100 protein-coding genes, 1 tRNA gene and 1 riboswitch (2 of these 102 only partly in view) are annotated in these 113,896 nt (G+C 66.5%); of the genes, 50 read left to right on the forward strand and 51 right to left on the reverse strand.

Features of this window, described 5'->3' with window-relative positions:
• Both PO605_RS09695 and PO605_RS09700 read left to right on the forward strand, forming a co-directional pair.
• Positions 1-3: the end of a Bug family tripartite tricarboxylate transporter substrate binding protein gene (locus PO605_RS09695; RefSeq protein ID WP_047472440.1), read on the forward strand. It extends 1,002 nt beyond the left edge of the window; the window shows 3 of its 1,005 coding nt (coding positions 1,003-1,005); the start codon falls outside the window, past its left edge; its stop codon occupies positions 1-3.
• Between the two features lie 44 nt (positions 4-47).
• Complete coding sequence (locus PO605_RS09700) at positions 48-908, forward strand: isocitrate lyase/PEP mutase family protein (protein WP_016445909.1); 861 nt, start codon at positions 48-50, stop codon at positions 906-908.
• Positions 909-925: 17 nt separating this feature from the next.
• Here PO605_RS09700 and PO605_RS09705 read toward each other — a convergent pair whose 3' ends face one another.
• The gene (locus PO605_RS09705) at positions 926-1,522 is read right to left on the reverse strand and encodes a TetR/AcrR family transcriptional regulator (protein ID WP_026062285.1); all 597 of its coding nucleotides are present in this window, start codon (positions 1,520-1,522) and stop codon (positions 926-928) included.
• Between the two features lie 123 nt (positions 1,523-1,645).
• Between PO605_RS09705 and PO605_RS09710 the strand changes: the two genes are divergently transcribed.
• The gene (locus PO605_RS09710) at positions 1,646-2,863 is read left to right on the forward strand and encodes an MFS transporter (RefSeq protein ID WP_272206400.1); all 1,218 of its coding nucleotides are present in this window, start codon (positions 1,646-1,648) and stop codon (positions 2,861-2,863) included.
• 34 nt (positions 2,864-2,897) lie between these two features.
• On the opposite strand, the gene PO605_RS09715 is transcribed toward PO605_RS09710, so the two are convergent.
• Entirely contained in the window at positions 2,898-3,779 is an 882-nt protein-coding gene (locus PO605_RS09715) for a LysR family transcriptional regulator (RefSeq protein ID WP_047472438.1), read from the reverse strand.
• A 113-nt stretch (positions 3,780-3,892) separates the two neighbouring features.
• Here PO605_RS09715 and PO605_RS09720 point away from each other — a divergent pair, with 113 nt between their 5' ends.
• Positions 3,893-5,437 carry an MFS transporter gene (locus tag PO605_RS09720; RefSeq protein ID WP_047472437.1) on the forward strand — a complete coding sequence of 515 codons (1,545 nt, stop codon included), beginning with the start codon at positions 3,893-3,895 and terminating at the stop codon, positions 5,435-5,437.
• A 103-nt stretch (positions 5,438-5,540) separates the two neighbouring features.
• Here the strand turns inward: PO605_RS09720 and PO605_RS09725 are convergent, their stop codons facing one another.
• Complete coding sequence (locus PO605_RS09725; protein ID WP_016445904.1) at positions 5,541-6,122, reverse strand: superoxide dismutase; 582 nt, start codon at positions 6,120-6,122, stop codon at positions 5,541-5,543.
• 318 nt (positions 6,123-6,440) lie between these two features.
• The gene (gene xseA, locus PO605_RS09730) at positions 6,441-7,766 is read right to left on the reverse strand and encodes an exodeoxyribonuclease VII large subunit (protein ID WP_047472436.1); all 1,326 of its coding nucleotides are present in this window, start codon (positions 7,764-7,766) and stop codon (positions 6,441-6,443) included.
• A 395-nt stretch (positions 7,767-8,161) separates the two neighbouring features.
• On the opposite strand from xseA, the gene PO605_RS09735 reads away from it, so the two are divergent.
• The 6 genes from PO605_RS09735 (at position 8,162) to adk (ending at position 12,280) form a co-directional block, all read left to right on the forward strand.
• A complete protein-coding gene (locus PO605_RS09735) occupies positions 8,162-8,794 on the forward strand; it encodes a MotA/TolQ/ExbB proton channel family protein (protein WP_016445902.1) in 633 nt (210 codons plus the stop codon).
• Between the two features lie 22 nt (positions 8,795-8,816).
• Complete coding sequence (locus PO605_RS09740; RefSeq protein ID WP_272206403.1) at positions 8,817-9,242, forward strand: ExbD/TolR family protein; 426 nt, start codon at positions 8,817-8,819, stop codon at positions 9,240-9,242.
• A gap of 13 nt (positions 9,243-9,255) precedes the next feature.
• Positions 9,256-10,272, forward strand: coding sequence for a tetraacyldisaccharide 4'-kinase (gene lpxK / locus PO605_RS09745; RefSeq protein ID WP_154834402.1), 1,017 nt, complete (start codon positions 9,256-9,258; stop codon positions 10,270-10,272).
• Positions 10,273-10,336: 64 nt separating this feature from the next.
• Positions 10,337-10,519 (forward strand): Trm112 family protein, encoded by a 183-nt coding sequence (locus tag PO605_RS09750; protein WP_016445900.1) that lies wholly within the window; start codon positions 10,337-10,339, stop codon positions 10,517-10,519.
• A 53-nt stretch (positions 10,520-10,572) separates the two neighbouring features.
• Positions 10,573-11,367: a 3-deoxy-manno-octulosonate cytidylyltransferase gene (gene kdsB, locus PO605_RS09755; protein ID WP_272206407.1), complete on the forward strand. Its 795-nt coding sequence runs from the start codon at positions 10,573-10,575 to the stop codon at positions 11,365-11,367.
• A 256-nt stretch (positions 11,368-11,623) separates the two neighbouring features.
• Positions 11,624-12,280, forward strand: a complete 657-nt coding sequence (adk, locus tag PO605_RS09760; protein ID WP_016445898.1) for an adenylate kinase — start codon at positions 11,624-11,626, stop codon at positions 12,278-12,280.
• Between the two features lie 94 nt (positions 12,281-12,374).
• On the opposite strand, the gene PO605_RS09765 is transcribed toward adk, so the two are convergent.
• On the reverse strand, positions 12,375-13,382 hold the full coding sequence (locus PO605_RS09765) for an asparaginase (protein WP_047472444.1): 1,008 nt from the start codon (positions 13,380-13,382) through the stop codon (positions 12,375-12,377).
• Between the two features lie 98 nt (positions 13,383-13,480).
• On the opposite strand from PO605_RS09765, the gene lexA reads away from it, so the two are divergent.
• Positions 13,481-14,155 carry a transcriptional repressor LexA gene (gene lexA, locus PO605_RS09770; RefSeq protein WP_016445896.1) on the forward strand — a complete coding sequence of 225 codons (675 nt, stop codon included), beginning with the start codon at positions 13,481-13,483 and terminating at the stop codon, positions 14,153-14,155.
• Positions 14,156-14,317: 162 nt separating this feature from the next.
• The gene (locus PO605_RS09775; RefSeq protein WP_016445895.1) at positions 14,318-14,725 is read left to right on the forward strand and encodes a hypothetical protein; all 408 of its coding nucleotides are present in this window, start codon (positions 14,318-14,320) and stop codon (positions 14,723-14,725) included.
• Positions 14,726-14,808: 83 nt separating this feature from the next.
• On the opposite strand, the gene PO605_RS09780 is transcribed toward PO605_RS09775, so the two are convergent.
• Positions 14,809-15,990 (reverse strand): MFS transporter, encoded by a 1,182-nt coding sequence (locus PO605_RS09780; RefSeq protein WP_047472433.1) that lies wholly within the window; start codon positions 15,988-15,990, stop codon positions 14,809-14,811.
• A 141-nt stretch (positions 15,991-16,131) separates the two neighbouring features.
• On the opposite strand from PO605_RS09780, the gene PO605_RS09785 reads away from it, so the two are divergent.
• From PO605_RS09785 to PO605_RS09795, 3 genes are all read left to right on the forward strand, one after another.
• Entirely contained in the window at positions 16,132-17,013 is an 882-nt protein-coding gene (locus tag PO605_RS09785) for an AraC family transcriptional regulator (protein WP_047472432.1), read from the forward strand.
• 157 nt (positions 17,014-17,170) lie between these two features.
• Positions 17,171-17,647, forward strand: a complete 477-nt coding sequence (locus PO605_RS09790) for a sigma-70 family RNA polymerase sigma factor (RefSeq protein ID WP_017405010.1) — start codon at positions 17,171-17,173, stop codon at positions 17,645-17,647.
• Between the two features lie 4 nt (positions 17,648-17,651).
• Positions 17,652-18,629 carry a FecR domain-containing protein gene (locus PO605_RS09795; protein WP_047472431.1) on the forward strand — a complete coding sequence of 326 codons (978 nt, stop codon included), beginning with the start codon at positions 17,652-17,654 and terminating at the stop codon, positions 18,627-18,629.
• 57 nt (positions 18,630-18,686) lie between these two features.
• Here PO605_RS09795 and PO605_RS09800 read toward each other — a convergent pair whose 3' ends face one another.
• Positions 18,687-19,238 carry an AAA family ATPase gene (locus PO605_RS09800; protein WP_047472443.1) on the reverse strand — a complete coding sequence of 184 codons (552 nt, stop codon included), beginning with the start codon at positions 19,236-19,238 and terminating at the stop codon, positions 18,687-18,689.
• Positions 19,239-19,416: 178 nt separating this feature from the next.
• A complete protein-coding gene (gene crcB / locus PO605_RS09805; RefSeq protein WP_016445889.1) occupies positions 19,417-19,803 on the reverse strand; it encodes a fluoride efflux transporter CrcB in 387 nt (128 codons plus the stop codon).
• Positions 19,804-19,884: 81 nt separating this feature from the next.
• A riboswitch (Fluoride riboswitch) is annotated at positions 19,885-19,948 on the reverse strand.
• 167 nt (positions 19,949-20,115) lie between these two features.
• Between crcB and PO605_RS09810 the strand changes: the two genes are divergently transcribed.
• The 3 genes from PO605_RS09810 (at position 20,116) to PO605_RS09820 (ending at position 22,214) form a co-directional block, all read left to right on the forward strand.
• A complete protein-coding gene (locus PO605_RS09810; protein ID WP_231574439.1) occupies positions 20,116-20,280 on the forward strand; it encodes a DUF4124 domain-containing protein in 165 nt (54 codons plus the stop codon).
• Positions 20,281-20,338: 58 nt separating this feature from the next.
• Positions 20,339-20,761 carry a DUF4124 domain-containing protein gene (locus tag PO605_RS09815; protein WP_231574438.1) on the forward strand — a complete coding sequence of 141 codons (423 nt, stop codon included), beginning with the start codon at positions 20,339-20,341 and terminating at the stop codon, positions 20,759-20,761.
• 436 nt (positions 20,762-21,197) lie between these two features.
• Positions 21,198-22,214, forward strand: coding sequence for a D-2-hydroxyacid dehydrogenase family protein (locus PO605_RS09820; RefSeq protein ID WP_016445887.1), 1,017 nt, complete (start codon positions 21,198-21,200; stop codon positions 22,212-22,214).
• A 51-nt stretch (positions 22,215-22,265) separates the two neighbouring features.
• Here the strand turns inward: PO605_RS09820 and PO605_RS09825 are convergent, their stop codons facing one another.
• The 3 genes from PO605_RS09825 to PO605_RS09835 are packed head-to-tail and all read right to left on the reverse strand — an operon-like array spanning position 22,266 to position 25,151.
• Positions 22,266-23,081: a hypothetical protein gene (locus tag PO605_RS09825; protein WP_047468523.1), complete on the reverse strand. Its 816-nt coding sequence runs from the start codon at positions 23,079-23,081 to the stop codon at positions 22,266-22,268.
• A gap of 3 nt (positions 23,082-23,084) precedes the next feature.
• Positions 23,085-23,516: a DNA polymerase III subunit chi gene (locus PO605_RS09830; protein ID WP_043790566.1), complete on the reverse strand. Its 432-nt coding sequence runs from the start codon at positions 23,514-23,516 to the stop codon at positions 23,085-23,087.
• 45 nt (positions 23,517-23,561) lie between these two features.
• Positions 23,562-25,151, reverse strand: a complete 1,590-nt coding sequence (locus PO605_RS09835; RefSeq protein WP_272206408.1) for a leucyl aminopeptidase — start codon at positions 25,149-25,151, stop codon at positions 23,562-23,564.
• Between the two features lie 23 nt (positions 25,152-25,174).
• Between PO605_RS09835 and lptF the strand changes: the two genes are divergently transcribed.
• The 8 genes from lptF (at position 25,175) to PO605_RS09875 (ending at position 34,820) form a co-directional block, all read left to right on the forward strand.
• Positions 25,175-26,302 carry an LPS export ABC transporter permease LptF gene (gene lptF / locus PO605_RS09840; protein ID WP_047473474.1) on the forward strand — a complete coding sequence of 376 codons (1,128 nt, stop codon included), beginning with the start codon at positions 25,175-25,177 and terminating at the stop codon, positions 26,300-26,302.
• Entirely contained in the window at positions 26,302-27,411 is a 1,110-nt protein-coding gene (gene lptG, locus PO605_RS09845) for an LPS export ABC transporter permease LptG (protein ID WP_017407657.1), read from the forward strand. Before lptF ends, lptG begins: the two co-directional genes overlap by 1 nt.
• Before the next feature lie 10 nt (positions 27,412-27,421).
• A complete protein-coding gene (locus tag PO605_RS09850) occupies positions 27,422-27,835 on the forward strand; it encodes a sirohydrochlorin chelatase (protein ID WP_016445881.1) in 414 nt (137 codons plus the stop codon).
• Positions 27,836-27,899: 64 nt separating this feature from the next.
• Positions 27,900-28,841: a CysB family HTH-type transcriptional regulator gene (locus PO605_RS09855; protein WP_016445880.1), complete on the forward strand. Its 942-nt coding sequence runs from the start codon at positions 27,900-27,902 to the stop codon at positions 28,839-28,841.
• Between the two features lie 58 nt (positions 28,842-28,899).
• Entirely contained in the window at positions 28,900-30,066 is a 1,167-nt protein-coding gene (locus PO605_RS09860) for a pyridoxal phosphate-dependent aminotransferase (RefSeq protein WP_016453527.1), read from the forward strand.
• An 83-nt stretch (positions 30,067-30,149) separates the two neighbouring features.
• Entirely contained in the window at positions 30,150-31,112 is a 963-nt protein-coding gene (locus PO605_RS09865; protein ID WP_047473472.1) for a helix-turn-helix transcriptional regulator, read from the forward strand.
• A gap of 77 nt (positions 31,113-31,189) precedes the next feature.
• Positions 31,190-33,409, forward strand: coding sequence for a TonB-dependent alcaligin siderophore receptor FauA (gene fauA / locus PO605_RS09870; RefSeq protein WP_442874706.1), 2,220 nt, complete (start codon positions 31,190-31,192; stop codon positions 33,407-33,409).
• Between the two features lie 421 nt (positions 33,410-33,830).
• Positions 33,831-34,820: a Bug family tripartite tricarboxylate transporter substrate binding protein gene (locus tag PO605_RS09875; RefSeq protein WP_047473470.1), complete on the forward strand. Its 990-nt coding sequence runs from the start codon at positions 33,831-33,833 to the stop codon at positions 34,818-34,820.
• Here PO605_RS09875 and PO605_RS09880 read toward each other — a convergent pair.
• The 9 genes from PO605_RS09880 to PO605_RS09920 all read right to left on the reverse strand — a co-directional run bounded on the left by PO605_RS09880 (position 34,756) and on the right by PO605_RS09920 (position 44,924).
• Positions 34,756-35,991: an NAD(P)/FAD-dependent oxidoreductase gene (locus PO605_RS09880; protein ID WP_231574493.1), complete on the reverse strand. Its 1,236-nt coding sequence runs from the start codon at positions 35,989-35,991 to the stop codon at positions 34,756-34,758. The genes PO605_RS09875 and PO605_RS09880 overlap by 65 nt on opposite strands.
• Before the next feature lie 9 nt (positions 35,992-36,000).
• On the reverse strand, positions 36,001-37,902 hold the full coding sequence (locus tag PO605_RS09885) for a LodA/GoxA family CTQ-dependent oxidase (RefSeq protein ID WP_047473468.1): 1,902 nt from the start codon (positions 37,900-37,902) through the stop codon (positions 36,001-36,003).
• Positions 37,903-38,081: 179 nt separating this feature from the next.
• A complete protein-coding gene (rng, locus tag PO605_RS09890) occupies positions 38,082-39,569 on the reverse strand; it encodes a ribonuclease G (protein WP_016453532.1) in 1,488 nt (495 codons plus the stop codon).
• A 136-nt stretch (positions 39,570-39,705) separates the two neighbouring features.
• On the reverse strand, positions 39,706-40,320 hold the full coding sequence (locus tag PO605_RS09895; RefSeq protein ID WP_047218151.1) for a Maf family protein: 615 nt from the start codon (positions 40,318-40,320) through the stop codon (positions 39,706-39,708).
• 104 nt (positions 40,321-40,424) lie between these two features.
• Positions 40,425-40,892, reverse strand: coding sequence for a 23S rRNA (pseudouridine(1915)-N(3))-methyltransferase RlmH (gene rlmH, locus PO605_RS09900; RefSeq protein WP_012205361.1), 468 nt, complete (start codon positions 40,890-40,892; stop codon positions 40,425-40,427).
• A 21-nt stretch (positions 40,893-40,913) separates the two neighbouring features.
• Positions 40,914-41,681 carry a ribosome silencing factor gene (gene rsfS, locus PO605_RS09905; RefSeq protein WP_016446885.1) on the reverse strand — a complete coding sequence of 256 codons (768 nt, stop codon included), beginning with the start codon at positions 41,679-41,681 and terminating at the stop codon, positions 40,914-40,916.
• A 249-nt stretch (positions 41,682-41,930) separates the two neighbouring features.
• Positions 41,931-42,920 (reverse strand): oxygen-dependent coproporphyrinogen oxidase, encoded by a 990-nt coding sequence (gene hemF, locus PO605_RS09910; protein WP_052195843.1) that lies wholly within the window; start codon positions 42,918-42,920, stop codon positions 41,931-41,933.
• A 4-nt stretch (positions 42,921-42,924) separates the two neighbouring features.
• A complete protein-coding gene (gene purD, locus PO605_RS09915; RefSeq protein ID WP_012205358.1) occupies positions 42,925-44,208 on the reverse strand; it encodes a phosphoribosylamine--glycine ligase in 1,284 nt (427 codons plus the stop codon).
• Positions 44,205-44,924 (reverse strand): YebC/PmpR family DNA-binding transcriptional regulator, encoded by a 720-nt coding sequence (locus PO605_RS09920; protein ID WP_012205357.1) that lies wholly within the window; start codon positions 44,922-44,924, stop codon positions 44,205-44,207. Before PO605_RS09920 ends, purD begins: the two co-directional genes overlap by 4 nt.
• 78 nt (positions 44,925-45,002) lie before the next feature.
• Between PO605_RS09920 and PO605_RS09925 the strand changes: the two genes are divergently transcribed.
• The 3 genes from PO605_RS09925 to upp all read left to right on the forward strand — a co-directional run bounded on the left by PO605_RS09925 (position 45,003) and on the right by upp (position 48,337).
• On the forward strand, positions 45,003-46,526 hold the full coding sequence (locus PO605_RS09925) for a helicase HerA-like domain-containing protein (protein ID WP_016446883.1): 1,524 nt from the start codon (positions 45,003-45,005) through the stop codon (positions 46,524-46,526).
• Positions 46,527-46,673: 147 nt separating this feature from the next.
• Positions 46,674-47,651: a threo-3-hydroxy-L-aspartate ammonia-lyase gene (locus PO605_RS09930; RefSeq protein ID WP_026062217.1), complete on the forward strand. Its 978-nt coding sequence runs from the start codon at positions 46,674-46,676 to the stop codon at positions 47,649-47,651.
• Between the two features lie 56 nt (positions 47,652-47,707).
• Positions 47,708-48,337: a uracil phosphoribosyltransferase gene (gene upp / locus PO605_RS09935; protein WP_012205354.1), complete on the forward strand. Its 630-nt coding sequence runs from the start codon at positions 47,708-47,710 to the stop codon at positions 48,335-48,337.
• A gap of 81 nt (positions 48,338-48,418) precedes the next feature.
• On the opposite strand, the gene PO605_RS09940 is transcribed toward upp, so the two are convergent.
• On the reverse strand, positions 48,419-49,120 hold the full coding sequence (locus tag PO605_RS09940; protein WP_016446881.1) for a YebC/PmpR family DNA-binding transcriptional regulator: 702 nt from the start codon (positions 49,118-49,120) through the stop codon (positions 48,419-48,421).
• A gap of 275 nt (positions 49,121-49,395) precedes the next feature.
• On the opposite strand from PO605_RS09940, the gene PO605_RS09945 reads away from it, so the two are divergent.
• Entirely contained in the window at positions 49,396-50,538 is a 1,143-nt protein-coding gene (locus PO605_RS09945) for a PQQ-dependent sugar dehydrogenase (RefSeq protein WP_046239341.1), read from the forward strand.
• A 20-nt stretch (positions 50,539-50,558) separates the two neighbouring features.
• Here PO605_RS09945 and PO605_RS09950 read toward each other — a convergent pair whose 3' ends face one another.
• The 5 genes from PO605_RS09950 to PO605_RS09970 all read right to left on the reverse strand — a co-directional run bounded on the left by PO605_RS09950 (position 50,559) and on the right by PO605_RS09970 (position 55,625).
• Positions 50,559-51,551 (reverse strand): tripartite tricarboxylate transporter substrate binding protein, encoded by a 993-nt coding sequence (locus PO605_RS09950; protein WP_016453538.1) that lies wholly within the window; start codon positions 51,549-51,551, stop codon positions 50,559-50,561.
• Between the two features lie 63 nt (positions 51,552-51,614).
• The gene (locus PO605_RS09955) at positions 51,615-52,448 is read right to left on the reverse strand and encodes an amidohydrolase family protein (RefSeq protein WP_272206409.1); all 834 of its coding nucleotides are present in this window, start codon (positions 52,446-52,448) and stop codon (positions 51,615-51,617) included.
• Positions 52,448-53,611, reverse strand: a complete 1,164-nt coding sequence (locus tag PO605_RS09960) for a CoA transferase (protein ID WP_047473465.1) — start codon at positions 53,609-53,611, stop codon at positions 52,448-52,450. The genes PO605_RS09955 and PO605_RS09960 overlap by 1 nt, the downstream gene beginning before the upstream one ends.
• A gap of 58 nt (positions 53,612-53,669) precedes the next feature.
• Entirely contained in the window at positions 53,670-54,674 is a 1,005-nt protein-coding gene (locus tag PO605_RS09965; protein WP_047473463.1) for a tripartite tricarboxylate transporter substrate binding protein, read from the reverse strand.
• A gap of 81 nt (positions 54,675-54,755) precedes the next feature.
• On the reverse strand, positions 54,756-55,625 hold the full coding sequence (locus PO605_RS09970) for an HpcH/HpaI aldolase/citrate lyase family protein (protein WP_047327733.1): 870 nt from the start codon (positions 55,623-55,625) through the stop codon (positions 54,756-54,758).
• Positions 55,626-55,700: 75 nt separating this feature from the next.
• Between PO605_RS09970 and PO605_RS09975 the strand changes: the two genes are divergently transcribed.
• Positions 55,701-56,618, forward strand: coding sequence for a LysR family transcriptional regulator (locus PO605_RS09975; RefSeq protein WP_047473461.1), 918 nt, complete (start codon positions 55,701-55,703; stop codon positions 56,616-56,618).
• A gap of 9 nt (positions 56,619-56,627) precedes the next feature.
• Here PO605_RS09975 and PO605_RS09980 read toward each other — a convergent pair whose 3' ends face one another.
• The gene (locus tag PO605_RS09980; RefSeq protein WP_197065170.1) at positions 56,628-57,536 is read right to left on the reverse strand and encodes a LysR family transcriptional regulator; all 909 of its coding nucleotides are present in this window, start codon (positions 57,534-57,536) and stop codon (positions 56,628-56,630) included.
• Between the two features lie 107 nt (positions 57,537-57,643).
• On the opposite strand from PO605_RS09980, the gene tam reads away from it, so the two are divergent.
• On the forward strand, positions 57,644-58,417 hold the full coding sequence (gene tam / locus PO605_RS09985) for a trans-aconitate 2-methyltransferase (protein WP_197065169.1): 774 nt from the start codon (positions 57,644-57,646) through the stop codon (positions 58,415-58,417).
• A 19-nt stretch (positions 58,418-58,436) separates the two neighbouring features.
• Here tam and PO605_RS09990 read toward each other — a convergent pair whose 3' ends face one another.
• Positions 58,437-58,832, reverse strand: coding sequence for a VOC family protein (locus tag PO605_RS09990; RefSeq protein WP_047473457.1), 396 nt, complete (start codon positions 58,830-58,832; stop codon positions 58,437-58,439).
• A gap of 148 nt (positions 58,833-58,980) precedes the next feature.
• Between PO605_RS09990 and PO605_RS09995 the strand changes: the two genes are divergently transcribed.
• A complete protein-coding gene (locus PO605_RS09995; RefSeq protein ID WP_017404792.1) occupies positions 58,981-60,210 on the forward strand; it encodes a nucleoside recognition domain-containing protein in 1,230 nt (409 codons plus the stop codon).
• A gap of 143 nt (positions 60,211-60,353) precedes the next feature.
• Here PO605_RS09995 and sbcB read toward each other — a convergent pair whose 3' ends face one another.
• The 5 genes from sbcB to dnaE all read right to left on the reverse strand — a co-directional run bounded on the left by sbcB (position 60,354) and on the right by dnaE (position 69,813).
• Complete coding sequence (gene sbcB, locus PO605_RS10000) at positions 60,354-61,793, reverse strand: exodeoxyribonuclease I (RefSeq protein ID WP_047473455.1); 1,440 nt, start codon at positions 61,791-61,793, stop codon at positions 60,354-60,356.
• A gap of 37 nt (positions 61,794-61,830) precedes the next feature.
• Positions 61,831-63,285 (reverse strand): cardiolipin synthase, encoded by a 1,455-nt coding sequence (cls, locus tag PO605_RS10005; protein WP_272206410.1) that lies wholly within the window; start codon positions 63,283-63,285, stop codon positions 61,831-61,833.
• Between the two features lie 83 nt (positions 63,286-63,368).
• Positions 63,369-65,705 carry an ATP-dependent Clp protease ATP-binding subunit ClpA gene (gene clpA / locus PO605_RS10010; protein ID WP_047472864.1) on the reverse strand — a complete coding sequence of 779 codons (2,337 nt, stop codon included), beginning with the start codon at positions 65,703-65,705 and terminating at the stop codon, positions 63,369-63,371.
• Positions 65,706-65,768: 63 nt separating this feature from the next.
• Positions 65,769-66,146, reverse strand: a complete 378-nt coding sequence (clpS, locus tag PO605_RS10015; RefSeq protein WP_016454840.1) for an ATP-dependent Clp protease adapter ClpS — start codon at positions 66,144-66,146, stop codon at positions 65,769-65,771.
• Between the two features lie 133 nt (positions 66,147-66,279).
• Positions 66,280-69,813, reverse strand: coding sequence for a DNA polymerase III subunit alpha (dnaE, locus tag PO605_RS10020; RefSeq protein ID WP_047218165.1), 3,534 nt, complete (start codon positions 69,811-69,813; stop codon positions 66,280-66,282).
• A gap of 212 nt (positions 69,814-70,025) precedes the next feature.
• On the opposite strand from dnaE, the gene PO605_RS10025 reads away from it, so the two are divergent.
• On the forward strand, positions 70,026-70,817 hold the full coding sequence (locus PO605_RS10025; protein WP_016454842.1) for an outer membrane protein assembly factor BamD: 792 nt from the start codon (positions 70,026-70,028) through the stop codon (positions 70,815-70,817).
• On the opposite strand, the gene PO605_RS10030 is transcribed toward PO605_RS10025, so the two are convergent.
• On the reverse strand, positions 70,780-72,915 hold the full coding sequence (locus PO605_RS10030) for an ATP-dependent DNA helicase (RefSeq protein WP_272206411.1): 2,136 nt from the start codon (positions 72,913-72,915) through the stop codon (positions 70,780-70,782). The two genes, PO605_RS10025 and PO605_RS10030, sit on opposite strands and share 38 nt — an antisense overlap.
• Positions 72,916-73,051: 136 nt before the next feature.
• On the opposite strand from PO605_RS10030, the gene PO605_RS10035 reads away from it, so the two are divergent.
• Positions 73,052-73,825 (forward strand): PP2C family protein-serine/threonine phosphatase, encoded by a 774-nt coding sequence (locus PO605_RS10035; RefSeq protein ID WP_026062214.1) that lies wholly within the window; start codon positions 73,052-73,054, stop codon positions 73,823-73,825.
• Between the two features lie 78 nt (positions 73,826-73,903).
• Here the strand turns inward: PO605_RS10035 and PO605_RS10040 are convergent, their stop codons facing one another.
• The 5 genes from PO605_RS10040 to PO605_RS10060 all read right to left on the reverse strand — a co-directional run bounded on the left by PO605_RS10040 (position 73,904) and on the right by PO605_RS10060 (position 81,553).
• Positions 73,904-74,599: a hypothetical protein gene (locus tag PO605_RS10040; RefSeq protein ID WP_016454844.1), complete on the reverse strand. Its 696-nt coding sequence runs from the start codon at positions 74,597-74,599 to the stop codon at positions 73,904-73,906.
• A gap of 40 nt (positions 74,600-74,639) precedes the next feature.
• Entirely contained in the window at positions 74,640-75,743 is a 1,104-nt protein-coding gene (gene zapE, locus PO605_RS10045) for a cell division protein ZapE (RefSeq protein ID WP_016446859.1), read from the reverse strand.
• A gap of 95 nt (positions 75,744-75,838) precedes the next feature.
• Positions 75,839-77,266: a dihydrolipoyl dehydrogenase gene (gene lpdA / locus PO605_RS10050; RefSeq protein ID WP_017404783.1), complete on the reverse strand. Its 1,428-nt coding sequence runs from the start codon at positions 77,264-77,266 to the stop codon at positions 75,839-75,841.
• A 90-nt stretch (positions 77,267-77,356) separates the two neighbouring features.
• On the reverse strand, positions 77,357-78,619 hold the full coding sequence (gene odhB, locus PO605_RS10055; protein ID WP_016454845.1) for a 2-oxoglutarate dehydrogenase complex dihydrolipoyllysine-residue succinyltransferase: 1,263 nt from the start codon (positions 78,617-78,619) through the stop codon (positions 77,357-77,359).
• Positions 78,620-78,673: 54 nt separating this feature from the next.
• Positions 78,674-81,553 (reverse strand): 2-oxoglutarate dehydrogenase E1 component, encoded by a 2,880-nt coding sequence (locus tag PO605_RS10060; protein WP_016446856.1) that lies wholly within the window; start codon positions 81,551-81,553, stop codon positions 78,674-78,676.
• 231 nt (positions 81,554-81,784) lie between these two features.
• On the opposite strand from PO605_RS10060, the gene PO605_RS10065 reads away from it, so the two are divergent.
• The 8 genes from PO605_RS10065 to PO605_RS10100 all read left to right on the forward strand — a co-directional run bounded on the left by PO605_RS10065 (position 81,785) and on the right by PO605_RS10100 (position 92,862).
• The gene (locus PO605_RS10065; protein ID WP_016446855.1) at positions 81,785-82,972 is read left to right on the forward strand and encodes an AI-2E family transporter; all 1,188 of its coding nucleotides are present in this window, start codon (positions 81,785-81,787) and stop codon (positions 82,970-82,972) included.
• A gap of 355 nt (positions 82,973-83,327) precedes the next feature.
• Positions 83,328-86,393, forward strand: a complete 3,066-nt coding sequence (gene fdnG, locus PO605_RS10070) for a formate dehydrogenase-N subunit alpha (RefSeq protein ID WP_156135959.1) — start codon at positions 83,328-83,330, stop codon at positions 86,391-86,393.
• A 10-nt stretch (positions 86,394-86,403) separates the two neighbouring features.
• Positions 86,404-87,333, forward strand: coding sequence for a formate dehydrogenase subunit beta (gene fdxH, locus PO605_RS10075; RefSeq protein WP_012205325.1), 930 nt, complete (start codon positions 86,404-86,406; stop codon positions 87,331-87,333).
• Positions 87,330-87,956 carry a formate dehydrogenase subunit gamma gene (locus PO605_RS10080; RefSeq protein ID WP_012205324.1) on the forward strand — a complete coding sequence of 209 codons (627 nt, stop codon included), beginning with the start codon at positions 87,330-87,332 and terminating at the stop codon, positions 87,954-87,956. Before fdxH ends, PO605_RS10080 begins: the two co-directional genes overlap by 4 nt.
• Positions 87,957-88,162: 206 nt before the next feature.
• Positions 88,163-89,137, forward strand: a complete 975-nt coding sequence (gene fdhE / locus PO605_RS10085; protein WP_272206412.1) for a formate dehydrogenase accessory protein FdhE — start codon at positions 88,163-88,165, stop codon at positions 89,135-89,137.
• 14 nt (positions 89,138-89,151) lie between these two features.
• Entirely contained in the window at positions 89,152-90,606 is a 1,455-nt protein-coding gene (gene selA, locus PO605_RS10090; RefSeq protein WP_047472325.1) for an L-seryl-tRNA(Sec) selenium transferase, read from the forward strand.
• A gap of 10 nt (positions 90,607-90,616) precedes the next feature.
• On the forward strand, positions 90,617-92,569 hold the full coding sequence (gene selB / locus PO605_RS10095; RefSeq protein WP_047472326.1) for a selenocysteine-specific translation elongation factor: 1,953 nt from the start codon (positions 90,617-90,619) through the stop codon (positions 92,567-92,569).
• Between the two features lie 197 nt (positions 92,570-92,766).
• Positions 92,767-92,862 (forward strand) — tRNA-Sec (locus PO605_RS10100).
• Positions 92,863-92,894: 32 nt separating this feature from the next.
• Here the strand turns inward: PO605_RS10100 and PO605_RS10105 are convergent.
• The 4 genes from PO605_RS10105 to PO605_RS10120 form a co-directional block, all read right to left on the reverse strand.
• Positions 92,895-93,401, reverse strand: a complete 507-nt coding sequence (locus tag PO605_RS10105) for an OmpA family protein (RefSeq protein ID WP_016446849.1) — start codon at positions 93,399-93,401, stop codon at positions 92,895-92,897.
• A 1-nt stretch (position 93,402) separates the two neighbouring features.
• On the reverse strand, positions 93,403-94,632 hold the full coding sequence (locus PO605_RS10110; RefSeq protein WP_016446848.1) for a diguanylate cyclase domain-containing protein: 1,230 nt from the start codon (positions 94,630-94,632) through the stop codon (positions 93,403-93,405).
• Positions 94,629-95,198 carry a YfiR family protein gene (locus PO605_RS10115; protein WP_016446847.1) on the reverse strand — a complete coding sequence of 190 codons (570 nt, stop codon included), beginning with the start codon at positions 95,196-95,198 and terminating at the stop codon, positions 94,629-94,631. Before PO605_RS10115 ends, PO605_RS10110 begins: the two co-directional genes overlap by 4 nt.
• Before the next feature lie 200 nt (positions 95,199-95,398).
• A complete protein-coding gene (locus tag PO605_RS10120) occupies positions 95,399-96,211 on the reverse strand; it encodes a GNAT family N-acetyltransferase (RefSeq protein ID WP_047472328.1) in 813 nt (270 codons plus the stop codon).
• A gap of 107 nt (positions 96,212-96,318) precedes the next feature.
• On the opposite strand from PO605_RS10120, the gene selD reads away from it, so the two are divergent.
• Complete coding sequence (gene selD, locus PO605_RS10125; protein WP_047472329.1) at positions 96,319-97,377, forward strand: selenide, water dikinase SelD; 1,059 nt, start codon at positions 96,319-96,321, stop codon at positions 97,375-97,377.
• Between the two features lie 104 nt (positions 97,378-97,481).
• On the opposite strand, the gene PO605_RS10130 is transcribed toward selD, so the two are convergent.
• Both PO605_RS10130 and PO605_RS10135 read right to left on the reverse strand, forming a co-directional pair.
• A complete protein-coding gene (locus PO605_RS10130) occupies positions 97,482-99,932 on the reverse strand; it encodes a penicillin acylase family protein (RefSeq protein ID WP_047472331.1) in 2,451 nt (816 codons plus the stop codon).
• 176 nt (positions 99,933-100,108) lie between these two features.
• The gene (locus tag PO605_RS10135) at positions 100,109-100,588 is read right to left on the reverse strand and encodes an Lrp/AsnC family transcriptional regulator (RefSeq protein WP_016446843.1); all 480 of its coding nucleotides are present in this window, start codon (positions 100,586-100,588) and stop codon (positions 100,109-100,111) included.
• Positions 100,589-101,290: 702 nt separating this feature from the next.
• On the opposite strand from PO605_RS10135, the gene PO605_RS10140 reads away from it, so the two are divergent.
• The gene (locus PO605_RS10140) at positions 101,291-102,778 is read left to right on the forward strand and encodes a GGDEF domain-containing protein (RefSeq protein WP_047472332.1); all 1,488 of its coding nucleotides are present in this window, start codon (positions 101,291-101,293) and stop codon (positions 102,776-102,778) included.
• Positions 102,779-102,810: 32 nt separating this feature from the next.
• On the opposite strand, the gene PO605_RS10145 is transcribed toward PO605_RS10140, so the two are convergent.
• Positions 102,811-104,631 carry a methyl-accepting chemotaxis protein gene (locus PO605_RS10145; RefSeq protein ID WP_016454855.1) on the reverse strand — a complete coding sequence of 607 codons (1,821 nt, stop codon included), beginning with the start codon at positions 104,629-104,631 and terminating at the stop codon, positions 102,811-102,813.
• Between the two features lie 798 nt (positions 104,632-105,429).
• Between PO605_RS10145 and PO605_RS10150 the strand changes: the two genes are divergently transcribed.
• A complete protein-coding gene (locus PO605_RS10150; protein WP_016446839.1) occupies positions 105,430-105,723 on the forward strand; it encodes an H-NS histone family protein in 294 nt (97 codons plus the stop codon).
• A 469-nt stretch (positions 105,724-106,192) separates the two neighbouring features.
• Here the strand turns inward: PO605_RS10150 and PO605_RS10155 are convergent, their stop codons facing one another.
• On the reverse strand, positions 106,193-107,755 hold the full coding sequence (locus tag PO605_RS10155; protein WP_016446838.1) for a methyl-accepting chemotaxis protein: 1,563 nt from the start codon (positions 107,753-107,755) through the stop codon (positions 106,193-106,195).
• Positions 107,756-108,107: 352 nt separating this feature from the next.
• On the opposite strand from PO605_RS10155, the gene PO605_RS10160 reads away from it, so the two are divergent.
• A complete protein-coding gene (locus tag PO605_RS10160) occupies positions 108,108-109,283 on the forward strand; it encodes a GGDEF domain-containing protein (RefSeq protein ID WP_272206413.1) in 1,176 nt (391 codons plus the stop codon).
• A gap of 111 nt (positions 109,284-109,394) precedes the next feature.
• Here PO605_RS10160 and PO605_RS10165 read toward each other — a convergent pair whose 3' ends face one another.
• Positions 109,395-109,574 carry a CsbD family protein gene (locus PO605_RS10165; protein WP_016446836.1) on the reverse strand — a complete coding sequence of 60 codons (180 nt, stop codon included), beginning with the start codon at positions 109,572-109,574 and terminating at the stop codon, positions 109,395-109,397.
• A 132-nt stretch (positions 109,575-109,706) separates the two neighbouring features.
• Complete coding sequence (locus PO605_RS10170) at positions 109,707-110,123, reverse strand: Arc family DNA-binding protein (protein ID WP_237426644.1); 417 nt, start codon at positions 110,121-110,123, stop codon at positions 109,707-109,709.
• Between the two features lie 114 nt (positions 110,124-110,237).
• Here PO605_RS10170 and PO605_RS10175 point away from each other — a divergent pair, with 114 nt between their 5' ends.
• Positions 110,238-110,630 carry a hypothetical protein gene (locus PO605_RS10175; protein WP_016446834.1) on the forward strand — a complete coding sequence of 131 codons (393 nt, stop codon included), beginning with the start codon at positions 110,238-110,240 and terminating at the stop codon, positions 110,628-110,630.
• Positions 110,631-110,654: 24 nt separating this feature from the next.
• On the opposite strand, the gene PO605_RS10180 is transcribed toward PO605_RS10175, so the two are convergent.
• Positions 110,655-111,956, reverse strand: coding sequence for a UDP-N-acetylglucosamine 1-carboxyvinyltransferase (locus PO605_RS10180; RefSeq protein WP_047474173.1), 1,302 nt, complete (start codon positions 111,954-111,956; stop codon positions 110,655-110,657).
• Between the two features lie 137 nt (positions 111,957-112,093).
• Positions 112,094-112,573, reverse strand: a complete 480-nt coding sequence (locus tag PO605_RS10185) for a GNAT family N-acetyltransferase (protein ID WP_016446832.1) — start codon at positions 112,571-112,573, stop codon at positions 112,094-112,096.
• Between the two features lie 266 nt (positions 112,574-112,839).
• Between PO605_RS10185 and PO605_RS10190 the strand changes: the two genes are divergently transcribed.
• The gene (locus PO605_RS10190; RefSeq protein ID WP_017405224.1) at positions 112,840-113,025 is read left to right on the forward strand and encodes a hypothetical protein; all 186 of its coding nucleotides are present in this window, start codon (positions 112,840-112,842) and stop codon (positions 113,023-113,025) included.
• Between the two features lie 296 nt (positions 113,026-113,321).
• Positions 113,322-113,896 carry the 5' portion of a linear amide C-N hydrolase gene (locus PO605_RS10195; RefSeq protein ID WP_016446829.1) on the forward strand. The gene runs 499 nt beyond the window's last position, so 575 of the gene's 1,074 nt are visible here — the first part of the coding sequence; its start codon is at positions 113,322-113,324; its stop codon lies beyond the right edge, outside the window.

Below are 113,896 nucleotides of genomic sequence, written 5' to 3' on the forward strand. Positions count from 1 at the left end.
TGAGCGCCAGCCCGCGCATCGCTTTTTCCCATCCGACAGAACCCTCCATGAACACCAAGCAACAACTCAAGGCCCTGGCCGAAGCGCGCCGCGGCGTGCTCGTGCCCGGCGCATTCAACGCACTGTCCGCGCGCGTCGTGGCCGATCTCGGCTTCGAGGCCATCTATGTGACCGGCGCAGGCGTGACCAATATGTGGTTCGGCCTGCCCGACCAGGCCTTCATGGGCCTGACCGACATCGCCGACCACACGGCCCGCATCCGCGACGCCGTGGATCTGCCGCTGATCGTCGATGCCGACACCGGCTTCGGCAACGCGCTCAACACCTACCATGCGGTGCGCACGCTGGAGCGCGCGGGCGCCGACTGCATCCAGATCGAGGACCAGATCAGCCCCAAGCGCTGCGGCCATTTCAATGGCAAGGAAGTGATTTCCACCGAGGAAATGCTGGGCAAGATCAAGGCCGCCGTGGACGCGCGCCGCGACCAGGGCACGCTGATCATGGCGCGCACCGATGCCTGCGCCACGCAGGGCTTCGAGGCTGCCGTCGAGCGCGCCCAGCGCTTTGCCGAGGCGGGAGCCGACATCCTCTTCGTGGAGGCCGTGACCCAGGCCGAAGAAATCCGCGCCCTGCCCCAGCGGCTGTCCACGCCGCAGCTGATGAACATGGTGATCGGAGGCAAGACGCCCATCACCGACGCGGGCGAGCTGGCAGACCTGGGCTATGGCTTGGTGCTGTATGCCAATGCCGCGCTGCAAGGCGCCGTGGCCGGCATGCAAAAGGCGCTGGGCCAACTGCGCAACGAGCGCAGGGTGGACGAGAACCCCGCCGTGGTCGCCCCCTTTGCCGAGCGCCAGCGCCTGGTCAACAAGCCGTTCTGGGATGCGCTGGAAAAGAAGTACGAGTGAAGCACGAGCGAGGGCGCTCAGCCCCTCGCAGGCGCCTTCCACCCCTTGAGCGTCAGCTCCAGCGCCTGCAGCGCCTGCTGCAGGCGTTCGGGGGGCGCCCCTTCCTCGGCAATCCAGAATGCCGACTCCACCAGGCAGCCATTGAGCAGGCGCGACATGGCCAGCGGATTGGCCCGCACGATCACGCCGCGCTCCATGAGCTGCTCCAGGTAGCCGGCCACGAAGGCGATGCAGGCACGGTGCTGCTCGCCCTGGTCCGTGCCCGTCAGCACGGCGCGCGCATCCTGCAGCACGATGCGGCGTATCTCGCCCTCCTGCGCCATGGCCAGGTAGGCACGGCAGTAGGCAAGGAACCCCTCCCAGGGATCTGCATGGTCGGCCAGCACCTGCTCCAGGCGCGCGTCCATTTCGGCATCCATCTGCGCCACCACGGCGGCCAGCAGGCCCGGCTTGCCGCCGAAATGGTGGTACAGCGCGCCGCGCGTCAGGCCGGCCTTGGCCGTCAGTTCGTCCATGGAGGCCTGGGCATAGCCCTGGCTGCCAAAGGCCTCGCGCGCAGCCTCGATGAGCTTGGCGCGTGTCTCCTCGATCATGCTGGCCCGGCTTTTGCGCATGGCGCACTCCATTCACATACAAAACGTATGCCAATGATACGGCGCGCCATGGGCAACCCGTAGAATCGCTGACATACGCCGCGTATGTGATTGCAGCGGCCTGTCCGTTTTTCCGAGGTTTCCATGTTCCACGCCTACCGCCAGCTGTTCACCCGGCCCGGCACGGCCGCCTTTGTGCTGGCCGGTCTCCTGGCCCGCCTGCCCCTGTCGATGACGGGCATCGGCCTGATCACCATGCTGTCCCAGCAGCGCGGCGCCTACACGCTGGCCGGCGCGGTCGCGGCCTGCTTTGCGCTGTCCATTGCGGTGCTGGCGCCCCGCATCTCGGCCCTGGTGGACCGCCATGGCCAGCGCAAGGTGCTGCCCTGGGCAGCAGCCGTGAGTGCTGCCGCCATGTTTGCGCTGCTGGCCTGCGCGCATTGGCAGGGGCCGGATTGGCTGCTGCTGGTGCTGGCAGCGCTGGTGGGCGCCCTGCCCAGCATGCCGGCCATGGTGCGTGCGCGCTGGACCGTGCTGCTGCGCGGCACGCCCCAGCGCCAGACGGCCTATGCGCTGGAGGCCGTGCTGGACGATGTCTGCTTCATCGTCGGCCCGCCGCTGTCGGTCGGCCTGAGCATGGTGCTGTTCCCCGAGGCCGGGCCGCTGGCCGCCTCCTTGCTGCTGCTGGTGGGCGTGGCGCTGTTCGTGGCCCAGCGCCGTACAGAGCCACCCGTGGACACATCGCAGCGGCGCACGCGCCAGCAGTCGCTGGCCCGCCATCCCGTGGTACGCACGCTGGCGCTGTTCATGCTGGCCCAGGGCATCATCGTGGGCACCATCGACGTGGCCAGCGTGGCCTTTGCCACGCAGCAGGGCCAGCCGGCGGCGGCCAGCATCGTGCTGTCGTTCTATGCGCTGGGCTCCTGCGTGATGGGACTGGTGTTCGGCACGCTGCGCCTGAAGGCGCCGCTGCACCGCCAGATCGCCTGGGTGGGCGCCTCGGTCTGCATCACGGCCGTGCCCCTGCTGCTGGCCACCAATGTGTTCACGCTGACCCTGGCCGTGCTGCTGGCCGGCATTACCTTCGGCCCGACCATCACCGTGGCCATGGGCCTGGTGGAGCAGCAGGTGCCGCCCCAGCGCCTGACGGAGGGCATGACCTGGCTGCTGACCGGCATTGCCATGGGCGTGGCCCTGGGCGCGGCCGCCGCCGGCTGGGCCACCGACCTGTGGGGCGCGCGCATCTCCTTCGTGGTGGCGCTGCTGGCCGGTGCTGTCATGTGGGCCCTGGGCGTGCTGGCCGCACGCCAGGCACGAGCAGAGAGCCCGCCTGCCGAAGACGCAGCCGCTGCCTGCACCTGAACACGGCCCCAACGCCCGCGCCAGCCCAGACCGCTCAGGCCGCGGCCATCAAGGCCAGCAGCTCGGCCAGGCGCTGGCGCATCCACAGCGCCTCGACCCCGGGCGCCAGCCCTTCCAGCCAGAGCATGCGCACGGTCAGCGGCGGCAGCGCCAGCCCCTCGCAGGCGCGTTGCCGCAGATGCGGGCGCAGATCGCCGAACTCGGCAATATTGACCGGCAGGATGGCCCAGCCCAGGCCGTCGGCCACCATGTCGGCAATCACATAGAAGCTGTTGGAGCGCCAGACGGCGGGACTGAGCACGGTGTCCTCCACGCCCTCGATGTGCATCAGCAACTGGCGGTGCGCGGCCAGCTGCCTGCGCGTCAAGGGCTCTGCGCCATCGAGCACATGGCCCTTGGCCACGCAAATGGTCTGCGGCACGCTGCCGATATGGCGCTGGGCACAGGTGGCCGGCGCAGGCGCTCGGTCGAACTGGAAGGCGACCTGTGCACGCTGCGCCGCCACATGCTCGGCCACTTCGGAGGCCGTGCCGTTCAGCACGGTCAGTTCCATGGCCGGAAAGCGTGCCGCCAGCTCCTTGAACAGCTGGGCCAGCGGCACATAGGGCAATGCCTCGTCCAGCGCAACGGCCAGGCGCGCCTGCCCGCCTGCGGCCAGGGCGCGTGCGCGGTGGTCCATGGCCTGGGCCTGGTGCAGCAGGGACCGGGCCTCCAGCAGCATGACCTCGCCTGCGGCCGTGAGCCGCACATGGCGTCCCACACGGTCGAACAGCTCCAGCCCCAGATCGGCCTCCAGCAGGCCGATGGCCGTGCTCACGGCCGATTGCGCACGGCCCAGGCGGCGCGCAGCCTCGGTCATGGTGCCGGCCTCGGCCACCGCCACGAAATGCCTCAGTCTGTCCAGTGTCCATTCCATCCATCAATTTTATGGATTGAATCAAACTTTGATAAATCATTTTATTGATGGAAACTGCGGCTTTCATCCAAAGGAAGCTCCGGCCCACAAGGCCAGGGGCAAACAGGTGCTTTATGGCGTTCACGACGCAAACCCGGGTCCCCGCTGCGGGGCATCCCTCCAAATCTCTGGCGGCCGACCCGCGCCGCTGGCTGGTGCTGGCCATCGTCTCGGTGGCGCTGCTGCTCATCGTCATCGACATGACGGTGCTCTACACGGCACTGCCGCGCCTCACGCATGACCTGGCGGCCACGGCCTCCGCCAAGCTGTGGATCGTCAATATCTATGCCCTGGTGGTTTCCGGCCTGCTGCTGGGCATGGGCACGCTGGGCGACAGGCTCGGCCACAAGCGGCTGTTCATGGCCGGGCTGTGCGTGTTCGGCCTGGCATCGCTGTGCGCGGCCTTTGCGCTCTCGCCCACCCTGCTGATTGCGGCGCGCGCGCTGCTGGGCGTGGGCGCGGCCATGATGATGCCGGCCACGCTGTCCCTGATCCGCCTGAGCTTTGCCGATGAGCGCGAGCGCGCGCTGGCCATCGGCATCTGGGCCTCGGTGGCATCGGGCGGTGCGGCCTTCGGCCCCGTGGTGGGCGGGCTGCTGCTGGAGTATTTCTGGTGGGGCTCGGTGTTCCTGATCAACGTGCCCATCGTGCTGCTGGCCCTGCCCCTGGCCTGGTGGCTGATTCCCGCAGGCGGCGCCACCTCGCAGCGGCCCTGGGACTTTGTGGGCTCGCTGCAGGTCATGGCAGGCCTGGTGGCAAGCACCTACGCGATCAAGGAGGCTGGCAAGCAATCGCCCGACTGGGCCCTGGCCGCCGTGGCCCTGGTGCTGGGCCTGGGATTTCTTGCCCTGTTCGTGCGGCGCCAGCGGCGCAGCAGCGACCCGCTGCTGGACTTCGCCCTGTTCCGCAACCCGGCCTTTGCCACGGCCGTGGCCTCGGCCCTGGTGGCTGCGGCAGCGCTGATCGGCATGGAACTGGTCTTCAGCCAGCGCCTGCAGTTGGTGCAGGGCCTGTCTCCGCTGCAGGCGGGCCTGGCCGTGCTGCCGCTGCCGCTGGCCGCCTTTGTTGCCGGCCCCGTCGCAGGCCACTGGCTGCCGCGACTGGGTGGGGCCCGCATGCTGCCGGCCTCCCTGTTGCTGTCGGGCCTGGGCATGGGCGGCTACCTGCTGGTCCATGACATGGGCTGGTGGCCGCAGGCGGGGGCGCTGGCCCTGCTGGGCCTGGGCATAGGCGCGGCCATGACCACGGCGTCGAGCACCATCATGCAAAGCGCTCCCGCAGACCGTGCAGGCATGGCGGCTTCGGTCGAGGAGGTGTCATACGAGCTGGGCGGCGCCCTGGGCGTGACGCTGATGGGCAGCCTGCTGTCGGCCGTGTACGCAGGCTCTTTGCGCCTGCCTGAGGGGCTGGGCCTGGCCCTGCCCGATTCCGTGCGCGACAGCCTGGACGAAGCCCTGCTGGCCGCCGAACAGCTGAGGCCTCAGGCCGCGCACCAGTTGACCGAACTGGCACGCACGGCCTTCGGCCAGGGTTTCAGCGCCGTGATCGCCGGCGCCACGCTGCTGCTGGTGTGCACGGCGCTGTGGACGGGGTGGCGGCTGCGCGGTCAGCGCCGCTGAACGTCGGCACCCCGGCTTCAGCCAGAAAGCCAAAAAGCCCCTTTCGGGGCTTTTTGGGCGCTGCGTGCACGTTGCGCGTGCACATTGCTGGCAGGTGCTTCGATCAGGCGAAGTTCTGCTCGGCAAACTTCCAGTTCACCAGCTTGTCGAGGAAGGTCTCGACGAACTTGGGACGCAGGTTGCGGTAGTCGATGTAGTAGGCGTGCTCCCAGACGTCCACGGTCAGCAGGGCCTTGTCTTGCGTGGTCAGGGGCGTGCCGGCGGCGCCGGTGTTGACGATGTCCACCGAGCCATCGGCCTTCTTCACCAGCCAGGTCCAGCCGGAGCCGAAGTTGCCCACGGCCGACTTCACGAAGGCTTCCTTGAAGGCGGCATAGCTGCCCCACTTCTTGTTGATGGCGTCAGCCAGGGCACCGGTGGGCTCGCCGCCACCGTTGGGGGCCATGCAGTTCCAGAAGAAGGTGTGGTTCCAGATCTGGGCTGCGTTGTTGTAGATGCCGCCGGAAGACTTCTTGACGATCTCTTCCAGGGTCATGCTTTCGAATTCGGTGCCCTTTTGCAGGTTGTTCAGGTTCACCACATAGGCGTTGTGGTGCTTGCCATGGTGGTACTCCAGCGTTTCCTGGCTGTAGTGGGGTGCCAGCGCGTCAATCGCATAGGGCAGAGGGGGCAAGGTATGTTCCATGGTGTTTCCTTCGTGGTTGAAATCTTTTAGGACGGGCCAGCACCTGTTGCGCAGAGCGCCTGCAGCGCCTGCCGTGACCGTCGCGCGGGGCCTGCACTGCGCGCATTGCTGCGAGCCCTGGCCCTCACGCACCCGAACGGGCATTGTAGGAACAAGTTCGTGACCCTGCGGCGAAAGCGCGCTCCAAATCGGCCATCTTGGCCCGCTGCCGCGAGGGTGGATGTGAATTGACCGCAATCCGGCCAATCGGCCTACACGGATACCGCCTGCCGCCCGCCACTCCCTGCACGCCGAACGCTGCACACAGCGGGCCGCAGTTCAGAGCAGGCGCGGCTGCGTCACCACCAGGTCCAGACTGCCGTCCGCCAGTTGCGCCTGCAGCGCCGTGCCGGGTGGCGCACGGCGCGCCTCGGTCACGGGATGGCCCTCGGCATCGGTGAGCAGGGCATAGCCGCGCTGCAGCACCAGGCGCGGGTCCAGCAGTTGCAGGCGAAGCTCCATGCGCGCCAGGTGGTCCGCGCGCCTGTCCAGGCCGCGGCGCATGCCCGCAGGCAGCTGCGCCTGCAGGCCCTGCCCCGCATGGTCCATGCGCTGCAGCCTCAACTGCATGGCATGGCGCAGGCGCTGCGCCTGGCGGCTGAGCTGCAGCCGGCTGCGCGCCAGCTGTTCGCTGGGCCGGCCCAGGCGCTGCGACGCCAGGTCAAGGCGCTGCTGCTGGCGGTCCAGCAGCCGTTGCACCCCGTCCTCCAGCCGGCCCTGCATGAGCTGCAGCGCACCCAGCCAGACGTCGCGCGGTTGGCTCACCAACTCTGCCGCCGCCGTGGGCGTGGGCGCGCGCAGGTCGGCGCAGAAGTCGGCAATGGTGAAGTCGGTCTCGTGCCCCACGCCGCTGATCAGCGGCACCGGGCTTTGCACGATGGTGCGGGCCAGGCGCTCGTCATTGAAGGCCCAGAGGTCTTCGATGGAGCCGCCGCCGCGCACCAGCAAGATGGTGTCGATGTGCGGCGCGCCGGCCACCGATCCCGCGCCTTCCTGCGCCAGCCCATAAAGCCTTTGCAGCGCGTCGATCAGCGAGGCCGGTGCCTGCGCGCCCTGCACCAGGGCCGGCACCAGCACCACGGGGATGTGGGGCACGCGGCGGCGCAGCGCGGTGATCACGTCGTGCAGCGCGGCAGCCCCCGGCGAAGTCACCACGCCAATGCCGCGCGGCAGCGGCGGCAGGCTGCGCTTGCGCGTCGCATCGAAGAGGCCTTCGGCCTCCAGCTGCGCCTTCAGCCGCAGGAACTGCTCGAACAGTGCGCCCTGGCCTGCACGCTGCATGCTTTCGACGACCAGTTGCAGATCACCGCGCTGCTCGTAGACACCCAGCCGGCCCCGCAACTCGACCAGCTCGCCATCGCGCGGCGAAAAGTCCATGAGCTGGGCCGCGCGCCGGAACATGGCGCAGCGGATCTGCCCGCCGGCGTCCTTGATGCTGAAGTAGCAATGGCCGCTGGCCGCGCGCGAGAAGCCGCTGATCTCGCCGCGCACCGCCACCGGATTGAAGCGCGCCTGCAAGGCATCGCTCACGGCGCGGCACAGCGCGCCGACTTCCCAGACCAGCGGCGCCGCTGCTGGATTCATTGCGCCAAATGCACCGCTCATGCGGGCTTCCGGTCAGCATGCAGTGCAACATTCTCCACAGGCCGGCAGATGCGGCCTTGAAGAGGCACTTTGGCGATGATTTGCACAAGCAATCTCAAGAACACCTCACAAGCATTTGATTAATAATAGATTTTTTACTGAAACAAAGAATTCACATTTGTCACAGTGGTCATTCGCCGTCGCCGCCGCATCTGCGCAGGCAGCTTGATAACAAAGTTATCCACAGAAAATTGTGCTATATGAGCAAGCCCGAGGCCAGAAACCGGGACACCGCCCGTTGCCTGGATGCTGCGCCCGGTCACAGTTTTAGGCCGATCGCGCAGCCGGGACGCCTGGACCGGCCACATGGCTGGGCCATAATCGTCGGCTGCAGTTAAACGCGGGGGGAAAACAACTTGCTGTCGATCATACAAGCCGCAGGCTGGCCGATCTGGCCACTGATTGCCTGCTCCATCCTGGCTCTGGCCCTGGTCTTTGAACGCTTCGTGGCGCTGAAAACAGCCCGTGTTGCGCCGCCTGCCCTGTTGGGCGAGGCGATTTCCGTGTCCTCGCGCGGCCTGCCCAGTCAGGAAGTCGTGCAGCAACTGGCACAGAACTCCACGCTGGGCGAGGTCCTGGCCAGCGGGCTGCGCGCACTGCAGGCCCATCCGGACAGCAGCGAGGAAGAGCTGCGCGCGTCCATGGAAGGCGCCGGCCGCGCCGCCGCCCACACGCTGGAAAAGCACCTGAGCGCACTGGCCACCATCGCCTCTGCCGCCCCTTTGCTGGGCCTGCTGGGCACGGTGATCGGCATGATCGAGATCTTCGGCTCGCAAGGCGGCGCATCGGCCACCGGCGGCAGCAACCCCGCCCAGCTGGCGGCCGGCATCTCCATCGCCCTGTACAACACGGCCTTCGGCCTGATCGTCGCCATTCCGGCCCTGATCTTCTGGCGCTACTTCCGCGCCCGCGTCGACGGCTACCTGCTGGGCATGGAGCTGGCTTCCGAACAGTTCGTGCGCCACCTCACCCGCGTCGGCGGCAAGTGAACCAGCACGCGAGAGACCTGACATGAACTTCCGTCCCCGCCGCCGTGACGAACCCGAGATCAACCTGATCCCGTTCATCGACGTGCTGCTGGTGGTGCTGATCTTTCTGATGCTGTCCACCACCTACAGCAAGTTCACCGAGCTGCAGCTGACCCTTCCGGTGGCCGACGTCGAGCAGCAGCGCGACCGGCCCCGCGAAATCATCGTCGCCATCGCAGCCGATGGCCGCTATGCCATCAACAAGACCGCCGTGGAAGACCGCAGCGTCACCGACCTGACCCAGGCGCTGGCCGCAGCGGCCGTCGCCGGCAAGGACAGTGTGGTCATCATCAGCGCCGATGCCACTGCGCCGCACCAGTCCGTGGTATCGGTGATGGAAGCCTCGCGCCGCGCCGGACTGTCCCAGATCACCTTCGCCACGCAGACCTCGGCCAGCGCCGGGCGCTGAAGGCAAGGCCGCCATGCCCCGGACTGGTCCTGCCCCCGCAGCCCGGGGGCTTCGCGCGGCCTGGCGCCGCCGCGGTCCGCTGGCCTGCGCGCTCCTTCCCCTGTCCCTGCTGTACCGTGCCCTGCTGGGCCTGCATCGGCTGCCATATGCACTGGGCTTCAGGCGTGGGGGCCAGGCCGGCATTCCGGTCATCGTCGTCGGCAACGTGATTGCGGGCGGCGCCGGAAAGACCCCCGTCACGCTCGCCCTGGCCCGCCATCTGCGCGATGGCGGCTGGAGTCCCGGCATCGTCTCGCGCGGCTATGGCCGCAGCACGGACGACTGCCGCGAAGCCCGTCCTGACAGCGCCCCCGCCGACGTGGGCGATGAACCCGCGCTGCTGGCGCGTGCCAGCGGCGTGCCGGTCTTCGTGGCCCGCAAGCGCATCGAGGCCGTCCAGGCCCTGCGCGCCCGCCACCCGCAGGTGGATGTGGTCATCAGCGATGACGGCCTGCAGCACCTGGCCCTGGCCCGCGACATCGAGCTGTGCGTCTTCAATGACGACGGCATCGGCAACGGCTGGCTGCTGCCGGCCGGCCCGCTGCGCGAGCCCTGGCCGCGCCCCGTCACCGCCGTGCTGCATGCAGGCGCAGCCCCCGACACCGACGCCCCCGCGTTTGCCATGCAGCGCCAGCTGTCCAGCGAAGCCGTCAATGCCCAAGGCGAGCGCATCGCACTGTCCTCCCTGCGTGCGCAGCCCGTGGAGGCCGTGGCGGCAGTGGCCCGGCCCGAAGGCTTTTTCTCCATGCTGACCCGCGAGCAAGGCCTGACGCTGGAGCATGTCCAGGCGCTGCCGGATCACTATAATTTTGAGAGCTTCCAGCGCCTGGGGCGCAACGAAGACCCGCTGGTCTGCACCGAAAAAGATGCCGTCAAGCTGTGGCGCACCCATCCCCAGGCCTGGGCGGTTGCGCTGCAATTGCAGCTGCCGGCGGATTTCTGGGCGCTGCTAGATGAGCGGCTGCAGGCACTGCGCCCCTGCCCCGCCTGACTATCATCTCCGTCTCGGCTGGCTGCCACGGCCCGCCCTTTCCCTTCAAAACACAGGATCCGCCATGGACGCCAAACTTCTCGAACTGCTGGTCTGCCCCGTCACCAAAGGCCCGCTGCGCTTTGACCGCGAGCACCAGGAACTGGTCTCGCGCAGCGCGCGCCTGGCCTACCCGGTGCGCGACGGCATTCCCGTGCTGCTGGAAACCGAGGCCCGCACGCTGGACGACGACGAGATCGAGGACTGATTTTTCCCATCATCTGCGCCGCCCCACGCCTTCGCCTCACTCCTGCACGCACCATGTCCTCCGCGCCCTTCACGGTTCTGATTCCCGCCCGCCTGTCTTCCAGCCGCCTGCCGGGCAAGCCCCTGGCCGACATTGCAGGGCTTCCCATGGTCGTGCGCGTGGCACAGCGCGCCAGCCGCAGCGGCGCCGCACGGTGCGTGGTCGCAGCTGATGACGAAAGCATCCTCGCCGCCTGTACCGCGCATGGCGTGGCGGCCGTGCTCACGCGCAACGACCATGCCAGCGGCAGCGACCGACTGGCCGAGGCCTGCGCGCTGCTGGATCTCGATGGCGATGACATCGTGGTCAATGTCCAGGGCGACGAGCCGCTGATCGCCCCCGAACTCATCGACGCCGTGGCCGCCCTGCTGCCCCGGCAACCTTCGGCCAGCATGGGAACGGCGGCGCATGCCATTGACAGCCTTGCCGACTTCGTCAACCCGAACGTGGTCAAGGTCGTCTGCGATGCCCAGGGCATGGCCCACTATTTCAGCCGTGCGCCCATTCCCTTCGCGCGCGAGCATGCGGACCAGGCATGGTGGGAGACGGCATCGGCAGCGTTGGGCCACCCCGGCTTCGCACCGCTGCGCCACATCGGCATCTACAGCTATCGCGCTGGCTTCCTGCGCAGCTTCCCCCAGCTTTCCCAGGCACCCACCGAGGCACTGGAGGCCCTGGAGCAGTTGCGTGCGCTGTGGCACGGCCACCGCATCGCCGTCCATGTCACACCCCATGCACCCGGCCCTGGCGTGGACACGCGCGAGGATCTGGAGCGGGTGCGCGCCCAGCTGTCCAACCCGCCGGCGTGAATCGGCCGGCCGCTGAAAACGCACAAATGGCGATGCCGGGCATCGCCATTTGCAGCAACACCGCCCATGCGGTTTTGTCGGACAGCAAAACGCAGGTTTTGGCGATTGCACAGGCGACAGTTTTGCCCCGTGCGTGTAAGCCAGTGTTGGCCCTGTGCGTGCTATCCTTGCCCGCGACAAAAATATGACGCATGGACTGTCCGCCCCGGTGGGCCGATCCGGCAGACAAGAATTTCTACTCTCCTCAAGGACTTCCATGAAACTGATTTTGTTGGGCGCACCCGGCGCCGGCAAAGGCACGCAAGCCGCTTTCATCTGCCAGAAGTACGGCATTCCCCAGATCTCCACCGGTGACATGCTGCGTGCCGCCGTCAAGGCCGGCACGCCCCTGGGCCAGCAGGCCAAGGCCGTGATGGACGCCGGCCAACTGGTCAGCGACGACCTGATCATCAATTTGGTCAAGGAGCGCATTGCCCAGCCCGATTGCGCCAACGGTTTCCTGTTCGACGGATTTCCCCGCACCATTCCCCAGGCCGACGCCATGAAGGCCGCCGGCGTGAAGCTGGACTACGTGCTCGAGATCGATGTGCCCTTCGATGCCATCATTGAGCGCATGAGCGGCCGCCGCTCCCACCCCGCTTCGGGCCGCACCTACCACGTCACGTTCAACCCGCCCAAGGTCGAAGGCCTGGACGACGTGACCGGCGAGCCGCTGGTGCAGCGCGAGGACGACAAGGAAGAAACGGTCAAGAAGCGCCTGGACGTCTACAGCAGCCAGACCCGCCCGCTGGTGGACTACTACCGCGCCTGGGCCGAGAAGGAAGCCGCAGCAGCCCCCAAGTACCGCGCCATCAGCGGCCTGGGCTCGGTGGAAGACATCACCCAGCGCGCCCTCGCAGCACTGGCTGAATGACGCAGGCCATGCGCCAGACCCCAGAAAAGCACCCGCCCGCCGGGTGCTTTTTTGTTGCCCGCCTGCATCTGAAGCGCCGGCGACGCCCGGAGGATCAGTCGCGCGGCTGCGCGGCCAGCGCCAGCATCATGGCAATCCGCGCCTTGGCCACGGGCAGTTGGACCAGATCGGCCTCTGCGGGGTCCGTGCCAAGCCCCGAGGCAACGGGCAGGCCTTCGGCGCAGCGCGTGCCCCGCCAGATCCAGACGCCTTTGTCGCGCGCACGCAGCAAGGCCGCTTCCATGCTTTCGTGAACGGTCGCATTGCCCGTGCCGGCCACCACGATGCCGCGCACGCCTGCGGCCACCAGCGCATCCACGCCGCAGGCACGCGCCAGGGCACTGCTGAACACCACCTCGACCCAGGGCAGCTCATCCAGCGCCAGCAGGTCAGACAGAGCGGGAGCGGAAGTCACCATCCGCGCAACGGGGGCAACCGGCGTGACCGGCGTGACCGGCGTGACCGGCGCATCATGCACCAGCCAGCGCACGCGCCCTTCCTCCACCAGGGCCTGCGGGCCACCTTCCATGGAGCGCATGGCCTGCAGTCGGTAAGGGTGGACTTTTTGCACCTGGGCCGCCGCATGTACTTCGCCGCCGGCCACCACCCACACACCGCTGCGCCCGCCGCTGGCGGCCACGGTCACGGCATCGCGCAGATTCTGCGGTCCGTCGGCCAGCAGGGCCGTGGCCGGGCGCATGGCGCAAGTGAGCACTATGGGCTTGGCGGCAGGCAGCAGGCTGTGCAGCAGCCAGGCCGTCTCTTCCAGCGTGTCCGTTCCATGCGTGATCACCACGGCGCGTGTGTCCGCATCCTCCAGCGCCTGCGTGCAGGCACGCAGCAACGCGCGCCACACGGGCCAGTCCATATCCTTGCTGTCCACCTGCGCGATCTGCTGCGTCTGCACAGGCCCCAGCGCCTGCTGCTCCAGATCCGGCACGGCATCGAGCAGCGACTGCACCGTGATCTGTCCGGCCTTGTATCCCACTGCCTGCGACTGCGAATCCGCCCGGCCGGCGATGGTGCCGCCCGTGCCAAGAATCACCAACTTTGACTGCCCCACTTGCACCTCTTGGAAAACTGGTTAAAAATACAGATACTGTATAAATCATCAGATGACTTCTCTGCCTGCCATCTGAATTCAAGGACCGGACGCACGCCATGCTCGACCATCCCAAGCTCACCGCCCGCCAGCAACAGATCCTGGACCTGATCCAGGCCGCCATCTCCCGCACGGGCGCGCCCCCCACCCGCGCGGAAATCGCCAACACGCTGGGCTTCAAGTCCGCCAACGCAGCAGAGGAACATCTGCAGGCCCTGGCCCGCAAAGGCGTGATCGAACTGGTCAGCGGCACCTCCCGCGGCATTCGCCTGCGTACCGACACCGTGCGCAACATCAATGCCGCACGCGGCACCAGCTTCGGGCTGCCGCTGTCGGCCCTGGCGCCGCTGATGCTGCCGCTGGTGGGCCGCGTTGCGGCGGGCTCGCCCATTCTCGCCCAGGAACATATCGACCAGACCTATTCCGTCGAACCCAGCCTGTTCCAGGTCCGCCCGGACTATCTGCTGCGCGTGCGCGGCATGTCCATGCGCGACGCGGGCATCATGGACGGCGATCTGCTGGCCGTGCAGTCCGCGCATGAAGCCCGCAACGGGCAGATCGTCGTGGCACGCCTGGGAGATGAAGTCACCGTCAAGCGCCTGCGCCGCACCACGCAGGGCGTGGAGCTCCTGCCGGAAAACCCCGATTACCCGGTGATCCGCGTCGCTCCCGAAGAGGCCTTTGCCATTGAAGGCCTGGCCGTGGGGCTGATCCGCAACAGCATGTCCATGTAAGCCGGACGGGCAGCCCTGCACGGGTTGCCCCCCCCTATTTCATGCACCGCCCAGGTGGTAGGCGCGAAGCCTTGCAGCTTCGCCCTGGGCGGAGCTTTGCCCGCAAACCGCAATCCTGCCTGTGTCCATGCCTCTTTGAAATACGCCAACAGGAGTCGTCACATGGGATTCGCTCTGCCAACACTGTCTTCTCTGTCCTTCCTGCGCCTGGCACAGGGCATTCGCCTGCCCGCCGCCGCCATGGAGCCCGCCATGCGCACCATCCAGCCCGAATCGCCTGTGCAATCCGAGCAGGCGACCATCCTGTCCTTCAGCAAGGCCCGCCGCCGCAGCCAGCAACGGCGCAGCAAGTCAGCACGGCTGCCAGAACACAGGGATGCGCAGCTGCTGCTGCCCCTGCAACCCGAACTGCCCTCCCTTCCGGCAGATCAGGCCCTGCCTTCGGGTCTGCGCATCATCCAGCGCTCGCCGCAGGAGCAGCCCGAATGCCTGTTCATCTCGGGCCGCATGGCCGATGTCTGTGCCGCCCTGGAACGCATGGAAGCGCACGGCGCGCAGACACCGGCCTGAGGTCGCCCTGAGACCAACCCGTCCACCCGGTCTGCGAGAGCCCGGGCCTGTCTCTTGCCTTGCCCAGCGGCAGGGGCTGCGCATCAGGCCCTGACAGCCGCCGGTGCAGCACTCCCCTCGCTGCGCCGATTGCGCATGCACCACGCCTGCGCCGCGGCAACGCACAGAATGCACAGCACGACGCTCAACGAAAAACGCAGTCCGCGCGCATCGGACAGCATGCCGAACAACGGCGCCACCATGCCGCCTATCGACATGGCCAGCCCCAGGGTCAGCCCGCTGGCCGTGGCCTGGTTGCGCGGCAGATAGTCCTGGGCCAGCGTGACCTGGGCGGCAAACGGAAGAAACATGCACACGCCCAGGGCCATGGTGCAGGCCAGCGCCATCCATGGCGTGGAGGCCAGGGCCAGGGCCGCCAGAGCAGGCAATGCCAGCAGGTAGCCGGCGCGGATGGCCTGCATGCGCCCCCGGCGATCTGCAAGCGTGCCCCCCAGCAAAGTGCCCACCGCCGCAGCGGCTGTGAATGAGGTCAGCGTGGCCGCTCCCATGAAGTCCGAGCCGCCCAGCTCGCGCGTCACGAACATGGGCAGGGTGGACAGCACCGTCACATAGGGAATCGACCAGCAGACGATGACCCCGCACAGCAGGAAGAAGGCGCGCCAGTGGTTGGCCGGCAATTCGCCCTGAGCCACGGCCGGGCGCCGGGTGGCGCAATGGTCCTTGGCTCCATCCCGCCAGGTACAGGCATACCAGAGCACCAGCATGGCCGCTGCAGGCAGGGCCAGCATCCAGCTGCGGTGCAAGGCGCCTGCGCCCACCACGGCCGCAGCCAGCATGGGAGCGAACGATGCCCCCGCCGTTCCGCCCACCGAAAATACGCTCATCGCCTTCTGCGAGCTGCCGCCCGCCATGCGGGCCGCCACCGTTGCGGACGGATGGTAGGCCGCGATCCCCAGGCCGCACAGCACGGCAGCCAACCAGCTGACCCAGTAGTCCGGGCTCATGCCCACCAGGGCCAGGCCCAGGGCGGCCACCACAAAGCCGGCCGGCACCATCCAGGGCCGTGGCGACCGGTCGGCATACAGGCCGAACAGCGGCTGGACCATGCTCGACAGGCCCGTGGCCGCCAGCATCAGGCCGCTGGCTTCCGTATAGCTGTAGCCGCGCTCCAGCACCATGAAGGGCAACAGCGCAGGAACCAGTCCCTGGTAGAGGTCGTTGATGGCATGCGTGCCCGTAAGCAGCCCCAGACGTGCGCGGTTCATGCCCTGCCTCCTGTCACGTCCGTCATTCTCGAAAGGGAAATCATCTCCATACCTGCCACTTTCCTGCGGATTGAAAGTGGGTCATCGTAGAAAGTGCATGATCTGCATTCCTGCTACGAAGCAACAACAATCGTCGAGAAAATGACAACCCGGCAAAGTGGCCCACTTTCCCATGCCCGCACCCGCGCCTGCCTGGATGACGTGCCTGCGGCCGCTCCATTGCCCCCGCACGGCGAGCACACGGCCCGCCCGGTCGTGGCCTTTGCCACAGACATGGCGGCCGGCGCGGCCATCGCACCGCATGCCCACCGCCGCGGCCAGCTGCTGCATGCCACCGAGGGAGTGATGCTGATCCGCGCGGATTCGGGCAGTTGGGTCGTCCCCCCGGGATGCGCCGTCTGGGTTCCACCACAGGCCCTGCACGCCATCCACATGGCCGCCGGCCCCGTGGCCATGCGCACCGTGTTCGTGGAGCCGGGGCTGCGGCCCGGCCTGTGGCAAGACTGCCGAGTGATGCAGGTCACGCCCCTGCTGCGCGAACTCGTGCTGGAGGCCATCGAGCTGCCCATGGACTACCCGCTGGGCGGCAGGGAGGAGCGTGTCATGCAGTTGATCCTCGACGAAATGGAGCGCGCCCGCGCCCTGTCCTTGCACGTGCCCATGCCCCGGCATGGCGCCCTGGCCGCCTGCTGCCGCAGCTTTGTGGACGACCCATCGCAGGACGCCGGCCTGGCCAGTTGGGCACAGCGGCTGCACATGCATCCCCGCACGCTGGCACGCCTGTTCCTGCGCGAGACCGGCATGAACTTCGGCGCATGGTGCCGCCAGGCCCGTCTTCTGCTCAGCCTGCCCCGGCTGGCCGCTGGCGCCTCGGTCCTGGAAGTGGCGCTCTCCCATGGATACGACAGTCCCAGCGCCTTCACTGCCGTCTTCCGGCGCAGCTTTGGCGCTCCGCCCAGCGCCTACCAGCGCAATCGCCCGGCGCAGGGCCGGCGTGGAAGTTCCGCCAGCATCTCCCTGTAGCGCACATGCAACAGAAAGATACCCAGTCCTCAGGAGTAAAGCTCGCGTGAAAGATAATTGATAAGCATTCTTATTATCTTTTGCAACCGAAACCGACACGTTGCCCACCTCGGCTTCTACGCCCGGCCTCCCCGCTTCTTTCGCACAAGCCCTCTCCGTGCACAGCCTCTACCAGAATCACCATCCCTGGCTGGAAAGCCTGCTGCGCAAGCGCCTGGGCAACCGTGACGATGCGGCCGACCTGGCCCAGGACACCTTCGTGCGCCTGCTGCGCTCGCCAGTGCCGCAGCAGGACATCCGCGAGCCCAGGCGCTACCTGGCCACCATCGCCCGCGGCCTGGTCACCGACTTGTTTCGCCGCCGCACGCTGGAGCAGTCCTATCTGGACTATCTTGCCCAGCTGCCGCAGTCGCTGGCGCCTTCGCCCGAGGAGCAGGCCATCGTCCAGCAGACCCTGCTCGACGTGGACCGCATGCTCCAGGGCCTTGCACCCAAGGTGCGCGAAGCCTTCGTCCTGTCCCATTTCGAGGAACTGAGCTACCCCGAGATCGCCGAGCGCCTGGGCGTGTCGCTGCGCACCGTCAGCAACTACCTGACCCGGGCGATGGAGCATTGCTGCCTGGTCCTGGCATAGCCACATGGGCGAGGGATCTTTGGAAAGCAACGACCGACGGGCCTTGCATGAGGCCGCTGCCTGGCACGTGAAACTGCGCGGCACCGCGGTGACGCCAAGCCTGCAGCAGGCATGGACGGACTGGCACGAGGCCGACCCCGCCCACCAGCGCGCCTGGCTGCGCGTGCAATCCGTCACCGCACAGCTGTCGCATCTGCCCGCACCCTTGGCGCGCCAGGCGCTGGGCCGCCGCTCCGACCCCAATCGCCGTTCTGCGGTGCGTGCTGTGGCCCTTGGCCTGGGCAGCGGTGCCACGGCCTGGCTCGCCTGGAAAGGCGCGCCGCTCGAGCACTGGCAGGCAGCTCATCGCACCGCCACTGGCGAGCGCCGCGACCTGACGCTGCCCGACGGCTCCCTGGTGGCCCTGGATACAGCCACCTCCGTGGACGTGGCTTTCGACGACCGCCAGCGCCTGCTGCGCCTTTACCGCGGCCGCATCCTCGTCGCCACCGGGCCAGACGCACTGGGCCGCCCCTTCAGTGTGCAAACCCTGCAAGGCCATGTACTGGCCCTGGGAACGCGCTTCACGGTCCATGTCGCGGACGACGGCCTGTGCCATGTCAACGTGCAGGAAAAGACCGTGCGCCTGCAGCCCCTGGACAGCGAAGCCACCTCCACCGAGCTGCAGGCCGGGCAACACGCCGCCTTCTCGGCCAGCGCCGCCCAGCCACCCGCGTCTGCCGATCCCTTTGCCGCCAGCTGGCACGAAGGCGGACTGATCGCGCTGGACATGCCGCTGGGCCAGCTGATCGACGCCCTCGCCCGCTACCGGCCCGGCTACCTGGGCTGCACGCCCGAGGTGGCAGGCCTGCGTGTCTCGGGCGCCTTTCCCGTGGACGACACCGATCGCGCCCTGGCCGCGCTCGTCAGCCGCTTCCCCTTGCAGTTGAGCACCCGTACACGCTATTGGGTGCAAGTGCAGGCACGGTCTGGCGGGGATTGAGTAGGCGATCGAGGAGGCGTTCCAGTGGGCGAGCCGGCGGCCGCACGGCCTTTGTGGTCAGGCCCGCACATACGGGTGATGCACCACGTCGAAGCCCTCCTGTGCGCAAGGCGCGACAAAGTAGCCGGTGATCAGGTCGAACTGCTCATCGCTGGCCTGAAAGGGATGATCCCCCGCCGCATTGCGCGCACGCAGGCGCTGCTTGCAGACCTCATCGGGCACATCCAGGAAATGCAGGCGGTGGGAGGCACCCACCCTCTCGAACACGCTGCGCGCCCAACCTCTGCCTTCCAGCGTGTTGGCAGGAAAGTCCAGCACCACTGAAACGCCGGCATCCAGCAGCGCCTGCACATGTGCCCCCATCAATCCCTTGAGCCGCGCGCTGCAGCGCACATAGTCGGCCACCGACTGCATCTCGCCAGGATACAAACCGGCCAGCCAGGAATCCTCGCTGACCAGCACCGTGCCGGGCTGCGCCGCCAGTTGCCGTGCCAGCGTCGACTTGCCCGAGCCGATCTTGCCGCAGACCATGTGCAGCGTGGCCGGCCGCGCAGTACGGGAATCGGCCTGGGCGTCGTCCGCATGGCGGGACGGTTCGAGAACCTGCATATCCATCTCCTGAAAGGCTTGTGAAAACCCTGGAGGCGGAATGAAAAAACCCGCCTCTTCTGGGCGGGTTGCATGGCGCTGAAGGCCTCTGGCTAACCCACCATCCAATGGATGGTGCGAATAATCTGCGATGCGTTCAGGCGGGCCATGGCGCACAGCATAGCGCAATCAGGGCGCCTCAATGGGCCACCATCCGAACCAGCCCTAGCCCCGCAAACAGCGCGGCAACGCCCAGCACCAGCGAACCCAGCGCATACAGCACGGAAGCGAGCCAGTCGCCGCGCTCGTACAGCATGCCGATCTCCAGTGCGTAGGTCGAAAACGTGGTGAAGCCGCCCAGAATGCCCGTGGTGATGAACAGCCTCGCACTCTGCGGCAGCGAAGTCTTGAGCGCAAACCACTCCACCACCACCCCCATCACGAAAGCGCCCAGCACATTGATCGCCAAGGTGCCCAGTGGATAGGCACTGCCCACCAGCCGCAGTGCAAGCAGGTTCGAACCATGCCGGAGCGCGGAGCCGAGGCCGCCGCCCACGAACACCAAAATGAAACCGTAGATACCCATGACCGTCCTTTCATCAAACAACCGGGACGGGCGCGCCGGGCAGGATCAAGACACGGCCCTGCCACCGGCAGGACACGCCCCACCAAGGCAGGAGCCATCAGCCCCTTGCAGGGCGGTTTCGGGAAGCTCCATTCCCATCGTGCAGCCATTGCTGCGGTGGTCGAGTTTACTCCGGGCAAGCGAGCACAGGCAGCCATCCCGTGGCGGCAATACCGACCCTGCATCCCTTGCAGCGGCCTATTGGAATAACTTAACCTCAACCGATTCACCGTACCGGGATACCATCACTCCCATTCATTCACCGAGATGCATATGCGCCTATTGACTCTGACAATCGTTGCGACATTTCTGGCTTTACCTGCCGCCGCCCAGGTCTATCAATGCAAGGATGTTTCTGGAAAACTGATTTTTTCAGACAGCCCCTGCAGCAGCGACCAATCCGGCGCACTGATACAGCGCAAAAAAATCGGACGATGAAATCTACCGCGAACGGGCCGAGGCCGCAGAGGCCAATGAGCGAAAGCAGCAGCGCCAGATGAACGAAATGCAGCAGCGCCAGATCGAGAGCCAGCAGCGCGTCATCGAACAGCAGGCCCGCAAGGCGAATGCTCCTGCACCGGAGCAGCTCGGCGCATCCTCCCAGTGCAAGGAGGCGCGCAAGGAGCTGGAATTCGTATCCAGCATTCGCACCCTTTCCCTGGATGAAAAACGGATACGCACCAATGCAGCAATCACCAGCGTCAATGCTGCATGCGGCTCCAATACGCCGCTGATGCAGGAACCACCGAAGCCGGTTTTCACACCGCGGGCGGCCCAGCCTGTTCCTCTATCCAGTTGCAAGGGTGCACTTTGCTACGACAGCAATGGCGGAATCTACAACCGCAACGGCCAATTCATCAGTGACAGTCAAGGGCGGAGCTGCCGAATACTGGGTGGAACCATGATTGAGTGCGACTGAGCGCGGTCCATCATACTCTCGGCCTTCACCGGCTTCGCCGGCAGATGGCAACCCCCAAGTCCCGTCCGACACAGGGTCCGCAAGGCGTTGCAGGGTGTAATTCGCTGATACAGCTGCGCGGGCGACAGAGCGTGCCAGTGATCGGCTTCACCTGCCAGGGCTTGCTGGCATCTGCGCGGCTTGTGTAACCACGGCTGCGCGATCTGGCGCGGGCCGAAGCCTTCAGCCTCAAGCCCGGGGCTGCTTGAACGACAATGTGACCGTCGGGCCTCGGGGCCCTGGCTGCGCAAGCGTCACACAATAGTCAGGCAGGCCGGTTCAGGTAGGCGTTGATGATGCCCAGGGCAAAGCGCAAAAGCGGATCAGAACATTTGCCGACAACCTCTTGCGCGGCAACCCAGAGATAAATCAAAGGCTTATGAGAGATTCACAGGCAATGAACATCATCATTCTTGACGACTACCAGGACGCCGTACGCAAGCTGGACTGTGCGCGGCTGCTGGAGCCGTTCAACGCCAAGGTCTTCACCAATACCGTCAAGGGTGTGGGCCAGCTGTCGGTGCGGTTGCGCGATGCGGACATCATCGTGCTGATCCGCGAACGCACGCAGATCAGCCGGCAGTTGCTGGAAAAACTCCCGCGCCTGAAGCTGATCGCGCAGACCGGCAAGGCCGGCGCCCATATCGATGTGCAGGCCTGCACCGACCAGGGCGTTGCGATTGCCGAGGGCGTGGGCTCGCCCATCGCACCGGCCGAGCTGACCTGGTCGCTGATCATGGCGGCCACGCGGCGGCTGCCGCAGTACATCGCCAACCTCAAGCACGGCGCATGGCAGCAATCGGGGTTCAAGGCGGCGTCCATGCCCGCCAATTTCGGGCTGGGCAGCGTGCTGCACGGGCGCACGCTGGGCATCTGGGGGTATGGCCGCATTGGCAGGCTGGTGGCCCACTATGGCCATGCCTTCGGCATGAAGGTTCTGGTCTGGGGCAGCGAGTCCTCGCGCCAGAAGGCCCAGGCCGACGGCTTTTCGGCCGCTGCTTCGCGCGAGGATTTCTTTGCCGAATCCGATGTGCTGTCCATGCATCTTCGCCTGCATGAGGCCACACGCGGCATCGTCACGGCGCAGGATCTGGCGCGCATGAGACCCACAGCCCTGTTCGTGAACACCTCGCGCGCCGAACTGGTGGAGGCCGATGCGCTGCTGGGCGCGCTCAACCGTGGCCGCCCTGGCCTGGCGGCCGTGGATGTCTTCGAGAGCGAGCCCATTCTCCAGGGCCACGCACTGCTGCGGCTGGAGAACTGCATCTGCACGCCGCACATCGGCTATGTGGAGCAAGACAGCTATGAGCTGTATTTCCGCGCCGCCTTCGACAATGTGGTGAACTTCGCTGCAGGCCAGCCCAGCAACATCCTCAATCCCGAGGTGTTCTCAGGCCCGGCACGCGCAGGCTGAAGGCCGGGTTAGGCGGGCACCTCACCCTTCACCCGCCTACCCGATCATGGATCAACGCCCCCCGCCCTGTACAGCATCGCCGCGTGCGGCACTCGCCCGGTGGGCCAGTTCGTCGGCCACGGCCTCGTAGACGGCTTGGCGCACCACCGACTCCACCTCTTCGCGCAGGCGCACGACGATGGATCGCGTCTGCTGCTGCACCACCGTGGCGATGGCATCGCGCAGGCGCTGGTCCAGCACCAGGTCCACGCGCTGCATGAGGCGATGGACCAGATACTCCTCAGTGACCTGCTGCGCGTGGCTGTCCCAGATGGACTCCATGGTGGGCAATGCACAGGCGGGTGATGCCCCAAGTGCTCCAGGTGCCGCAGATGCCGGATCCGGCTCGACCCCTTGCGTGGCAGCGTCGGCCTGCACCACCGGCGCGGCAGGAATGGCATCCTCGATCGGTGCGGCCGGGGCCACCTCTGGCACATCGGCCGGTTCGGCAACTTCGGCCACTTCGAGCAGACGGCTCTCCTGGGCCAGCTGCATTTCCACGGACGGCGCAATGGGCGGCAGATAGTCGGAATGCACGGGCTGCACTGCAGGCCGCGGGCCCTGTCCAGGCGGCGCAGGCTCGGCGACCATGGACCGCTGGGGTTGCAGATCCAGGGGCAGCGGCGGCAGGGACGCGGGCATGGAAACCAGGCCGCGGCGTGGCGCAAGCATGCCTTCGCTCGCCCAGGAATCGGTCTCGCCGCTGTGCGGCAGTTCGGAAGCAGCGACAGCGGGCGGTTCTGCCACCGGCGACTGCACTGCATCGACCGGCACGACATCGGTGAGCGTGGGAACAAAGCGTGGCGGGGTTTTGGAGGGAGCACTCATGGCTTACTCCTTGAGGACCAGGTCATGGCGCTTGATGGAAATCCCCTGCGCCATGTAGTGCTTCCAGCGCAGCCGGGCCAGATGCCGGTCCTCCTCATCGGTGGCAGACACCACTTCAACGACACGCGCAAAGCGCTCGAATCCTTCTGGCACATCGCCGCCCAGATTCACCAGCATGTCGTGGTGCGGCGCGCTGTCCAGCCGCTCCAGCAGCACAATGGGCGAGAAGGCCACAATGCCGGCCCCATCGCCTTCGACGGCGTGGGCAAGAAAATCGGTGGGCGAGACACTCCAGAGCCTGGGCGACAAGGCCTTGAGCGACGCGGAAGATCCCAGCACCACCAGTTGCGTGCGATGCCGCAGCGCCTTGCGCGCAAGACGGCACACATAGGCCAGCTTGTCGGGCGCGTTGAAATGGAACGCCACTTCAGTCAAGCGACGCTCCTTTCGCGCAGGCCCGTGCGGATGGGGGCGATGCCATCAGGCCTGCTCCGGCTGGACTGCAGCGGCTGCCTTGCGGCGGCTGGCAGAGCCGGCCTTGGGCGCCGCAACCGACTTGGGCGCGCCGGTCCTGGAGGGCGCCTTGCCGGCATCGACGCAGGCCAGCAGGTAGTGCAGCAGCAGGCCCACGGGGCGGCCCGTGCCGCCCTTGGCGGCGCCGCTCTTCCAGGCCGTGCCGGCGATGTCCAGATGAGCCCAGGGAATGTCTCCCACGAAGCGCTGCAGGAACTTGGCCGCCGTGACTGCGCCACCTGCGCGGCCTGCCACATTGCCCATGTCGGCGAAATTGCTCTTGAGGCCTTCGCCATACTCCTCGTCCAGCGGCATGCGCCAGCACGGGTCGAGCGCGGCATCGCCCGCCTGCTCCAGCGCACGGGCCAGCTCGTCGCTGGGCGAGAACATGCCGCTGCGCAACCCGCCCAGGGCGATGACGCAGGCACCGGTCAGCGTGGCGATGTCCACCATGGCGCGGGGCTTGAAGCGGGCGGCGTAGGTCAGCGCATCGCAGAGCACGAGGCGGCCTTCGGCATCGGTGTTGAGGATTTCTATGGTCTGGCCACTCATGCTGGTGACCACGTCGCCCGGCTTGACGGCTGCGCCTCCGGGCATGTTCTCGGAGGCCGGAATGAGCCCGACCACGTTGATGGCAGGCTGCAGCTGGGCCAGCGCCTGGAACACGCCCAGCACGCTGGCGGCACCGCCCATGTCGAACTTCATTTCGTCCATTTCGGCGGCAGGCTTGAGCGAGATGCCGCCGGTATCGAAGGTAATGCCCTTGCCCACCAGCACCACGGGCGCGGCGCCCTTGGCGCCGCCGTTGTAGTGCAGCTCGATGAAGCGCAGCGGCTGCTCCGACCCCTGGGCCACGGCCATGAAGGCGCCCATGCCGAGCTTGGCGACTTCGGCGGGGCCGTGGATCTTGCAGCTGATGCCGGGCAGCTTGGCCAGGGCACGGGCTGCGTCGGCCAGCAGCATGGGAGTGGCGTGGTTGGCCGGGCGATTGGCCCATTCGCGCGCCAGGGCCATGCCTTCGGCCTGGGCCACGGCGATCTTGAAAGCGGCGGCGATGCCGCCCTTGTCCCCGCCCTTGTCGCCGGACTTGCCGGACGCGGCACTGGCGCCCGTCGCCGCGATCACCAGCTTCTTGAGCGCCACAGGCTTGGCCTGGGGCTTGGTGTGGGTATAGCTGTAGCAGGCATCGGCCGCTGCCACCACCGCTGCTGCAACAGCGCCACCCGTGGCCTCGAAGCCGAAGCACAGCACGGCCTTGCCAACGCCGCTTGCCTTGAGGGCCGAGCCTGCGCCTGCCACGGCCTGGCGTACGTCGCGGGCCGAGCCGCTGCCCGCGCCCAGCAGCACGACCCGGCGGGCGGCCACGGCCGGCAGGCCGTACAGTGCCAACTGCTTGCCGGCTGCCGTTTCGAAATCTCCGGCCTTGACCGCGTGAGCGACCAGGGTGGACAGCGCGTCGCTGCCCGTGGCCGTGGCTTCGGTCACCAGCACCAACAACAGGTCACACTTTTCACGTACTGCTGCGGCAGTCGTCAACGGCTTCAGTTCAAAGTTCATAATCGGCGTTTTCCTTTCAGCCAATGTTATTCGATTCATCCATACGCAAAGAGCTGGCCCGCAGCTTCGGTGCCACGGTCGTGGTGCTGATCACGGTCGTCATGACCATGATGCTGATCCGCACGCTGGGTCAGGCTTACAAGGGCAATGTCAGCCCTTCCGACGTTCTGCTGGTCATGGGATATACGGTGCTTGGCCAGTTGCCCACCATCCTGGGCCTGGGACTTTTCGTGGCCGTGGTCGGTTCGCTGTCGCGCATGTACCGCGACAGCGAGATGGTGATCTGGTTCGCCGCAGGCCAGGGACTGGCCAGCCTGCTGCGCCCGCTGCTGCGCTTTGCCTGGCCGGTGCTGGCCGTGATCGCCGTGCTGGGCCTGGGCATCCTGCCCTGGGCCAATCAGCAGATCGAGCAGATCAAGACCCAGTTCGAGCAGCGCAGCGACATCGACCGCATCGCTCCCGGTGAGTTCCAGGAGTCTGCCGGCGGCTCGCGCGTGTTCTTCATCGACAAGGACGTGCCCAGCGCCACCGCTGCCAACAATGTGTTCATCGTGGCCAATGAGCGCGGGCGCGAGTCCGTGACCTCGGCGCGCGGGGCGCGGCTGGAAGTGGTCAAGGGCGAACGCATGGCCGTGCTGACCGACGGCCAGCGCATGGAGACGCAGACCAGCGACGGCTCGGTGAAGATCAGCGAGTTCAAGGAATACGGCACGCAGCTCGGCAGCGGCAACAATCTGGCCGCCGCCGAGGAAATGGCCGCGCGCAGCACGTACACGCATGAGCTGCTGCCGCGCACCGAACCCATCTACCGCGCCGAACTGGGCTGGCGCATAGGCCTGCCTCTGGCGGCGCTGAACTTCGTGATCCTGGGCCTGGCCGTGGCCAGCGTAAACCCGCGTGCCGGTGGCAGCGGCAGCCTCATGCTCGCGCTGTTCGCCTTCATCGTGTACTACAACCTCATGACGCTGGGCGAGAACTGGGTGGCCTCGGGCAAGCTGAGCATGCCCGCCATGACGGCCCTGCTGCACGGCGGCACGTTGCTGCTGGTGCTGCTGGTGCTGCTGGTGCGGCACAGGCGCTGGTCGCCGCGCGATCTGTGGCGCAGGCCCTGCAAGCCGACTGCCCTGGACGACGCGAAGGCGGTGCCATGATGAGAGTTCTCAGAAACCTGCTGTACCGCGACATCATCGCGGCCGTCGGCTATGTGACGCTGGCCTTCCTGGCGCTGTTCTTCTTCTTCGATCTGGTCGATGAGCTGCGATGGGTCGGGCGCGGCGGCGACAACGGCTACAAGATCACGCACGCGCTGCTTTTCGTGGTGCTGCGCATTCCCAGCCACCTGTACGAGCTGATGCCCATCACCGTGCTGATCGGCACCATCTACGTGATGGCGCGCTTTGCCCAGAGTTCGGAATTCACCATCATGCGCACCAGCGGCATGGGCCCCTGGCTGGCGCTGCGCACGCTGATGGTGCTGGGCCTGGGCTTTGTGCTGGTCACCTTCGGCACGGGCGACTACCTGGCACCTGCGGCCGAGAACGCGGGCCAGAACATACGCGCCATCCACCTGGCCCAGCTGTCACGCGGGGCCACGGGTGCCTGGCTCAAGGAGCGCCAGGGCGATCATTCCATTGCCATCAACGTGCGTGCCATTCGCGGGCCGGGTGATTTCTCGAATGTGCGCATCTTCGACTTTGACGGCCAGGGCCGCATCTCTGCCCAGATCCATGCGGAATCGGCGCAGGTGAGCGAAGACGGAGAATCATGGATGCTCCAGGGCGTGCAGGCCAGCCGCCTGACGGCCAAGCCCGACGGCGGCATGGTGCTGCAGCGCGAGAAAGAAGACAGCATGAACTGGAAGACGGGCATCAGCGCCGAGATGGTCTCGGCCGCTTTGCTCAAGCCCGATCGCATGTCCACCATCTCGCTGTTCCAGTATGTGCGCCACCTGGAAGCCAACGGCCAGGCTGCGCAGAAGTACGAGATCGAGTTCTGGCGCAAGGTCTTCTACCCGATGAGCTGCCTGGTGATGGTGGTGCTGGCCCTGCCTTTCGCCTACCTGCATTTCCGCTCGGGCGGCATCGCGGCCTATGTGTTCGGCGGCGTCATGGCCGGCATCAGCTTCTTCCTGCTGAACAACGTGTTCGGCTACATCGGCACGCTGCAGACCTGGTCGCCCTGGCTGACAGCTGCGGCGCCGGGCCTGCTCTACAGCCTTCTTTCATTGACGGCCTTCACCTGGCTGGTGCTGCGCCGCTAGGACCGTTGCCATGCAAAACGAGACAACATCTGCCGGCAGGACCGGACTGATCCTGCTGGCACACGGCTCGCGCGACGCCTTGTGGCGCCAACCCATCGAGGCCGTGCTGAAGGCCGTTCAGCAGACGCATCCCCAATCCCTGGCCGCCTGCGCCTACCTGGAAGCCTGCGCGCCCGACCTGCCCACCGCCGCGCGCGGGCTGGTCGAGGCCGGCGCCACGCACATCACCGTGCTGCCCCTGTTCCTTGGCACGGGCAAGCATGCGCGCGAGGACATCCCGAAGCTGGTGCAGGAGATAAGCGATACCCATCCGCAGGTGGCCGTGGACCTGCAGCCGGCCGTGGGCGAGCATCCGCGTGTCACAGCCCTGCTGGCAGAACTGGCACTGGTGGCCACGGAGCCCCGTGGCGCACCGGGAAGCTGAAATAACGAATCGCTTCTTTATATAAATGCAGCATAATGGCGCGCAGCACCCTGCTGTCACCGCCATGAACCTGCACCAATTCCGATTCGTCCAAGAAGCGGCGCGCCGCAACCTCAACCTCACCGAGGCGGCCAAGGCCCTGCATACCTCGCAGCCCGGCGTCTCCAAGGCCATCATCGAGCTGGAGGAGGAGCTGGGTATCGACATCTTTGCGCGCCACGGCAAGCGCCTCAAGCGCATCACCGAACCCGGCCTGGAGGTGCTCAAGAGCATCGAGCTCATCATGCGCGAGATCGGAAATCTCAAGCGCATCGGCGAGCAGTACAGCGCCCAGGACAGCGGCACGCTGTCGATTGCCACCACCCACACACAGGCCCGTTACGTGCTTCCGCCTGCCGTGGCACGGCTGCGCGACCTGTATCCCAAGGTCACGATCAGCCTGCACCAGGCCACTCCGGCAGAGGTGGCGCGCATGGTCATCGACGAGGTGGCCGACATCGGCATGGCCACCGAATCCCTGGCCGACTACCCCGATCTCGTCACCCTGCCCTGCTACGAATGGCAGCATGTGCTGGTCATGCCCACAGGCCACCCGCTGGCGCAGAAAGAGCGCATCACGCTGGACGACATCGCCCACGAATCGCTGATCACCTACCACCCTTCGTTCACGGGTCGCGGCAAGATCGACCAGGCCTTTGCCACGCGCCGCCTGCGTCCGCGCATCGTGCTGGAGGCCATTGACTCCGACGTGATCAAGACCTATGTGCGCCTGGGCCTGGGCATCGGCATCGTGGCCGAAATGGCCATGCGCGACGACCCGGTCAATGACCTGGTCGTGCGCCCCATGGGCCACCTGTTCGGCCAGAGCGTGGCACGCGTGGCCATCAAGCGAGGTGCCTACCTGCGCAATTTCGTCTACCGATTCGCCGAACTGCTCAGCGACCGCCTGACGCGCGATCTCATCATGCGCGCCATGAACGGCCACGTGCACGACTACGAACTCTGATCCTCCGCCCCACCGGACCTGCAGTGCGGGTCCGCTCCCGCTGTCCGCTGTTTCCGCCATGACTTCTGCCACGCCCCGCACGCCCGCCTTCCCCAGCCGCCTGCCCCATGTGGGCACGACCATCTTCACCACCATGTCGGCCCTGGCCGCCGAGCACCAGGCGGTGAACCTGGGCCAGGGCTTTCCCGATTTCGGCTGCGACCCCAGGCTGGTCGATGCCGTCACGGCCGCCATGCAGGCTGGCCACAACCAGTACCCGCCCATGCCCGGCCTGCCCCAGCTGCGCCAGGCCATGGCCGACAAGATGCAGGCGCTGTACGGCCGCAGCTACGATGCGGGCACCGAGATCACGGTCACGGCCGGCGCCACGCAGGCCATCCTCACCGCCATCCTGGCCACCGTGCATGCTGGCGACGAGGTCATCGTGCTCGACCCCTGCTACGACAGCTACGTGCCCAACATTGAGCTGGCCGGCGGCGTGCCCGTGCGCGTACCGTTGACGCCGGGCAGCTTCAAGCCCGACTTCGCCAAAATTGCCGCCGCCATCACGCCGCGCACCCGGCTGCTGATCATCAACAGCCCGCACAACCCCAGCGCCACCATCTGGAGCGATGCGGAGATGCTGCAGCTGCAGGAGCTGCTGGCCCCCACCGACGTGCTGCTGATCAGCGACGAGGTCTACGAGCACATGGTCTACGACGGCCGCCAGCACCAGAGCGCCGCGCGCTTTGCCGGCCTGGCGGCGCGCGCCTTCATCGTCTCCAGCTTCGGCAAGACCTACCATGTCACGGGCTGGAAGGTGGGCACCGTCGCCGCGCCGGCTGCACTCACGGCCGAGTTCCGCAAGGTCCACCAGTTCAACGTCTTCACCGTCAACACGCCCATGCAGGCGGGCCTGGCCAGCTACATGGCCGACCCCGCGCCCTATCTTCAGCTGCCCGCCTTCTACCAGGCCAAACGCGATCTTTTCCGCCAGGGCCTGGAAGGCTCGCGCCTGCGCCTGCTGCCCACGGCGGGGACCTATTTCGTCTGCGCCGACATCTCGGCCGTGTCGGACCTGGACGAAGCCGCGTTCTGCCAGTGGCTGGTCAAGGAACACGGCGTGGCCGCCATCCCGCTGTCGGCCTTCTATGGCGACGGCTTCGACCAGCGCGTGGTGCGATTTTGCTTTGCCAAGCAGGACAGCACGCTGCGCGCGGCACTGGATCGGCTGCGCAAACTCTGAGGTTTGTGGGCGAGCGGGCCTGCAGCCCCGGATAATGAGAAGCATTCTCGAATCCGATTGCGGGCCTTCTATTCCGCTCACCCATGCCCTCCTCCTCCCAGCGCTACACCACGGCGCAGCTCGACGCCATGCGCCAGCGCCACGGTTTCAGCGTGCGCTTTCTCTCTGCCGTCTCCGAAAGCGATTGCATCTTCGAGGGGCAGGTGCAGGAGCACCAGCTGCCCTCGGGCCTGCAACTGGTCAGCTCCGACATCCGCATCGACCACGGCTATGAATCCACATCCGAGCACCCGCGGCGCTTCACCGCCGTGGTCCTGCTGGACGGCCAGGCCGAGCTGCAGTTGCCGGGCGCCCGCCGTGCACTGAGCGTGACGCGCCATGCGGCGGCGGCATTCTCGTGCGGCGACACCGAGATTCTCAAGGCCACACATGCCGCAGGCCAGACGGTGCGCGGCTTCAACCTGTCCATCGAGGCGCCCGAGGCCTGCGCCGATGCCGAACTGGCCGAGCTGCTGCACCAGGCCATGCGGCAACCCGGCCCGCCACTGCATGCCTGGTCGCTGCCCGAGCACCTGGCCGTCTCGCTGCGCCAGCTGCTCGATGGCGTCTGGAGCGGCAGCCTGGCCCGGCTGCACCGCGAAGGCATTGCGCTGCAGGTGCTGGCCTGCGCGCTGCAGGCACATGCGCAGCCGCGGCCTGCGCCCTTGCCGCGCATCCATCCCCGGGACAGGCGCGGCCTGGAGCGCGTGCGCGAGTGTATGGATGCAGCGCCGGGCCGGGCGCACAGCCTGGACGACCTGGCGCGCCTGGCCTGCATGAGCCCGACCACGCTGCGTGAGAAATTCCAGGCCGCCTACGGCCAGACCGTGTTCGGCTGGCTGCGCGAGCGCCGCATGCAGTTGGCGCGCGAGCGGCTGGCACAGGGCTGGAGCGTGCAGGAAGCGGCCGACTGCGTGGGCTTTCAGCACGCCAGCAATTTCGCCACGGCCTTTCGCCAGCGCTTCGGCCACGCGCCCAGCCAAGGCAGCCTGCGTCGCAAGCCATAGGACTGGCGTCGCCGGGAACAGGCGGCGGCGGTGCACATTTCCCACAATCCGGGCTCACGCCCAGGACCATGGAAATGATGAGCATTCGCATCCAAAACCCCGCCCCGCGACACCCCCAAGGCGCGCGGACCCCACTGTCCCTGCTGATCTGTGCCCTGTGTGCCGCCCCTGCGTCAGCAGTCTGGGCCGCCGACGAGGACAGGCCCCCTGCCAGGAAAGGCGACACCGAACTAGGCACCGTCACCGTGCGCGCCGCCACCGATGCCGGCACCACCGAAGGCACGGCCCGCTATACCAGCGGCTCCACAGGCACGGCCACGGGCCTGCAACTGTCGGCGCGCGAGACACCGCAGTCGGTCAGCGTGATCACGCGCCAGCTCATGAACGATGCAGGCCAGCTCACGGTCTCGCAGACGCTGGAGGCCTCCGCGCCCGGCCTGTCGGTGAGCCGGAGCGACAGCAACCGCTACCAGTTTTCCTCGCGCGGCTTCGGCGTCAGCAACTTCCAGTTCGACGGGCTGGCCTCGCCCATCAACAGCCTGTGGAACTTCGGCGCCACCGACATGGACACGGCCTTCTACGACCGCGTGGAAATCGTGCGCGGCGCCACGGGCCTGCTCAATGGCTCGGGCGATCCGTCGGCCACGGTGAACTTCGTGCGCAAGCAGCCGCGCGAGACGGCGGGCGGCCATGCCTCGCTGACGCTGGGCCGCTGGAACCTGCGCCGCGCCGAGGCCGATCTGTCCCTGCCGCTGGACCGCGAAGGCCGCGTGCATGGCCGCGTCGTGGCCGTGCAATCGGACAGCGACAGCTACGTCAGCCACTTCGGCCAGCGCAGGCAGGGCCTGTACGCCGTGGTGAGCGCGGCCCTGACGCCCGCCACCCGGCTCGTGACCAGCCTCGAATACCAGAAGAACACCAGCCCCGGCATGGGCGCCGGCTTTCCGCTGTTCCATGCGGACGGCAGCCGCACGGACTTCGACCGCTCGGTGTCCAACAACACGCGCTGGTCGCATTTCGGCACCGAGAACACCACGGCCACGCTGGACCTGACGCACCGGCTGGACAACCGCTGGCTGCTGCGCGCCGCCTACAGCCGCAACGACGGCAACTACGACATGCGCTACGTCTACCGGGGCGGCGCGCCGGACGCCAGCACCGGCCTGGGCATGGCCAACTCCTTCATCAAGTACCGGGGCGACCGCTCGCGCGACAGCCTGCACCTCACGGCCAGCGGCCCGGTCGCGCTCTTCGGGCGCCAGCACGAGATTGCCGTGGGCTTGAACCATGTGCGCGACGACATCGACATCCGCCGCTACGCACCGCTGGGCACGCCGCCCGCCACGGACAACTTCCTCGACTGGCGCAACGGCAGCCTGGCCGAGCCCGGCTGGTCCGATGTCTCCAACGGCGGCGACGACAGCCGCATGCGCCAAAGCGGCGGCTATGCCGTGGGGCGCCTGTCGCTGGCCGATGGCTGGACGGCCGTGGCCGGTGCCCGGCTGAGCCGCTGGTCCACGCGCCAGAACTACTTCGGCAGCCTGCGCGACTACCGCTACAGCAACGAAATCACGCCCTACGCCGGCCTGCTGTGGGACATCGATGCCCGGCACACGGCCTACCTGAGCTACACGGAAATCTTCACACCCCAGAACTACCGCGACAAGCAAGGCAGCATCCTGGACCCCGTCACCGGCCAGGCCTTCGAGCTGGGCCTCAAGGGCTCCTGGCTGCAGGACCGGCTGCAGGGTTCTGCCGCGCTGTTCCAGACCCGCCAGGACAACCTGGCGCAGGACACGGGCGAATTCATCGACGGCACCACGGACCAGAAGGCCTACCGGGGAGTCAAGGGCGCCCAGGTGCGCGGCATCGATCTGGAACTCAGCGGCGAGCCGGCCCGGGGCTGGCGCCTGGGCGCCAGCTACACGCACTACACGGCACGCAGCGCCAGCGGCGCCGCCTTCAACACAACGCACCCGCGCAGCCTGGTCAAGCTCACGGCCATGCGCAGCTTCGAGGGTGCGCTGCAAGGCCTGAGCCTGGGCGGCAACCTGCGCTGGCAAAGCCGCATCTGGCAGAACGTGACCAACCCGCTGCGCCAGAGCGTGCAGGTCGGCCAGGGCAGCTACCTGGTGGTCAACCTCTCGGCCCACTACCGCATCGACCCCACCTGGTCGGCCAGCGTGCAGCTCAACAACCTGCTGGACCGCCAGTACTACAGCCAGATCGGCTTCTACAACCAGGGCTGGTGGGGCGAGCCGCGCAACATGACGGTGAGCCTGAGGGCGGATTTCTGAGCTGCATCGGCATTGGCGTCGGCATGGACATCGGCAATGCCCGCCCCAACCCCGGCGCCGTAACGGGCGCCGGCCCATGCCATGGGGCGCATCGTGCACGTCCACGCAGGCGCCGCAAAGCCGCATGTTCGCGGGCAGTTGCACGGCAGCGCCGGAGGCGGATTCAGCAGCGGTGCGGTCCTTGCCACAGGCGAGTCCAGGAGCCTTGCGCCGTGATGGCAGGCGCAATGACGGGCGCATGTCAACGCAATCCTTCTCATTTGCCGAGCAAGGCCGGACAGGTCATTCGCCCGCCGCATGACGTCCTGCCAAAACATTGATTGACGTCAAGACAGCCACCGCCCAGCATTGGCCCGCCTGAAAAATCCGCCGCTGGCCCCAGCCGCTGCGCCACCAGAACATCGACAAGGAGACATCCCCCATGCCCCGTACCCTTTCACGCAAGCAATTCCTGCGCGCTGCCGCGCTGCTTGGCGCCACTACGCTGCTGCCCCAGGCCTGGGCGGATGCCTACCCGGCCCGGCCCGTCAAGCTGGTCGTGCCCTTCGCCCCTGGCGGCAATACCGATGTGCTGGCGCGCATGGTGGCACAGGGCCTGTCCGAGTCGCTGGGCCAGCCCGTGATCGTGGAAAACATCTCCGGCGCCAACGGCTCCATCGGCGCCAGCCGCGTGGCTTCGGCGGCCAATGATGGCTATACGCTGCTGTTCGGCACGGCCGGCACCCAGGCCATCAACCAGAGCCTGTACAAGAACCTGAGCGAGAAGAACCTGGGCGATTTCGAATACGTGGCCCTGGTCACCACCATCCCCAACGTGCTGGTGGTCAACGAGGCGCGCACGCCCGCCAGGACGGTGAAGGACCTGGTGGCACGCGCCGCCGCGCAAAAGACCGGCATGAGCTATGGCTCGCCGGGCAGCGGCTCCACGGTCCACCTGTCGGGCGAGCTGTTCAAGAGCGCCACCCAGCTGGACATGGTGCATGTGCCCTACAAGGGCAGCGCGCCGGCCCTGACCGACCTGCTGGGCGGCCAGATCGATTTCATCTTCGAGAACGTCACGCCCGCCCTGCCCTTCGTGCAGTCGGGCAAGCTCAAGGCCCTGGCCGTGACCTCGGAGCAGCGCCTGCCCGCCCTGCCCGATGTGCCGACCATGAAGGAAAGCGGCTACCCCGCCTTCGTGACCGGCACCTGGAACGGCGTGCTGGCGCCCAAGGGCACGCCGGCCGCCATCGTCAAGCGGCTGGAGGATGCCACGCTCAAGGTGGCGGGCCATGCCGACTTCAAGTCCAAGGTGACGGCGCTGGGCGGCGAAGTGCGCCTGCTGGACTCCAAGGCCTTCCGCGAATTCACGCGGGCCGAGTACCAGCGCTGGAATGCCATCGTTCAGACGGCGAAGCTGGAGCGGCAATAACGCCGGCTCCGTTCCCCGCCTCCGGCGCCCGCTGGCGGCGGGCCCAGAACGTCTCGTTCGCCCAGCGCGGCTCCAGCGCATAGTAGTGCTCGTGATGGCTGCGGTACGCGGCGCGTATCGGCCGGATCCACGCATCCCAGGCAGGCAACGCACCGGCGTCGCCCGCCAGGCTGCGGCGCACGGCCAGGGCGGCCTCGCTGCCGGTGACCAGGCTATTGAGGAGGCCCTGCGATGCCAGCGGATCGAAGGACAGGCAGGCATCGCCCACGGCCAGCCAATCCGCCCCGCTGGCTGCATCCAGCCATTGCTCGTGGGCGGCGGCCACCCGCAACGGCTCCAGCACCTGGCTGCCCACGCTGCGCGCGCCCACCAGGGCCGTGCGATCGGCCATGTCCAGCAGATCCGCCGTGCTGCGCAGGCGGCGGGCTTCGGGCAGGTCGATATCGGTCTGCCAGGCAATCACGCAACTGCCATCAGGCAGATCGGCGCTGTACCACCAGCCTTCGGCATCCGACTCGATCATGGTGGTGCCTGCATGCTCATGCGATGGCGGCTCCACCCAGGCGTGAAAACAGACCAGGCGGCCGTCGCGGCGGACCTCGGCACCCGCCTGCCGGGCCACCCGGGCCGCGCGGCCCGTGGCATCGACCACGATGCGGCAGGACAGCTCCAACGGGCCGTGCGCCGGGTCGCCCTGCGCCCTATCGATCAGGCAGCGCCAGCGCATGGGTGCGCCCGGTGGCTGGCGCTGCAGGCTGCGCAGCGTGGCGGGCACCAGGCAGGGCACGCCACGGCTGCGCGCAGCCTCCAGCAGCATGGCGTCGAAGCGCTTGCGGTCCAGGTGCCAGCCCGCGCCATGCGGGTCGAACAGTGCGTCCTGAAAGATGACCTCGGAGCTTCCCCACAGTGACCGCCGCGACCAGGCAGGACGGTGGCCCTGTGCCGCGAACGCATCCCACACGCCCAGGTCGGACAGAATCACCCGGGCCGCAGCGGGCAGGGTTTCGCCAATGGCCCGCCCAGCCTGCACGGCGCGTCCTACCAGCGCCACGCGGCAATGCCCTGCCAGCTGCGCGGCAACGGCCGCGCCCGCCGGTCCCGCGCCCACGACGAGCACATCCAGTTCATCCGGCAGCGGCGCGGTGGCCATGGCATGCGCAGACATAGACATGGCCGCCATTCAGCGCGGCAGCACCGGGCCGCGCTGCGTCAGGGCGCGCAGCTGCTCTTCGTTGTCTGCATCGAAGGGCTCGATGCGGGGAGGCGCTTCCTGCCCGGCCGGTTGCACGGCAGTCTTGAGCATGTGCGACGGCGCCGGGGCGATGCGGTTTTCCACCTGCATCACCGGCGGGAAGTCCTTGTCGCCACGCGGGCCCGGCCGATTCTCGATGACGCCCATGTCACCGAAGTGGCTGATCATGCGGTTGATCTCGCTCTCATAGCCTCCCTCGCCCAGCGTGCGGAACCACGACTCGCGCCGGTTGAAGGCGGCGACACGCTGCTCGCGCGGCAGCTCGGTATCAATGACCTTTTCATAGGCCTCCTGCGTCAGCACCTGATTGGGCACGCGGGCCGGCCAGAACGTGGGCAGGTAGGGGTCGTAGCGCGGGCCGTAGCCGGCGTAGTAGCCGCTGCGGCAGCTGGCGGTGTCGGTCTGCCAGGGAACGGCCATCCAGCGCGTGAGGTCGCCGGCCACCTGCGCATACAGCGGCCCGCTCTCGGACAGCGCCACGGCGGGGGTGAGCCGCGAGCCGTAGAGCTGCAGCTCGGGCGGGTTCTCGGCCGCCTCGCGGATGCGAAATGGCGCCCGGTACATGCTGGCGTGGCGCATGGGCCAGGTGATCTCGCAACCCGGGTGAAAGGCATCGGCCAGGCAGTCGTCCATGGCGGCATGGTCGAGCATGGTGGGCTGCTCCTGCAGCGGCACATCGGACAGCTGGGCCGGGTACTTCTGGCCGGGCGTCCAGTCGGAGAGAAAGTGGCCTGCGGCCCACAGGTCCAGCATCCTCAGCTGCGTGGCCGTCAGCGCCGCATGCTGGCGCGGCGTGTCGGCCGGCGGCACGGCCATGGCGTCGCCATACAGCCAGGGCCAGGGCTGGGGGGATGCGCCGTCCCGGTCAAAGCGCCGGAAGGCATTGGCCACCTGCTGGCGCAGCTCGGCCCAGGTCGTGCCCGGGCTGTTGAGCCTGGCGATCCACGCCTCGTCATCCGCACTGGCGGCGGCACCCCAGCCGAACTGGGCGGCAAAGCCCTTGTTCGCCCACTGCAGGCTGCTCTGGCGCTGGAGTATGGGCAGGATGTGCCGGCTGAAGGAGACCTGCAGCGGAAACGCAGCCATGCCCGAGCGGATGAAAACATCCTCCATCAGGTCCTTCATGGTGCGCACCGACTTCATCTGCGGGCCGTAGTTGGGCGGCGCAACCGTGACCCATGCCGCATCCACCGGCACGGAAACGCCGGCCACGACGACCTTCGCGCGCACCGGGCCATCGGCCACATCGTCATGCCAGCCCTCGTTGTTCGCAAACGTGGTGGCCTTGGAGCCATCCACGGAGGCAGAGACGCCCCGGCCTCCCAGCACGAGAAGCTGGCCCGTCTTTTCAATGCGCAATTCGCCCAGATACACCGGCTTGCCGCAGAAACTGCCGCTATCGAATGCCACCGGGGCCGAGCCTTTGGCAATTCGGCGGGCTCCGGGCCGAATGGCCAGGCTTTTCCGGTCCTTCACCGTGGCATTGCGCAAAATCGTGGGATCGGCCGCTGCGGCTTCAGGCACGTCCAGCGCCAATTGGAATTGATACCAGGCGGCCTTGGTATTGGCCAGTTCGACTTCCCATTCGATTTCGTCCTGGTCGGCCGTGAGTTCACGCACCACCTCGCCTGCGGCGTTGTAGCCGTAGATGCGAAAGCGCGCAGCCTGGCGCTTGAGCGCGCCCTGCGCATCACGCAGGCTGCCCGGCGCCATGGGCGGCACATGCATCAGCTCGGGGCCGACATAGTACTCATCCGGGCTATTGCCAATACGCGCCACACCAATTCCCGGGTGTATGGCAGCACGCACAATGGTGGAGTCGATTCCCATTTGTCGCCCTTTCAGTTGCTGAGGCACTGATTGCAACAAACGGTATCAAAAATGCCGAGACAAAGTTAATTATCGGGAATCGACAATCCATAGCAACGCGCAAATCGATTCATATGAACCCATTGGCGCGAAAGATGCCGAATCGCTATTGATAATGAATTGGCAAGATAAATACCGGTTCACAGCAGCACGATGTCGTACTGCTCCTGTGCCATGGCGGTCTCGGCCTGCAGCGAGATGGGTTTCTTGATGAAGTCGGACAGGCCGGCCAGGTGCTGGCTTTCCTCGTCCAGGAACATCTCGACCACCTTGGGCGAGGCCACGATGCGGAACTCGCGCGGGTTGAACTGGCGCGCCTCGCGCAGGATTTCGCGCAGCACCTCGTAGCAGACGCTGCGCACGGTCTTCACATGGCCCTTGCCCTGGCAGACCGGGCAGGATTCGCACAGCATGTGGGCCAGCGATTCGCGCGTGCGCTTGCGCGTCATCTCCACCAGGCCCAGCTGCGAGAAGCCACCTGCCATGGTCTTGACCCGGTCGCGCCCGAGCTGGCGCTTGAATTCGGACAGCACCTCGGCCTGGTGGTCGTCGCGCACCATGTCGATGAAATCCACGATGATGATGCCGCCCAGGTTGCGCAGGCGCAGCTGGCGCGCGATCTGGTGGGCGGCTTCCAGGTTGGTCTTGAAGATGGTGTCGTCGAAGTTGCGCGCGCCCACGTAGCCGCCGGTATTGACGTCCACCGTGGTCAGCGCCTCGGTCTGGTCCACGATCAAGTAGCCGCCCGACTTGAGGTCCACCCGCCGGCCCAGCGCGCGGGCGATTTCCTCGTCGATGGCGAACAGATCGAAGATGGGCCGCTCGCCGCGGTAATGCTGCAGCTTGGGCACGGCCGCCGGCATGTACTCCTGCCCGAAGGTCATGAGCAGGGCGAACTGCTCCTTGGAGTCGATGCGGATGCTCTGGGTGCCTTCGCCCACCAGATCGCGCAGCACGCGCTGCAGCAGGTTCAGGTCCTGGTGCAGCAGCGACATGGGCGGCAGGCGCACCGAGGCCTCCTTGATGCGGCTCCAGGTCTTGCGCAGGTAGCGGATGTCGTCGGCCAGCTCGGCGTCGCTGGAGTCCTCGCCATTGGTGCGCAGGATGAAGCCGCCGCCCCCGCCGGTTTCCTTGGTGCCGACCAGGCCCTGCAGCCGGGCGCGCAGCGCGTCGCGCTCGCCCTGCGGGATTTTCTGCGAGATGCCGATGTGGTCGTCCTGCGGCAGCAGCACCAGCAGGCGTCCCGCAATGCTGATCTGCGTGGACAGGCGCGCGCCCTTGGTGCCGATCGGATCCTTGATGACCTGCACCATGATGGTCTGGCCCTCGAAAACCTGCTTTTCGATGGGCACGACAGGCATGTCCTTGCGCGCGAACATGGGGGCCTCGCCCCCTTCCTGCCGCTGCCAGACATCGGCCACGTGCAGGAAGGCCGCGCGCTCCAGGCCGATGTCGATGAAGGCCGACTGCATGCCCGGCAGCACACGCGAGACCTTGCCCAGGTACACGTTGCCGACCAGGCCGCGCTCCAGCGGGCGCTCCATGTGCAGTTCCTGGACGGCGCCGTTCTCGATGATGGCCACGCGCGTTTCCTGTGGCGACCAATTGATCAGAATGTCTTGCTGCATGCTGTGCCTGTGGTGTGCTTTGTCGTTTGTATTTCTCGGCCGGAGCGGCCCGGCAGACATCTTGCCGTGCCGCGCGCTGCCGTCGGCCGTGCGCGCCTGCCTGCACGCCCCTCGGGGCCCAGGTCGGGGAGCTGGCCTACAGCGCCCAGCCCAGCTCGCGCAACAGCGCCGCCGTCTCGAACAGCGGCAGGCCCATGATGCCCGAGTAGCTGCCTTGCAGCCACTGCACATGGGCCGCCGCACGGCCCTGTATGCCATAGGCACCGGCCTTGCCCATGGGCTCGCCCGAGGCCACGTAGGCATCGATCTGCTGAGCGCTCATGGCCGCAAAGCGAACCCGGGAGACCGACAGCGCAGCCAGGCGCCGCGCGCCATGCTGTATGGCCACGGCCGTCAGCACCTCATGCTCTCGGCCCGCAAGCCCCGTCAGCATGCGGCGTGCATCGTCGGCATCGGCGGGCTTGCCCAGAATGCGGCCGTCGAGCGCCACCGTGGTGTCCGAGCAGAGCACGGGAGCGGCAGCCAGCGCACGGCGCGCGTGGCGGGCCACGGCAGCGTCGAGCTTGAGTGCGGTCACGCGCTGCACGTAGTCGCGCGCTGCCTCGCCGGCCAGCTCGGCTTCCATGGCCTCGGCATCTTCGGCGATGTCGCCATCCGCATTGGGCAGCAAAAGCTCATGGGCCACGCCCAGCTGCTCCAGCAGTTGGCGGCGGCGGGGGCTTTGGGAGGCTAGGTAGATGAAGGGCGGCATGATGAAAATGAGAAATGCCTTCAGCCCTTTGTATCAAAGCGCCGAAGGCTATCAAAATCATAGTATCACGAGATCTTCCGATCCGCATGACACCGCCGCTGCCGCTATTCCCGGTGGTAGGGATGGCCGGCGTTGACCGACCAGGCACGGTACAGCTGCTCGATAAGGAGCACCCGCACCATGGCATGCGGCAGGGTCAGGTCCGACAGGCGTATGCGCTCGTGTGCGGCCTGCCTGAAGGCGGGGTCCAGACCGTCCGGGCCTCCGATGATGAGGGCCACGTCATCGCCCTCCAGCTGCCAGCCCTGCAGGCGCTGGGCCAGGGCTTTGGTCGTCAGATTGGTGCCGCGCTCATCGAGCACCACGATGCGCGTGCCGCGCGGAATGGCGGCCTCGATGCGCTTGCGCTCGGCCGCGTACAGGGTCTCGACCGTCTTGGAGCCGCGTGGCTCCGTCTTGACGGCCTTGAGCTCCACCTTGAGTTCCGGAGGAAAACGCTTGGCGTAGTCGTCGTAGGCTGTCTGCGCCCAGTCGGGCACATGCTGGCCCACGGCCACGATCAACAGCTTCATGCAGCGTCAGCCCTGAACCGCTCAGGCCTTGGCGCGGGGAGCGCGCTTGGCTGCCGGCTTGGCGACAGGCTTGGCAGCGGCGCCAGCCTTGGCCTTGGCGGGGGCGCGGTTGACCACCACGGTCTTGATGGCCTTGGGCGCCGCCGTCTTGCCGGCCGGCGACTTGGCTGCGGCCGACTTCACAGCAGCCGACTTTGCGGCAGCCGGCTTTGCCGCTGCGGAACGGGGTGCAGCGGCCTTGGCAGGGGCCGCCTTCTTGGCAGCGGGCTTCTTGGCGGCGGCGGAGGCTGCGCCAGAAGCGGCCTTCTTGGCTGCAGGCTTGGCAGCGGTTGCCGCCGCCTTCTTGGTTGCAGCCTTCTTGGCCTTTTCTTCCGCCTTGTCGGTGGCAGCCGAGCGCGTGGGCTTGGGAGCGCCCAGCTTCAGGCGCACAGGCGTCTCGCCCCAGATCTCTTCCAGGCGGTAGTACTGGCGGATGGCCGGCTGCATGACATGGACCACGGCCTGGCCGCAGTCCACGATGATCCACTCGCCGTTTTCTTCGCCTTCCTGGCGCGGCACGGGGAACCCGGCCTGCTTGACGGCGTCGCGCACGCTGGAGGCCAGCGCCTTGGTCTGGCGGTTGGAGGTGCCCGCAGCCACGATCACGCGCTCGAACAGCGGCGAGAGCTTTTCGGTATTGAAGACCTGGATGTCTTGGGCCTTGACGTTTTCGAGGCCGTCAACAATGGCGCGTTGCAGCTTGGTCACGTCGCGCTTGGCTGCGGAATCCGATTTGGTGGAAGTGGTCATCAGGCGGTGATCAATGGAATAGGAATGGGATCAATATAGCGCGAGCGCCGTGCGGCCCGTAGAGGGCTGGGCTGTAGCGGCGCTCCAAAATGCATGGAGTTCGCCCACAGATCGCCGGAAGATTTCGCGCCGAAGAAAGTGGAGAACGCAGCCAACGCTGCGCCTCAAGCTATTGAAATTATAGTTTTGCCGCCTATTCCCTTGCACGCGCGGATTTCGCCACGCCGCTCGGGATGGTGGCTTTCGGGCTCAAAGCCAGTCGCGAGGCACCAGGAATTGCTCCAGCAAAGCGCGCTCGGGGGTGCCGGGCGCGTCCTCGCGCTGGTAGCTCCAGCTCGCATGCGGTGGCATGGACAGCAAGATGGACTCCGTGCGCCCGCCGGACTGCAGGCCGAAGTGCGTGCCCCGGTCCCAGACCAGGTTGAACTCCACATAGCGGCCGCGGCGGTAGCGCTGGAAATCGACCTGCTGCTGCCCGTAGTCCATGGCCTGGCGGCGCTCGACGATGGGAAGGTAGGACTCCAGAAAGGCATCGCCCACCGAGCGCAGCATGTCGAAACTGCGCGCCTGGCCCAGTTCCGAGAAGTCGTCGAAGAAGATGCCGCCGATGCCGCGCTGCTCGTTGCGGTGCTTCAGGCGGAAGTACTCGTCGCACCAGGTCTTGAAGCGCGGGTAGAGCGTGTCGCCAAAAGGCGCCAGCGCATCCCGGCAGACGCGGTGAAAGTGCTGTGCATCTTCCTCGAAGCCGTAGACCGGCGTCAGGTCCATGCCGCCGCCGAACCAGCAGGTGGGTTCGTTGCCCGGCTGCCCTGCCGCACCTGAGCCGGCCGAACCTGAGCCGGCCGCACCTGAGCCGGCTGCAATCATTCGCACATTCATGTGCACCGTAGGCACAAAAGGATTGCGCGGATGGAAGACCAGGGACACGCCCATGGCCTCGAACGGCGCACCGGCCAGCTCAGGCCGGTGCTGCGTGGCCGAGGGCGGCAGCTGCGGCCCGCGCACATGCGAGAAGCCACAGCCCGCGCGCTCGAACACGCGGCCGCCTTCCATGATGCGGGTGATGCCATCGCCCTGCAGGCGCTCGCCGGGGCCCTTGCTCCAGGCGTCGGACAGAAAGCGTGCACCGCCCTCGCCTTCCACCTGTTCCAGCGCCTGCGTGATGCGGGCCTGCAGGCCCGTCAGGTACTCGCGCACCAGGGCCACGGGCAGCGCCTGCCCGGTCGATTGCTCTGCCATGGACTCAGTTCTTCACGGCACGGAAGCCGATGTCGCGGCGGTACTGGGCACCATCGAAATGGATGCCACGCGCCACGTCATAGACCTTTTGCTGGGCCTGCTTGACGCTGTCGGCCAGCACGGTGACGCACAGTACGCGGCCACCGCTGGTGACGGGCACACCGTCCTTGAGCTGGGTGCCGGCATGGAAGACCATGGCATCGGCGGCGTCCTGCGGCAGCCCGCTGATGGCATCGCCCTTGCGCGGGTCCTCGGGGTAGCCTGCTGCGGCCATGACCACGCCCAGCGCCGTGCGGCGGTCCCATTGCAGCTCGACCTGGTCGAGCTTGGCATCGGTGGCCGCCAGCATGACGTCCACCAGATCGCTCTTGAGACGCATCATGATGGGCTGGGTCTCGGGGTCGCCCATGCGGCAGTTGAACTCCAGCGTCTTGGGATGGCCGGATGCATCGATCATCAGGCCCGCATACAGGAAGCCGGTGTAGGGAATGCCGTCCTTTTCCATGCCGCGGATGGTCGGCAGGATGATCTCGCGCATGGCGCGGGCATGCACGTCGGCCGTGACCACGGGCGCGGGCGAGTAGGCGCCCATGCCACCCGTGTTCGGGCCCTGGTCGCCGTCCTTCAGGCGCTTGTGGTCCTGGCTGGTCGCCAGGGCCAGGACGTTCTTGCCGTCGCACAGCACGATGAAGCTGGCTTCCTCGCCGGCGAGGAATTCCTCGATCACCACGCGGGCGCCGCCGTCGTTGTGGGCCACGCCGTACTTGTTGTCCACGAGCATGAAGTCCACGGCGTCGTGGGCTTCCTGCAGCGTGGTCGCAACGACCACGCCCTTGCCTGCGGCCAGGCCGTCGGCCTTGACCACGATAGGCGCACCCAGGCGATCCACATAGGCGTGGGCAGCAACCGGATCGGTGAAAGTCTCGTAGAGCGCCGTGGGGATGCCGTGGCGCGCCATGAAGTCCTTGGAGAAGGCCTTGGAGCTTTCCAGCTGGGCGGCCGCCTTGGAGGGGCCGAAGATGCGCAGGCCATGGGCACGGAACTCATCGACCACGCCGGCCGCCAAAGGCGCCTCGGGGCCCACCACGGTCAGCGCGACCTTCTCGGCCTGCGCCCACTCGCGCAGCGCCTGCGGGTCGGTGATGTTGAGGTTCTCCACCTTGCCGCCGGCCAGGCCCGTGCCACCGTTGCCGGGGGCCACATAGACCTTGGTCGATTTCGGCGATTCAGCCAGTTTCCACGCCAGGGCGTGCTCGCGGCCTCCGCCACCAATCACAAGAATTTTCATAGTTCAGCGTTGTGGTAGACGTCCTGTACGTCATCCAGGTCTTCGATCATGTCCAGCAGCTTTTGCATGCGGGCTGCGTCATCGCCTTGCAGGGCGATGGTGTTTTCCGGGCGCATGGTGACTTCAGCCACCTCCGGCGTCAGGCCCTTGGCCTGCAGCGCGTCGCGCACGGTTTCGAACTCGGCGGGTGCGGTCAGCACCTCGATGGCCCCCTCATCATCGGTGATCACGTCCTCGGCACCGGCCTCCAGCGCCACTTCCATGATCTGGTCCTCGTCGCTTCCGGGAGCAAAGATCAGTTGTCCGACATGCTTGAACTGGAAGGACACGGAACCCTCCGTGCCCATGTTGCCACCGTACTTGCTGAAGGCATGACGCACATCCGCCACAGTGCGCACGCGATTGTCGGTCATGGTGTCCACGATGATCGCCGCGCCGCCAATGCCGTAGCCTTCGTAGCGGATTTCCTCGTAGGTCACGCCTTCGAGATTGCCCGTGGCCTTGTCGATGTTGCGCTTGATGTTGTCGGCCGGCATGTTGGCCGCCTTGGCCTTTTCCACCGCCAGGCGCAGGCGCGGGTTGGCGCTGAGATCGCCCCCTCCCGTGCGTGCCGCCACCATGATTTCACGGATGATGCGAGTCCAGACCTTGCCGCGCTTTTCGTCCTGGCGGCCTTTGCGGTGCTGGATATTGGCCCATTTACTGTGTCCTGCCACAGGCTGTCCTTTGATATTGATTTAACCTTGCGGCTGGGATTTTACTTTTGACCGCATGCTCCCCCGAGGAAACCCGAAATGGCCGCTCCACTTCTGATCGCCCGCCACTCTGCCACAGAATGCCTGCTGCTGCCCGCACTGGCCAATCGACATGGCCTGATCACCGGCGCCACGGGCACCGGAAAGACCGTGACGCTGCAGAAAATGGCGGAAGGCTTCTCCGAAATCGGCGTGCCGGTGTTCATGGCCGACATCAAGGGCGACCTGTCGGGCATCAGCCAAAGCGGCAGCACCGGCGCCAAGATGGCGGCTTCGCTGCAGGAGCGCGGCATCGAGATTCCTCAGCCCCTGGCCTGCCCCACCACGCTGTGGGACGTGTTCGGCGAGCTGGGCCATCCGGTGCGCGCCACGGTTTCGGACATGGGGCCGCTGCTGATCGGGCGCATGCTGGCCCTGAACGACACGCAGATGGGCGTGCTCAACCTGGTCTTCAAGATTGCCGACGACAACGGACTGCTGCTGCTGGACCTCAAGGACCTGCGGTCCATGCTCCAGCACGTGGGCGACAACGCCAAGCAGTTCACCACCGAGTACGGCAACATCAGTGCCGCCAGCGTGGGGGCCATACAGCGCGGGCTGGTGGCCATCGAGTCGCAGGGCGGCGACAAATTCTTTGGCGAGCCCATGCTCGACATCAACGACCTGATGCAGACCGATGCGGGCGGCAAGGGCGTGGTCAACATCCTGGCGGCCGAGAAGCTGATGAATTCCCCGCGCCTGTACTCCACCTTCCTGCTGTGGATGCTGTCCGAGCTGTTCGAGCGCCTGCCCGAGATCGGCGACCCCGACAAGCCCAAGCTGGTCTTCTTCTTCGACGAGGCCCACCTGCTGTTCAACGATGCGCCCAAGGTGCTGCTCGAACGCATCGAGCTGGTGGTGCGCCTGGTGCGCTCCAAGGGCGTGGGCGTGTATTTCGTCACGCAAAACCCGATGGACGTGCCCGACACCGTGCTGGCCCAACTGGGCAATCGCGTGCAGCATGCGCTGCGCGCCTTCACGCCGCGCGACCAGAAGGCCGTCAAGGCCACGGCCACCACGATGCGGCCCAAGCCGGGGCTGGACATCGAGGCCGCCATCACGGAGCTGGCCGTGGGCGAGGCCCTGGTGAGCTTCCTCGATGAAAAGGGCCGCCCCGGCATCACCGAACGCGCCTATGTCATTCCACCGGGCAGCCAGATCGGTCCGATCAGCGAGGAGCAGCGCAAGGTCTTGCTGGCGCAATCGCTGGTGGCAGGTGTCTATGAAAAGGCGGTGGACCGCGAATCGGCCTACGAAGTGCTGCGCGGACGCACGGCAGCATCCGGCGACGGGGCCTCGCCGGCAGGCCCTGCCGGAGCCGCACCCGCCGCCAGCGAAGGCGGCGGCGCCATGATGGACGGGCTCAAGGACCTTCTGTTCGGCACCACAGGCCCGCGCGGAGGCAAGCACGACGGCCTGGTTCAGACCATGGCCAAGTCCACCATGCGCACCATGGGCAATTCGCTGGGCAAGGAAATCCTGCGCGGCGTGCTCGGCGGCATCCTGGGCAACAAGAAGCGCTGAAGCGCTGGCGCACCGGCACTGCGCCGCATCAAACACCATAGCACCCAGCCGTTGCCATGCAACGGCTGGCGCATTTCAGGGCGCTGAAAGCCTGCGCATGCGGCTATGATCGAAACCGCCTCCATCCACTTTGCGGAACCGCACGCCATGACGACGAACAGCCCTCCCTCGCTGCCCACCTATGACGACGTTGCCGCCGCAGCCGGCCGGCTGGAGGGCGTGGCCCACCGCACCCCCATACTGCGCAGCCGCACCGCCGACGAGCTGCTGGGCGCCCAGCTGTTCTTCAAGTGCGAGAACCTGCAGCGCACGGGTGCCTTCAAGATACGCGGCGCCTACAACGCGCTGTCGCAGTTCACGCCCGAGCAGCGCAAGCGCGGCGCCCTGGCCTTCTCTTCGGGCAACCATGCCCAGGCCGTGGCACTGGCCGCGCAGATGCTGGACATGCCCGCGCTCATCGTCATGCCCGAGGATGCGCCTGCCTCCAAGATGGCGGCCACCCGCTCCTACGGCGCCCAGGTGGTGACCTATGACCGCTTCACCGAGGACCGCGAAGCCATCTCCCGGCGCCTGGCCGACGAGCGCGGCATGACGCTGATCCCGCCGTTCAACCACCGCGACGTGATTGCCGGCCAGGGCACGGCGGCCAAGGAATTGTTCGAGGAGGTGCCCGATCTGGACTACCTGTTCGTCTGCCTGGGCGGCGGCGGCCTGCTGTCGGGCAGCCTGCTGGCAGCCGGACAGCTCTCCCCGCGCTGCAAGGTCTACGGCGTCGAGCCCCAGGCCGGCGACGATGCCCGCCAGTCGCTGCGCGCAGGCCGGATCGTGCAGATCCCCACGCCCCACACCATTGCCGACGGCGCGCAGACCCAGTCCATCGGCGATATCACATTCGCCATCATCCGCGAGCATGTCGAAGATATCCTGGCCGTGGCGGACGAGCATCTGGTGCAGGCCATGCGCTTTTACGCGGAACGCAAGAAAATCGTGGTCGAACCCACGGGTGCGCTCTCGCTGGCGGGCGCCCTGCATGGCGGGGTTGCGCTGTCGGGCGCACGCGTGGGCATTCTCATCAGCGGCGGCAATGTGGACCTGGCGCGCTACGCGCGCTTTCTGCACGACTGAACCGACCCCTGGCGCCGGCCCCAAAATACCGGCGCCCTTTTTTCCAGAAGAAAACCATGAGTACTCTGCACCTGATCGACCACCCGCTGGTCCAACACAAGCTCACGCTGATGCGCCGCAAGGAAGCCAGCACCAACAGCTTCCGCCGCATGCTGGGCGAGCTGTCCACGCTGATGGCCTACGAGATCACGCGCGACATGCCGCTGCAGGACATCGAGATCGAGACCCCGCTGGAGACCATGACCGGCAAGGTCATCGACGGCAAGAAGCTGGTGCTGGTGTCCATCCTGCGCGCCGGCAACGGTTTCCTCGACGGCATGCTCAACGTCGTGCCCGGCGCGCGCATTGGCCACATCGGCCTGTACCGCGACCCCGAGACGCTGCAGCCCGTCGAGTACTACTTCAAGATGCCCTCCGAGATGGAAGAGCGCGACGTGCTGGTCGTCGATCCCATGCTGGCCACGGGCAATTCGGCCGCCGCCGCCGTGGCGCGCCTGAAGCAGCTGAATCCGAAGTCCATCAAGTTCATGTGCCTGCTGGCCGCGCCCGAAGGCGTGGCCACCATGCAGAAGGCCCATCCCGACGTGGACATCTACACGGCCGCCGTGGACCGCCAGCTGGACGCCCACGGCTACATCCTGCCGGGCCTGGGCGATGCGGGCGACCGAATCTTCGGCACCAAGTGAGCCGCCGGGCGCTGGGCGCCTGCACCCACAAAAAAGCCGCACGATGTGCGGCTTTTTTGCTTGGCAGCGGGGACAGCGTCATCAATCCACCAGGCCCGCGTAGACGTTCTGCACGTCATCGTCGTTCTCGATGCCGGCCAGGAAGTCCTGCACTTCCTCCTGCTGCTCAGCCGACAGGCTGGCCATGCTGACCGGCGTCTTGGCCTTGTAGCCCAGCTTGGCCGACAGCACCTTGAAGCCCTGGGCCGGCAGCGCCTTGCTCACGGTATCGAGGTCGGTGGGGTCGGTGATGAACAGCGTCGTGCCCTCTTCCTCGCCGGGCTCGAAGTCCTGTGCACCGGCCTCGATGGCGGCCAGTTCGGCATCGGCGCCGCCTTCGGGCTCGCCTTCGATCATGCCCACATGGTCGAAGTCCCAGGCCACGGCCGTCATCTGGCCCTTGCGAAAGCACACACGCATGTTGGGCGCCGTGCGGTTCACGTTGTCGGTCAGGCACTCGATCATCACCGGCACGCGGTTGGGGCCGTAGCCTTCATAGACCACGCGCTCGTAGTTGACGGCATCGGCACCCACGCCCGAGCCCTTCTTGATGGCACGCTCGAGCGTGTCCTTGGGCATGGAGGCCTTGCGTGCGGCTTCCACCGCCATGCGCAGGCGCGAGTTGCCTGCCGGATCGGCGCCGGCGCGCGCCGCGACGATGATTTCCTTGACAAGCTTGCCAAACAGCTTTCCCTTGGCGTCGGCGACCAGCGCCTTGCCCTTTGCTTTCCATTGCGCGCCCATGGCTGCTTTTCCCTTGCGGATTCTCTGGTGGGTAGGAGGCGCCGCCGCCCGCCCCCGCAGGGACCCGGCCCGGCGCCGAAAGAGCGCTGTTTATACACCCGCGCAAGTGGCTGCGCGGGCTTTTTGCGCAGTGGTTGACAGGTCGCCGCAGGCTCTGGTGGCGTCGTGCATGATGCTGGCTTGTGCGAAGCCCCCTGCCTGCGCTGCACCGCCGCCGACGTCAACGGCGGTGCATCCGGCTTCCCGTCTTGTCCCCTCATCACAGGAGCATCGGCATGCCGCCATCCCTATCCGCCGCCCTCGCCATCAGCACCCTGGGCCTGTCCGGCGCACTGTGGGCCGCCAGCCCCAACCTCTCCACAGAAATCGTCGCCGAAGGCCTGGAGCACCCCTGGGCCATGGCTTTCCTGCCGGATGGGCGCTACCTGGTGACCGAGCGGCCGGGCCGCATGCGCATCGTGCAGGGCGACGGAAGGCTGGGCGCTCCCCTGGCGGGCCTTCCGGCCGTGGAGGCCGCAGGCCAGGGCGGCCTGCTGGACGTGGTGCTGGACAGCGACTTCGCGCGCAACCGCCAGCTGTACTTCTGCTACTCCGAGCCCGGCAGCGGCGCCGACAGCGGCAAGAACAGCACGGCGCTGGCCAGCGCCCGGCTGTCCGACGATGCCAGCCGGCTGGAGCAGGTGAAAGTGCTGTTCTCGCAGCGCCCCAGGTACGCGAGCGCATTGCATTTCGGCTGCCGCATCGTGGAGCGCAGGGTGGACGGCAAGAGCGATGGCACGCTGTTCCTGGCGCTGGGCGAGCGCTCGCGCTACAAGGAAGAGGCCCAGAACCTGCAAAGCCACCTGGGCAAGATCGTGCGCATTGCCAAGGACGGCAGCGTACCCAGGGACAACCCCTTTGTCGGCCGCGCGGATGCCTGGCCCGAGATCTGGAGCTACGGCCACCGCAACGCCCAGGGCGCGGCGCTGGCGCCCGATGGCAGCCTGTGGATGCATGAGCACGGCCCGCAGGGCGGCGACGAGGTCAACCGGCCCGAGCCCGGCAAGAACTACGGCTGGCCCGTGATCACCTACGGCGAGAACTATGGCGGCGGCAAGATCGGCGCCGGCATCACGCGCAAGGAGGGCATGGAGCAGCCGCTGCACTACTGGGTGCCGTCGATCGCCCCCTCAGGCATGGCCTTTGTGACCAGTGACCGGTATGGGGCGCAATGGAAGGGATCGCTGGTCGTGGGCTCGCTCAAGTTCCAGCGGCTGGAGCGCCTGACGATCAGGTCTGGGAAGGTGACGGCCAGCGAGCAGGTGCTGCCGCGCCTGGGCCAGCGCGTGCGCGATGTGCGCCAGGGACCGGACGGCTGGCTTTACCTGCTGACGGACGCCCAGGGCGGGCAGTTGCTGCGCGTCACCGCCACGCCCTGAGTCCCGTCACGCGCGGCGGCTCACTGCACGGTGATGCCGTTGGCCTTGACCACGGCATCCCAGCGCTTGCGCTCGGCGGCCACGAAGCCCGTGAAGGCGGCGGAGGAGCTGCCCACGGGCGTCAGGCCCAGTTTCTCCAGGCTGGCGCGCGTGGCCGGCAGGGCCAGGGCCTTTTGCACCAGGTCCTGCAGCTTCTGCACGGTCTCGGGCGCGGCGCCTGCGGGCAGGAAGAAACCGTTCCACTCCGTGACCTCGAAGCCCTTGATGCCGCTTTCCGCCACCGTGGGCACGTCGGGCAGGTCCGGCATGCGCTTGGCCGAGGACACGGCCAGCGCCTTGAGCTTGCCGCCCTTGACATAGTTGATGCTGGAGGCGGCGTTGGCAAAGTACACATCGACCTGGCCGCCCATGACATCGACGATGGCGGGCGCCCCGCCCTTGTAGGGAACGTGGACGGCATCGAACTTGGCGTCTGCCTTGAGCAGTTCCGTCGCCATCTGGGCCAGGCTACCCGGGCCGTAGGAGGCATAGGTGAGCCTGCCGGGCTTTTGCCGCGCGGCATTCATGAAGTCGGCCAGGCTGTTGTAGGGCGAGGATGGCGCTGCCACGAGGATGTTGGGCACGCTGATGGCCTGGGACACCGCAATGAAATCCTTGGCCGGGTCATAGGGCAGCTTGCGCAACGCGGGGTTGATGGCGAAGGACGATGCGTCATACAGCACCGTATAGCCGTCGGCCTTGGCGCGCGCCACGAGGGCGGCACCAATGGCGCCGCTGGCGCCGGCCTTGTTGTCCACCACCACGGTCTGGCCCGAGACCTCGCCCAGCGCCTTGGCGATGATGCGCGCCGCATTGTCCGCACCGCCGCCGGCCGAGAACGGCACGACGACCGTGATGGCCTGCGCGGCCGGATAGTCGGCCGCATGCAGCGTGCCCTGGAAAAGTCCCAGTCCCAGTCCCAGCCCCAAGGCCAGCACCGTCATGGCGGGCCGCAATGTCTTGATCTTCTTCACGTTTCTGTCTCCTGTTGCTCCATGGTGAAAACCTGGGCTGCGAGGCTTGCGTGCCCCGCGCCCTCAATCGAATCCGTACAGCTCGGCGGCGTTGTCCACCAGCACGCGGGCGCGCAGCGCCGCATCGGGAATCCAGCGTGACAGCAGCGCCAGCAGCATGGGGGTCTGCGGCGGATGGGCAGCTTCGGTGACATGGGGCCAGTCGCTGCCCCAGACCAGGCGCTGCGGGGCCTCGGCCACCCAGGCCTGCGCCAGCGCGTCGCAATCGGCATAGCCTGCGGCCAGGCCCGCCCGGCTGTTCAGATACGGGCCCGAGAGCTTGACCCAGGCCCTGCCCTGCTGCACCAGCCCACGGACCACACCGAAGGCGGGCTGGTGCACGCCTGCGCCGTCAGTGCTGTCAGCCAGCCGCGCCATGTGGTCGAACACCAGGGTGCATGGCAGCCGCTGCAGCAGCGCCGCATGGGCCGCGATCTGGTTGGCCAGCCAGTGCAGCTGCACATGCCAGCCCAGCGGGGCAATGCGCTCGGCCAACGGCTCCAGCATGTCCAGCCGCACGGCTGCATCGTGCTCGGTGTGCAGCGAAAAGCGGATGCCGCGAATGCCGCCGTCATGCAGCGCCTGCAGCTGGGCGTCGGTGCTCTCGGGGTGCACTACGGCAATGCCACGCGTGCTTGCAGCGCCCAGCGACTGGATGGCGTGCAGCGTGGCCCGGTTGTCCGTGCCATGCGCACGCGGCTGGACGATGACGGCGCGCTCCAGCCCCATGGCGCCGCGCAGCTGCGCATAGTCGGCAGCCGTGGCATGGGCACCAAAACACGTATCAAAACGCGTATGAAAGCGCGGATCGAAGACATGCAGATGGGCGTCGCAGGCTCCAGCGGGCAGTGCGTGCATCAGAGGCTCTCTTGCGCGGCGGCCTTCAGCGCCTCGGTATGCTGGCCCAGCGTGGGCGCGGCAAAGGCCGGCGGGCCGGGCGTGCGGTCGAACTCCACGGCGCCGGCAAAGCCCCGGTAGCTGCCCAGGGTCGGATGCTCGAAACGGGTGACCATGCCTTCGGCCTGCACCTGCGGGTCGTCGAACATGTCTTCCACCGTGCGCGCCGCCGCGCAGGGCACTTCCTCGCCGAACAAGGCCTCCCATTCCAGCGCGCTGCGCCCCGCCAATGCCTGGCGCAGCAGGGGCACCAGCACGTCGCGGTGCTGGGCGCGCTTGCGCACGGAGTCGTAGCGCTCGTCACCGGCCAGCTCGGGCAGCCCCAGCTTGCGGCACAGCGCCTCCCAGAAATGCGCGGTATTGGCCGAGATGTAGAGATAACCTTCGCGCGTCGGGTGGATGCCCGTGATGCCGCCGGAGCGCATGTCGCGCCCCACCTCGCGCGGCTCGCCCTCGGCCCAGACCATGCGTGCGGACTGCATGGTCAGCGCCGCGCGCAGCAGCGACACGCCCACATGCTGGCCCAGCCCGCTTTTCTCGCGCTCGTACAGCGCCGACGACACGCCGCCCGCCACCAGGGCCGAGGCGTAGTAGTCCACCACGGAGCCGTAGAGAATCTCGGGCGGCCCGCCAGCCTTGCCCTGCATGGCGCACATCCCGGTCATGGTCTGCAGCACCTGGTCGTAACCCGCCTTGGCCTTGAGCGGACCCCGGCTGCCGTAGCCGGTGACGCTGCAATAGACGAGGCGTGGGTTGATGGCGGCCAACTGCGCAAAACCGATGCCCAGCCGCTCGGGCACGCCGGGCCGGAAGTTGTGGACCAGCACATCGGCCTCGCGCACCAGGCGCAGCAGCACGGCGTGGTCGGCCTCGTCCTTCAGGTCCAGCACCATGCCCCACTTGCTGCGGTTCACGCCCAGGAAGGCGCGGCTTTCGGCCTCCAGCGTGGACGGGTACTTGCGCAGGTTGTCGCCCACGGGCGGCTCGACCTTGATCACCTCGGCGCCCTGGTCCGCCAGCAGCGAGCAGCCATACGGCCCCGCGATATAGGCGCTCAGGTCCAGCACGCGCACGCCGCTGAGCGGGCCTTTCGGCCCCTGGCGTTCACCGGGCACAAAACTCATTCGTTTCTCCTGATAGGGAGGCGGGAAGGCCTGGGGCGCCTCCCGCCAAAGGCCGGGTTCAATCGGCCTGGATATTGCGGTCCTTGGCGAGCTGCTTCCAGCGCGCCACGTCGCTGCGGATCACTTGTGCGAACTGCTGCGGCGTCACGGGGTTGGCAATGGCGCCTTCGCGCAGGAAGCTGGCCTGGATGGTCGGCTTGGCCAGCACCTGGTTCACGGCCTGGTTGAGGCGGTCCACGATGTCGGCGGGCGTGCCCGCAGGCGCCAGCAGCCCCCACCACAGATCGAATTCGTAGCCCGGGATGGCCGTTGCCATGGGCGTCAGGTCCGGCGCAATGGGGCTGGGCTTGAGGCTGGTGATGCCGATGGCGCGCAGCTTGCCGTTGCGCACCATGGGCAGGATGGACGGGCCGCTGGAGACCAGCATCTGCACCTGGTTGCCGATGACATCGGTCACGGCCGGACCCTGGCCCTTGTAGGGCACATGCATGATGTCCATGCCCGGCACCATGGAGCGCATCATCTCGGTCGCGAAGTGGTTGATGCTGCCGGTGCCCGAGGTGGCGTAGTTGAACTGGCCCGGGCTGGCCTTGATGGCGCGCACCAGATCCTGCGGCGTCCTGGCCGGGAATTCGTTGTTCACGGCCACCACCAGCGGGCCCTTGGCAAACATGGCCACGGGCGCCAGGTCCTTGACGGGATCGAAGGGCATCTTGGCCTGCACCGCGGCATTCGTGGTCATGCTCGACGACACCGCCACCAGCGTGTAGCCGTCCGCCGCCGCCTTGGCCACCGAGGCCGTGCCGGTGTTGCCGCTGGCACCGGGCCGGTTGTCCACGATCACGGTCTGCTTGAGCAGATCGCCCATTTCCTTGGCCACCTGGCGTGCGAACACATCATTGGAGCCTCCCGGCGGATAGGGAACCACCATGGTGATGGCCTTGGACGGGAAGGCGCCCTGCGCCATCAATCCCGGCGAAGCCAGCCCGGTCAGCGTGGCCACCGTTGCCGTGGCCGCCAGCGCCACCAGCCTGCGCCGCGTGCGGCAATGCGAAATGCTCATGTCTTTGTCTCCTGTCCTGTTTCTTGTCGTTGTGGTGCACGGCATGCAGGACGCCGGTACACCGGAATGCCAGAACCCTATTCAGGCCACCAGCAGCCCCTGTGCATGCGCCGCAGCCACTATGGCCTGGGCACGCAGCACAAAGGGCTTGTCCACCATCTTTCCGTCCACCACATAGGCGCCCAGCGCATTGGCGTCAGCCTCACGGGCCGCCTGGACCACCTTCAGCGAGTGGGAAATCTCCTGCTCGGTCGGCTGGTAGACCGCATTGGCCAGCGCGACCTGGCTGGGGTGTATGCACGTCTTGCCCAGAAAGCCCAGGCCGCGCGACAGCCGCGCCTCGGCGCTGAAGCCGTCGCTGTCGCGGATGTCGGCAAAGGCGCCGTCATAGGCATAGATGCCTGCCTCGGCAGCGGCCATGCGCACGGCAAGCAGCACCTGGGCAATGGCGGCGGGCTCGCGCCGGTTCACGCCAAAGGGCTCGAACAGGTCGCCCAGCCCCATCTGCAGGCCGGCCACGCTGGCGTGGGCGCCGGCCAGTTCGGCAGCGCAGCGCAGGGCGCGGGGTGTTTCGATGTTGAGCAGCAGGCCAGGCGCCTGGGGCACGCCGTTGGCATCTGCCGCATCGGCAATGCGCTGTGCGGCCTCACGCACCTGCTGCACGGTCTCGGGCTTGGGCAGGTTGATGAGGTGCACGCCGTCGCGCACCATCTCGGCGATGTCAGCGCCGAAATGCGGCGTGTCCATGGCGTTGACGCGCACGATGAGCGTCTTGCCGTGGCCCCGGCTTTCAGGGCTGAGCAGAAAGCTGCGCAGCAGGCCGCGCGCCTCGTCCTTGCGGGCTTCGGCCACCGCGTCCTCCAGGTCGAAGGACAGCGCGTCGGCCTCGCCGGCCAGTGCCTTGGCGAACAGCTCGGGACGCGATGCGGGAACAAACAGTTTGCTTCTCATGGCCCGCATTGTGGGCGGCAGAAAGCCAAGAGAAACACAGGTAATATTTGTTCAAACCACACAAATTCTTTGTTTATGGAAACCAGCTACCTGCACAGCTTCCTGCTCGTGGTGGAGACCGGCTCCATGGCCGAGGCCGCGCGGCGCCTGGACATCACGGCCGCCGCCGTGGCCCAGCAGATCCGCATCCTGGAGCGCGAGTTCGACGCCCCCCTGCTGGCCCGCGCAGGCCGCACCGTGCTGCCCACCCCGGCCGGCCACCGCCTGGCCCAATCCGCGCCGCAGTTGCTGCGCGAACTGGCCAATGCCAAGACCCATGTCAGCCAGGAAGGCACGGCCGGGGAACTGGTCATAGGCACCATCAACACGGCGCTGCACAGCCTGCTGCCCGACATCCTGGCCGGCTTCGTGAAGAAGTGCCCTGACGCCAAGGTGTTCCTGCGGTCGGCTACCACGCGCGAGCTGTACGAGGCCGTGCGGCAGGGCGAGCTGGATGCGGCGGTCTGCCTGCACCCCTCGTTCGCCCTGGCCAAGACCTTCGACTGGACACTGCTGCGCGAGGAGCCGCTGGTGCTGCTGGTGCCGCGCCAGCTGGCGCACCTGGACCCGCACACGCTGCTGCGCACCCAGCCGCTGATCCGCTATGACCGCAGCTTGGGCGGCGGCCAGATGGTGGAGCGCTACCTGCGCGCCGCGCAGATCTCTCCCCAGGAGCGCTTTGAACTGAGCTCGCTGGTGGCGATTGCCATGATGGTGGACAGGGGCCTGGGCGTCTCCCTGGTGCCCGACACGGCGCTGAACCTGCCCGATGGCCAGGGCGTGGTGCGGCTGGCCCTGCCCGAGGAATCGCAGTCGCGGCGCTTCGGTGTGATGTGGCTGCGCTCTTCGGCACGCCTGCCGCTGATCCACAAGCTGGTGGAATGCGCGCGCACCGTGGTCAGGCAGCGCGGCGGTCCTCGCGCTGCCGCACGCGCAGCAACCCGGTCACCATAGTCCGCACCTTCAGGACTCCGCCACGGCCGCCATGGCAACCAGGTCCTGGAACCTGCGCAGCACCGCAGACGCATCGCCCACGCGCGTGGCCAGATGCAGCGGAGCGGCCAGCCCCGGGCATTGCGACAGCGTGCGGTAGGCAATGCCGTCGCTGCGCAGGCGCTGCATGGAGGCCGGCACGATGGACAGCCCCAGCCCTGCCGAGACCAGGCTCAGCGTCGCCGTCATGCGCGGCGCCTCCTGCACCACGCGCGGGCTGAAACCGGCCTCCAGGCAGGCCTTGAGAATGGCGTCGTACAGGCCCTGCCCCACCCTGCGCCGGTACAGCACGAAATCCTCCGAGGCGAGCTGCGGCAAAGGCACGGGCCGGCGCAATGGGCGTGCCAGCGCATGCCCTGCCGGCAGGGCCAGCAGCATGGGCTCTTCCAGAATCGGCACGGCCTGCAGCCCCTGGCTGCCATGCAGGGGCGAGCGCACAAAGGCCGCGTCCAGCCGCTCGTGCAGCAATGCATCCATGAGTTCACCCGTGCCCGCCTCCTCCAGTGCCACGGCCACGCCGGGCACCTGCTGGCGGAACATGCGCAGCACGCCCGGGACAAAGGGATGCAGCGCGGCAGAGCTGGTGAAGCCCACGGCCAGCCGGCCCGTCTCGCCCCGGGCGGCACGGCGCACCACCTCGGCCAGCACGTCACAGCGCTCCAGCAGCGCCTTGGACTCTTCCAGCAGCGCCAGCCCCGCCGCCGTGGGCCGCACGCCGCGCGGCAGGCGCTGCACCAGCTCCACGCCCAATTCGTGCTCCAGGCCCTGCAGCAACCGCGTCAGCGGCGGCTGCTGCATGCCCAGGCGCTCGGCCGCGCGGGTGATGTGGCCTTCCTCGGCGATGGCGACAAAGGCGCGCAGTTGGCGAAGCTCGGGCACATCAATACTTTCAAGGTATGGGAAGACTTCAATTGTGGCATTTGCAATCATGGATGGACGGATTTACGCTCGCGCCCCACAAACACACCTACCTGAAAGGCAACACGATGACCTGGTCCGCAAAGCAGTACACAACGTTCGAGCAGGAGCGCACGCGCCCCGTGCGCGACCTGGTGGCCGCCATTCCCGATCTGCCTGGCCGCGCCGTGCGGCTGGCCGTGGACCTGGGCTGCGGCCCCGGCAACTCCACCGAGGTCCTGGCCCAGCGCTTCCCCGGGGCCACCGTGACGGGACTGGACAATTCCGAGGACATGCTGGATGCCGCACGCAAGCGGCTGCCGGGCACGGCCTTCTCCCTGGCCGACATCGCCACCTGGCAGCCCGACCAGCCGCAGGACGTGATCCTGGCCAATGCCTCGCTGCAGTGGCTGCCCGACCACCAGCAGCTTTACCCGCGCCTCGTCAGCCACCTGGCCCCCGGTGGCAGCCTGGCCGTGCAGACGCCGGACAACCTGGAAGAACCGGCCCACCGGCTGGCACGCGAAGTGGCCGCCAGCGGCCCCTGGGCTGCCACGATTGGCGATGTGCGCCACCCCGCACGGCACAGCGCGGACTTCTACTACGCCCTGCTTCGCCCGCACTGCAGCAACGTCGATGTCTGGCGCACCACCTACTTCCACCCGCTGGCGCGCGGCCATGCCGCGGTGGTTGAGTGGTTCAAGGGATCGGCGCTGCGTCCCTTCGTCGCGCCGCTGGACGAGGAGCAAAAGGCCGGCTTCTACGCAGCGTATCTGCAGGCCATCTCCCAGGCCTACCCCGCGCTGGACGATGGCACGGTGCTGCTGCCCTTCCCCAGGCTGTTCATCGTGGCCAGCCGCTGAAGCAGCGCGCCTTAGGCCCTCAGCGCGCCGGATGCAACTCGATGAGATCCCACAGATTGCCGTAGAGGTCTTCGAACACGGCCACGGTGCCGTGGGGCTTGCGCTGGGGTTCCTGCACAAAGCGCACGCCGCGCGAGCGGTAGGCTTCGAAGTCGCGCAGGCAGTCGTCGGTCTGCAGGAACAGGAACACGCGCCCGCCCGTCTGGTTGCCCACGCGCGCGGCCTGTTCCTCATTCGTGGCGCGGGCCAGCAGCAGGCGCACACCGCCGCCACCGGGAGCCACGGTGACCCAGCGCTTGCCCTCGGACAGGGCGGTGTCCTCGATCAGCACGAAGCCCAGCGCGCCCACATAAAAGCGCAGCGCCTCGTCATAGTCGCGCACGGCGACGCTCACCTGTCCTATCACCTGGGGCATGGAATCCTTTGCAGCAATGGTGCGGTCCTCGGACCACGGGGCCGCGAGGATAACGGAGCCCTGTCAATGCCCTGCCGCCCTGGCCCGTAAGCCCTGCGGCTGGCCCCACAATGGCGGCTTGCAATTGCCTCGTGAGGGACGGGAATCCATGCTGAATGCCTTGTGGCTGGGCTTTTTTCTGGTGGCGGCCGTGGCTGCGCTGGCCCAATGGCTGGTCGGCGGCCAGGCCGGGATTTTCTCGGCCATGGTGCAGGCGCTGTTTGCCATGGCCAGGCTGTCGGTCGAGGTCATGGTGCTGCTGTTCGGCACGCTGACGCTGTGGCTGGGCTTTCTGCGCATCGCAGAGAAGGCCGGCGTGGTGGAGTGGCTGGCGCGCGTGCTGGGCCCGTTGTTCGCCAGGCTCATGCCCGAGGTGCCGCGCGGCCATCCGGCCCTGGGCCTGATCACGCTGAACTTCGCGGCCAACGGGCTGGGACTGGACAACGCGGCCACGCCCATGGGCCTGAAGGCCATGCGCTCGCTGCAGGAGCTCAATCCCCGGCCCGACACCGCCACCAATGCGCAGATCCTGTTCCTGGTGCTCAATGCGTCGTCGCTGACCTTGCTGCCCGTGACCATCTTCATGTACCGCATGCAGCAGGGTGCGCCCGATCCCACCCTGGTCTTTCTGCCGATCTTGCTGGCCACCTCGGCCTCGACCCTGGTCGGCCTGCTGGCCGTGGCCGCCGTGCAGAGGCTGCCGCTGTGGAGCCCCGTGGTTCTGGGCTATCTGCTGCCGCTGGGCCTGGCGCTGGCGGGCTTCATGGCCTTTCTGGCCACGCTGTCGGCGGCCGCACTGGCCCAGCTGTCATCGCTGCTGGGCAACCTGACGCTGTTTGCCCTGATCGTGCTGTTCGTCACCCTGGGCGCCTGGCGCAAGGTCGCGGTCTACGACAGCTTCATCGAGGGCGCCAAGGAAGGCTTTGACGTGGCCAAGGGCCTGCTGCCCTACCTGGTGGCCATGCTCTGCGCCGTGGGCGTGTTCCGCGCATCGGGCGCGCTGGAGTATGCGCTGTCGGGCATACGCTGGGTGGTCGATGCCATGGGCATGGACGCCCGCTTCGTGGACGCCCTGCCCACGGCCCTGGTCAAACCCTTCTCGGGCAGCGCGGCGCGCGCCATGCTGATCGAGACCATGCAGACCCAGGGCGTGGACAGCTTCGCCGCCCTGGTGGCCGCCACCATCCAGGGCAGCACCGAAACCACCTTCTACGTCCTGGCCGTCTACTTCGGCGCCGTGGGCATACAGCGTGCCCGCCACGCCGTTCCCTGCGCCCTCATCGCCGAACTGGCCGGCGTGGTGGCGGCCATCGTGGTCTGCTACAAGTTCTTTGGCTGAAGGCACAAATGGGCGCCGCGCCTGAAGCCGACGCGGTCCAAGGCGAGGAAGACCGAGCAAGTGCCTACGCCGGCCGCCCCGCCTCGCCCCGCCGCGAGGGTGTCGCACCTCTCGGGAGAAGCCGCGCAGCGGCTCAGGGGGAACTAAAGTTCCGGCATGATCGCCTCGGCATAGTCATACAGCGCCCCCAGGATCTCCTCGCCGCGCTCGTCGGCAGTTTCCGATAGCTGATCGACCATGGCAAACATCTGCTCGGCCGTGCGTGCGCCGCCCTTTCCTTCGATCAGGCAGGCCGCGCAGTGCTGCAGCCAGCGCTGGCGCTCGGCCGGGTTCAGGCTGGCGGGGAAATTGCGGGCGCGGTAGCGGAACAGCAGTTCGGTCAGGCGTGCATCGTCGAAGCCCGTGCGGTCCAGCGCCAGCTCCTGCGCGGACAGGCTGCGCAGGTGGCTCAGGCGGCGCCGGTCCTCGTTGCCCACAAAGCCGCCGTACAGGTCCTGGTCGGCATCCAGCCCTTCCTGCGCAGGGCGCTGGTGAACGGCACGCCACAGCGCGCTCATGTCGGGCAGGTCCCGTGCAATGGCCGCATGGCCCATGCACTGCTCCACATCGATGCCCCATTGCGCGGCCATGGCCGGGCTCAGCGTCTTGAGGCTGCCGACCACCATGGGCGACTTGTTGACGTGGATGCTCTTGATAGGCAGGCGCTGCATGCCTTCGGGCAGGTCGGCCGCGCGCGAGAACAGGCGCAGGCGCAGCGTTTCCACGTCGATGGAGGCCAGCTCGGACGGGTCCTGCGCCAGATCCCAGCAGATGATCTCGTTCTTGTTGGTGGGGTGCGTGGCCAGCGGCCACATGACGGCGATGCAGCCGCGCTCGGGCCGGATCATGCCGCTGACGTGCAGGAAGGGCCTGGCATGCGTCGGCTCGGCCGGCAGGCCCATTTCCTGCAGCACACGGTCCTTCTTGTGCAGCGAGAAGGCGAAGTCGAACAATCTGGGCTGGACCTTGCGGATCAGCCGGGCCAGCCCGATGGTGGCACGCACGTCGGACAGGGCATCGTGCGCCTTCTCGTGCAGCAGGCCGTTGGCGCGGGCCAGGTCCTCGAGCTTGAAGCTTGGAGATCCATCCTCCTTTTTCGGCCAGACAATGCCTTCGGGGCGCAACGCATAGACCATGCGCACCACGTCGAGCAGGTCCCAGCGCCCGCAGCCGTTTTGCCATTCGCGCGCATAGGGGTCGATGAGGTTGCGCCAGAACATGAAGCGCGTGATCTCGTCGTCAAAACGGATGGTGTTGTAGCCCACGCCCACGGTGCCGGCCTGGGCCAGTTCCGCCTCGATGCGGGCGGCGAACTGGGCCTCGGGCATGCCCTGCTCCAGGCATTGCTGGGGCGTGATGCCGGTGATCAGGCAGGACTGCGGATCGGGCAGGTAGTCGCCTGCCGGCTGGCAATACCACATGACGGGCTCGCCGATTTCATTGAGTTCCGCATCGGTGCGGATGCCCGCGAATTGCGCGGGCCGGTCATAGCGCGGCTGGGCGCCGAAGGTCTCGTAGTCGTGCCAGAAGAAGGTATGGGCCATCGGGCGAGTATGCCTGCGAAAAAAGTGCGTCCGGACATCACAGCAAGGGTGAGCAAAGGCGCGCGCCGGAGTCGAACAGGCGCAGTGCGAAGCCCAGGTCGCGCTTGAAATGCACGCGCTGCGCCTGCTCCAGGTCCAGCTCGAACTGGCGCGCCAGGTCGCCATTGAGCTGGGGCCCGTAGGCGATGGCGCAGACTTCGTAGTTCAGGAAGAAGCTGCGGTAGTCGAAGTTGGCCGTGCCGATGATGGAGATGCTGCCGTCCACCACCAGCGTCTTGGAGTGCAGCATGCGCGCCTTGTATTCGTAGACGCGCACGCCGCAGCGGATCAGTTCGTCGTAGTAGGAGCGCGCGGCCGCCGTGACCAGGGCCGAATCGGAGCGGCGCGGCACCAGCAGCTGCACATCCACGCCGCGCAGCGAGGCATTGGTGAGCGCGGCCAGCGCGGCCTCCGTGGGAACGAAGTACGGCGTTGTCAGCCAGACACGCTCCTCGGCCGCGTTGATGGCCGCAAGATGGGCGCGGTAGATGGCCTGCAGGCCGTTGTCGGGGCCGGAGGTGATGATCTGCACGGGCAGCGGGCCCTCGGGCGCGTCCGGCAGCAGCAGGTCGATGTCGGCGGGCTCGCTCTTGGGGTCCTTTTCGAGGGCGTAGGCCCAGTCCTCGAGGAACACGGTCTGCAGCCAGTTGACGATGGCGCCCTCCAGGCGCAGGTGCACGTCGTGGTAGGCATCGGGCATGACACGCGCGTTCTCTTCGTCGGTCACGTTGACGCCGCCCGTGAAGCCCACCTTGCCGTCGCACACCAGGATCTTGCGGTGGGTGCGGAAGTTGATGACCGGGCGCAGCCGCCGGCCGATCTTGGTGCCATGGAACAGCGCGACCTCGGCGCCCGCATCCTCCAGCGGCTGCAGAAAGCGCCGCCCCAGCTTCTTGGAGCCCAGGGCATCCACCAGCAGGCGCACCTGTATGCCTGCGCGGGCCCGCTGCATCAGCAGGTCGCGCAGGGCCGTGCCGGTCTGGTCGGGCTCGAAGATGTAGTACTCGAGGTGGATGTGGTGGCGTGCGGCATTCACCGCATCGATGATGGCGTCGAAGGTGGCCGCGCCACCGACCAGCAGCCGCAGGTCGGTGGCCGTGCTCACCGGAAAGTCGCTGGTGGCGGCCACCAGTCGCGCGACCTGGTGCAGGCGCTCGGGACTGCCGGGCATGCGCTCGCGCAGCCGCTGCACGCCCGAGCGCACGCGCGATGTCTTGCGCGCGCGCAGCCGCTTGATGCGCTGGCGCTTGAGCCGTTGCGGGCCGAAGAAATAGTAGATGGCCAGCCCGCCCACGGGAATCGCCGCCATGGACAGCAGCCAGCTCAGTGTGGCCACGGGTGCGCTGCGCTGCAAAAGGATCCACACCGCGACGATCACCACATAGACCGACCAGGTCACCGACAGCAGCAGCAGCGCATTCTCATGGGTCAGGTACTGACGAAGCCACTCCACAAAGACTCCTTCGGGCGGATCAAAGAAAAAGCCGGCAGCCCGGAGGGCTGTCGGCTTGCGCGATGGGCATCAGGCGATGCACATCAGTCGGCGGTGGCCTCTTTGGGCTCGGCCGGCTCGGAAGCCGGGTCCTGCCTGGGCTGGGGCGTGATGTCGAGCTTGACTTCGCCCTTGTCGGCATCGTCGGCGTCGGCCACCCAGTCCACTTCCAGGCGGCCACCGTCGACCAGCTGCCCGAACAGCAGCTCGTCGGCCAGCGAGCGCCGGATGGTGTCCTGGATCAGGCGCTGCATGGGACGGGCGCCCATGAGCGGATCGAAGCCCTTCCTGGCCAGGTGCTTGCGCAGCGCGTCGGTAAAGGTGACCTCCACGCGCTTTTCGGCCAGTTGCTGCTCCAGTTGCAGCAGGAACTTGTCGACCACGCGCAGGATGACCTGCTCGTCCAGCGGCTTGAAGCTGACGATGGCGTCCAGACGGTTGCGGAACTCCGGCGTGAACAGGCGCTTGATGTCGCCCATTTCGTCGCCGGCCTGGCGCGGGTTGGTGAAACCGATCGAGGCCTTGTTGATGGTCTCTGCACCCGCGTTCGTGGTCATGATGAGGATCACGTTGCGGAAGTCGGCCTTGCGCCCGTTGTTGTCCGTCAGCGTGCCGTGGTCCATGACCTGCAGCAGCACGTTGAAGATGTCTGGATGCGCCTTCTCGATTTCGTCGAGCAGCAGCACCGAATGCGGCTTCTTGGTCACGGCCTCGGTCAGCAGGCCGCCCTGGTCAAAGCCCACATAGCCCGGAGGCGCGCCGATCAGGCGGCTGACGGCATGGCGCTCCATGTACTCCGACATGTCGAAGCGGATCAGGTCCACGCCCAAAATGTAGGCCAGCTGCTTGGCCGCTTCCGTCTTGCCCACGCCGGTGGGGCCCGAGAACAGGAAGGAGCCGATCGGCTTGTCCGGCTTGCCCAGGCCCGAGCGCGCCATCTTGACCGAGGAGGCCAGCGCTTCCAGCGCCTTGTCCTGGCCGAAGACCACGCTCTTGAGGTCGCGCTCCAGCGTCTGCAGCTTGCTGCGGTCGTCGTTGGACACGTTGGCAGGCGGAATGCGCGCGATCTTGGCCACGATGGCCTCGATCTCGGCCTTGTCGATGGTCTGCTTGCGCTGCTCCACCGGAATGATGCGCTGCGCGGCGCCGGCCTCGTCGATCACGTCGATGGCCTTGTCGGGCAGGTGGCGGTCATTGATGTACTTGGCCGACAGCTCGGCCGCAGCCTGCAGGGCGGCAGCGGCGTACTGCACGCTGTGGTGTTCCTCGAAGCGCGACTTCAGGCCCTTGAGGATGTCCACGGTCTCGGCCACCGTGGGCTCGACCACATCCACCTTCTGGAAGCGCCGCGACAGGGCCGCGTCCTTCTCGAAGATGCCGCGGTACTCGGTGAACGTGGTGGCGCCAATGCACTTGAGCTGGCCGCTGGACAGCGCCGGCTTGAGCAGGTTGGACGCGTCCAGCGTGCCGCCCGAAGCGGCGCCCGCGCCGATCAGCGTGTGGATTTCGTCGATGAACAGGATGGCGTTGGGCTTGTCCTTCAGCGACTTGAGCACGCCCTTGAGGCGCTGCTCGAAATCGCCACGGTACTTGGTGCCTGCCAGCAGCGCGCCCATGTCCAGCGAATAGACCACGGCCTCGGTCAGCACCTCGGGCACCTTGCCTTCGGTGATGCGCCAGGCCAGGCCTTCGGCGATCGCCGTCTTGCCCACGCCGGCCTCGCCGACCAGCAGCGGGTTGTTCTTGCGGCGGCGGCACAGGATCTGGATGGTGCGCTCGACCTCGTAGTCGCGCCCGATCAGCGGATCGATCTTGCCGTCCTTGGCCGCCTGGTTGAGGTTCAGCGTGAACTGCTCCAGGGGCGAGGCCTTTTCGTTGCGCTCGCCACCGGCACCCTCTTCGGATTCCGCAGGGTTCTCCGCCTTCGCAGGCTCGGGCGGCTCGCCCTTCTTGATGCCGTGGGCGATGAAATTGACCACGTCCAGGCGCGTCACGCCCTGCTGGTGCAGGTAGTAGACGGCATGCGAGTCCTTTTCACCGAAGATGGCGACGAGCACGTTGGCGCCCGTGACTTCCTTCTTGCCGTTGCCGGTCGATTGCACATGCATGATGGCGCGCTGAATCACACGCTGGAAACCCAGCGTGGGCTGCGTGTCCACTTCGTCGGTGCCCGCGACCTGGGGCGTGTTGTCCTTGATGAAGTTGGACAGGGCCGAGCGCAGGTCATCGATGTTGGCTGAGCAGGCGCGCAGCACTTCCGCTGCACTGGGGTTGTCCAGCAGGGCCAGCAGCAGGTGTTCCACGGTGATGAACTCGTGGCGCTGCTGGCGTGCTTCGACAAAGGCCATGTGCAAGCTGACTTCCAGTTCCTGGGCGATCATTGATGACTCCTTTTCGCTTGCTGGGGATTATTGACTGCAACCATAAATCAGGGCGGCCCGGGTTTATTCAACAGGCTCGAACATGGCCTGCAACGGATGGCCCGCTTTCTGGGCGGCCTGCAGCACCTGCTCGACCTTGGTGGCCGCCACATCGCGCGAGTACACGCCGCAGACGCCGCGGCCGTCGAGATGGATCTTGAGCATGATCTGGGTGGCCGTTTCGCGGTCCTTGCCGAAGAGTTCCTGCAGGACGATGATGACGAATTCCATGGGCGTGAAGTCATCGTTGAGCATCACGACCTGGTACATCTGCGGCGGCTGCACGCGCTGGCGCCGCCGCTCCAGCACCACGGCGCCGTCGTCATCGGACACGGGCCGCACTGTGGGAATGGCAGGAGGGGTCGAAGGGGGTTGGGTTGCCATGAAAATCATTCTAGCCATCGGAGCCACTGTTTTCCGGAAGGGATATGCGAGGCGTGCCTGAAGAATTCAAGCGCGGCGCCTGCCCAGGCTGGCCAGCACGCACCAAAGCAGTGCCTGCTTGCCGCCACCGGACGCTGCGCCACCTTGCGCGTCATTCGTAGACCACCTTGACCTGGGCGCTGCCCGCCTGGGCATACCAGGCGGCCAGGGCCGCGTCGCTGGGATAGAAGCGGCTGCCGTCGCCCAGGGCCAGCTCGCAGCTGGCCGAGCCGCGCTCGTCCTCGCAGACCAGTCCCAGGCGCACCTTCATGCCGCGCTGCAGCTCGCCATGCTCGCCCTGCTCCACCACGGCGGGGAACTGGCGCAGCAGGCCGACCACGTCGGGCATCTTCTCGCCCACGCTGACCTGCAGGTAGCGCGCGAAACGGCAGCGCGCATCGGCCAGGTTGAACAGCTGCTGAGCCTTCATGCGCAGGCCACCGCTGAAGTGGTCCAGTTGCAGGCGCCCGGTGATGACGACGAATTCGTCGTCCTTGAGCAGATCGCGATAGGTATTGAGCGTGTTCTCGTCCACCGAGGCCTCGATCACGCCCGAGCCGTCATCGATCTTGAACAGGCCCAGCCGCCCGCGCTGGCCGTTGATGGCGCGGAAGTCGCTGATGATGCCGGCCAGGGTCTGGGGCTCGCGGCTGTCGCGCAGCTCGGCCAGCGGCGTGCGCACGAAGCGGCGCACCTCCTTTTCGACCTCGTCGAACAGATGGCCCGACAGGTAAAAGCCCACGGCGGTCTTTTCCTGGGTCAGCCTCTCCTTCACGCCCCAGGGCAACGCATCGGCCAGGGGCGGCTCCTGGGTGCTGGAGCCCACGGCGTCCTCGCCCATCATGTCGAACAGCCCGCCCTGGTTGGCATTGGCCAGCGTCTTGTTGGCGAACTCGAAGGCATGGTCGATGGAGGCCACCAGGGCCGCGCGGTTCAGTTCGATGGCATCGAAGGCACCGCCCTTGATCAGGGCTTCCAGCGTGCGCTTGTTCAGGCGCGTGCGGTCCACGCGCACGCAGAAGTCGGCCAGGCTCTTGAACGGCCCCTTGTCGGCGCCGCGCGGGCCCACGCCACGGCCTTCACGGGCCGCGATGATGGCCTCGATGGCCTGCTGGCCCGTGCCCTTGATGGCACCCAGGCCATAGCGTATGACCTTGTCGGTGACGGGCTCGAAACGGTACATGCCGCGGTTGACATCCGGCGGCTCGAAGCTGATGCCCATCTTGAGCGCGTCTTCGTACAGCACCTTGAGCTTGTCGGTGTTGTCCATTTCCACGGTCATGTTCCCGCAGTAGAACTCGGCCGTGTAGTGCACCTTCAGCCAGGCCGTGTGATAGGCCAGCAGCGAGTAGGCGGCGGCGTGCGACTTGTTGAAGCCGTAGCCCGCGAACTTCTCCATCAGGTCGAAGACCTCGTCGGCCTTTTCCTCGCTGATGCCCTGCTTGGCCGCGCCCTCGCGGAAGATCCCGCGGTGCATGACCATTTCCTCGACCTTCTTCTTGCCCATGGCACGGCGCAAGAGGTCGGCGCCGCCCAGCGAGTAGCCGCCCAGCACCTGGGCCGTCTGCATCACCTGCTCCTGGTAGACCATGATCCCGTAGGTTTCGGCCAGCACCTTTTCGACCAGCGGATGCGGATACTCCACCACTTCCTTGCCGTGCTTGCGCGCCACGAAGCTGGGAATCAGGTCCATGGGTCCCGGGCGGTACAGGGCGTTCAGGGCGATCAGATCTTCCAGCCGGCTGGGCTTGGCGTCGCGCAGCATGCCCTGCATGCCGCGCGATTCAAACTGGAACACGGCCTCGGTCTTGCCCTCGGAAAACAGCTGGTAGGTGCGCGCATCGTCCAGCGGGATGTTCTCGAATGCGAAGTTCTCCTGGCCCTTGTGGCGCTTGATGATGAACTCGCGCGCGATCTCCAGGATGGTCAGCGTGGCCAGGCCCAGAAAGTCGAACTTCACCAGGCCCACGGCCTCCACATCGTCCTTGTCGTACATGGCCACGGCCGAGTCGCTGCCCGGCTGCTGGTACAGCGGGCAGAAATCGGCCAGCTTGCCCGGGGCAATCACCACGCCGCCCGCGTGCATGCCAATGTTGCGTGTCATGCCTTCGAGCTTCTGGGCCATTTCAATCAGTGTCTTGACGTCTTCTTCTTTGTCGATGCGCTCGGCCAGCATGGGCTCGGCCTCGATGGCGTAGGTGTACTTGTCGCCCTCCTTCTTGGGATTGGGCGGGTACTTGAGCGTGACGTGCAGGCCAGGCTTGTTGGGAATGAGCTTGGAGATGCCATCGCAGAAGGTGTAGCTCATGTCCAGCACGCGGCCCACGTCGCGGATGGCCGCGCGCGCGGCCATGGTGCCGAAGGTGGCGATCTGGCTGACGGCGTCGCGGCCATACAGCTGCTTCACGTAGTCGATGACGCGGTCGCGGTTGGCCTGGCAGAAGTCCACGTCGAAGTCGGGCATGGACACACGCTCGGGATTGAGGAAACGCTCGAACAGCAGGTTGTATTCCAGCGGGTCCAGGTCCGTGATCTTGAGCACGTAGGCCACCAGCGAGCCGGCGCCCGATCCGCGGCCCGGACCCACGGGACAGCCGTTGAGCTTGGCCCACTTGATGAAGTCACCCACGATGAGGAAGTAGCCCGGAAAGCCCATCTTGAGGATGGTGCCGATCTCGAACTCCAGTCGCTCGACATAGCGCTCGCGCTGGGCCTCGCGCTTGGCGGGGTCGGGATAGAGATGGATCAGGCGTTCCTCCAGTCCCGCAAAGGACTCCTGGCGGAAGAACTCGTCCATGGTCATGCCTTCGGGCACGGGGAAGTTGGGCAGCTGCGGCTTGCCCAGCACCAGCGTCAGGCTGCAGCGACGCGCAATTTCCACGGTGTTGGCGATGGCGCTGGGAATGTCGGCAAACAGCGCCTGCATCTGCGCGACGGTCTTGAAATGCTGGTCGCGCGTGAAGCGGCGCACACGCTTGGGGTTGGCCAGGATCTCGCCCTCGGCGATGCACACGCGCGCCTCGTGCGCTTCGTAGTCGTCGGGGCCGAAGAACTGTATGGGGTGCGTGGCGACCACGGGCAGGTTCAGGCGATCGGCCAGTTGCACGGCGGCCAGCACATGGGCTTCGTCGTCAGGCCGGCCTGCGCGCTGCAGCTCGATGAAGAAGCGGTGCGGGAACATGCTCGCCAGCCGCTGGGCGACGGCTGCTGCGCCGGCCTCGTCACCGCGCATCAGTGCCTGGCCCACCGGGCCGGCCTGGGCGCCGGCCAGCACGATCAGGCCTTCGCCCAGCTCCTGCAGCCAGGCCCATGTGTGCACGGCCTGGCCCTTGACCACATTGCGGGTCCAGCCCCGGGCCAGCAGCTCGGACAGGTTGTGGTAGCCCAGCGGGCTTTGCACCAGCACGATGATGCGCGAGATCGCGGCGCCGTTTTCGCCCTCGATCTGGATTTCCGCGCCCAGCACGGGCTTGACGCCCTTGGCCCGGCCTTCGCGATAGAACTTGACGCCGCCAAACAGGTTGTTGAAGTCTGTGACGGCCAGTGCGACCTGCCCATCCTCGGCGGCGGCCTTGACGATGGCGTTGATGCGGTTGGTTCCGTCCACGACGGAAAATTCGGTGTGCAGGCGCAAATGGACAAACATATGGGCGCCATTGTAGAAAGCTCCGCAATGCCGGGACCCGTTCGCGGCCATGCCTTTGCCGCCGCCCCCGCCTGCGGGGCGGGCATCGCAGGCCGTTACAATGCCTCGGCCCGGTTGCGGGAAAATCAGGCTTCATGCGGCCCCTCAGCGCGGCCCGCGTCCCTGCCCGCCAACCCTCTCACCGCCCTTCGATTGCCCGAGAAACGTCCACCATGCAGCGTATTCCCCTGTCCATCGTTCCCGCCGTGCTGGTCGCAGGCGTCCTGACAGCCTGCTCCAGTACGCAACAAGACCCTACTGCCAAGTGGACCCCGGACCGCATCTATACCGAGGCGCGCGACGAAGCCGCGTCCGGTGCGTTCGACAAGGCCGTTCCGCTGTTCGAGAAGCTCGAAGGCCGTGCCGCCGGCACGCCCCTGGCCCAGCAGGCCCAGCTCGACAAGGCCTATGCCCAGTACAAGAGCGGCGACAAGGTCCAGGCCACGGCCACGCTGGACCGCTTCCTGAAGCTGCACCCGGCCAGCCCCGCCACCGACTACGCCCTGTACCTCAAGGGCCTGGTCAACTTCAATGACAACCTGGGCATGTTCTCCTGGCTGTCGCGCCAGGATCTGTCCGAGCGCGACCAGAAGGCCGCCAAGGACTCCTTCGAGTCATTCCGCGAGCTGGTGACGCGCTTCCCCGAGTCGCGCTACGCCGAAGACTCGCGGCTGCGCATGCAGTACATCGTCAACTCGCTGGCGCAGTACGAAGTCCATGTGGCCCGCTACTACTACGGACGCGGCGCCTACGTGGCCGCCATCGCACGTGCGCAGACCGCCGTCAAGGACTACCAGGGCGTGCCCGCCGTGCGCGAGGCCATGCAGATCCTGGTGAACTCATACGATGCACTGGGCATGACCCAGCTGCGTGACGATGCGCAGCGCGTGCTGACCGCCTCGTACGGCCAGGACTCCGATAAGGACGTCACGGCAAAGCAGAAGTCGTGGTGGAAACTGTGGTGACCTGCGGCGCAGGCTGCGCCAGCGCCTGCAGGGCCTGAACAAAGGCCGCCTCGTCCTCCAGAGTCCGCATGGGCGGCAGCGCAGCGCGCAGCCGCCGCCCATAACCCTTGGCGGTCAATCTGGGATCGCAGACCACAAGCACGCCGCGATCCGTCTCGCGCCGGATCAGGCGCCCGGCGCCCTGCTTGAGCGCCATCGCGGCCTCGGGCAGCATGTAGTCGGCAAAGGCCTGCCGGCCCACGGATTCCAGACTGCGCGACCGTGCCTCGACCAGCGGATCGTCGGGCGGCGGAAACGGCAGCTTGTCGATGACCACCAGCTGCAGCGCATCGCCAGGCAAATCCACCCCTTCCCAGAAAGTGGCCGATGCCACGAGAATGCAGCCGCGCCCCGCGCTGGCGCCCTTGCCTTCGCCCGCTGCAACAAAGCGCTCGATCAAGGTCAGCTTGGGCGCCTGCCCCTGGACCAGCACATCAAGTTCACCGAACAGCCCCAGCGACTGCTGCAGCGTGTCGCCTATGGCGTGCAGGGCACGCAGCGTGGTGGTCAGCACCAGGGTGCGGCCGCCCAGGCGCTGGGCCGCATCCAGCGCCAGGCGTGCCACCTCGGCGCTGTGGGCCGGGCTTCCTGCCTCGGCAAAAGGCCGCGGCACATAAAGCGCCGCCTGCCGCGCATAGTCGAAGGGGCTGTCCACGCGCAGCACCTGGGCCTCTCGCAGTCCGCAGGGCTCGGTGAACCAGCTCAGCCGCTCGTCGTCGCCCAGCGTGGCAGAGGTGAAGATCCAGGCGGTGCCCGCTGGCGGCTCGTACGGGGCGGTGGGTGCGTTTTCCTGCGGCTCGGCGTCTTGCCCGCTTCCTTCCTGATGCTCTTGCTCTTGCTCTTGCTCTTGCGTCGGACCCAGCAGCCGCGTGCGCATGATGTGTGCAATGGTCAGCGGAGACTCCAGCATGCGCATCTGCTGGCTGCCCAATTCCAGCCAGCGCACCGTGTCTTGCACGGCCGCCGCCGCGAAGGTGGCCAGGCGCCGCAGCAGTTCGCTGCCGCGCTCGAGCAGCCTGCGCAGTTCGGGATCGCTGACCTGCAATTGCACCAGCGGCTCCACCAGCGCCCGCAGGCTGCGCCCCAGCGTGACCAGGGCCGTGCGCCAGCTCTGGGCGTCCAGTCCCTGCGGCGTCACGCCCTGCCAGGACAGACGTCCGCCCACAGGGGGCTTGCCTGCGGCCAGGCGCAGCTCGCGCAGTGCCTGCTCCACACGCGCCGAGAGCATCATCCAGTCGGCCATGCCGCGTGCCAGTTCCTGGCCGGCGCGCAGCACATCGCGGGCATAGCCCGTCAATTGCTGGCCCGACAGGCTCAGGCCAGCGAACTGCACGCCGGTGTCGTTGAGCTGGTGGGCCTCGTCCACCACCACCACGCCCGCGCTGGGCAGCAGTTGGGCCACACCCGAATCGCGCACGTCGAGGTCGGCAAACATCAGATGGTGGTTGATGACCACCACGTCGGCGTCCAGCGCGGTGCGGCGGGCCACGTTGACATGGCAGTCCTGCCAATGCGGGCAGTCCGAGCCCAGGCAGTTGTCGCGCGTGGAGGTGACCAGGGGCAGCGCGGGCGAACGCTCGTCCAGCGCGGGCAGCTCGCCCAGGTCACCTGTGCGCGTGGTGCGCGCCCAGCGCTCGACCAGGGCCACGCTGCGCAGCACCTGCGGGTCCTGCGGCGCCGTGCGGCCCTGGCGCACGCGCTCCAGCCGCTCCAGGCACAGGTAGGCGCTGCGCCCCTTGAGGCGCGCCATGCGCAGCGGCATGCCCAGGGCGGCCACCAGACGCGGCAGATCCCGTGCGAACAATTGGTCCTGCAGCGCACGCGTGGCCGTGGACACCAGCACGCGCTGGCCGCTGAGCAGGGCCGGCACCAGATAGGCATAGGTCTTGCCCACGCCCGTGCCGGCCTCCACGACCAGGGTCTGGCGCTCTTCGATGGCCTGGGCCACGGCCAGGGCCATGCGGGTCTGGCCTTCACGCGGCAGGAACTGCGCCTCGGCGCGCGACAGCAGGCCTTGCGGGGCGAAGGCCGCCTGCACGGCGGCGGTCAGGGAATGCACAGGACAGGTCCGGTTGTTGAAAAAGACAGCGCCACGGGAGCCGGGCGAGCCGGCACCGGGGGCAGCGCTCCGATAATATGCGCCATGCCACTGGTGTGCCCATCCGCCGCCCCAAGAGCCCACCAAACCAGAGACCATGCAGCCAGCGTACCGACTCCAAGCCGCCACAGGCATCCATCGCGGTGACAGGCAATACCAGCAAGACCAGGTGATGCTCATGGCCCACCCGTATGTCCACGGCTGCCTGCTGGGCGTTCTGGCCGACGGCATGGGCGGGCGCAGCGGCGGGCGCAAGGCCTCCGACCAGGTCATGCTCACGGCGCGCCAGTTGTTCGAGCGCTTCGAGCCGGGCAAGGAGGACTGCACAGCGCTGCTGGAGAGCATCGTGCGCGAGTCGCACACGGTGATCCGTCTGACCGCCATTTCGGCCGAGCAGGAGCCGCACAGCACCATCGCCGCCTTCGTGCTGCTGCCCCAGGGCCGCTGCCACTGGGTGCATTCGGGCGATTCGCGCATCTACCACTACCAGGACGCGACCATGGTCCACCGCACCAAGGACCATTCCTATGTGCAGTCGCTGGTGGACCGGGGAGAGCTCACCGAATTCGAGGCCCACGTGCACCCCAAGTCCAACATCCTGCTGGGCTGCCTGGGCACCGAGGCCGAACCGCCCATGAGCCACCACGTGATCGAGCGCGTGTATCCGGGCACCACCCTCATGGCCTGCAGCGATGGCGTCTGGCACTACTACACGGCCGAGGAACTGGGCACCGTGCTCAACGCGCTCACTCCGCGCGAGGCCACGGAGTTCCTCATCGACAAGGCCCGCGTGCGCGCCCAGGGCGGGGGCGACAACCTGTCCTTGGTGGTGCTCAAGCTCGAGGCGCTGGAGTCGGCCCAGACGGCTTGAACCGGGGTTGGAGCATCCAGGCCCTCACGCCAGCCCCCACCCGGTTGGCCTGTTGGCGCGTGGCAGAGAAAAAAAGGATCAGGGAGCAGGCGGCGCCGGCAGCGGCGCAGCCTGGGGACCGCGCTCGCGGGCCGCTTCGGCGGCACGGGCCTTGCGCTCGGCCGCTTCCTTCTGCTTGGCTTCGAACTGCGCACGCGATGCCGCGCGCCGCTCCTGCTCCTGGGCGGACTGGCGCTGCTCCATCTGGGCCTGCCGTTCGCGCTGGTGGCTGGCCTGCTGGGCGGCGCGCTGCTGCGCCTCCTGGGCGCGCTGCGCGCGCAGGGCCTGGGTATCGCGTTGCACGGCCGGCGGCCGTTCCTTGGCCTCCATGGTGGAGGCTGCCTTCTGCGCCTTCTTGGCCTCGATGTCTTCCAGGCGCTGGACGGCGCGCTCCTTGCGCTCCTCGTCGTTGATCTGAAGCTCGCGTTCGCGCAGCGGACGATCCTGCTCACGGGCCTCTTCGCGCGCCTGCTTGAGGCAGTCTTCCACGGCAAAGCGCTGGTAGCACTCGGACTCCAGGGCCGTGCGCCGGCGCTCGATGACGGCGCGCTGGGCTGCGATGTCGGCACGCGCGGCCTTGCGTTCGGCCTGGGCCTGCCTGGCCGCCTGGCCAGGCTCCCGCGCGGCATCGGCCGCCACGGCCGGGCCCGCCAAGGCCAGGCAGGCCAGCGCGGCGCCCAAAGGAACGGGCAGTTTCTTCACAAGGGCAAAAGCAGAGGTGGGCAGTTTCAGCATGTACAGGTCCGGCAAACGACGCCAGGCGCGGCCACCTGCCTCAGGTCAGGCTGGTATCCACCACGCGGCGCTCCAGCGCCAGGAATTCCTTGGACTGCATCTCGTTCAGGCGCGAGACGGTGCGGGGGAACTCATGGGCCAGCGGGCCCTCAGTGTAAAGCTGCTCGGGCGGCACGGCGGCCGAGATGACCAGCTTGACCCTGCGGTCGTACAGCACGTCCACCAGCCAGGTGAAGCGCCGCGCGGGCGACGCCATGTTGACCGGCATATAGGGCACGTCGGACAGCAGCACGGTGTGGAACTGGCTTGCGATCTCCAGGTAGTCGTTCTGCGAGCGCGGGCCACCGCACAGCTCGCGGAAGTCGAACCAGACCACGCCGCCGGCGCGGCGGCGCGCACGGATCTCGCGCGCCTCGATGTGCAGCACCGGGTCCTCGTCCTTGACCTCGGCCAGCTTGTCGAAGGTCTCGGTCATGGCCGCATCGGCCTCGGCACCCAGCGGCGTGTGGTAGAGCCTGGCGTTTTCCAGCGTGCGGCGGCGGTAGTCCGTGCCGTTGTCCACGTTGACGACTTCCATGCGTTCGTTGAGCAGGTCGATGGCCGGCAGGATGCGGTCGCGGTGCAGGCCGCCCGGGTACAGCTCGTCGGGCTTGAAGTTGGAGGTGGTGACAAAGCCCACGCCGTTGGCGAACAGCGACACCAGCAGCCGGTGCAGGATCATCGCGTCCGTGATGTCGGCCACGTGGAATTCATCGAAGCAGATCAGCTTGTACTTCTTGGAGATGCGCGCACCCAGCACGTCCAGCGGGTTCTGGGTGCCCTGCAGCACGGCGAGTTCACGGTGGACCTCGCGCATGAATTCATGGAAATGCAGGCGCACCTTGCGCCTGAGCGGCACGGCATTGAAGAAGCAATCCATGAGAAAGCTCTTGCCGCGCCCCACCCCGCCGTACATGTAGACGCCACGGGGGATCTCGGGATGGTTGATGAGCTTCTTGAAGGCATTGGAGCGGCGCTGGCGGTAGACCGTCCAGTCGTCGGCACAGCGCTGCAGCGCCTCGACGGCGCGCAGTTGCGCAGGATCACTGTGAAAGCCCTTGGCTACCAGTTCGGCCTCGTAGGCCTCTCGCACTGAAACGCTCATGCAGCATCAACCATTTGCTATGTATTCAGAAGCTGAAAGCGCTTGCAGAGCAAGCGCTTTCAGGTCTCGGATTGGCTAGATGGCTAGCCTGGCACTCAGAAGTTCAGAGTACGCTTGTCGACTGCCAGGGCAGCCTCCTTGGTGGCTTCGGACAGCGAGGGGTGGGCATGGCAGATGCGGGCGATGTCTTCGCTCGATGCCTTGAACTCCATGGCAACAACGGCTTCGGAGATCAGCTCCGAGACCATGGGGCCGACCATGTGCACGCCCAGGATCTCGTCGGTTTCGGCATCGGCCAGGAACTTGACCATGCCCGTGGTGTCGCCCAGGGCGCGCGCACGGCCGTTGGCCAGGAAGGGGAAGCTGCCGGCCTTGTACTTGACGCCCTGCTCCTTCAGTTGCTGCTCGGTGCGGCCCACCCAGGCGATTTCGGGGCTGGTGTAGATCACCCAGGGGATGGTGCCGAAGTTCACATGGCCATGCTGGCCGGCGATGCGCTCGGCCACGGCCACGGCCTCTTCCTCGGCCTTGTGCGCCAGCATCGGGCCGCGCACCACGTCGCCCACGGCCCAGACGCCGGGCAGGCTGGTCTTGCAGTCGTCATCGACCACGATGCAGCCGCGCTCGTCCAGGGCCAGGCCCACCGCCTCGGCATTGAGGCCGGCGGTGTTGGCCGTGCGGCCAATGGAGATGATGAGCTTGTCAGCCTCCAGCGCCTGGGCTTCACCCTTGGCGTTGGTGTAGGCGATGGACACGCCCTTCTTGCCGGACTTGACTTCGCCGATCTTCACGCCCAGCTCGATCTTCAGGCCCTGCTTGTCGAAGGCCTTCTTGGCTTCCTTGGCGATCTGCTCGTCCACGGCGGGCAGGAACTTGTCCATGCCCTCGAGCACGATGACTTCGGTGCCAAGACGGCGCCAGACCGAGCCCATTTCCAGGCCGATCACGCCGGCGCCAATCAGGGCCAGCTTCTTGGGGGCCTTGCCCAGGCGCAGGGCGCCGTCGTTGGACAGGATGTTCTCTTCATCGAAGGGCACGCCGGGCAGAGCGCGGGCGTTGGAGCCGGTGGCCACCACGATCTGCTTGCCCGTCAGCACTTCCTCTTCCTTGCCGGCGACCTTGATCTCGTAGCCGCCTTCGACGGCCTTGACGAAGGAACCACGGCCGTGGAAGAACGTGACCTTGTTCTTCTTGAACAGGTACAGGATGCCGTCGTTGTTCTGCTTCACGACCGCATCCTTGCGGGCGATCATCTTGGCCACGTCCATCTCGACCTTGCCGGTGGAGATGCCATGGTCGGCAAAGTGCAGGTTGGCGTGCTCGAAGTGCTCGGACGACTGCAGCAGGGCCTTGGAGGGAATGCAGCCCACGTTGGTGCAGGTGCCGCCCGGAGCGGCGCCGCCGGCGGCGTTCTTCCACTCGTCGATACAGGCCACGTTGAAGCCCAGTTGCGCGGCACGGATGGCGGCGATGTAGCCGCCAGGGCCCGCGCCGATGACGATGACGTCGAATTGCTTGCTCATTTCAGGAATCTCTTGTCTGTGATGCATGAAAAAACCCACCGCAGGGCGCGCGGCCAAGGGTGGGTTTTCGTCGTGTCGAACCCTGTGGAATTACAGGTCGAACAGCAGGCGCGAAGGATCTTCCAGCGCGTCCTTCATGGCCACCAGGCCCAGCACGGCTTCGCGGCCGTCGATGATGCGGTGGTCATAGGACATGGCCAGATAGTTCATCGGGCGCACCACGACCTGGCCGTTCTCGACCATGGCACGGTCCTTGGTGGCGTGCACGCCCAGGATGGCCGACTGGGGCGGGTTGATGATGGGGGTGGACATCATCGAGCCGAAGGTGCCGCCATTGGAGATGGAGAAGGTGCCGCCGGTCATTTCTTCAATGCCCAGCTTGCCTTCGGCAGCCTTCTTGCCGAATTCGGCAATCTTCTTTTCGATGTCGGCGAAGCTCATCTGGTCTGCATTGCGCAGGATGGGCACCACCAGGCCACGGGGCGAACCCACGGCGATACCGATGTCGAAGTAGCCGTGGTAGACGATGTCGTTGCCGTCCACGGATGCGTTGAGCACCGGGTACTTCTTCAGGGCGTGCACGGCCGCCTTGACGAAGAAGGACATGAAGCCCAGCTTGGTGCCGTGTTCCTTGGTGAAGGCGTCCTGGAACTTCTTGCGCAGATCCATCACCGGGGCCATGTTCACTTCATTGAACGTGGTCAGGATGGCGTTGGTGGACTGCGACTGCAGCAGACGCTCGGCCACGCGGGCACGCAGGCGGCTCATGGGCACGCGCTGCTCGGGACGGCCGCTGAGGTCTTCCTTGGCGGACGGAGCCGACACCTGGGGCAGCGCCTTGGTGGGCACGCCGGTGGGAATGACGGCAGCGGTGGACTGCACGCCGCCCTTGATGGCGGCCAGCGCGTCACCCTTGGTCACGCGGCCATCCTTGCCGGAGCCAGCCACGCCGGCGGCCGACAGGTTGTTTTCGGCCAGCAGCTTGGCAGCGGCGGGCATGGCGACATCACCCTTGCTGCCACCGGTGGCGGCCGCGGCTGCGGGCGCTGCAGCGGGAGCGGCTGCAGCGGCGGGGGCGGCTGCAGGAGCGGCAGCGGCCACACCGGCCACGCCTTCGGTGTCGATCTTGGCGATCAGCTGCTCGGCCACCACGGTGGCGCCGTCACCTTGCACGATCTCGGCCAGCACGCCAGCGGCGGGCGCGGGCACTTCGAGCACGACCTTGTCGGTTTCGATCTCGATGAGGATCTCATCGACTGCAACCGCTTCGCCGGCCTTCTTCTTCCAGGTCAGCATGGTGGCCTCAGCGATGGACTCGGACAGCTGGGGAACTTTGACTTCAACGATAGCCATTTGTGATTCTTTCCAAAAGTGTTCTGTACTGATACGTAGCGGGTGGGGGCTGCCTTACTTGTTCAGGACAAAACCCTTGAGCTTGGAGAACGCGCCTTCCACCAGGGCCTTTTGCTGCTCCTGGTGCAGGTGGGCGTATCCCACGGCGGGCGATGCCGAGGCAGCGCGGCCGGAGTAGCCCAGCTTCTGGCCATCGAGCATGTTCTCGTGGATGTAGTGCTGCACGAAGAACCAAGCGCCCTGGTTCTGCGGCTCGTCCTGGCACCAGACGATGTCGGTGGCGTTGCCGAACTTCTTCAGTTCAGCGGCGAAAGCCTTGTGCGGGAAGGGGTACAGCTGCTCGACGCGGATGATGGCGACGTCCTTGCTTTCCTTCTCGGTGCGCTTCTTGACCAGGTCGTAGTAGACCTTGCCGGAGCATGCGATCACGCGCTTGACCTTGGCCGCGTTCTTCACGACGGCTTCGTCCTGCTCAGGGATCACGGTCTGGAAACCGCCGCTGGTGAACTCGGACAGCGGCGAGGTGGCGTCCTTGTTGCGCAGCAGCGACTTGGGGGTCATGATGACCAGCGGCTTGCGCAGCGGGCGCACCATCTGGCGGCGCAGCACGTGGAAGATCTGGCTGGCCGTGGTCGGCTGCACGATCTGCATGTTGGCGTCGGCGGCCAGCTGCATGAAGCGCTCCAGGCGCGCCGAGCTGTGCTCGGGGCCCTGGCCTTCGTAGCCGTGCGGCAGCATCAGCGTCAGGCCGTTGATGCGGCCCCACTTGACTTCACCGGAGGCGATGAACTGGTCGATCACGACCTGGGCGCCGTTGGCGAAGTCGCCGAACTGGGCTTCCCAGATCACCAGGGTGTTGGGGTCGTTCGACGCATAGCCGTACTCGAAGCCCAGCACGGCTTCTTCGGACAGGATGGAGTCGATGACGGTGAACGGAGCCTGGCTGTCGGCCACGTTCTGCAGCGGGATGTAGGTGCCTTCGCTCCACTTCTCGCGCTTTTGGTCATGGATGACCGAGTGGCGGTGCGTGAAGGTGCCGCGGCCGCAGTCCTCGCCCGACAGGCGCACGGGGTAGCCCGATGCGACCAGCGATGCGAAGGCCATGTGCTCGCCCATGCCCCAGTCCACGTTGACTTCGCCGCGGCCCATGGCTGCGCGGTCGTCATAGACCTTCTTGACCAGCGCGTGCGGCGTCACGGTCTCGGGGATGGTGGTGATGCGTTCGGCCAGGCGCTTCCATTCCGTCAGCGGGATGGCGGTGTCGCCGGCGTCCGTCCAGGTCTTGCCCAGGAACGGGCTCCAGTCCACGGCGTACTTGCTCTTGAAGTTGGTCAGCACCGGGTCCACGGTGTGGCGGCCTTCGTCCATGGCGGCGCGGTAGGCCTTGGCCATGTCGTCGCCCAGCGATTCGCCCAGGCCCTGTGCGGCCAGCTTGTCGGCGTACAGCTTGCGGGTGCCGGGGTGGGCGCCGATCTTCTTGTACATCAGCGGCTGGGTCAGCGCGGGGGTGTCCTGCTCGTTGTGGCCCAGCTTGCGGAAGCAGACGATGTCCACGACCACGTCCTTGGAGAATTCCATGCGGAACTCCAGGGCCAGCTGCACGGCCAGCGCCACGGCTTCCGGATCATCGCCGTTGACGTGCAGCACGGGCGACTCGATCATCTTGACGATGTCGGTGCAGTACAGCGTGGAGCGGGTGTCGCGCGGATCGGAGGTGGTGAAGCCGATCTGGTTGTTGATGATGATGTGCACCGTGCCGCCCGTGGTGTAGCCACGGGTCTGGGCCAGCGCCAGGGTTTCCTGGTTCACGCCCTGGCCGGCGAAGGCTGCATCGCCGTGCACCAGCACGGGCAGCACCTGCTTGCCGTGCGGGTCGTCGCGGCGGTCCATGCGCGAGCGCACCGAGCCTTCGACCACGGGGTTGACGATTTCCAGGTGCGAGGGGTTGAAGGCCAGCGACAGGTGGACGGGGCCGCCTGCGGTGGACACGTCGGAGCTGAAGCCCTGGTGGTACTTCACGTCACCGGCGGGCAGGTCCTCGGGGGCGGTGTGGTCGAACTCGGCGAACAGGTCCTTGGGCATCTTGCCCAGGGTGTTGACCAGCACGTTCAGGCGGCCGCGGTGGGCCATGCCGATCACGACTTCCTGCACGCCCTTCTGGCCGGCAGCGTTGATCAGCTCGTCCATGGCGACGATGAAGCTCTCGCCACCTTCCAGCGAGAAGCGCTTTTGGCCGACGTACTTGGTGTGCAGGTAGCGTTCCAGGCCTTCGGCAGCCGTCAGGCGGTCAAGGATGCGCTTTTTCCGGCTGGCATCAAAGCTGGGCTTGGTACGGCTGGTTTCCAGCTTTTGCTGCCACCAGCGCTTTTGCGTCTGGTCCGTGGCATACATGTACTCGGAGCCGATGGTGCCGCAGTAGGTTTCGCGCAGAGCGTTCATCAGCTCGCGCAGGGACATGCTTTCCTTGCCGAAGAAGGTGTTGCTCGTGTTGAACACCGTTTCCTGGTCGGCATCGGTGAAGCCGTAGAACGACGGCTCCAGCTCGGGAATTTCGGGGCGCTCGGTGCGCTTGAGGGGGTCCAGATCGGCCCAGCGTGCGCCGACATTGCGGTAGGCGGCGATCAGTTGCTGGACGGCGGTGCGCTTGCGGCCCAGCTCGGAGTCGGCGCCGGAGGCCACGACCACCTTGGTGCCGCCTTGCTTGGCGCGCTCGGCGAAAGCGTTGATGACGGGCTGGTGTGGAACGTCCTTGGCGTCGGTGCCATCGACTGCGGGCACATGTTGCAGTGCATCAAAGTACTCGCGCCAGGAATCCGGCACGCTACCGGGATTGGCCAGGTAGTTTTCGTACATTTCTTCGACGTAGGGGGCATTGCCGCCGAAGAGGTAGGTATTGCCTTGGTAGGCTTGGTAGACCGACGTCTGATCGCTCATATTGCGCTGACCTCAGCCTCCCTGAGGGAGGCATTAGCTGGTTTGTGGAACCTTCCGCGACACGGCTGTACCGATTGGCGGATGCGACTGTGGCTGGGGAAGGGCCTGGTTGCGACCGCCATTGTGCCACCGTTCAAACATCGCAGCAGGGCAGTTACCAAGTGATTACCTGAACTCTCCGGGAGTTCCCGCAGTCGCGTACATTGGCGCATCTTCCGAACGGACCGCCAGATGAACCTGCTGCCCCTACACAAACGCACTTTCATGCTGCTGCTGATTGCGGCAACCATAGGCTTCGGTGCCGTGCTCTGGGAGTTCATGGGGGCCATCTTCTGGGGCGTCGCCCTGGCCATCCTGTTTTCGCCGCTGCACCGGCGCCTGCTGGCGCGCATGCCACGGCGCACCAATCTCGCCGCCCTGTCCACCCTGCTGCTGTGCCTGGTGGTGGCCATCCTGCCGCTGGCGCTGATCGGCGCCTCGCTGGTGCGCGAGGCCTCGTTGATCTATGAGCGCGTCAACAGCGGCAACCTGGATGCAGGCACCTATGTGCAACAGATCATGGACGCCCTGCCCTCCTGGGTCACACCCTGGCTGGAGCGGTTGCACCTGGGTTCGCTGGCCGAGCTGCAGGACAAGCTGTCCAGCATCGCCATGCAGGCCTCCAAGCTGGCCGCCACCAAGGCGCTGGGCATAGGCCAGAACACCTTCGGGTTTCTGGTCGGCTTCTGCGTGATGCTGTACCTGCTGTTCTTCCTGCTGCGTGACGGCCGCGACCTGACACAGCGCATCCGCATGGCCATCCCGCTGCAGTCCGACCACAAGGCCGAGCTGTCGAGCAAGTTCACCACCGTGATCCGCGCCACCGTCAAGGGCAACCTGGCCGTGGCGGCCGCCCAGGGCGCGCTGGGCGGGCTGATCTTCTGGATTCTGGGCATCCAGGGGCCCGTGCTGTGGGGCGTGGTGATGGCGTTCCTGTCGCTGCTGCCCGCCGTGGGCGCCGGCCTGATCTGGGCACCGGTGGCCATCTACTTCCTGGCCACCGGTGACATGGGCAAGGGCCTGATCCTGATCGCCTACGGCGTGCTGGTGATCGGACTGGTGGACAACGTGCTGCGCCCGCTGCTGGTGGGCAAGGACACCAAGATGCCCGACTACATCGTGCTGATCTCGACACTGGGCGGCATGGCTCTCTTCGGACTGACGGGTTTTGTGATAGGACCCGTGATCGCGGCGCTGTTCATGGCAATCTGGGACATGTTCACGCGCATGCAGCTGCAGGATGAGGAAAGGCGCCGCCAAATGGCCCAAACGGTGAACCCATCGGTGAACAAGACGGGTTTGGCGCATGCTGAATATCAGACGTCGGATGATCTGGGCCTCAAGCATGCCCCGCGCGATCCGGGCCCGCCGGCACGCTGATCCACCCCGGCCTCCGCTCCCGGGGGAGGCCAAAAACCCCATTCGGCAATTCAATCGACGCAAATGGTTCGCATTCACCCAATAGACTGTATTGATCGATGCCATTCAGCCAGCCAATGAATACCGGATTGATATAAAACAAAATATCCGAAGCCTTCAAACCAGATAATCAATTCAACTGATGAATCAGCCGGACACCGGGCCGGCAAGCCCCGCGCAGCAAGGTGCAGCGGGGAGGCCGCGCATGAATGCCGCACAGGCCGACTCGGGATTAAGGGTTATTTCCCGGATTGTTTTCGGGGTGCACTCGTAGAATTTGCTTACAAGCGTCAATTTCTATTAGAAGGTACCCCACATGGTCCAATTCTCCAGACGCCAGTTCATGAAAGTGACTGGTTCGACTCTGGCCGGATCCAGCCTGGCGTTGATGGGCTTCTCGCCCACGGCCGCCCTGGCTGAAGTGCGCCAGTTCAAGCTGGCCGCCACCACGGTCACCCGCCAGACCTGCACCTACTGTTCGGTAGGCTGCGGCATCCTGATGTATTCGCTGAGCGATGGCGTCAAGAACGCCAAGCTGTCGGTGATCCACGTCGAGGGAGATCCCGACCACCCCGTCAACCGCGGAACGCTGTGCCCCAAGGGCGCATCGCTGCTGGACTTCGTCCACAGCCCGCACCGCCTGAAGTATCCCGAGTACCGCGCGCCCGGCTCCACCGAGTGGAAGCGCATGTCCTGGGATGAGGCGCTGACCCGCATCACCAAGCTGCTCAAGGACGACCGCGACGCGAACTTCGTCGAGCAAAACGACAAGGGCCAGACGGTGAACCGCTGGCTGACCACCGGCATGCTGGCCGCCTCGGCCTCCAGCAACGAAGCCGGCTACGTCACACACAAGGTAGCCCGCTCCTGGGGCCTGCTCGCACTCGATAACCAAGCACGTGTCTGACACGGCCCGACGGTGGCAGGTCTTGCCCCGACGTTTGGCCGTGGAGCGATGACGAACCATTGGGTCGACATCAAGAACGCGGACGTTATCCTGATCATGGGCGGCAATGCCGCTGAAGCACATCCCTGCGGTTTCAAGTGGGTGACCGAAGCGAAGGAGCACAACAGTGCGCACTTCATGGTGGTCGATCCGCGCTTCAACCGCTCCGCCTCCGTGGCCGATTTCTACGCCCCCATCCGGTCGGGCTCGGACATCGTGTTCCTGGGTGGCGTGATCAACTATCTGCTGACGAACGACAAGATCCATCACGAATACGTGAGGAACTACACCGACTTCTCGTACATCGTGAAGGAGGAGTTTGCGTTCGACGAGGGCATCTTCTCGGGCTACGACCCGCAGACCCGCAAGTACGACAAGTCCAGCTGGGACTATGAACTCGACGCCGACGGCTACGTGAAGGTGGACGCCAGCCTGCAGCATCCGCGCTGCGTGTACCAATGGCTCAAGCGCCACTACGCCAGCTATACGCCCGAGAAGGTGGAGAGCGCCTGCGGCACGCCCAAGGAAAAATTCCTGCATGTGTGCGAGAAGCTGGCTTCGACGGCAGTGCCGGGCCGCGCCGCAACCATCCTGTACGCACTGGGCTGGACACAACACACCACGGGTGCGCAGATCCTGCGCACGGGCGCCATGGTGCAACTGCTGCTGGGCAACATCGGCGTGGCCGGCGGCGGCATGAATGCGCTGCGCGGGCACTCCAACATCCAGGGCCTGACGGACCTGGGGATTCTGTCGGCCTCGCTGCCAGGCTATCTGACGCTGCCCAACGAAGGCGAGCAGGACTACCAGAAGTACATCGACGCGCGCACGCCCAAGGCCATGCGCCCGGGCCAGATGAACTACTGGTCGAACACGCCCAAGTTCCACGTGAGCCTGATGAAGGCCTGGTGGGGACCGGCGGCCACGGCCGAGAACAACTGGGCCTTCAACTACCTGCCCAAGCTGGACAAGCAGTACGACATGCTGCAGGTGTTCGACATGATGGCGCAGGGCAAGATCAACGGCTACATCGCCCAGGGCTTCAACCCGCTGGCGGCTCTTGCGAACAGCAACAATGTGCGCGAAGGCCTCAAGAAGCTGAAGTTCCTGGTGATCATGGACCCGCTGGTCACCGAAACGTCGGAGTTCTGGAAGAACCACGGCGAGTTCAACGACGTGGATTCGGCATCCATCCAGACCGAGGTGTTCCGCCTGCCCACGACCTGCTTTGCCGAGGAAGACGGCGCCGTCGTCAGTTCCTCGCGCGTGCTGCAGTGGCACTGGAAGGCGGCCGAGCCCCCGGGCGAAGCCAAGACCGACATCGCCATCATGTCGGCCCTGCACCTGCGCCTGAAGCAGGCCTACGAGAAGGACGGCGGCAAGTTCCCCGAGCCGATCACCAAGCTGTGGTGGCCGTATGCCCATGCCGATCATCCGACTTCGGAAGAGATCGCCAAGGAGTACAACGGCCGCGCGCTGGTGGACCTGTTCGACCCCAAGGACCCGACCAAGCTCATCCGCAAGGCCGGCGAGCAGCTCGCCGGCTTCGGCGAGATGCGCGACGACGGCACGACGATGGGCGGCTGCTGGATCTGGGCTGGCTGCTGGACCTCGTCCGGCAACCAGATGGCCCGACGCGACAACAGCGACCCTACGGGCATAGGCAATACGCTGAACTGGGCCTGGGCCTGGCCGGCCAACCGCCGCGTGCTCTACAACCGTGCCTCGTGCGACCGCAACGGCCAGCCGTTCAATCCTCAGCGCACGCTGATCCGCTGGAACGGCAAGACCTGGGGCGGCGCCGACGTGCCCGACATGGGTCCGACCATGCCGCCTGAGACCACCGATCCGTTCATCATGAACCCCGAGGGCGTGGCGCGCTTCTTCGCCCGCAAGGGCATGAACGAGGGACCGTTCCCCACCCACTACGAGGCCTTCGACAACCCGCTGGGATACAACCCCATGTATCCCGACAACAAGCTGGCTGTCATCAACCCGGCCGCCCGCATCTTCGACTCCGCCAAGGATTCGGCAGGCTCGCCCAGCGAGTTCCCGCATGTGGGCACGACGTACCGCCTGACCGAGCACTTCCACTATTGGACCAAGCACGTTCAGTTGAACAACATCGTTCAGCCCGAGCAGTTCGTGGAAATCGGCGAGGCGCTGGCCAAGGAACTGGGCATCGAGACGGGCCAGCATGTGAAGGTCAGCTCCAAGCGCGGCTTCGTCAAGGCCGCCGCCGTGGTGACCAAGCGCATCAAGCCCATGAAGATCGATGGCAAGACCATCCACCACGTGGGCGTGCCCATTCACTGGGGCTTCTCGTCGACGGGCCGCAAGGGCTACATGGCCAACAACCTGACGGCATCGGTGGGCGATGGCAACAGCCTTACCCCGGAATCCAAGACCTTCCTCGTGAAGGTGGAAAAGGTTTAAGGAGCAGCTGATGTCATCAACCATGTCTCTCGATATCAAGCGTCGCTCGGCCACGACGACGCCTGCTCCCAGTGCGCGCGAAACGCACAGCGGCGAGGTGGCCAAGCTCATCGATGTCTCCAAGTGCATCGGGTGCAAGGCCTGCCAGACCGCCTGCATGGAGTGGAACGACCTGCGCGACGAAATCGGCACCTGCGCGGCCGGCGTCTATGACAACCCGACCGATCTGACCGATCAGTCGTGGACCGTCATGCGCTTTACCGAGTACGAGAACGAAGCGACCGGCAACCTGGAGTGGCTGATCCGCAAGGACGGCTGCATGCACTGCGAGGACCCGGGCTGCCTGAAGGCCTGCCCCTCGCCGGGCGCCATCGTGCAGTACAGCAACGGCATCGTGGACTTCCAGCAGGACCAGTGCGTGGGCTGCGGCTACTGCGTCACGGGCTGCCCGTTCAACATCCCGCGTATCTCCAAGAAGGACCACAAGGCCTACAAGTGCACGCTGTGCTCGGACCGCGTGGCCGTCGGCCGGGAGCCTGCCTGTGTCAAGACCTGTCCCACCGGCGCCATCATGTTCGGCACCAAGGAGGCGATGAAGGACCAGGCCGAGCACCGCATCGGCGACCTCAAGCGGCGCGGCTATGCCGAGGCGGGCCTGTATGACCCGCAGGGCGTGGGCGGCACCCATGTGATGTACGTGCTGCATCACGCGGACAAGCCTTCGCTGTACAAGGGCCTGCCCGACGACCCGAAGATCAGCCCCATGGTGTCCCTGTGGAAGGGCGTGGCCAAGCCGCTGGCCATGGCCGCGCTGGGCGCAGCTGCCGTCGGCAGCCTGTTCCACTACATCACCAAGGGCCCGAACGACGTGTCCAAGGAACTGGAAGACGAAATGGACCGCAAGGACCAGGAAGCCGCTGAAAAGGAGGCCCGCCGATGAAACGCAACCCACGTGACCTGGTGCGCTACAACGCATCGGAGCGTGCCAACCACTGGGTGGTCGGCATCTGCTTCATCCTGCTGGCACTGTCGGGCCTGGCGTTCTTCCACCCGGCCTTCTTCCCGCTCACGCAGCTGTTCGGCGGCGGGCCGTGGACACGCATCCTGCACCCCTACATCGGGGTGGTGATGGCGCTGTTCTTCATCATCATGGCGCTGCGCTTCTGGCGCCTGAACGTGGTCGAGCCGCGCGACATCGAGTGGCTCAAGAACGTCAACAAGATGATCGACGGCGACGACCACGACATGCCCGAGCAGGGCAAGTACAACGGCGGCCAGAAGCTGCTGTTCTGGGGCCTGGTCATCGGCATGCTGGCGATCACCGTGACCGGCGCGCTCATGTGGCGCGCCTGGTGGACGCTGCCCGTCAACGTGGTGCGCGCCGCCTCGGTGGTGCACGCCATTGCGGGCGTGTGGATGATCGGCCTGATCATCATGCACGTGTACGCGGCCATCTGGACCCGGGGCACCATCCGCGCCATGCTGTACGGCACGGTGACACGGGCCTGGGCCAAGCAGCACCACCGGGGGTGGTATCGCAAGATGACCGGTGATAATGACTGACACCCCCTGAGCGGCTTACGCCGCTTCCCCCTCTCTACTCGCTGCGCGAGGGAGGGGGACGGCACCCTCGGTGCGGGACGGCCCTTCCTCGGTGCCCCTCGCCTTGGGCCGCGCCAGTTTTCACAGACATGGCGTCATACTAGGCATCAGCCTGAGCACCCAGCCGCCCAGCGATCCGGGCGGCTGTTTTTTTGGGATTCATTCCAATGCAACGCATTCTTCAACCCGGCGATATCGAGTCGCTGGACCACACCAGTTTTCCGCGCGTGCTGCTGCCGCAGTTGCCGGCGCTGTTCGTCGAGCGGGCGGCGCGGCTGCGGCAGCTGGCCGAGGGCAATCCGATTGCCGACTATCTGCGGTTTGTGGCGCAGATCGTGGACGCGCAGGCCAAGGCGGCCGGGCAGCTGACGCTGGCCGAGCCCGATGCGGCGCTGATCGCGCGGGCGCAGGAGCATTCCATGCCGCTGCTGCCTGCCGCCGACCATATCGATGCCGCCTGGCATGGCGTGCTGGACCGCATGCTCGATGCCCTGTCGGGCGCCGACGGCCTGCCAGCGCCGCTGCAGCCGCTGCTGCAGGAGCTGCGCGCGCTGGACACGGCCGGGCGTGACGAGATCGCGCAGCGGCTGCTGCAAAAGGAAGTGGCGGCCCGCCACGTGGGCATGGCGCCCTTTGTGATGGCTGCGCTGCAGGTGGTGTTTGCCACGCGCGCCAGCGGCCTGAACGCACGCGACGTGCCCTATACCGATCCCGCCTCGATCTGTCCCGTCTGCGCCAGCGAGCCCGTGGCCAGCGGGTTGCGCATTGGCGGCAAGGCCGCAGGCCATCGCTACCTGCACTGCGGCACCTGCTGCACGGAGTGGCACATGGTGCGCGTCAAGTGCTCCCACTGCGAGTCGACCAAGGGCGTCGAGTACCAGGGCATCGATGGCGCCGGCGATACCGTGCTGGCCGAGACCTGCGAGGAATGCGGCAGCTACCGCAAGGTGGTCAACCAGGAAAAGGACCCGATGGCCGAGCCCCTGGCCGACGACCTGGCCTCGCTGATGCTGGACCTGCTGATGGGCGAGGAGACGCGCTTTCAGCGCGCCAGCGCCAATCCCCTGCTCTACGTGGCCTTTGCCGAGGAGCAGGACGAGGCCGGCGACGCGCTGATCGACCCCGCCACGCCTGCTGCCTGACCCTTTCGCACACCATGACCGATACCGCCGCCACCTCTGCCGCTTCCTCCACCCCGTCCGCGCTGCGCCTGCCTGCCGTGGACAAGGTGCTGCTGAGCGCCGACATGCTCGCGCTGCGCGAGCGCCACGGCCTCGATGCCTGCACCCAGGCCGTGCGCGAGACACTGGCACAGATGCGGGCCGATGCGCAGGAGCGGCTGCGGTCCGGCGAGCCCGATGCAGGCGCGCCCGGCATCACTGAGGTGATCCAGGCGGCCGGCCTTCGCCTGGCGCGGCGCTTTGCACCCCGTCTGCGCACGGTCTTCAACCTCACGGGCACGGTGCTGCACACCAACCTGGGCCGCGCCCTGCTGCCGCAGGAGGCCGTGGATGCCGTGGTGGCCGCCATGACGGCGCCGGCCAACCTGGAGTACGACCTGGAGGACGGCGGCCGTGGCGACCGCGACGACCTGATCGAATCCCTGGTCTGCGAACTCACGGGCGCCGAGGCCTGCACCGTGGTCAACAACAACGCCGCCGCCGTGCTGCTGACCCTGGCCACGCTGGCGGGCGGGCGCGAGGTCATCGTCTCGCGCGGCGAGCTGGTGGAGATCGGCGGGGCCTTCCGCATCCCCGACGTGATGACGCGCGCGGGCGCCACCCTGGTCGAGGTGGGCACCACCAACCGTACCCATGCGCGCGACTACGAAGGCGCCGTCGGCGAACACACCGGCCTGCTCATGAAGGTGCACTGCAGCAACTACGCCATCACCGGCTTCACCAAGGCCGTGAGCGACGCCGAGGTGGCATCCATTGCCCACGCGCACGGCCTGCAGATGGTGGTGGACCTGGGCAGCGGCACCCTGGTCGACCTGCGCGAATGGGGCCTGCCCTACGAGGTCACGGTGCGCGAGACCATCGAGTCGGGCGCCGACATCGTCACCTTCAGTGGCGACAAGCTGCTGGGCGGTCCGCAGGCCGGCCTGATCGTGGGCCGCAAGGACCTGATCGCCCGCATCAAGAAACACCCGCTCAAGCGCGCGCTGCGCTTGAGCAAGCTCACCCTGGCCGCGCTGGAGCCCACGCTGCGCCTGTACCTGCACCCCGAAAAGCTGGCCGAGCGCCTGACCACGCTGCGCCTGTTCACGCGCCCCCAGGCCGACATGCAGGCCCGCGCGCAGGCGCTGCAGCCGCTGGTGCAGCAGGCGCTGGGCAGCCGCTATGTGGTGGAGACCGCCGAGATGAACAGTCAGATCGGCAGCGGCGCCCTGCCCGTGGAGAACCTGCCCAGCTGGGGCCTGCGCCTGCATCCGGCCGACGGTCGCCAGGCCGGCCGCCAGCTCACCCGGCTTGAAGCGGGCCTGCGCGGCCTGCCCCGCCCCGTCATCGGCCGGCTGCATGACGACGCGCTGTGGCTGGACCTGCGCTGCCTGGAGGCAGCCGACGAGCCGGCCTTCACCGAACAGCTGCCGCTGCTGCACATCGCCTGAGGACGAACGCATGATCATCGGCACCGCCGGCCACATCGACCACGGCAAGACCACCCTGGTGCGCGCGCTCACGGGCGTGGACACCGACCGCCTCAAGGAAGAGAAGGCGCGCGGCATCTCCATCGAGCTGGGCTATGCCTACACGCCGCTGCCCAATGGCGAGGTACTGGGCATCATCGACGTGCCCGGCCACGAAAAATTCGTGCACACCATGGCCGCAGGCGCCGTGGGCATAGACCACGCCCTGCTGGTGGTGGCGGCCGACGACGGCGTCATGCCGCAGACGCGCGAGCACCTGGACATCCTGCAGCTGCTGGGCGTGCGCGAAGGCACCGTGGCCCTGACCAAGGCCGACCGCGCCACGCCCGAGCGCCTGCAGCAGGTGCGTGCCGAGATCGAGTCCCTGCTGGCGCCCACGGCGCTGGCCGGCGCCCCGGTCTTTCCCACCGCCGCCGCCCAGCCCGGTGACACGGGCGTGGCGCAGCTGCGCGAGCACCTCATGGCGCGCGCCCAGTCCATTCCCGCGCGGGCCAGCGACGGACTGTTCCGCCTGGCCGTGGACCGCAGCTTCACGCTGCCCGGCCAGGGCACCGTGGTCACGGGCACCGTGTTCGGCGGCCAGGTGAAGGTGGGCGACACGCTGGTGCATTCGGCCTCGGGCACCGAGGTACGCGTGCGCAGCCTGCATGCCCAGAACCAGGCCAGCGAGCGGGGCCTTGCCGGCCAGCGCTGCGCGCTCAACCTGTCGGGCATTGCCAAGGAAGCCATCACGCGCGGCGACTGGATCGCCGACGCACGGCTGCTGCAGGCCAGCGACCGGATCGACGTGCGCCTGCAACTGCTGGCCGATGCGCCATCACTGGCCCAATGGACGCCTGTGCATGTGCACATCGGTACGGCGCGCTGCACGGCCCACGTGGCCCTGCTGCAGGACCAGCCGCTGGGTCCCGGCGAGCAGGCCATCGTCCAACTGGTGCTGGACATGCCCGTACATGCCCAACCCGGCGACCGGCTCATCGTGCGCAATGCCCAGGCCAACCGTACGATTGCGGGCGGCAGCGTCATCGACCCCTTTGCTCCCGCACGCAAGCGCCGCAGTCCCGAGCGCACGGCCTATCTGCAGGCGCTGGAATCGCTGATTGCCACCGGGGACGCCAGCGCGCTGGTGCAAGGCGCGGCGCACGGCATTGCCACGTCGCAGCTCATGCGCCTGACGGGCCGCGCATCCGTGGCCACGGACAACGTCGGGCACCGGCTGCACCGACTTCCACTGGCCGAGGGCGACACGCTGTTGCTGGGTGACGCACGCTGGACGCAGCTGCGCGGCCAGGTGCTGGACAGCATGGCGCGCTTTCACGAAAAAAACCCCGACGAGCCCGGTGTGAACGCGGCACGCCTGCGCCGCATGGCACTGTCCGGCCTGGTCCATGCAGGACATGACGCGCTGTGGAAAGGCCTGCTGCAAACGCTGCTGCAGGATGGCAGCCTGGCCTCCAGCGGCGCCTGGCTGCACCTGCCCGGCCACAGCGTGCAACTGTCGGACAGCGAAACACAGATCGCCCAGAAACTGCTGCCGGCCATCGAAGCCGGCCGCTACGACCCGCCCTGGGTGCGCGACCTGGCACGCGACAACGCCATCGGCGAGGAAACCGTGCGCCAGCTGCTGCGCAAACTCGCGCGCCAGGGACTGCTGTTTCAGGTGACCAAGGACCTGTTCTACTCCGCCGCCCGCACGGACGAACTCGCCGCCCTGGTGCGCGAACTGGCCGCCGCCACCCCCAACGGCGAAATCCAGGCCCACGCCTTTCGCGATGCCACAGGCCTGGGCCGCAAGCGCGCCATCCAGATCCTCGAATTCTTCGACCGCATCGGCTACACCCGCCGCCTGCGCGACGCCCACCTGCTGCGCCCCGATGTGCAGTGGACCACTGGCGGAAATTCGCTCACCCCACCCAAAAGCTGAGCCATGACGCTCCCATGGGACCGCTACAATAGCCGGTTTTGGGCATAGCACCTGCAATGGCGCGGCCCAACCCGGGGACGCCGAGCAAGAGCCGCCTTGCGGCGGGGGCGCCTAGCCGATGGCGTCGTCCCCCTCCCTCGCGCAGCGAGTAGAGAGGGGGAAGCGGCGCCAGCCGCTCAGGGGGTGCCTAACATCCTGGAAAGCATACGCACCCGGTGGTGCGCCCGGGCTTCAAACCCGGTCAGGGGCGTCAGCCGCTCCTGGGTAGGTTCGACTCCTGCTGCTTTCCGCCAATCCCCCGACTCTGATCCCAGCCAGGTTCCGGCTATTGCAAGGGCACGACGATGGCCACGCGGCGGTTCTCCGCCGCATCGCTGGGCACCACGGGCATGGCGCGGCCCAGGCCCTTGACCTCGATATCCTGGCGCGCCAGGCCGGCTTCGGCCAGCACATCGGCCACGGCTTCGGCGCGGCGCAGCGACAGGCGCATGTTGTAGGCATCGCTGCCGCGATCGTCCGTATGGCCTTCCACGCGCAGCCGCTCTATGCCCACGCCCTTGAGCGCCCGCCCCAGTTCCAGCACCTTGGTGCGCGCCTGGGCGCCGACTTCGGCCGAGTCAAAGCCGAACAGCAGCTTGCCCGACATCTGCAGCTCCCAGCCCTGCTCCGCCTGTGCAAAGCCCTGGCTGCGCAGCACTTGCTGCTGCTGCTCGGTCAGGCCCTGCGGCGTAGGCGGCGCCTCGGGCGCCGCCTTGCAGCCCGCCAGCGCAAGGGCCAGCACAGCGGCCGCACCTGCGCCGCACATCCGGGTCCAGCTCCGTCGTTTCAACATGTCATCCTCCTGTGACTCGTTCGGCCTGGCGCATGGCCTTGGCCTGGTACATGGCCTGGTCGGCATGGCGCATCAGCGTCTCCATGCTCTGGCCATGCTTGGGAAAAAGGGCCACGCCCGCACTGACCGAAGGCTGCAGCACCACGCCTTCGCTGACCACCAAAGGCTCATGCATGGCGGCCTCTATCTTGTCCCGCACCATCTGCGCATCGCCGCCCCCGCCCACGGGATAGAGCAGGATGGCGAACTCATCGCCGCCCAGCCGCGCGACCAGATCGCTCTCGCGCACCTGCGAGCGCAGTCTTGCGCCTACGGCCTTGAGCAGCACATCGCCCACAGCATGGCCGTACGCGTCGTTGACCTGCTTGAAGCGGTCGTTGTCCAGAAACAGCACGGCCAGCTTCTGTCCGGTTTCGGCCGCGTTGTCCAGCGCCTGCTGCAGGCGCTGCTCGAAATGCAGGCGGTTGGCCAGCCCCGTGAGGCTGTCTCGCGAAGCCTGGCGCTCCAGGGCCGAATTTTGCTGCTGCAGCCGCTCGTGGCGTGTCTGCAGCTCGGCCAGCAGGGCATTGAAGTTGTCTCCCAACTCGCGCAGTTCGGCAATGCGCGCCAGCGGCACGCGCTGGTCCATGGACCGGTCATGGCGCACGGCGTGCGCCACGCGCGCCAACTGCTGCAGCGGTTCGGCAATGTCGCGCAGCATGCGGCGCGATTGACGCAGCCCCACATAGCCGCTCACGCCGACGCACAGCACCAGCACGATGAAGCCTGCGCCCAGAAAGCGGACCAGGCCCACGCCATCGCTGGACAGCTGCACGCTCCCGACCAGGCGGCCATCCTGGCGCACATCGGCCTCGGCGCGCGGCAGGCCTATGCCTATGGCCAGCAGCTCACCCACGCTGGACAGCGCCGAGCCGCCATGGCCCGACCACTGCACGAACGGGCGCTGCTCGGCATCGAAAACCTCGGCATGGGCCACGCCTTCGCCGCGCAGCAATTGGTCCAGCACGCGGGCAGCCTCGTCACGGTCACCGAAGACCAGCGATGCCTCGACCGTATAGGCCAGCGAACGTGCCACCAGATGCAGGTTGTTGGACAGGTAAAGACGCAGGGTGGCCACGCCGACGATGAGCAGCAGCGCGCCCGCAAGCGCAATGGCCACCGCCGCCATGCGCATGTGCGCGCGGCGGATCACGTTGCGCAGGGAGGCGCTGCCGGACAGGAACAACTTCATGGCAACGTCCTGTGGCGCGCAAGCTGCAGCACCTTGGGATTGACGCGCAGGCCGCTGCGTGCCACGGAGTCGAGGCTGACCTCGAAGCCCGCGCCCTCGCCACGGCGGCGCAGGCAGAACATGGCGCCGATGCGGCACAGCTCTCCCCGCTCGCTGATGGTCAGCAGCGGCCGTCCGGCCAGTTGCTCCATGAGCTTGCGCCAGGCCGCTTCATCGAGCTGGCCGGCATAGATGCCTTCGCATTCGGCCAGGATGCGCGCATCGGAAAGCACGACGCGCCGGACTTCCAGCCGCTGGCTGCCCACGGTCTGCGGGGCACCATTGAGCAGGTCATCGGCATATTCGGTGGAGCCCACCACGCACAGCCGCAGCACCGCGCTTTCCGTGGGCCAGCGCGTGTAGCCCAGGATGCCTAAGACTGTGCGTGTCACGCCCAGCTCATGCTCGTCGGCCGATGGTTCGGCATGCGCCTGCCCCACCAGCCCCACCCAACCCGTTTGCAGCGCCAGCAGGCACACGGCCACCCAGGCCCAGGCGGGCGGCAGGCCCTTGATCCTGCCACCCATGCACCACCTGCGGGATGGGAGAAGTGAGCGCTGCGAGCGCTGTGAGCGATTTATGCGAACAGCCAACCAAGGCTCCTTGAACGGGAAATCCATGCATTGCACCACGACGGCGCATCGAAGCATTTTTTCACATATCGCCCGCCTCGGAGCACCCGGAGTGTCGCGCTGGGTCATCATCCTTTCTTAGTCGCTGCGGCACATCAAGGCGCCGCGGCAGGCAGGCGGTAGTGATAGGCGTAGAGCGGATGAAAGCCCAGGCTTTCATACAGCCCGCGCGCCACCCGGTTGGGAGCCCGCACCTGCAGCTCGGCCCATTGCGCCCCCTGCGTCCGTCCCCAGTGCAGCAGGCCGCACACCAGCGCACGGCCCAGCCCCCGCCCGCGCATTGCAGGTGCGATGACGATGTCATACAGGCCCACGCAGCCGCGCTCCAGCACGGCCAGGCCGAACCCGGCCACCTCGCCCCCGACGCGCAGCGTGGCAAAGGCGGCGGGCCAGGCAATGGACTGCAGCATGTGGTGATGCGCCTGCCTGTGACGGGGCGGCACGGCGCCGGCCTCGGCAAAGCCTTGCAGCCAGGCCGCACCGGGCCGGGCATCCATGGCGAGGGTCCAGCCTTTTTCGTCCGCCGGCTGCGCCATGTCCGCCAAGTCTGCGCGCATCACGAGCGAAGGATCGGCCAGCAGGTAGCCGGCCTGCGCCAGCTGGGCATCGGCCTCGGGGCTGGCCAGGGGCGAGAGGCGGAAGACGGGCGGCAGGCCCTGGCCTTGGTAGAAGGCTTCGATCTGCGCCAGCAAGGCGCCAAGGCGGGCGCCGGGCTGATGGGCATTGGCCGAGTTGGCCCGCTTGGTATGGCCCTGCGCGGCGCGCAGCAGCCAGTCCCCGCAGAGCACGGTGCGCTGGGCTGGCCAGGCGTTGAAGCCGCGCTGCTCCACGCCGACCACCGTCTCGGGATCGCAGTCCACGGATGCGCGGTCATGAGCGAAAGACTTGGACATGCCCGCTTGTACCATGGCCGCACGCCGTGCCCGCCCATAATATGGCGCGCCGCCGCGCCGCCGCGCTGGCGGCAGGCACTCTTTTCCACTACTGCGATCGCCCCCGTTCGCCGGATTGCTCCATGACCACAGACACCTCCCAAGCTCCCCGACTCACCTCGCTGTCCCATGGCGGCGGCTGCGGCTGCAAGATCGCGCCGGGCCTGCTGGCGGAGCTGATCGGCAAGAGCGCGCTGCCCAAGCAGTTCTTCCCGGACCTGCTGGTGGGCACGGAGACCGCTGACGACGCCGCCGTCTACCGCATCAACGACGAGCAGGCCATCGTGGCGACCACGGATTTCTTCATGCCCATCGTGGACGATCCGTATGACTTCGGCCGCATCGCCGCGACGAATGCGCTGTCCGACATCTACGCCATGGGCGGCCAGCCGCTGATGGCCCTGGCCATCGTGGGCATGCCCATCAATGTGCTGCCGCACGACACCATTGCCAAGATCCTGGGAGGCGGCGAGTCGGTCTGCCGCGATGCCGGCATTCCACTGGCCGGCGGCCACTCCATCGACTCGGTCGAGCCCATCTACGGCCTGGTGGGCATCGGCATCGTCAACCCGCGCCAGATGAAACGCAACGCCGACGCCAAGGCCGGCGATGTGCTGATCCTGGGCAAGCCGCTGGGCGTGGGCATTCTGTCGGCCGCGCTCAAGAAGAACCTGCTGGACGAAGCCGGCTACCGCGCCATGGTGGAGGCAACCACCTTGCTCAACCGCCCCGGCACGGCGCTGGGCAAGATGGACGGCGTGCACGCGCTGACCGATGTGACGGGCTTCGGCCTGCTGGGCCACGGCCTGGAACTGGCACGCGGCGCGGGCCTGACGGCGCGCATCGACAGCCGCAGCCTGCCCGTGCTGCCCACGGTGCAGGGCTTTGCCGAGCAGGGCGTCATTACGGGCGCCTCGGGCCGCAACTGGGCCTCATATGGCACGCAGGTGGTGCTGGGCGCCGGCATCACCGATGCGCAGCGCGCGCTGCTGACCGATCCGCAGACCTCGGGCGGCCTGCTCGTATCGTGCACGCCCGATGTGGCGGACCAGGTGCTTGCGTTGTTTGCCGAACAGGGCTTTGGCGATGCAGCCATCGTCGGCCGCATGGAAGCGGGCCAGGCCCGCGTCGTGGTGGACTGAGCCAGGCAACCAGTCAAGCGAAACGGGGGCCTGGGCCCCCGTTTGCATTGCATGCCGGATGCAGCCCCCTCAGGCGGGCACTGCATCACGCCGGACAGCGGATGTCACTCGCTCACGGTCTGCGTCTTGTAGGCCGGGCTGGCCTGGATGGCGCTGTCGGTGAACGGCAGCTTGAGCCACTGGCGCGCACCGTAGGCCTTGGTGTAGTCCGCATAGTGGGCCGAGGCAGGATCGTCCGACAGCGAGAAGGTCAGGAAGGTATGGGCCTCCACTCCGGCCGCCGGGAAGCTCACCACCTGCATGTAGCTGTTGCCGTGCGGCTGCCCGTCCATGCTGTAGCCGCCCTGCTCTATCTTGTTTTCCGAGCAGGTGATGGTGAAGTAGCCCACCTCGCCGCATCCGCCATACAGTGCCGTCTTCTCTCCGCCACGCTGCGAGAACAGCACGGTGCCGCGCGCCGCATCCATGGCAAAGCCGCTGGCCTGCACGGCCTTCACTGCTTCGGCGAACGCCTTTTGCAGCGCCGCCTTGGCCGTGGGCTTGATGCCACGCGGCGTGTTGACGGGGTCGGCCGCATCGAAGGGCACGGCATACAGGTCGGCCGATTTGATCTGGCTGGCCACGCGCTTCCAGAACTCGTCCCAGACATGGGAGCCCCTGGATGCCGCCGTGCCCGTGCCGTCCCAGGCCTGCAGCGCCGTGCAGGCAGCCGAGACGTCCACCGTTTCACCCGCCGAGGACACGGGGCCTGGACAGACCTGGGCCAATGCCTCGTCCTTGAAGCGCGCGCTGTAGACACGGCTGTCCAGCACCATCTGGCGCACGATGTCGCTGGTGGCCAGCTTGCCCGGATAGCCGTCCGTGCCCGCCAGCCGCTGCAGCGCCATGGTGTGGCCCAGGCGCGTGCGCAGGCTCTGGGCTGAAGAGGTGGAGCCGAAGATGGCCGGATAGCCGGTCAGCGGTGCCGAGGCATTGGACAGCCAGTAGCTGTCGTTCATGTTGCCCACGTAGTCGCCACGCAGCAGGCTGGGCATGCGTGCCGGGCCGATGGCGCCGGCCTGCACCGAATCCGCATCCGAGCCCCAGTCGCACTGGCTGCTGCCGCCGGCCAGCACCGGCACCTGGGGCAGCGCCGCGTTGATGGCTGCCGAGGCCGGCGTGGCGCAGGCCTGCAGCTGCGCGGGCGGCACGTTGGGCACGGCGCCTATGTCGGCATACCAGACCTGGGCGTTGCCGCGTCCCGCAGCGACGGTGTTGACCCAGGGAATGGCCGACTCCTCCTTCTGGATGCGGATGAACTCGTCCAGCGACTTGGCCTGGTTCCAGCGCAGCCAGTTGCGGAAGGTGCGGTAGTTGTAGGCGTTGATGTCGCGGATGGCGAACACGCTCTGCGTGGTCCAGCCCAGCGCCGGGTCCATGGCGCCGAGGTTGACCACGGGGCCGTGAACGGTCTTGTACAGCGTGCGCGTGACCTGGTCCTGCCCGCCGGAGGCATTGCGCACGCTCACCGTGATCCTGCTGGCCTGCATGGCCTCGGTCTTGCCGTCGCGCACATAGCGGGTCGGATCATTGGGCGCCAGCTGGTACATGAACAGGCCGAAGCGCCGCGCCGTGGACACGGTATGGCTCCAGGCCACGTCGTTGTTGAAGCCGATCAGCACCATCGGGATACCCAGGAAGCTGGCGCCACTGACGTCGATCTCGCCCGGAATCGTGAGCTGCGATTGGTAGAAGCGGTCCGGCCCCTTCCAGTACCAGTGCGGATTGCCGAACAGCACGCTGCTGCCGCCGCCCGTGGCCTGCTGGCCGAAGCCGTACATGTTGCTGCCTATGCCCGTGGTGCCGCCCACCTGCAATGATGGCGCCACCACCTGGCCCGGCTTGAGCGCGGCCAGCTGCGTCGCGGCCGACCGGCCCTTTGCCGGCTTGGCCGAGGCCGTTGCCGCCGCAGCCGCTGCAGGCGGCACGGCATTGGCGATCTGGGCCACGAAATTGCTGTAGCCGCCGGCCAGATTGGCCGTGTACATGCGCCGCCAGATGTCCTGGGCCGTGATGGCCTGCACCCAAGGCTGGCCCGCGCAGGCCGCATTGGCCTTGGCCCCGGCGGGGGTCTCGCGCACCACGCGGTTGTAGCCTGCCACGAAGCCATCGACCAGTTGCTTGAGCTTGTCGGGCTGGGCCTGGATCATGGCGGCCACGGCGTCATCGGAGACGACATGGCGGAAGAAGAAGTCCGAATCGATGTTGCGCGGCCGGTCGATGGTGCTGTCATAGACGGCCTGGGCATCGCCGCCGAAGTGGCGCGAACGCTCCCCGCGGTAGGTCAGGAAGGAGTCGGCCATGGTGCACAGGTTGTCCTGCGCCTGGGCATAGCCCGCACCATAGCCCAGGCCCGTCCAGTCCTTGGCCTTGATGTGCGGAATGCCCATCTCCGTGCGGCGGATCTCCGCGCTGTACTTGCTGCCGGAGCCGTCTCCCGAACCGCCGCAGGCCGCCAAGGCGGCCAGGGCTATCAATGACAAGGGTTTCCATCCACTGCGAAGCGCTGGGTGCATGCTTTGTCTCCTGGTGTTATGCGTACACAAAGGCCCCGGTCTGCCACGGGGCCCGCATCAGCATAGGAGCGAGGCAAGGCACTGCCTACCCGGCAGTTTCACTAGGAAATGTCTGATGCCCGACAGTCGATGTGGACAGCCACCCAGCTCTCCATCGGCCAGCACGGGCAGAAGACTCAGGCGGCAGATTCAGCCAGCTGGCTCAGCGCCGCCGTCATGCGCCGGTCGATCTTGCGGCTGAGCACCACCGAGGTATAGGTCTGCTGTATGCCGTCGATCAGGCCTATGCGGTCCAGCAGCGCGTCGAGCTTTTCGTTGCTCTCGCAGCGCACGAACACCATGTAGTCGTACTGGCCGCTGACGGCGGAGACTTCCTCGACCTCGGTGAAACGGTTGAGTGCCTGCATTACTGAAGTGGCCGTCTTGGGCTGCACGCGAATGCCGCAGTACGCGCGCACCGCAGACTGCTCCACGCGCGCACCCAGGCGAACGCCGTATCCGGCGATCACGCCTTCCTGCTCCAGCCGGGCAATGCGGGCCACCACCGTCGTGCGCGCCAGATTCATCTGCCGGGCCAGATGCGCGGTGGAAGCCCGCGCATTGGTCTGCAGCAGGCGCAGCAGTTGGCGGTCGGTTTCATCAAGACGGTATTCCATGCAGTTCCCTGGACGTCAACGGCAAGAGCCTATGGCGGCGGCTCGGACGTGTTCAACATTTCGGCAGATATATCCACCAATCCGGCAATTCTATGCGCTGCAAATCGTCGCTTTCATCAACAAGATCCTCGTTTCATCCGAAACCGCCGCATCTGGAGTGCATCCCCATCCCGCATCGCCCAGCAGCGACGGCACATGGGCACCACCAGGCAAGAGTAATGGCTATCAGAAACAAAAGTAACAAATTACAAATCCACCGACACACCCCGATGCTCCGCCGCTGCATGTCACCCGGCTGGGACCTCGCATAAATACTTAGCATGCATCCCATCCTTCCTTTGGCGACGCTGCTCCGCGGGCAGGGCTGCCGCCTGCGGCCGTATTGGCCGGGCTCGACGGAACACGGCAAACCGCTTGGGAAGGCGCAGCACGCATGATGGATCAGTACTTGCAAATACATGCATTTCCGCTAGATTGGCCCCGCAGGCGTAAATTTTGTGAACTCAAGTTACCCCGCATCCGTCGGCTTCCGACGCAGGGCCTGCCCGCAGTTACGCGGCTTGCCGCAGCACGCCAAAGGAGGGTTTCCGATTTCCCGCTGCCCGCCGGACCGCTCGTTCCCCATGACAAGGGCATGCCCGGCATGCCCGACGAACGCGCGCAGTGTCCGGTGCCTCCATTCAGTCTCCACAGGGGAGACATATGTCATATCGCGCCGTATCTGGAGATCCGTGGATTTCACAAGCTGCAACGCCCTGGCGGGACAGCTTTGTGCTGGGCGGGGTGCTGTTTCTGTGCTCGGCCGTGGCGCTGGGCCTGCGCTCTCCGGGGCATCTGTCATCTCTATGGCTGTCCAACGCCCTGCTCCTGGGCTGGATGCTGCGCAGCCCCGCCTACAGCCATAGACACTGCTGGACGGCGGCCGCCGTGGCCATGGCGTTGGCCGAATGGTTGTCGGGCAGCCCGCTTGACCAGACCCTGTGGCTGACTTTCGCCGATCTGGCAGCCGTGGCCTGCGGCTGGGTGATGATGCGGCGCCTGCCGCTGCGGGTGCGGCAGATGCGCTCCCCCTCATCGGTGCTGCACCTGGTGATGTGCAGCCTGCTTGTGAGCGTGGTCGGCGCCGTGCTGGGCTCGGTGGGCATGCACCAGCTGATGCATTGGCCCTGGCAGCCCATGATGGCCATGTGGTTCAGCAGCGAGCTGATGCACATGACCCTGTTGCTGCCCGTTCTGTTGAGCTTTCCCGCAAGCCTGGAGCCGCTGTCCTGGCGTGGCCAGCCGTTCAGGCAGATCGTGCAGGCCCTGCTGCCGCTGTTGGCCCTGGTGATCTCCGAGGCCATTGCCATCTACCTGGGCGGGCCGGGCGCGATGTCCCTGAGCATGCCGGCCATGCTGCTGTGTGCCATGCGCTACCGGCTGTTCGTGGTCGCCCTGCTCAACCTCGCCAGCTGTGCCATCAAGCTGGCCACATTTTCAGATGTACTGCTCACCTCGCCCAGTTCCGAACTGGAGACCACGTTCTCGTTCCGCCTGGGCCTGGCCATGCTGTCCATAGGCCCGCTGGCCGTGGCCTGCACGCTCATGGCCTTCAAGGACATGCTCAGCAAACTGCGCCATGCAGTGAACCACGATGCGCTGACCGGCCTGCTGGCACGCACCAGCTTTCTGGAGCGCGCTCAGCGCACGCTGGAGCGCCTGCAGCGCGAGCACCAGTCGGGCGCCATGCTGATGCTGGACCTGGATCACTTCAAGCACACCAACGACCGCCACGGCCATGCCGCTGGCGACCGGGTGCTGCAGGAAGTCTCGGCCCGCCTGTCGCAGGCGCTGCGCCCGCATGAACTCATAGGCCGCCTGGGCGGCGAGGAATTTGCCGTGCTGCTGCCTGGCGCCGACTGCACCACGGCCAGCGCCGTGGCCCAGCGGCTGTGCGAAGCCACGCGCGAAATCCGCATCGAGACAAGCGATGGCGCAACCATCTGCCCCACGCTGAGCATTGGCATCGCCTGCACGAACATGGCCCAGCCTCCGCTGGGTTTGAGCGCCTTGCTGCGCACGGCCGACACGGCGCTGTACCAGGCCAAGGCCAGCGGCCGGGACCGGTATTTCGTGGCGGGCGAGCGGCCGGACGAGGCCGGTACACCGGCCTTTGCCTGCGAGCATTCCGGGGGCGCCAAGGCGGCCTGACACCAGGCGCCGCCTCGGCGTTTTGCCCGCGCTCAGCGCAGGCGGCGGGCGCCGTTTCCTTCGTCGAGCTTGAAGCCCGCCACGGCCTGGGCCAGCTGCACGGCCTGTTGCTGCAGCGATTGCGCAGCCGCCGTGACCTCTTCCACCAGGGCGGCGTTCTGCTGCGTGACCTGGTCCATCTGTCCAATGGCGCTACCCACCTCGGCAATGCCACGGCTTTGCTCCTGGCTGGCGTTGCTGATCTCGGCCACCAGCGTGCTGAGCTTGCGCACGCCGTCCACGGCCTGGTCGATGGTGGTGCCCGCATTGCGCACCAGCCGGCTGCCCGTGTCGATCTGGCCCACGGAATCGTCGATCAGCGCCTTGATCTCCCGCGCCGCCGTGGCGCTGCGCTGGGCCAGCGTGCGCACCTCGCTGGCCACCACCGCAAAGCCACGGCCCTGCTCGCCGGCACGGGCCGCTTCGACGGCAGCATTGAGCGCGAGGATGTTGGTCTGGAAGGCGATGGAGTCGATCACGCCGATGATGCTTTCGATCTTGCGTGCCGACGCCTCGATGCCACCCATGGTCTGCACCACCTGGCCCACGGCCTCACCGCCCTGCGTGGCGATCTGCGAGGCGCTGGTGGCCAGCTCGCTGGCCTGGCGGGCATTGGCCGCGTTTTGCTGCACGGTTGCCGTGATCTGCTCCATGGCGGCTGCCGTCTGCTCCAGCGAGCTGGCCTGCTGCTCGGTGCGTGACGACAGGTCCTGGTTGCCGCCCGCGATCTCGGCCGACGCCATGCGCACCGATTCCGACGATTCGCGAATGCGCAGCAGCACCGTGGCGATCTTGTCCACGAACTGATTGAAGGACTGGCCGATCTGCGCCAGTTCGTCCCGGCCTGCCGCCGTGAGGCGGCGGGTCAGATCGCCCTCGCCGGAAGCAATGTCCTGCAATGCATCGCGTGCCACGGCCAGGCGCATGAGCATCCGGCGCAGCACCACGGTCAACAGCACGGCCGTACCCAGCACGGAAAGCGCGGTGATGAAGGCGGCCACCTGCAGCAGCGCGCTTACGGAATGCGTGGCCTGTGCGCGGTCGATCACTACGGCCAGCGTCCAGGGCGTGCCCTCCACCTTGGCGGCGTAGACCATCTGCGGCTCTCCATCGAGCACCAGGTCGGCACGTCCGCCCTGCTCGGCCAGGCGCTTGATCAGGGCCGCATCGAGCTCCGGTGCAATCGCCGAAGCGGGCTTGAGCGCCAGCTCGGGCCTGGCGTAGGCCAGCAGACGGCCTTCGCCGTCCATCAGAAAGGCGAAGCTCTTTTCCTGGGGGCGTATGGCCGCCACTTTCCTGGACATGGCCGCCAGCCGCACATCGGTGCCGACGACGGCCGTGATCGCGCCCGAGGCCCCGACCGGATCGACAAAGCTGATCGTCAGCTCACCCGTGCTGGCGTCCACGTAGGCCGGCGTGACGCCCGGACGGCCTTCCCGCACGGCCTGCTTGAACCAGTCGCGCTGGGTGCCGTCGTAGTTCTCCGGCATGGGATGGGTGAACACGGCACGCTTGTCCGCATGCACGAAGTAGGCGTCATCGAAGCCGCCGGCCTGCTGGCCTGCCAGCAGGAAAGGAATCGGGTCCGGCTGTTGCACCGCCGTTTTCAGCGAGCCGGTGATGCGCTGCTTGTCCTGGACCCAGTCGGTCAATGCGGCTGCATGGGCCTGCGTGAGCTGGCCGATGTTTTCGTCGATGCCGGACAGCGTGCTGCCGCGCGCCGTCCAGAAGGTGGCCATGGACAGCGCGAACAGCGCGGCCACTGTGATTGCCACGCAGATGAGGATCAGGCGGGCACGAAGTGTTTGAAACATGATGCGTAGTAAAGGCAAAAACGAGGGCTGTGGATGCCCACCGAGCCTATCCGAGACACACCGGCCGCCAGAGCTCAAAGAGTGCGTACTTGCCCTTGCAATTGCACGCTTCCTGGCTGCAGGTGATCCGCTGCACCACCCCTTCGAGCAAGCAGCGCTTTGCTCGCAACGCCACCGGGGCCTGAGTCGTCAGGTTTTTGCAAGTTATCGTCACATCCTGGACGGATGCATGCTATAGTGTCAATTTGTAACACAGACATTTCCCGCCCTGCAGGCGGGATCTTTTTGTCGCAAACGCCAGGGCCTTGCAACAGGGTCCTGCCGTTTGCGCCGCGCACCCTGTGTTTTTCCCTCCCTCATATTTTTGGGGTGCACCATGCGGCCTTTTCTTGCCCTTCCTGGACTGCCATGGATCCATGAAGGCCCCTGACCAGGATCGGCAGGGAGCAGGATACAAAATGTTTCATCTTGATGCAAAGATGCCGATAAGCAGGCAGACCTGTCATTCAAGGGGAGAGAAACATGAAGCGATGCATCATCAAAGTGGCCGGCGCCTGCTACACGGCCCTGTTTCCCAGCACCTGCGCAGCGGTGGCAGATGCGATGACCCGGTTTCCATACGCCACAAAAATCAGCGTCAGACTCGCCTAGACTCAGGCAACATGGGAACCTGTTCTCAAACAGGCTCTCTGACAATACGCCTGTCGTCATCCGGGTGTTGCGCGGCAGTGTAGGCTCACTTTGCCAAAAGCTCTCCCGGATTCCTTTATATTGGCAGATCAACATTCATTGATATACATGACCACAGACTACAAGACACTGCTGCAGCAGAAAGCCCAGCTCGAAGCCCAGATCGCCGAAGTGCTCAAGACCGAAAAGTCCGGAGCCATTGCCCAGGTGCGCACCATCATCGACCAATACGGATTGACCGAGGCCGATGTCTTTCCCTCGTCCAAAGCCAAGACTGGCGCTGGTTTTCGCGTGGTCGGCGTTCCCAAGTACCGCGATCCGGCCACCGGTGCGACCTGGACCGGCCGCGGCAAGCAGCCCCGCTGGATTGAAGGCAAGGACCGCACTCCCTTCGCCATATGAGGTCCGGCGCAGCCCGCCCCCTGGCAGCCACTAAGCTGCGACAGAGCCCGCCAAGTGCGGGCTTTTTGTTGCCAGAAGCAAGGGGTTAACCCTATTGCCCAGAAGTTACAAATTCTTCAATGTAGTGCTGATGTGTGAGCCGAGAGGTGCCTGCATGTTTCGGTACCCAAGCAATCACAACAAGGGAAACAGCAGGTATCGCACAGGGAACTGTCCTACACCTGCACTCTCCAAAATCATGATGCCCACGTCATTGCAGCACCCGCAAGCCATGGGCATCCCGTCACGCAACGGCAAGGCCCCAACGGCCACTGGAGCAATCCGCCACCACCACGAACCATTTTCCAGCCGAGCCAGGGAGACTATCTCCTCCCTCCCCTCTCACTGACTTACCCTGGCAGGCCCGCAAGGGCCACGGCTTTTCTCTGCAACAGGACCGCCCCCGGCGGTCCTTTTTTTTCTGCACGCGCTATCGCAGGGCTGGCACAGCGTTGCCAACCTTGAACACGGCCACCATGCCCGACAGGCGCTGCGCCTGGTCGCTCAGTGCAGCCGCTGCCGCTGCGGACTCCTCCACCAAGGCCGCGTTTTGCTGCGTCATCTGGTCCAGATGGCTGACGGCTTGGTTGACCTGGCCAATACCGTCGCGCTGCTCGGTGGAAGACGCCGTGATCTCGCCAATCATGTCCGAGACCTTGCGCACGCTGCCCACGATGTCATCCATCACCTGGCCGGCCTGGGCGACCTGGGCAGAGCCTTCCTGCGCGGCATCGACCGAGGTGCTGATCAGCCCCTTGATCTCCTTGGCGGCCTCTGCGCTGCGATGGGCCAGGGCCCGCACTTCGCCAGCCACGACAGCGAAGCCACGGCCCTGCTCACCCGCGCGGGCCGCTTCCACGGCGGCATTGAGCGCGAGGATGTTGGTCTGGAAAGCAATGGAGTCGATCACGCCGATGATGTCGGAGATGCGGCGTGCGCTGTCGCTGATGCGGTCCATGCTGGCCACCACATGGCCCACCACGGCGCCCCCGCGCTCGGCCGCCTGGGCGGCGCTGCCGGCCAGATGATTGGCCTGGCGCGCGGTGTCGGCGGCCTGGCCCACGGTCGCGGTCAGTTGCTCCATGCTGGCGGCCGTTTCCTCCAGGTTCGACGCCGTCTGCTCGGTGCGCGAAGACAGGTTGTGATTCCCGGCGGCAATCTCGGTGGATGCAGTGGAGATCGAGTGCACGCTGTCACGCACCTCCGTCACCAGGCCACGCAGCCGTGCCGCCATGCCCGAGACCGAGCGCAGCAGATGACCGAATTCGTCCTTGCGGCTGTCCTCGGCAGACACGGTAAGGTCGCCCTGCGCAATGGCATCGGTCAGTTGCACGGCTCGCTCCAGCGGACGCGTGATGGCACGCGTCAGCACGAAGGCCAGCGCCAGTCCGGCCAGGAGCACCACGCCCTGGACAATCCAGGCCAGCACACTGGCCTGTTGGCGCGCGGCCTGGGCCTGCTCCATGGCCGCATCGCGCTGGCTGCGCTGCAGCTGCACGAAGACTTCCAGCGAGTCCACATAGCGGCCGATGGCACCCAGGTACTGTTGCTGGACGAACTCGCGGAACGCCGCGGCATCGCCCGTCAACTTGATCTCGCGGGCCCGCTTGTTCAGCGCCAGCACCTCGGCACGGATGCTGGCGATGCGCTCCAGCGCAGCCTTGTCTGCCTCGCTGGCACCCTTGACGATCTCGGCCTGCAGCTTGGTGATCAGGCCAGAGCCCTCCTTGACCCGGCCGTCGAGCAGGCGCGTCAATTCCTCATCGGTGGAGGCATTGCTGGCCAGCACCCGCTCGCCCGTGGTTTCCGTTGCGCCCTTCCATTGAATGGCCAGACCGATGCGGTTCTCATATTCGGACAGCGTCTGCATGCCCTGGTCCATGGCGCGGGCCGCCGCAAACTGTGCCCACAGCGATACCGCAAGCATCATCGCCAGCAAGCCGCCCAGCGTGCCCCAAAGCTTGGCGGACACGCTCCATTGATCAAATTTCATTCGTAGAACTCTCGTCGGAAAAACTGAACAGAGGAAAGGTGAAACAACAGGCCACGCGCACTAGCGCCGGCCGTCTTCCGGTGAAAAGCCCCGCCATATCGACATGGCCCATCAATCCGGAAAAGATGACTTGCTTTTTCGTCAGAAATACCGGGAACTTGAGGCTGCGCGCGGGCAGACCCGATATCACCCGCTGTGCACAACGCGGAACAGTGCATATGCAGTGGCAAGCGCCGGTGACATCGGATGCAAAATGCAATGACGCTTGCGGCTGCCGCGCCATTGAATGCCTGGGCTTGGAAGCTGCCAGCCGCCGTCTTTCGCACCTGCAAGTGCATAACACGCTGTGGATGTGTCACTCGATACCGATCGCCTCTATGTACTGATTGCGCCGCTGAGCATTTTGCTGCTCAGCTGCACGCTGGCCGTGTGCTGGCTGGTGCAGCGTCGCCAGCGCTATCTGCTGTGGATTGCCGGCGGCTATGCCCTGGTTTCCCTGGCGCTTGCATGGCAGAGCATTGCCCCCCGCGAACAACTCCACCATTGGGCCGTGTACACAGGCGCCATGTACCTGTTTGGCACCTGGTGCTTTGCGCGCTGCATGGCGGGGCGTTACGGGGTCTCGGCCCATCCCGTGCTGGGTTTGCTCATAGGTGCGGTGGTTGTGGCCGCGCTGTACTACTACAGCCGGATCCAGGTCGATCTGTGGGTACGCGTGCATTGGCTCAACACAGGCCTGGGCCTGCTGCAGTTGCTGCCGGCGCCCGCCATGCTGCGGCGCCGGCCACCGCAGGATTGGCTGGAGAGAATGCTCTACTGGTCCTACGTGGTGTTTGCCGGCTACACCGCCGCCCGGCCGCTGCTGGTGCTGGCCCTGGGCAGCACCGACCTCAATGAGATTGCTCGCTCCACCTACTGGCTGGTGACTCTGGTCAGCACGCTGTCGTTTGCTCTGCTGTTCACCCTGATGCTGCTGGCCTGCACGGTGCGCGATGTCTTCACCGCGCTGCGCCAGGAGCGCAACCACGACTCGCTGACCAACCTGCTCAACCGTCGCGCCTTCCAGGAGGCCGCCGAGCTGCGCCTGGCCGATTCGCACATGGCGCCGGTTTCCGTGCTGATCGGCGACATAGACCACTTCAAGCGCATCAACGACAGCTGGGGCCATGACTGTGGCGACCGCGTTCTGCAGGCCGTGGCAAGGACCTTGCAGCAGCATGTGCGCAGCGACGATCTGGTCTCACGCTTTGGCGGCGAGGAATTCGTGCTGCTGCTGATGCGCACCACGCCCGAGGAGGCCGAGCGCGTGGCCGAGCGCATACGCGCTCAGCTCAGCGCGGACGGCTATGTGCTGGCAGCCGGCCAGCGGATCACCATCAGCTTCGGCATCGCCCCCGTGGCCGCCAACACCGCCCTGACCGATGCGCTGACGCGCGCCGACGCCCTGCTCTACTCCGCCAAGCAGGCAGGCCGTGACCGTGTGCACGTGGCCGCGGACCCCGGCCGCAAGCTGCCCCAGACCGCCTGACAAAGGAAGCAAGGAACGCCTTGCTCGGGCTTGCGCCCGTCAAAACTCGCTGAAAAGAAAAGCCCGCCGGGCAGTGGCGGGCTTGTTCGTCATCAAGGCAGCGTGGGCGCCTTACTTTTTCGCATCCTTCAGGGCTTCCTTCACATCGCCCAGCTTTTTCTGAGCCGTGCCTTCGACCTGCTTGGCAATGCCCTTGGCCTGCTGTTCGGGGCTGTCGATCAACTCGCCAGCCTTTTGCTGCACCTTGCCTGCGGCATCCTTGAGCGTGCCCTTGATCTGATCCGTGTTCATAGCTGCGTCCTTTGCTGCAAGAGCTTCTAAAAAAGGGATGGATCCTTGCAGACCCGACGCAACGATAAGCGCGCCCCGCAAGGACAGGCGCCAGCGCTCGGCAACGATGAGCGTGGTCTCAGGCCTACAGCCTCATCTCTTCCCCGGAGCGCGGCCTGCCGCCATGCCTGTTTCGGAGCGCAGGCGTTTCAGTGCCTCGTCCACCACCGCTTCCTTGTGCGCCTCGAACAGGCCTGCCGCAGCGTCCTTGTGCTCTTGCAGCAACTGGCACAGGCGCGAAATTTCCTCTCTCAATCCCGCCGCACCCTGCTCGATCTCGGCCTGGTCGGCATCGCCGGCTTCGTCCAATTCGAAGCTGCGCCGTATGCGCGCAACGATTTCTGCATTCATGGAACGGTGGCCGGCCTTTGCCGCTTCCGAGATGCGATCACGCATGCCATCCGGAAAACGGACGATGAAGCGCTCCTGGGTTTCGCTGGGAAAGGGTTTGCGTTGCATTGCGCGATGGTACCTGCCGGATGCAAATTCAGATTCATGCCTAGTTGACATGATTCCAAGTTGGCATAAAACTCGAAACGACCCGCCCGGGGGCTGTGCAAGCCCACATCCACGCCCTCGAACCACCAGCCCTGAATCCAGGACACATTGCGCAAGGACAGAACCATGCCGGACACAGACATGCCAGCCTCCGTGCATCCTGCGCAGGCCGTCGCCAGCCCGCCCGACCCGGAGACCCTGGCAACAGATGCGCTATGCCACATCAGCGCAGCGCTGAGCGTGCTGGAAATGCATGTGGAAAGATCCAGCCGCGCCATGGTGATCGGTGTCCGCGACCTGCTGCGCGGCTATCACCTCAAGGCGGACCGCGCCGCTGCCGAGCAACCGGTGGAGGCCCTGGCCAGCAGCGTGCTGCCACAGATGTCCGCCGACCTTCAAGGCCTGCTGGAAATCATTGACCGCGTGAACGACGACGAGACGGACGACCCCATCCTCTATGCCGTGAGCTACCTGCTCAGGGCGGCCAAGAGATTCTCGGATGCGGCGCCGCAGGCCTAGCAGCCTGCGCATCGCCGCTTTCCATCACTCTTCGTTGGTCCACTCCACCCGAGCGCCCAGACTGCGCAGGTTCTCCACGAAGTGCGGATGCGCACGGCGAATCGGCGTGGCGTTGCGGATCTCCGAGCGGCCCTCGATGCTGCTGGCGACCATGAACAGCGCAATCGCCACGCGGATGATGTAGGGGCTCTCCACCACGGCCGGCGTCAGCGGATTGCCGCCGAAGGTGACCACACGATGCGGGTCCGAAGAAAACACATGGGCGCCGAACTTGGACAGCTCGCCCGTCCAGCCCAGCGCGCCGTCGTAGATCTTGTTCCAGAACAGCGCATTGCCCTGCGCATGCACGCCCAGCGCAATGAAGATGGGCAGCAGATCCACCGGAAAGTACGGCCAGGGAGCGGCTTCCACCTTGGTAAGCACATTGCTGGTGAACGGCGTCTGCACCTTCAGCGGCCCCGAGCGCAGCGCGCGTGACCAGCCGTTCTTGTGCTCCACCTGCACGCCAAACTTGGCGAAGGTGCGGTCGATCAGCGGAAAGTTGTCCGGCGTGCTGTTGCGCACCTCCACATCGCCGCCCGTGATCGCGCCCAGCGCGAGAAAGGTGGTGATCTCGTGGAAGTCTTCCTCGAAGGTGAACTCGCCGCCGCTCAGCGGTGCGCCGCCACGCACCGTCAGCCGCGAGGTGCCGATGCCGTCGATGTCGGCGCCCATCATCACCATGAAGCGGCAGAACTCCTGCACATGCGGCTCGCAGGCCGCATTGGTCAGCATGGACTCGCCCTGCGCGGCCACGGCGCACAGCACGAAATTCTCTGTCGCCGTGACGGAGGCGTAGTCCAGCCAGTGGCGCACGGCCTTGAGCGGCTGTGCGCTGTGGATCAGCAGCGAGCCGCTGGCGCGCTCCACCTCACCTCCGAAGGAGCGGAAGATGTCCACGTGCGGATCGATCTCACGCACGCCCAGCGTGCAGCCCTTGACGTTGTCCTCCAGCCGCGCCACGCCAAAGCGCGCCAGCAGCGGCGGCACCAGCATGATGGAAGAGCGCATCTCCTCCGGCAGGCGATGCGACGATGCATCAAAGCGCGTATCGCGATGATGCAACTGCAGCGTGCGTGTGGTTTCGTCCAGTTCCACCTCGCTGCCCAGCGTGCGGAAGATGTCCAGGATCTTGCGCACATCGGTGATGTCCGGCACGCCATGCAGCCGCAGCGGCTGATCGGTCAATAGCGTGGCGCACAGGATCGGCAACACGGCATTCTTGTTGGCGGAAGGAACGACGCGGCCGCGCAAGGGCGTGCCGCCGTGGACGATGAGATTGGACATGGGGGTGCAGCGCAAGCAGCGAAAGGACAACGCGTGATTCTAGGGTTGCCAAGCCCCCCCGGCGGACCTGCATCGGCTGCGCGCACCCGCTGTTTCAACAGGTTTCTTCTCTGGATCGCCAACCCGACAACAAAGCGTCAGGCTCTGCCCTGGAGTTCGTGCCCGTAGACGATGAAGCCACGATGCTCGGCCACCTGGTCATACAGCGCACGGCCCGCTTCGTTGGAAGACTGCGTCTGCCAGTAGACACGGCGCGCTCCCGCCAGGGATGCCTGCTCGTAGACCGCGCGGATGAGCGACTTGCCTATGCCCTGCTTGCGCCGGCGTGCATCGGCAAACAGATCCTGCAAATAGCACACGGGCTCCAGCCGCGTGGTGCTGCGGTGGAACAGGTAGTGCGCCAGGCCCACCAGTTCACCCTCGCTCTCTGCCACCAGCGCAAACACCGGCTCCAGCGGATTGAGAAAGCGCTCCCAGGTCGCCTGCGTGATGTCCTCGGGCAGCGCCGTCTCGCCAGCGCGCCCGTAAAAGGCGTTGTAGCCCTGCCAAAGAGGAAGCCATTGCTGATGGTCCGCCTGTGCAACGGGCCGGATCTGAAGCGTGGGAACGGAGGACATGGAACTCCTGGCAAATGAGATGGGGATCCCGAATTCTAGGGACTGCCAGCCGCCGCAAAGCCGTTGCCGACGCGCTGCTCACACCTGTGAAGACCTGCGGACAGGCCGCACAGCACGTGCGCAAAACACATACGCAGCGTACAGACCCGGCCTACATGCGGCCACAAACTTGACCCGCACGGAAACGCCGCGAAACCAATTGAAATAGATCCCGTCAGACGCCACGCTCCCCAAAGGCTTCCGAAATCACATGACGGAGATACAAGATGCATCGAGTCGTTCCCACAGAAAGCTTCAACCCGGACCCGGATGCCCGCTACCACCGCAGCCTGCTGGAAGCCTTTCCCGTGCGCGGCGGCCAGCAGTTGTTGCTGCTGCGCATGGAGCCAAGGCCTCTGCTGGAACGCCTTTCAATGCTTGGGCTGCGCATTCTGAACCGCATCCGCAATTGAACTGGCAAGAACCACCAAACACTCCCGAGAGCTGCACGATGCGCCACCTCTTCCTCGTATTCCTGTGGTCTGCAATCTGCGCCATCTCCTTTGCGGTGGCGATGCTGGCCAGCCCCATGTTCAGCCACGCCATCTGACAGCGGTGCCCTCTGCACCCGCATGCGCGCAGGCCCATGCGCGGCATCTCCAATGACCGCCAGTTTGCCGGCCCGCCTTTTCACAAGGCGGCCATTTCTGACCTGGGTACGAATGACGCACTACACTGCGCCAGTCCATTTGCCTGCAAAGGAGTTGCCATGAAGAAACGCAGACTGCAGATTCACCCCGTAGTGGGCGCATTGCTGATGGGAATTGCCGGCCTTACGGCCCTGCCCAGCACCTGGGCCTGCACCCGCCTTGTCTTTCTTGGTGCGAATGGCCAGGTCGTCACCGCGCGCTCCATGGATTGGAAAAGCGACATCGTCAGCAATCTCTGGGTGCTCCCGCGTGGAATGGAGCGCTCAGGCAAGGCAGGCCCCAACTCGTTGCGCTGGACGTCCAAATACGGAAGCGTCATCACCTCGGGCTATGACGTCTCCACCACCGATGGAGTCAATGAAGCCGGCCTCAACGCCAACCTGCTCTGGCTGGTGGAGTCCCAATACCCGGCCTTCGGTGCGGGCAGCAAGCCTGGCCTGACCATTGCAGCCTGGGCGCAATACGTGCTGGACAACTTCGCCACCGTCCAGGAAGCCGTTGCGGCGCTGGAGAAAGAACCTTTCACCATCGTCTCCGACAACGTTCCCGGAGAGAACCGGCTGACGACGCTGCATCTCTCGATGTCCGACGCCAGCGGCGACAGCGCCATCGTCGAGTACATCAATGGCCGGCA

This window comes from Delftia sp. DT-2, from assembly GCF_028401915.1.
Lineage (GTDB): Bacteria > Pseudomonadota > Gammaproteobacteria > Burkholderiales > Burkholderiaceae_C > Comamonas > Comamonas tsuruhatensis.

Coding starts and splice junctions, on each gene's coding strand:
- hemF (WP_052195843.1), bottom strand. CDS start 42,920: ATGGCAGAGCAATCGACCGGGCAGGCGCTGCCCGTGGCCCTGGTGCGC.
- PO605_RS09880 (WP_231574493.1), bottom strand. CDS start 35,991: ATGTCTATGTCTGCGCATGCCATGGCCACCGCGCCGCTGCCGGATGAA.
- tam (WP_197065169.1), top strand. CDS start 57,644: ATGACCTGGTCCGCAAAGCAGTACACAACGTTCGAGCAGGAGCGCACG.
- PO605_RS10150 (WP_016446839.1), top strand. CDS start 105,430: ATGACCACAGACTACAAGACACTGCTGCAGCAGAAAGCCCAGCTCGAA.
- PO605_RS10130 (WP_047472331.1), bottom strand. CDS start 99,932: ATGCACCCAGCGCTTCGCAGTGGATGGAAACCCTTGTCATTGATAGCC.
- fauA (WP_442874706.1), top strand. CDS start 31,190: ATGAGCATTCGCATCCAAAACCCCGCCCCGCGACACCCCCAAGGCGCG.
- fdxH (WP_012205325.1), top strand. CDS start 86,404: ATGTCATCAACCATGTCTCTCGATATCAAGCGTCGCTCGGCCACGACG.
- PO605_RS09825 (WP_047468523.1), bottom strand. CDS start 23,081: ATGAGTGCTCCCTCCAAAACCCCGCCACGCTTTGTTCCCACGCTCACC.
- PO605_RS09965 (WP_047473463.1), bottom strand. CDS start 54,674: ATGAGCATTTCGCATTGCCGCACGCGGCGCAGGCTGGTGGCGCTGGCG.
- PO605_RS09775 (WP_016445895.1), top strand. CDS start 14,318: ATGGGATTCGCTCTGCCAACACTGTCTTCTCTGTCCTTCCTGCGCCTG.
- PO605_RS09945 (WP_046239341.1), top strand. CDS start 49,396: ATGCCGCCATCCCTATCCGCCGCCCTCGCCATCAGCACCCTGGGCCTG.
- PO605_RS10115 (WP_016446847.1), bottom strand. CDS start 95,198: ATGGGTGGCAGGATCAAGGGCCTGCCGCCCGCCTGGGCCTGGGTGGCC.
- PO605_RS09865 (WP_047473472.1), top strand. CDS start 30,150: ATGCCCTCCTCCTCCCAGCGCTACACCACGGCGCAGCTCGACGCCATG.
- sbcB (WP_047473455.1), bottom strand. CDS start 61,793: ATGGCCCATACCTTCTTCTGGCACGACTACGAGACCTTCGGCGCCCAG.
- PO605_RS09795 (WP_047472431.1), top strand. CDS start 17,652: ATGGGCGAGGGATCTTTGGAAAGCAACGACCGACGGGCCTTGCATGAG.
- PO605_RS10040 (WP_016454844.1), bottom strand. CDS start 74,599: ATGCTGAAACTGCCCACCTCTGCTTTTGCCCTTGTGAAGAAACTGCCC.
- lpxK (WP_154834402.1), top strand. CDS start 9,256: ATGCCCCGGACTGGTCCTGCCCCCGCAGCCCGGGGGCTTCGCGCGGCC.
- PO605_RS09970 (WP_047327733.1), bottom strand. CDS start 55,625: ATGAGAAGCAAACTGTTTGTTCCCGCATCGCGTCCCGAGCTGTTCGCC.
- PO605_RS09725 (WP_016445904.1), bottom strand. CDS start 6,122: ATGGAACATACCTTGCCCCCTCTGCCCTATGCGATTGACGCGCTGGCA.
- lpdA (WP_017404783.1), bottom strand. CDS start 77,266: ATGAGCAAGCAATTCGACGTCATCGTCATCGGCGCGGGCCCTGGCGGC.
- kdsB (WP_272206407.1), top strand. CDS start 10,573: ATGTCCTCCGCGCCCTTCACGGTTCTGATTCCCGCCCGCCTGTCTTCC.
- PO605_RS09835 (WP_272206408.1), bottom strand. CDS start 25,151: ATGAACTTTGAACTGAAGCCGTTGACGACTGCCGCAGCAGTACGTGAA.
- PO605_RS09990 (WP_047473457.1), bottom strand. CDS start 58,832: ATGCCCCAGGTGATAGGACAGGTGAGCGTCGCCGTGCGCGACTATGAC.
- PO605_RS09720 (WP_047472437.1), top strand. CDS start 3,893: ATGGCGTTCACGACGCAAACCCGGGTCCCCGCTGCGGGGCATCCCTCC.
- PO605_RS09780 (WP_047472433.1), bottom strand. CDS start 15,990: ATGAACCGCGCACGTCTGGGGCTGCTTACGGGCACGCATGCCATCAAC.
- selB (WP_047472326.1), top strand. CDS start 90,617: ATGATCATCGGCACCGCCGGCCACATCGACCACGGCAAGACCACCCTG.
- fdhE (WP_272206412.1), top strand. CDS start 88,163: ATGCAACGCATTCTTCAACCCGGCGATATCGAGTCGCTGGACCACACC.
- crcB (WP_016445889.1), bottom strand. CDS start 19,803: ATGGGTATCTACGGTTTCATTTTGGTGTTCGTGGGCGGCGGCCTCGGC.
- PO605_RS09995 (WP_017404792.1), top strand. CDS start 58,981: ATGCTGAATGCCTTGTGGCTGGGCTTTTTTCTGGTGGCGGCCGTGGCT.
- PO605_RS09810 (WP_231574439.1), top strand. CDS start 20,116: ATGCGCCTATTGACTCTGACAATCGTTGCGACATTTCTGGCTTTACCT.
- PO605_RS10190 (WP_017405224.1), top strand. CDS start 112,840: ATGCATCGAGTCGTTCCCACAGAAAGCTTCAACCCGGACCCGGATGCC.
- PO605_RS09975 (WP_047473461.1), top strand. CDS start 55,701: ATGGAAACCAGCTACCTGCACAGCTTCCTGCTCGTGGTGGAGACCGGC.
- PO605_RS09820 (WP_016445887.1), top strand. CDS start 21,198: ATGAACATCATCATTCTTGACGACTACCAGGACGCCGTACGCAAGCTG.
- lptG (WP_017407657.1), top strand. CDS start 26,302: ATGAGAGTTCTCAGAAACCTGCTGTACCGCGACATCATCGCGGCCGTC.
- PO605_RS10180 (WP_047474173.1), bottom strand. CDS start 111,956: ATGTCCAATCTCATCGTCCACGGCGGCACGCCCTTGCGCGGCCGCGTC.
- PO605_RS09895 (WP_047218151.1), bottom strand. CDS start 40,320: ATGCCGCCCTTCATCTACCTAGCCTCCCAAAGCCCCCGCCGCCGCCAA.
- PO605_RS09925 (WP_016446883.1), top strand. CDS start 45,003: ATGGCCGCTCCACTTCTGATCGCCCGCCACTCTGCCACAGAATGCCTG.
- PO605_RS10060 (WP_016446856.1), bottom strand. CDS start 81,553: ATGAGCGATCAGACGTCGGTCTACCAAGCCTACCAAGGCAATACCTAC.
- clpS (WP_016454840.1), bottom strand. CDS start 66,146: ATGGCTAGAATGATTTTCATGGCAACCCAACCCCCTTCGACCCCTCCT.
- PO605_RS10080 (WP_012205324.1), top strand. CDS start 87,330: ATGAAACGCAACCCACGTGACCTGGTGCGCTACAACGCATCGGAGCGT.
- clpA (WP_047472864.1), bottom strand. CDS start 65,705: ATGATCGCCCAGGAACTGGAAGTCAGCTTGCACATGGCCTTTGTCGAA.
- PO605_RS09750 (WP_016445900.1), top strand. CDS start 10,337: ATGGACGCCAAACTTCTCGAACTGCTGGTCTGCCCCGTCACCAAAGGC.
- PO605_RS09955 (WP_272206409.1), bottom strand. CDS start 52,448: ATGCACGCACTGCCCGCTGGAGCCTGCGACGCCCATCTGCATGTCTTC.
- PO605_RS10035 (WP_026062214.1), top strand. CDS start 73,052: ATGCAGCCAGCGTACCGACTCCAAGCCGCCACAGGCATCCATCGCGGT.
- PO605_RS09700 (WP_016445909.1), top strand. CDS start 48: ATGAACACCAAGCAACAACTCAAGGCCCTGGCCGAAGCGCGCCGCGGC.
- PO605_RS10170 (WP_237426644.1), bottom strand. CDS start 110,123: ATGTCAACTAGGCATGAATCTGAATTTGCATCCGGCAGGTACCATCGC.
- PO605_RS10135 (WP_016446843.1), bottom strand. CDS start 100,588: ATGGAATACCGTCTTGATGAAACCGACCGCCAACTGCTGCGCCTGCTG.
- PO605_RS09815 (WP_231574438.1), top strand. CDS start 20,339: ATGAACGAAATGCAGCAGCGCCAGATCGAGAGCCAGCAGCGCGTCATC.
- rng (WP_016453532.1), bottom strand. CDS start 39,569: ATGCAGCAAGACATTCTGATCAATTGGTCGCCACAGGAAACGCGCGTG.
- PO605_RS09885 (WP_047473468.1), bottom strand. CDS start 37,902: ATGGGAATCGACTCCACCATTGTGCGTGCTGCCATACACCCGGGAATT.
- PO605_RS09940 (WP_016446881.1), bottom strand. CDS start 49,120: ATGGGCGCGCAATGGAAAGCAAAGGGCAAGGCGCTGGTCGCCGACGCC.
- PO605_RS09860 (WP_016453527.1), top strand. CDS start 28,900: ATGACTTCTGCCACGCCCCGCACGCCCGCCTTCCCCAGCCGCCTGCCC.
- PO605_RS10065 (WP_016446855.1), top strand. CDS start 81,785: ATGAACCTGCTGCCCCTACACAAACGCACTTTCATGCTGCTGCTGATT.
- upp (WP_012205354.1), top strand. CDS start 47,708: ATGAGTACTCTGCACCTGATCGACCACCCGCTGGTCCAACACAAGCTC.
- PO605_RS09960 (WP_047473465.1), bottom strand. CDS start 53,611: ATGAGTTTTGTGCCCGGTGAACGCCAGGGGCCGAAAGGCCCGCTCAGC.
- PO605_RS09800 (WP_047472443.1), bottom strand. CDS start 19,238: ATGCAGGTTCTCGAACCGTCCCGCCATGCGGACGACGCCCAGGCCGAT.
- PO605_RS10140 (WP_047472332.1), top strand. CDS start 101,291: ATGTCATATCGCGCCGTATCTGGAGATCCGTGGATTTCACAAGCTGCA.
- dnaE (WP_047218165.1), bottom strand. CDS start 69,813: ATGTTTGTCCATTTGCGCCTGCACACCGAATTTTCCGTCGTGGACGGA.
- PO605_RS09850 (WP_016445881.1), top strand. CDS start 27,422: ATGCAAAACGAGACAACATCTGCCGGCAGGACCGGACTGATCCTGCTG.
- PO605_RS09785 (WP_047472432.1), top strand. CDS start 16,132: ATGACAACCCGGCAAAGTGGCCCACTTTCCCATGCCCGCACCCGCGCC.
- selA (WP_047472325.1), top strand. CDS start 89,152: ATGACCGATACCGCCGCCACCTCTGCCGCTTCCTCCACCCCGTCCGCG.
- PO605_RS09715 (WP_047472438.1), bottom strand. CDS start 3,779: ATGGAATGGACACTGGACAGACTGAGGCATTTCGTGGCGGTGGCCGAG.
- PO605_RS10185 (WP_016446832.1), bottom strand. CDS start 112,573: ATGTCCTCCGTTCCCACGCTTCAGATCCGGCCCGTTGCACAGGCGGAC.
- PO605_RS10120 (WP_047472328.1), bottom strand. CDS start 96,211: ATGGTACAAGCGGGCATGTCCAAGTCTTTCGCTCATGACCGCGCATCC.
- lexA (WP_016445896.1), top strand. CDS start 13,481: ATGCTCGACCATCCCAAGCTCACCGCCCGCCAGCAACAGATCCTGGAC.
- selD (WP_047472329.1), top strand. CDS start 96,319: ATGACCACAGACACCTCCCAAGCTCCCCGACTCACCTCGCTGTCCCAT.
- purD (WP_012205358.1), bottom strand. CDS start 44,208: ATGAAAATTCTTGTGATTGGTGGCGGAGGCCGCGAGCACGCCCTGGCG.
- rsfS (WP_016446885.1), bottom strand. CDS start 41,681: ATGACCACTTCCACCAAATCGGATTCCGCAGCCAAGCGCGACGTGACC.
- xseA (WP_047472436.1), bottom strand. CDS start 7,766: ATGAGCGGTGCATTTGGCGCAATGAATCCAGCAGCGGCGCCGCTGGTC.
- PO605_RS09875 (WP_047473470.1), top strand. CDS start 33,831: ATGCCCCGTACCCTTTCACGCAAGCAATTCCTGCGCGCTGCCGCGCTG.
- PO605_RS10165 (WP_016446836.1), bottom strand. CDS start 109,574: ATGAACACGGATCAGATCAAGGGCACGCTCAAGGATGCCGCAGGCAAG.
- PO605_RS09930 (WP_026062217.1), top strand. CDS start 46,674: ATGACGACGAACAGCCCTCCCTCGCTGCCCACCTATGACGACGTTGCC.
- zapE (WP_016446859.1), bottom strand. CDS start 75,743: ATGAGCGTTTCAGTGCGAGAGGCCTACGAGGCCGAACTGGTAGCCAAG.
- PO605_RS10145 (WP_016454855.1), bottom strand. CDS start 104,631: ATGTTTCAAACACTTCGTGCCCGCCTGATCCTCATCTGCGTGGCAATC.
- PO605_RS09705 (WP_026062285.1), bottom strand. CDS start 1,522: ATGCGCAAAAGCCGGGCCAGCATGATCGAGGAGACACGCGCCAAGCTC.
- PO605_RS10155 (WP_016446838.1), bottom strand. CDS start 107,755: ATGAAATTTGATCAATGGAGCGTGTCCGCCAAGCTTTGGGGCACGCTG.
- PO605_RS10105 (WP_016446849.1), bottom strand. CDS start 93,401: ATGTTGAAACGACGGAGCTGGACCCGGATGTGCGGCGCAGGTGCGGCC.
- PO605_RS10175 (WP_016446834.1), top strand. CDS start 110,238: ATGCCGGACACAGACATGCCAGCCTCCGTGCATCCTGCGCAGGCCGTC.
- PO605_RS09740 (WP_272206403.1), top strand. CDS start 8,817: ATGAACTTCCGTCCCCGCCGCCGTGACGAACCCGAGATCAACCTGATC.
- odhB (WP_016454845.1), bottom strand. CDS start 78,619: ATGGCTATCGTTGAAGTCAAAGTTCCCCAGCTGTCCGAGTCCATCGCT.
- lptF (WP_047473474.1), top strand. CDS start 25,175: ATGTTATTCGATTCATCCATACGCAAAGAGCTGGCCCGCAGCTTCGGT.
- rlmH (WP_012205361.1), bottom strand. CDS start 40,892: ATGAAGCTGTTGATCGTGGCCGTGGGCCAGCATGTGCCCGACTGGGCG.
- adk (WP_016445898.1), top strand. CDS start 11,624: ATGAAACTGATTTTGTTGGGCGCACCCGGCGCCGGCAAAGGCACGCAA.
- PO605_RS10025 (WP_016454842.1), top strand. CDS start 70,026: ATGCAGCGTATTCCCCTGTCCATCGTTCCCGCCGTGCTGGTCGCAGGC.
- PO605_RS09855 (WP_016445880.1), top strand. CDS start 27,900: ATGAACCTGCACCAATTCCGATTCGTCCAAGAAGCGGCGCGCCGCAAC.
- PO605_RS09710 (WP_272206400.1), top strand. CDS start 1,646: ATGTTCCACGCCTACCGCCAGCTGTTCACCCGGCCCGGCACGGCCGCC.
- PO605_RS10110 (WP_016446848.1), bottom strand. CDS start 94,632: ATGAAGTTGTTCCTGTCCGGCAGCGCCTCCCTGCGCAACGTGATCCGC.